Below are 115,343 nucleotides of genomic sequence, written 5' to 3' on the forward strand. Positions count from 1 at the left end.
AGATAGAATTGTGAAACATATTAACTAAATTGCAGTTACACAGAATCTGTTACACCCTCTTAAAAAAGGCAGAATATCGATTCTGCCTTTTTTGTTTAAACGGTATTCATCTTGGATTGACCTAGGGTGATCAGTGCTTAGGCTTAACCCCATTCTTAACCATATCTTGACCCGTTTCAAAAATTTCAGGTGTCACCCAGCGACCAAGTAAAAGCTTATGGTTATCACCAAATACCGCAACAAAATGACGACCATCAGCATTACTGGTTGCCATGCCCACGCCAGCAACACCTTCTAAACCTAAACCGCCCTTTTCAACTAACACTAAAAAGCGTTCTAAATCGGCTAAATTATCAATCACATCATTTTCAATATTCATATACTTCCTAACCACTTTATATCAGAACTTGGGCGCTACTTTAGCGCATTAAACCACAATAATCTTCTCTTTATCCGTGGCAGTTTCACCCTTAACGTCACTTTCTCTTTCATGAATTTCTAAGTTAAAAGTGTAACGTGAGATCAATTAACTGTGCATCATCATCGTATGAATCAAAATTAATCGACAACATTACCCCCCCTTCAGTCAGCATAATGTTATCAAAATTATCTTCTGCGATAGGGTATCGCGCTAACAATTCAGACTTAATTGCAGGCAAGTTGTAACGGGCAAGCACTGCTTTAAATTCACTCATCGTTTGCGCGCCAAACATCGACTCAGTAATGTTGATCGAATTAACCACGCCTTGGCGATCAAACCCTAATAACACATTACTATTGACCAACACTTTTGCACCACTTTCAGTTAATTGAATTTGGTTACTGAGCTGTTGTGGTTGCAAGGTATAAGCTTGTGGTGATGTTAATGTCAGTAGTGTTGCGATATCAATATTATCAAAATTGCCAAAGTTAACCTGATGCTCATCGATTGTTGTTAACGGTAAAATAGCAAAGCTGTTTAGCCGAGAAACCGCCTCTTGAGACATGCTTTCATTGTAGTCTTCAAAAGTTAATAACAAGCGGCTATTTTTACCTGCAACACTGTAAACATCACCTTGCTTTTTAAGCGCTAAATGCGCCTTAACACTATTGAGTTCATCACCTTGATGCACCTTGTTTGCAATCACCCAATTATCGCTGTCATAGTTTTCACTTAAAGGGATTTGATTTTGACCATGACCATTTAATAGCCCTAAATCTTGAGTAATCATTGCGACACGACTGTCTTTAATCACAAACCATAAACTGCGCCCATAACCATAAACGGTGGCACCATTGTCGAGTTGCAATTGAATACTATGAGGGCCTAATGCAGGTAATAAATCATCAACTGAGTCACCAATGTGTATGCCATAGGCACTGTCGGTAGTAATAAGCGCATCAGGTGCTTGGTGTTTTTGCGCTTGTTTTAACAAATTGCCTTCATTTGGCATCGTCAACTTAACGGTGGTTTGGGTATACGAAACAGCTTTACCCTTACTGTTATAAGGTGTGGGGTCGCTGCTAAGCTGTGTATCGTCACACAAGTTAACGTATTGCACTGTGGTAATAACATGGATTTGTTGGGTGCTCGACTGAGCTCGGTTACTGCCATCTTGCAGATCAATACTTCGATCAATTCCGCCTACCGTTAACCTATCAACAATCACCGCATCCGCGCCAGCAGCTGAGGCTTTGCGTTGTATTTCCACCAAGGCTTGCTGCACATACGCATCACGATGTGACAATACGTCACCATTAGAGGATTTCAGTAAGTCAGGGTCAATATCGTAAACCATTTTATCATTGGCGGTATTGATAGTTTGCGGGCTACAAAGGGGATAAAAATCTAAAATAGGCGGTAATTCATTGGCAAATGTGGCAGGACTAAAAGCCGCTAAGCAAACAATGTAATGTGAAAATTTCATGAATCTTCCTTGAGTTAAATCCGTGTTTTTATATTGTGATAACACTTATAAGTGACTCTACCCTAATGTGAAATACGATGACAGTAAACTCATCGGCGTTATTGGTGCCTAGGAAGATAATGTAAAAATGAATAAATAAGACACCTACTACTATTTCATCATTTCTATCAACTTGCCCTATATATCCTTTTTCTCTGCACAATTTTTACACCTTTGAGCAGTAACATCTTATTAACGATTTTATTTCAGTGAATCAACCGAAACCTCACTACGTAAAAGATAAGACTTAGGAGAATTTGATGCTTACTATCAATAAATTAAATAACAACAATCGACGATTAAATCAGCCGATGATGTTATTGCTAATCATCATGCTGGCTAGCATGTTAGTGCTTACCGGTTGCGACAGTGGCGCAAGCGATAGCACCACAGACACGAGTGAAGTCGCAAGCATAACAGACACCGATACCAGCATGGATACAGACACAGATACTGATACTGAAGTCACTGATGCTGACTTTGAAGCCACTGATTGGACAGATGAAACCCACAGCAAAGATGCCGAGCCTAATTTTGATGAAGTGTTTAGCGACACCGAAGTTAAACGCTTTGACATTGTCGTCACCGAAGCGCGCTGGCAAAGTATGTTAGATGACATGGCTGAGCTCTATGGCGAGTTTGGTAGAAACTCATCAAATAGCTTAAGCGATACCGATGAAGACCCTATTTTTGTGCCCGCTGAAGTGTTTTATAACGGCACCCAATGGTATCGCGTTGGGATCCGCTTTAAAGGTAACTCATCACTGCAAACCAGTTGGCAGCAAGGTATTTTAAAGCTTGCCTTTAAACTCGACTTTGACGAATATGAAGATGATTACCCACAAATTAAAAACCAACGTTTTTATGGGTTTAAAAAGTTTAGTTTAAAAAATAACTATAACGACGAATCAATGCTTCGCGACAAAGTCGCCGCCGACGTATTTAAAGACGCAGGATTAGCTGTATCACACACCGGTTTTTATACCTTATACGTCGACCATGGCGACGGCCCAGAATACTTTGGTTTATACACCCTAGTAGAAGAAGTCGATGACACCGTAATCGACACGCAATTTTCAAGCGACGATGGCAATTTATACAAGCCCGAAGATGATGGCGCCATGTTTGTTGAAGGGTCGTTTAACCAAGACGATTTTGAGAAAAAAACTAACGAAGATGATGAAGACTGGTCTGATATTGAAGCCCTATTTAGTGCATTACATGACGACACTTATACTAGCGATCGTGCAACCTGGCGCACCAATCTTGAAGCGGTATTTGATGTTGATGTATTTTTAAAATACTTAGCGGTCAATGGCATTATTCAAAATTGGGATACTTATGGTCTTATGCCACACAACTATTACTTGTATAACAACCCTGACACCTCAAAGTTAACCTGGATCCCATGGGACAACAACGAAGCGTTACAAGACGGTAATATGGGTGGTGCATTGGCGTTAGATTTCTCAGACTTGAATTCAAGCAGCTGGCCGCTCATCGCAAAACTGTACGCAGATGATGTCTATCGTGAGCAATATAACGAATATATACTTGAGGTGATTAGCGATGCATTTGAAACCAATAAGATGCAAGCCAACTATAACGCTTCTTCAGCACTGGTTGCACCTTATGCCACAACAGAAATATCTGGCTACACCTTCTTAGAAAGTACCAACGACTTTTATAATGCCGTCGATAAGTTGTTAGAACACGCAGAAGATAGAGCAACTGCAGTAGATAAATACTTAGATACCCAGTAATGACAATATTTATCAATTAAAAAAGCGAACCAAGCAGAGCTATTTCTGCTTGGTTCGCTTTGTCATTTTAGTCTGAAAATATAAGGCTTTGGCTTAAGATTCAGCGGGAGCGTTATATTCATGTACCTTTCGGTATAGTGTGGCGATGCCTATTTGGAGGGCTTCAGCAGCTTTATGTTTATCGTTATCACACAACTCAATCGCCGACAAAATATAGTCGCGCTCGACATCTTTCATCGGCTGAATTTGATCTTTAAACTTAACCGCCACCGAGGCGGTCGAAACTTCGTAAGGCAAATCAATCGGTTCAATCCATTCCCCCTGACAAAGTGCCACTGCCCGCTCCATGGCATTTTGTAATTCACGCACATTTCCAGGCCAAGCATAATTCATTAGCTTTTGTACTGTTGCTCGCGATAAGCCGGTAATGGTGCGATCCATTTGTTCGCAAAATTTATACAAAAACTTATTCGCTAACGGCAATATATCTTCGCCACGATGAGACAAAGACGGAATATCAAGCTCAATCACCTTAATGCGGTACAGCAAATCAAGCCTAAAATGCCCTACTTCCACTTCTTGCTCTAAATTGCGGTTGGTTGCGGCAATGATCCGAACATCAAATGGCCGAGAGAGGTTTTCTCCTACACGCTTTACTTCTCGCTCTTGGATTGCTCGAAGCAGCTTAACTTGCATATTTAAACTGGTTTCACCAATTTCATCTAAAAATAATGTGCCACCTTCAGCTTCTTCAAATAACCCCGCACGGGCACGGTCTGCGCCAGTAAATGCTCCTTTAACATGGCCGAATAACTCAGACTCAAGTAAGGTTTCACTTAATGCGCCACAATTAACCGTAATAAAGGGTTTGTGTTTTCGCTTAGAGCATAGATGAACATATCGGCTCACATACTCTTTACCGACACCACTGTCACCTGTAACTAAAATAGACGAGTCCACTTTAGCGACTCGCCGTGCCATATCCATCAGTTTTAGCATTGATGAGCTGCGTACCACAAAACCCGGCGTAGGCTCAATATCGCCATTAATAAAGGCTAATTGCTGCTTTTTACGGGCAAATTTCTCTTCTAGCTTTTGAAAATCTTCAGTCAATTTAACCAATATCTGATTACTGTCCGCGATTTCAAAGTAAGGTAAATGAGGGGTTAGTTTTTCGTCCCAATTCTCTTTAAAACGACCAACAACATGACAAGTCTTTGAGCCGCTAGCACAACAACTGTCTTCGATAAAATACACCTCACGGCCAGTACGATAACTCTCATAACCACTGGCAAATCCAACAAGTGTCCAACAGACTCCAGTTTCGGACTCACCAATGAGGTCTAGGTGCTGTTCAGCCTCATAAGAGTTAACGATAGTGGATTCAATGATGGGTAAATCACCTTCACCATCACTAATCTTGATGTCGATGGTATTCACTAAACCAAACAACCGATGTAAGTGTTCACCGCCAAAACCCTCGGCTACGATCTCCGGAAACTCCTTATGCAGCATTTCAGCTGTGCGCCATCCATGAGCATAACCAAAGCGCGTTAAAATCTTTCTTGCGCCATGTTGACCTAGGGTTTCAATAATTTCTTTTCTTAATAAACCTAATGCTAAAGCATCAAAAATCAATACCCTACGTTGCATAAAACGAACAAGTGAGTCCGTTGGCGAAATCGTCAGTAACTCTTTTAACGCTAATTCCTTTGCTTTCATCAAGCAGCACCAAATCCATTATCAATTTGATAACACTACTACCAAAGTGATAATTACAGCTTCATAAAATTGTCTTATTTGAGACGGGGTTCAAAAATAATCGCCACTTTTTTTTGGCACGCTCTTTGCGATATAGGGTTAAGGCCACTTCACTCGGCCGCCAACAAAAATGGAGAATGTTGCAATGAAATTTGAAGACAAAACTGAACTGACCAATGAATCTCGTCGTGGTTTCTTAAAAGGCACTGCAGTAGCGAGTGCTGTAGCCGTTGTCGGCACCACAGTGCCAGGCGCAGCAATGGCAAGTAGCATGTCAATTGGGAAAAATGTTAAGGATGAGCATAAATGGAGCTGGGAAGAACCAGCAGAACCCATTGCTAAGCGTCATATCAAAAATGTTGTTGATACAGATATCGTGGTTATTGGTGCTGGTCTTTCAGGTCTTTCTGCTGCCCTTTCTGCCGCTCAATTAGGTGCGAAAGTAGAAATCATTGAAAAAAACAAAGTGCCAGCTTTCCGCGGTGGTCATATCACAGCCGTAAACAGTAAAATTCAACAAGCCATGGGGATCAATAATGATGCTCGTCAAATCCTCCGTGAAATTGTTGCATGGAACCTTGGTCGTGTTGATGAGACATTAATTAAAGAATTTTTCAGTCGTAGTGGTTCAGCAATGGATTGGGCGACAGACATTGGCAGAAAGCATGGTTTAGAAGTCACTATGTGGGAAGGATATTATAAAGGTCCTGATTATACAGAATACCCAGTAACTCATTTCTTCCACGAAAAAGATGCCGATTTATCTTATGTTTACGGCCAATCAAACGGTATTGGTAACGCAACAATTGTACCTGTTTTAGAAAAAGAAGCGGTTGCGAACGGTGTTAATATTAATTACAAAACACCGTCTGTTCAAATTCTTCGTGATGCTGAAGGCAATGCGATGGGAGTCATTGCTGGTAAACGAGGTAATTACACCCAGTTTAACGCCAAAAATGTCATTATAGCGACAGGCGATTACGCTTCAAACACTGAAATGTTACAGCGTTACTCTCCATTTTCTTTAAAAGCTGATGCACAAATCTATTTCCCTAATAAGTGTAATACTGGCGAAGGCATCACCCAAGCGTTACAAGCTGGCGCAGTGATGCAGCAACATGAACCACATGGCGCTGTTATCCATCTTGAAGCCGGGGCGGCGAGTTATGGTTTCTTACACGTTAACACTAACGGTAAGCGTTTCAAGAACGAAGATGTAAATACTCAATCTAAAAGCTGCACTAAAGAACTACAGCCTGATGGCGTTGCTTGGACTGTTTATGACAAAGACTGGGCTGATCAAGTCAAAGCTCAAGTTGATGGCGATCTAGCGGGTGGTTTGTTCTATGGTCAAATGTGGCAACCATGGGGCAAAGGCTGGAACAAAGAAATTGAACAAATGACTCAAGAAGCACACATCAAAGATGGCAAGGTTGTGGTTGCTAACTCTGTTGCAGAACTAGCTCAAAAAATGGAAGTTCCCGTCGCAGACCTTGAGAAAACGATTGCCCGTTACAACGAACTTTATCAGCAACAAAATGACACTGATTTTGGCAAGCGTAAAGAATTGCTCACCCCAATTCTTAAAGCGCCATTCTATGCCGGTAAACTTTACAGCACACTACTGACTGTGTGTGGTGGTTTAGGCACCGACTCTAGCCTGCTCGTTAAAGACAAAAACAACAACTCGATTCCTGGTCTGTATGTAGTTGGTGCTGCTCAAGGTGATTTCTTCTCTAATGACTATCCAACTCTGTGTCCTGGCATTGGCCATGGCCGCTGTCTTACCTACGGTCGCATGGCGGGTATTTTAGCCGCTGGCGGTGACGTAGATAAACTTTTACCTGCTATCGAAATCTAAGTTTAACTCATCTATACGTTACTCAGCAGCCCAACAGTGCTGGGTAACGTATTGAGTTTAAGGTTGTATTTGTGAAAAAACTAACTCTGCTCGGCAAAGTGTTACTGCCTATTTGGCTGCTACTGTCTATGTCTGCACATGCCGATGACTCCTGTGCACAAGGGTGCCACATTATCAAGCCTTACGAGGACGGGATAAGCAACGCTAACTTACTTTCATCAAAACATATCGCCAATGGCATTACTTGTATTGATTGTCATGAACAAGATGATGAAACGCGCAAGATGGAAGCTGAAGCTTACGCAAACGGTGAATATGATGACCCAATGTATACCAGAGAATTTGAAAATGATTTCTGCTTACGTTGCCACGAAGATTATGAAGTGCTTGCTGAAAAAACTAAACATCTAGAAGAGGAATGGGGAATAAATCCTCATGAATCTCATCTAGATCCTGAATGTTATCAATGCCATAAATCCCATCAATCTTCTACTGTTGTTTGTGCCGAATGTCATATGGGCGAATGGGACAAACGAATGCCTGAAGGATGGGAGCTCAAATAATATCCCATAAAAAATATAACAACTTAATCATAAAAAATGAGTTGGTATTAACGACTCTTTATCGCGTAGTAATCACTTAAGCGGTGCCTACTATGTAGGAGAACAACATCATGGACACTAAATTAACTCAAACAGTTTCAACAATAGCTCTAGCTTGCGCATTAACATTCAGCGCTAATGCACTAGCTGCAACTTCTGGATCTCATTATTCTATCGGTACAGAGGGGGTTGAAGCGGGATCTCCGCCACCACCGGGTATGCACTATCGTGTGTATAACAGCTATTATGACACGGATAAATTAACGGATAATGATGGTAACGCCGTTCCGGTAGACTTTGACCTTAGTGTCGTTGCACAAGCCCACAGGTTTGTAAACGTCACCGATGCGAAGCTATTGGGAGCCAACGTTTCTTACAACATAATTGTTCCATTAGTCAAAAAAGACATCTCTATTAGTGGTGCTTTCGACCGTTCTTCAGATTTTGAAGTCAGTGATATTATTCTCGAACCATTAGGGTTATTTTGGTACAACAAACAATTTGACGGCATATTAGCTATCGCAGCGGTTGCGCCAACAGGTGATTACTCTTCCGATAAGCCGGAGTCTGTCGGCCTAGGGTATTGGTCAGGCTTGATAACCGCTGGGGGAACATACTATTTTGATGAAGACCGCAGCTGGAGCTTTAGCGCGTTAACCCGTACCTTATGGCACGGCCATCAAGATGACACAGGGATACGCCCTGGTTCAGAGTTTATGGTTGAAGGCGGTATTGGCAAAAACATGATGTTCGACGGACAGTGGATCGTGCGTCCTGGTATCAACTATGCTGCGTCCTGGCAAATCAGTGACGATAGTAAAGACGGTGAAGGCACCTTAGCCAGCGAACGTAAGCAAGTTTATGGTATTGGTGCTGAAATCAACATGATGTACTTGCCTTGGTTATTGCAAGCAGATTTACGCTACTTAACGGAATTTGATGCTGAAAATACCTCAGAAGGCGACAGTATCACATTGACCATCACCAAATCGTTTTAACTGATTCGGTAAGATCAAAATCGAAAAGCCCATTAACATCATGATGGGCTTTATATTCACCCACTACGTTAAAACTGCTTACCAGCCAGCCTTAATGTTACGCGCTTTATACTGGTTTTAATCAGGCTATAAAAACTCTCCCTGCCACTAAGCTATTAATAGCTAAGCAACATTTATCTAAGCCAGTTTACAGGTATCGCCTCTCCCTCAATCCTTTTTAGTTCGGGTTTAAACCCTTTTAAATTCTCGCGGAGAGATCACTTACTAACGCGCAATGGTATAACATCAATAAAACACATAAATGCTGCAGGTTAAAAAACAACCAGCTATACTCATCTGTTATATCGATATCCAATCAACAGTAAAAAGGAATTTACTAAGCTTCCATGATGATCTTAAATGATAAAAAATTAGTTAACCTCATAAAATATACCCCAAGTATTATCGTTGGTTTTTTCGCTATCACGGTCAATGTAATTATCATTAAAGACAATCAAGATAAAGCCAATGCAAGTATCGAATCCCTTCGTGAAGACATCCTCGAAAATAATAAAAGCGCCATCAAACTATCAACCGACAAAGCGGCTAATTACATTCTGTATAAGAAAAAAAGAGTCATCGATGAACTTAAAACGCTGTCTCAACAACGCGTAAATGAAGCATACGCAATAGCCATGAGCGTCTATCACAACAACCAAAACAAACCCAAAACCACAGTCAGTAAGTTAATCACTGATGCATTGCGCCCAATCAGATTTTACCAAGGCAGAGGTTACTTTTTTATCTTTCAAATGGATGGCATTAACATCTTGCATGGGCTTAAACCTTATCTTGAAGGTGTGTCAGCCTGGGATGCTCAAGACCTTCGCGGAGCATATATCCTCAGAGAGCATATCAATTTAATAAAACAACAAGATGGCGAGGCTTTCTATCATTGGTGGTACCAAAAACCAGGGGAGCCTTTACAAAAAGAATATCAAAAAATTGGATTTGGAAAATATTTCGCCCCCTATGACTGGTTTATCGGTACGGGAGAATATATTGCCGATATTGAAAACGATCTAAAAGAATCATTGCTAAAATCAGTTATTGGCTTTGAACACACTGAAAATCAAAGCTTATTTATCATCGACAATCAAGGCAACATACTGGCGAATGAAGCCAAAGAAAGTGATCTCGCATTGTTAACCCACTCCAACGCAACACTCACCAAAAAAATTGCCTCTGAAGCGCACACAGCAGGCAGCTTTATGACTTTAGATAAACTGGATGCTAACAAAACCAATAAAAACAAAACAGAAATAGGCTACCTCAAAAAAATTGAAGGTTGGGATTGGGTCATTGGATCATATTTCAACTCAAGTAATGTCAATAAATACATCGCAATCAAGCAACAAGAAGCACAGGTTCTAAACCAAAAAAAATTATTTAACATCATAATATTAAGTGTATTTTCTACACTATTTATGGTGGGGGCCTCACTCATCGTCAGCAACTTAATTACCCGACGCTTTAATCGCTTTCAGCAACGTATTGAACAAAATATTAATGCCTTAGAAACCTCAAAGAAAAAACTGCACTTCATCGCTTTGCATGATGCATTAACGGGTTTAGCAAACCGCATGTTACTGATGGATAAAATTAATGAAGCAATTGAATCTGCAAAAAAACACCATCAACTCGTTGCCGTAGTATTTATCGATCTTGATGACTTTAAAAAAGTGAACGACTGTAATGGACATACCGCGGGTGACGAGTTATTAAAATCCATTGGGCAAAGGTTTAAGCATGCATTCGAGGCAAAAGACACCGTCTCACGCTTTGGTGGCGATGAATTTGTATTTTGTTTCCCACAACTCAATACGATTAATGAAGCCTATTTAAAAATAGAGAAAATACAGCAGTTATTTGAAGATAAATTTATTGTCCATGGACACGAAATAAAAGCCCAATGCAGTATTGGCGCCAGCATGTACCCATCTGATGACCATCAAGCCGAAGGGCTTATCCGCAAAGCTGATATCGTACTCTATAAATCTAAAACGGAACTTAAAGGCAGTGCCACCTTTTATCATCATCGCTTGAATGAAGAACTGCAATACAAATATTTACTCGAAAACGAGCTAAGGGGAGCACTTAGCAATAATGAAATTTTTGTGCTTTATCAGCCACAAATCGACACTAAAACGGAACAGATAGTCGCAGTCGAAACCCTCGCAAGATGGGAACATCCAAAACTTGGCACCATTTCACCTAATGAGTTTATCGCTATCGCTGAAGAAATAGGACTGATTAAACAAATTGGTTTATTTGTATTTAGTCAGGCCTGCAAAGACATATTAAGTGTTTCTCCTAACGGCAAAAATGCGCTTAAAGTTTCAATTAATATTTCGCCAAACCAGCTAATGTCACCCGACTTTATTGAATCAATGACTCAAATCGCTGATGAAATAGGCCTTAAACGAAGCAGGATAACCTTAGAAATAACCGAAAATGTCATGCTTAATGAACTAGGAAAAACTTATAACATTTTAACCGAATTGAAAAAGCGCGACTTTTGTATTTCACTCGATGACTTTGGTACTGGGTTTTCATCACTCAGTTACTTAAATATGCTGCCATTTGATGAAATCAAAATAGACAGCTGTTTTGTTAATAACATTACCGTAAATGAGCAAAGTAAAGCGCTGATCAAATCCATTCTAGCCATAAGCGATGCATACGGAATGATAACGGTAGCAGAGGGTGTAGAAAGAAAAGAGCAACTCACTGTACTACGAACGCTTGGCTGTCATTTAATTCAAGGCTTCTACTTTGACAAACCGTTAACCTTAGCCACATTGCAAAAAAACTGCCTAAAGCGGTAACAATTCAACCTTTATGATGTTTAAAGCTAAGATTAATAGTTAATGCCTTAAACAAGTTAATACTTAATGCCTTAAACAAGTTAAAACTTAATGAGCCCAAACACAGCAAGAAAGCGGTAATCCACATGACATGTAAACAGGAGTTGATAACAACGGATTGGAACCGAGCAAATACAGCGAATATAGCCCTCGCTTAAAACGAAAAAGCCCGTCAATATCTAGACGGGCTCTTGATTCAAATAAACGTTAGCCTAACCTGAACTCAAGATATTAGATAAAAATAAACATTTAATATCAGCGCATTAGGACTTGTTCAGAACTTTACAAACCCGCTTTAATTTTGCGAGCCTGGTGCAGTTTTTTGTAGCTTTCAATTAAACGTAAATGAGGCTCAATACCTTCAAGTTTAATGCTGGTTTTCGTTAGGCCATAAAAACGTACTGTGCCATTGACCGAGCCCACCACATTGTCTATTACTTCCTGACCAAACATGCGGGTAAAGTTACCGATAAAGTGCTCAAGCTCTAAGTCTTCATCTAGGGTCACTTCAAGCACGGCGTTGACTGCTTGATAAAACAAACGACGCTGTACTGTGTTGTCGTTAAACTGTAAAAACTCTTCTACAAGTTCTAACGCATCTTCATGCTCACCGAGCGCAAGATAAATCAAAATCTTTAATTCGATAATGGTTAACTGGCCCCAAACGGTGTTTTCATCAAACACGATGCCAATCAAAGTTGGGATATCGGTTTGATTATCTAATTGGCTTTCTTCTAAACGATTAACAAGCTTAGACAAGGCTTTAGTGCTTAACGAATGCAGATTTAAAATGTCTTCGCGGTAGTTAAGTGATTTGTTGGTGTTATCCCAAATCAAATCATCAACCGGATACACTTCAGAGTAGTCAGGCACTAAAATACGGCACGCCGATGCACCTAAATCAGTAAACTCTGCAATGTACACTTCACGGCCCATGTCTTCTAAAATGCCAAACAGTGCGTTAGCTTCTTGCTCGTTAGTGCCGCTAAAGTCCCATTCACAAAATTCATAATCAAATTTGTTGCTAAAGAAACGCCAAGAGATAACCCCAGTAGAATCAATAAAGTGCTCAACAAAGTTTTCAGGTTCGGTCACGGCCATACTATTAAAGGTCGGCTTTGGCACATCATTTAAGCCTTCAAAACTGCGACCTTGTAATAACTCAGTTAAGCTACGCTCTAATGCAACTTCAAAGCTTGGGTGAGCACCAAATGACGCAAATACACCGCCCGTACGAGGGTTCATTAAGGTGACGCACATTACCGGGAACTGCCCGCCTAATGACGCGTCTTTCACCACAACAGGGAAGCCCTGCTCTTCTAAGCCTTTAATACCCGCTAAAATACTTGGGTATTTTTCTAACACCGCCATTGGCACGTCTGGCAGCACAATTTCTTGCTCAATAATTTGACGTTTTACTGCACGCTCAAAAATTTCAGACAAACACTGAACATGGGCTTCTTGCAGGTTATTACCCGCACTCATGCCATTGCTTAAGAACAAGTTTTCAATCAAGTTAGACGGGAAGTACACAGTTTCACCGTCAGATTGACGCGTGTACGGAATAGCACAAATACCGCGAGCTTTATTGCCCGAGTTAGTATCAATTAAGTGCGAGCCGCATAGCTCTTCATCAGGGTTATAAATGTCTAGGCAATATTCATCAAGTAAGCCTGTAGGAAGCGCGTCATCGTCTTCAAGCGCAAACCATTTTTCGTTCGGGTAATGGACAAATTCGCTATTGGCAATCTCGTCACCAAAGAATTGATCATTATAGAAAAAGTTATTGTTTAAACGCTCAATAAACTCACCTAAAGCCGAGCATAATGCGCTTTCTTTGGTCGCACCTTTACCGTTGGTAAAACACATAGGCGATGCGGCATCTCGAATGTGCAAAGACCATACGTTAGGCACAATATTGCGCCATGATGAAATCTCAATCTTCATCCCAAGATCAGCCAATAAACCCGTCATGTTTTGAATGGTTTGTTCCAGCGGTAAGTCTTTACCTAAAATAAAGGTATTGCTGTCACCATCAGGTTGACCCATCAACATCGCATTGGCGTCAGAATCTAGGTTTTCAACGGTTTCGATTTTAAATTCAGGGCCAGTTTGCACCACTTTTTTAACGGTACAACGGTCAATAGAGCGTAAAATACCTTCACGGTCTTTAGCCGAAATATCATCTGGTAGCTCAACCTGAATTTGGAAAATTTGGTTATAGCGATCTTCAGGGTCAACAATGTTGTTTTGCGACAGTCTGATGTGCTCAGTAGAAATATCACGAGCCTTACAGTACACCTTGATAAAGTAAGCCGCACACAATGCAGACGATGCTAAAAAATAATCAAAAGGACTTGGGGCTGAGCCATCACCTTTGTAGCGAATAGGTTGGTCGGCCGTAACGGTAAAGTCGTCAAATTTGGCTTCGAGTCTCAAATTGTCGAGAAAATTTACTTTGATTTCCATTGAATATTTCCACAGTCGTGCACAGCCAAACGGCCAGCTTGTCTAAATTAGGGGGAATTATCGGTGTTTTTGCCGCAATAGTCTTGGGTTAATTGCCTAAAAGTGCGCAATTAGCCTATTGGTTACTAGCAAAATTGAGGCTAAGTTAGCCTAAGTACCAGAAGATAGGGAATAATTAGGGGCATGCCTGCCCCCTAGATAAATAAGCTCAATAGGCGCAAGCAAGCGCCTAAAAACCAACGAACTTAGCGAATAGTAATATTTCTGCCGAAGTATTCTTCAGCCTCATATTTTTCAATCACTTTTTCTAGCGTATCGCTGTTATTATCCATCACCAATTTATGCGAAATCGCACTCAAGGCAATCAAGATATCCTTACACTCGATCCGCGCTTTCATTACCGAACCAGACGCTGTTCTAAGTACTTGAGAAAGCAATTCATGGTTTTTACCAATCAAGGCTAAGATAAAGTGAATCATCACTTCTGAGCATAAATCTTTATCTTCAATTTTACTCGGTCTAACGACTTTTTCTAAGTAGTCTTCTTCTCTGCCAGCAGGAACAAAACGTTGCACCCAATAAAAATAATCTTCGTCATAAATGATTGACTGAATCGGTTTCATGAACTTTTCGTCACTCGAGATCTTCTGAAACAGCGCTTTCTTATCGTCATCAGAGATATCTATTAGCTCATCACCAAATTCATTGTTAAGTAAGGTGACAACCGCTTGTAACTCTTTAAGCAGTGACACATTACCCGATGTCATTTGATTGTATGCATCACCCACTTCATCGATGTTACGTTGGAACACACCAATGTATTTATCGCCTTCTTCAATCGCATCAAGCAACGGTATTAAGCTATAACGTCTCACCTGGATGAGCTCATAAAATTGACCTAGCTCTAAACGAATGGCTTGTAGGCGGTCGATGGCTTTAACTAAAAAGTTCTCGTCTCGTTTAAGTGCCGCATTTAAACGAGTAAAGTCTAATTGGTCATTAACTTTACGCACTCGGTTATCAATCATGTTTTCATATGCTTGAGTTTCATTAATCAACACTGAAAACTTATCTTCCATCTCAAACAGTACATCTTGCACTTTTTTCAGACTGGTCGAACGTACTTGTTGGTTAATACCACGTGCTTTTTCTGCTTCTGCTTGCTTCTTTTCACGTATCACCCAAGTAATTGCTGCGCCAACAATCGTAAGACTTGTCGCCATATCAAAACCAAGCTGAACATTAGTAAACCATGGACTCATGTTTTTCCCTTAAATGTCATTTGTTTATAAGTGCAAAAATAGTAATAACGGATCCAAAATGGAATGTCACTCACAAATCGACCAAAACAATGTAAAAATCACATAAAAACATCAATAACAGCCCATTAAGATTGATTGATAGTTTTATTTAATGAACATTTAACAAGATAAGAATCAACAATATAAGTCATCATGCTAAATAATATCCTTGTTGCATCAGTAAAATTGAGAACATTGGCATTTTTTATTCAGCATTCTGCACTGCTCAAACAGACGCCGCTACCAAGCAATTGCAATACAAAGCTTTAATACAGGACAATAGAAAAACCTAGAAATTAGGCCATATATAACAGGGAGTTAAGCTAAATAAAAAGCTAAATAAAAAGCTAAATAAAAAGAGGATAAAGCAGCGAAAAAGATAAGTGAGTCAATGAGGGAATGAATAAGCAGAAAGCCAAAACGGCTAGGGTCAACGCAGTAAATAATCAGTAAACTAGAGGCATCTAATAGGCAAAAAAAAGCGCAAACAGTCGCGAGACTATTTGCGCTATCTTACAAAGTAAGAGTTACTCAGCTACTACGTTAGCAGCTTGAGGGCCTTTTTGGCCTTGCTCAACTTCGAAAGATACTTTTTGGCCTTCAGCTAAAGTTTTGAAACCTTCTGAAGTGATTGAACGGAAGTGAACGAACACGTCAGCGCCGCCGTTATCAGGAGTGATAAAACCAAAACCTTTATCTTCGTTGAACCATTTTACTAAACCAGTAGTTTTAGACATGTTATGTCCCTTATATAGTTAAATTAATCAATCTGTCGCGAAAATGCGATGCGCTCAAGCTTGAATTATTGAATGGCACGATGAAGCTAAGGGAAACACAGAGGATAACAACGATAACGAAGATTCTAAGGCTTTTCTTTTACTTGATGTTCATTAATAACTCTGAATGTCAGAGCGAGGCTGATATTACATTAGTTTTGAATATTGTAAAGGATTTCTTTTAGGGCAAAGCAGTAGATTACATTGTTATAAGCTTACACCAGAGATAAAGGCCGCAACAGATTAACAACAACACCTTATAAATCAGCATTAAAGCGTGCCAACCGAGCATCAACAAGCGAGCATTGGGTTAACTGCATTAATTCAGCTAATGTCACTCCAGGGTTTTGTATAATTAATCGATTTAGCTTAGCGTCTAACGGTTCTAACTTATCGGCATGCTCTAGTAATGCTGTGGAGACTTTACTCACCAGATAACGTAATCCTTCATCGCCTTGGGCTTGCATGCCCGCCACAAAGTCTTGAACACGTAACGCATTCCCTACAAGCGCCCAATGTCGAGAGCGACGCACACGCTTAAGCTCACAGTCATATTGCACCGCAATTGCTTTAGCTTGTTTGGCTTTATCACTGCCGATACGGTGGATAAGCGACGGCAAGCGCACAGTGATAGGTTCATTCATATCGAGTCAGTATCTCTAAATAATGTAATCGACAGCAAGCTTGGACACACAAAACATCATCTATTTAACCTTAAGTCGAGACAAAGGGTGAACTGATACTATTTGAAATCAGCATGTTAACCCACCTCACTTTCAAGCTTATCATTTGTGTTTCTAACAAGGCGAATTGACACGTCGATTCAGCACAGCTAGCAAGACAGAAGATTGTTTGAAAGGCGTTTAATATCTCAACTTGAGGTTATTGAATCCCGTTTTGAGTTATAATACCGCTCGAATAATGATAACCCGGTAAAGAATCAGTCAAGCGTTAGCACGATTATACGTAAGTGTAATCAATAACCTTGCATAAAACTAAGTAGAATTGCCCCATGAGCCCAGAACGTTTTGCCCGCATAAACCAAATGCTTGATAACCGCCAAGTCGATCTCACAGTATGTCTTGATAAAGTGCATATGACCAACAACATCGCCGCGGTGATTCGTTCGGCTGATTGTGTGGGCATTCATCAAATTCATGCCGTATGGCCCGACATTGAAATGCGCGTATCGGGTAATACCGCCTCTGGCAGCCAACAATGGGTTAGCACAGTAAAACACTATAATTTTGCAGAGGCGCATCAAGCTTTTAAAGCGCAAAACATGCAAATACTCACGACCACCTTTTCAGACACCGCGGTTGATTTTCGCGACATTGATTACACTCGCCCCACCGTAATTGTGATGGGTAATGAGCGTGATGGCGTGAGTGATGAAGCCATTGCAGCAGCAGATCAACACATTATTATCCCGATGCGCGGTATGGTGCAATCGCTCAATGTGTCTGTGGCTTCGGCCTTAGTGATGTATGAAGCCCAGCGCCAGCGCGAACAAGCTAATATGTACGGTACCCGCAAACTAGACTACGCCTACTGCCAAAAAATGCTGTTTGAACAAGGCCATCCAGTTTATGCCAAAGCCTGTCGTCGCAAACAAATCCCCTACCCAGCCATTGATGAGCAAGGCCAAATTGTTGCCGACAAAGACTGGTGGGACAGAATGCGCGCCCCAGACCCACAAGCTCTCACAGAACAAATAACTTAAATCGCTTATCCACAATACCTCCAGTCTGGCATTGCTCTACAAACCCTCAAGCAATGCCAGCATCAAGCACATTGACAAAATATGCAGTGCTAGTTACTTTATTTTTTACCAAACCCCTTCGCCATAAAGCGTGCACTGCTTTTAACCACCAATTGGCCAGCAACATATAACTCACCCTCCACTTTATAAAGTGGGTAACGAGAAGAGATAATCTTACCTTTAATTAGAATATCACTATTTACCGGCACTTCATGTAAGTAGCGGATACTCATATCGGCAGTGACCGCTTCTATGTTTTGCTGAAACAACGCCTGACACATACCGCTATCGAGTAACGCCGATAAAAAACCGCCGTGTAAAATCCCCTGATAACCCTGTTGATGAATCGACCCTTTAGCGCGCGCCCATACTTGTTGGTCTGCCGTACTAAAAAAATGCAAATGAAGCCCTAATAAATTCTGCGTACCGCACAACATACAATATTGATGACTCGATGGCTTAACGACTGCGCATAAATCATCTGCTGATGTTTCAGGAGAAACCAGGCTTAAGCTTTCAATTAATAACGTTTTTTCAGATTGATGCTGCTGACTCATAAAACCTCACAAAATAAAAAATACAAAACCATTATTGGCATATGCTATTAATTATTTTAGAATACCACATCAATATCAATTTGAGTAACTTGATCCGTGCTAAAACGTGATGTTTAAGCCAATCATTACAACAAAGGAAATCGGCATGCAATTTATAATAACTTTTACGGTGTTTTTAGTGTTTTTTGCAGTGATGGCTTTAGGTGTTTTTTTAGGACGAAAACCCATTCAAGGCAGCTGTGCAGGGCTTGCGAATGTAGGAATAGAAAAGAGCTGTGATTGTGAAGTCACCTGCGAAGAACATAAACCCCTATACCAAATACAAGAGCCCACTCAAAAATAATCATTAGGGCCTGCTGTGCATTGATTACGCCTTAATTTAGGCGACCGTTTACAGCAGCCTAAAATTATACCTTTGATTGTGACTGAGCAATAATGGTCTAGCATTCAACTAAGCGATACAGAACAGACCATTAAAGCAGCACGACGACAATGATTGAATATTGCCATTAAACTCATTAGGATCAGCCCATCGATCGCCAATAAGAATCAACACCATGACCACTGAGCTATATTTTATCTATGACTCGCACTGCCCCTGGAGCTATGCCACCACTCCGTTAGTGAATGCACTACAACAAGCTTATCCAGACATGACAATACATCTGCTACACAGTGCACATTACATCGGTACAGACAGCGCAGGCGAAGAACAAATGCAAGCAGCAGCTAAAGCCAGTGGCGTTAAATTTGGTCGTGAACATATTCGTTATGTTAATAGTCCAAAAAACTCTATAAAAACAGCAAACTTTATGGCCTGGATGCAAGACAAGCAAGCCAACAAACAATTGTCACTGCTCAATGCGTTGCAAACGGCTCACTTTGTTGAAGGTAATCCACTCAACACTAAACATGACTTTACTGCCATCGTTGAAAAGTTAAAGCTGTCGCCAAGCAATAAAGTGTTTAAAGATGAGCTGAGTGTCGATGCAGAAAACATTTTAGAAGCCATTGCCGAAATACAACAAATGCTTGGCACAACAAGTTTTCCGGTATTAGTGATGACAGTGAACGACAACGCGATCTTTATTGATCACTCTCAATACCTTATGTTGTAGCCGCAGTAGAGCAAGAGATAGTCGCAATACAGCAACCTAAAACGCATTAAGCTTAAAACAAAAAAACCACGGTAATTAGCCGTGGTTTTTATGTTTTGCTCAACTCAACATTTAACTTTGCACTTGCGAGGCCAATATCCAAATCGCTAAGGCAAAAAACACTAATCCCATAAATTTGTTTTGATAAGCACGAAATTTTTCATTGTTTAATAATGGTTTACCTAAACTACCAACCAAGGCCACCAGCAATAAGTTAAATGCTAACCCCATCACATTGAGTAATAAGCCTAACGCTAACATTTGCTCGCCAGAGCTGGCACTGAGTTGAGTCGACACAAATTGCGGTAAAAATAACACAAAGAAAATCAGTGCTTTCGGATTCAGTAAATTACTCATCACCGCACGGCGATACAACAGTTTTGCCAGGTTATGTTGCGCTGCAATTTCAGGCGCATCAACCGAATCACTGCGGATACAATCCCACGCCATTTTAAGTAAGTAAGCGCCACCTAAAACTCGCAATAATTCTAATGCCATTGGGTTCATGGCCACCAGTGCCGACACGCCCATCGCTGCAAGCAAGGTTAAAATAAGCCCAGATGTGGCATTACCAAAACTGGCATACACGCCCACTTTGCGGCCATAGCTCAAGCTAGAACTCGCAATCAATAACATGTCAGGGCCAGGAATTAACAGTAACGCCACTACTGTCGTTAAATAAACAGGCAGTAATGCCAAATCAATCATCATAAATACACAAATCTAAGAATGGTAAAACACGGCGCGGATTCTACAGCGATTGAACATGAATGAAAGTCATGATGGCAGCTATTAGGCTTTTAACGGTGAATAGCACTGGCAGAGATTGTTTACGAATATAACGTTATTGAACAAACATCAAGCAACCCCTAATTATTTTAAATAAATCAAACAATAAAAAAGGCTAACCTCATTGGTTAGCCTTTGATTTTATACGTCGGTCTGCTGAAGTGTATTACTTATAAAATGCTTCAACTTTACCTTTAACTGTCATCGTTAGCGGTTGTCCGCGACGATCTAATGCTTTATGCGACGCAACTTTTACCCAGCCTTCACTGATGCAGTATTCTTCAACATCATTACGCTCTTTGCCGTTAAACATAATGCCAATTTCGTGTTCAAAAATGGCTTCCACAAAATGCGGGCTACGTGGATTAACGCTAAGACGATCGGGTAAAGCGGGTTTAGCTGTAGTGTCGTTCATGGTCATATTCTGTAATTAATAAAACGTGCGTCATTGTAGGCAATAGCTGCAAGATGCTCAATAGCGACAATCATAAATGTGAGCGGTTTAAATATGTCATCGATACCGCAGCAAAGATATACGCGTTAACTGTTTGATTTATAGCCACGATAGCTTTAGGTTAGTGTAAAGCAATTTGGAGGAATTCATGTCGACGTTGTCAAAGTACATTAAAGGGACAGTTTTAGCGCTTGTCACCATTGCCGTCATTGTTGTGGCGCTCAATTGGCAAAGCGCTAACCGCTTATACAGCGTCATTAGCCTGTTTGATAAAGCACTCATCGTGAACAATTTTTCTCATATGAAAGATGTGTTTTTTAACAAAAAAATCGTTGCAAAAGGCAAGCCATATACCTTCACAGAGTCGCCTAAACCATTACCTGCATCATTTACCTACCGAGACCAAGTCACCAATAGCGAGGCGTTTTTAGCACGCCGAGCCACCACGGCATTATTGGTTATCAAAGACGATCAAATAACCTTTGAGCAATACTATTTAGGCACCCAAAGTGACGACAAACGGATTTCGTGGTCGATGGCCAAATCGTTTGTGTCTATCTTGTTTGGTATGCAAGTCGATGCCGGCAATATTGATATCAACAAAACCGTTGGCTTTTATCTGCCTGAACTTGCTAGCTCTGGGTATGGCAACGTTAAAGTTGAACACGTACTGCAAATGTCGTCTGGGGTTAAGTGGAACGAAGACTATCTAGATTTTAATTCTGACATTAACAAAATGGGCCGAGTGCTGGCCATTGGTGGCTCGTTAGACGACATGACCAGTGAACTGGTGAATGAATCTGAGCCAGGTAAAGCTTTCCACTATGTCAGCATGGACACCCACGTAATTAGCATGATTCTCAGGCGAGTGAGCGGAAAATCGTTAGTTGAACTGATCCAACAAAACCTGTGGAATACCATCGGCATGGAAAGCGATGCGTTTTGGCTAACCGACTCTCAAGGGGCTGAATTTGCATTAGGCGGCCTAAATGTCACCACCCGCGACTACGCCCGCTTTGGCCGTTTATTACTTAATAATGGCGAGTTTAACGGCAAGCAAATTGTCTCGGCAGAGTGGATAAAAGCCGCCACTACACCGCAAGCCGACTACCTTAAACCGCAAACAGACAAGCTCGGCTACGGCTACCAAATTTGGTTACCGCCACAAGCACAGCAAGGTGAGTTTTTTTGCGTGGGCGTATATGGACAATATATCTATGTGAATCAACAACACAATGTGGTTATTGTAAAAAACAGCGCCGATTTAGGCTTTCAAGACGAGTTAATATCAAAGCATGAAACCATCGCGTTTTTCCGCGAAATCGTCGCGTCATTACAATAAAGAGCATTGACTACACCGCAACACCCACACGTTAACAAGCTAACTTGCTAGCTCGTTAATGTGTGAGGCAATAAGGCCGCTCAGCAACACCCAACTCAATTGAATGTCGCTGCGATTGACTTACCTTTTGTTAAGTAAACACCTTAGCCTTGGTGTTCGGCGCAATCTAAAGCAGGTGCCTTTTTGCCTTTTGGCAGCAAAATATTGGCCGCGATAACTAACATCACCATCACCAAAACCACAGGCCATAAAGTGCCGTTATAGATTTGGGTCGTCAGCCCTCCCATTAATGCGCCGCCAGTAAACTGTCCCGCCCCCAATAATGCCGATGCAGCGCCAGTATTCTCTTTAAACAGGCTCATGTATAACGCACTGGCATTTGGCATAATAGCACCAAGCATACCCACCGTTCCCATAATACCAAACACAAACCAATACAATGAGGCATCAAACGCAGCAAAACAGATCAACAGCAACACAAAAAAAGCCTGAAACAGAATAGCTACTCGCAACAATTTATGTGCAGGCTTACGGTTAAGTAATGTTGAATTACTTCGATTCACTAAAATGTTCATTACCGTATTAGCCGCAAACACCAATCCGAATATTTGTTCGCTCAAGCCAAACTGAACCTGATAAATAAATGAGGCATTAGTGATAAACACCATCATGACACTGTAACCGCATGCCTGTACCAGCAAGTAGCGCATGGCAGTGGTGTTTTTCATCACCAACATATAACGCCGATAGGCAGAGACTTTCGCCTGTTCAGTTTTAGCAGGGCATCTAGGTAAAGACTTAGCCACTAATATTGCGACAAACAATGCATATCCCGCGGTAAAATAGAAAATATTCTGCCATTGGCCCGTTAATAGAATTAGCGCACCAATACTCGGGGCAATGGCAGGAGCAAGCACCATAATAAGAGCAATTAAACCAAACAGTTTTGCAGCGGCATTTCCGCTCTCTCTCATCCTAACTAACGGCGCAACACAAACACCTGCAAATCCCCCACCTATCGCTTGAAATATCCGCGAAATTTGAATCACATTAAGATCACTTGCAGAGGCAATAACCACCGAGCTCAAGGCATACAACAATAATCCACTCATAATGATGGTACGTTTTTCAAAGCGATCAGCAAGCGGGCCACCAATGAGCTGCCCCAGCGCCATGCCAACAAAATAAAAACTGACCGTCGTGGCGACAGAATCAATACCCACGCCCAAATACTCAGCCATGGAGGGAATACCCGGCAAATAAGCATCAACCGCAAATGGGCCAGCCGCCATAATTAAAGCCATTAAAAAAACAAAATGCCCTTTGGACATAACACCTCACCAACATCACCCATTATCTTCCCAGGAAGATATATTAGTTTGAAATTACCTTTCTGGCAAGATACAATTGCTATTCAATCGTATACTGAATGAAGCGACAGCGATGATAGAGAAGTTTGAAACCTTCCTTTCTTTAATGAAAGAAAACTGGCCAGAAGCCTATGAGAGCATGATGCCCTCAATGCCATTAATTGATAAAATTCAATCTATTAATGAAGCAAAACGCAGCAAGATAATGGCTGAGTATGGTTTGCAGACCTCTGATTTTGGGCTGCTCACAGCATTAAGAAGAACCCCCGCTCCGCACCTACTGATGCCCACACAGATTATGGACTACATGTTGATTAGTTCCGGTGGTTTAACCAAAGCGCTATACCGACTTGAACAAAAAGCCCTAATATCCAGAAGCCCCTCTTCAGAAGACGGCCGAGTAAAGCGTGTACAGTTAACCGCAAAAGGTAAACAGGTGATCGAAGAGATTGCTGTTAAAGCACAAGAAAGTCACAGGTTAATGAACGCAAGCTTTTCTGAACAAGAAAAAACTCAACTTGATATGCTATTGAAAAAGCTACTCAATACAATGGAAACACATAACAACGAAACAATGTAATCAGTAGTGGCTTAATCTGGTATTACACTCAATACCTATAATAATTATCACCAAATCAAAGCTAACTGACGTTTATGGTTGTAGCAGTAAACGCTGCCACAGTTTGACAAAATCAGACGAGGTGACAATCCCTAATACCTGGTCTTACTCATCGACCACAGGCAAACAACCTAGGGCATGTTTATTGTCGATAAATTATTGCACCACAATGGTTAACGGTTCATCTAAACCAAGCTTTTTCACCTGAGTGTCCATCACCTCAGCAATTGTGGTGTAACGCTCTTTTCTATCAAGCGCTCCTTGGCCAGATTTATTGAGCATGGTAATACAGTGGCAATCATCTTTTTATGTGTCAACATGCCTATAAGCTCACCAGTAGATTCACTGATAAAATGACCACAAAAAAAGCCCTAATCTTTGCAAGAACAGGGCTTATTAATTGTGTGACTACATAGACTTAAAGCCAATATTACCGATAAAGATTAACCTGCTTTAGCTTTTGCTTTTGCTTGAATTCGATAAGCATGTAGCAACGGCTCTGTGTAACCAGAAGGCTGAGATTTACCTTTAAAAATCAAATCGCATGCCGCTTTAAAGGCGATGCCGTCAAAGTGAGGTGCCATATTCGTGTACAGCGGATCACCGGCATTTTGAGTATCGACCACAGCGGCCATTTTTTTCAACGCCGCCATCACTTGCGCTTCACTGCATAGGTCATGTTCAAGCCAATTAGCTAAATATTGCGATGAAATTCGTAAGGTTGCTCTGTCTTCCATCAAGCCGACATTATTAATATCAGGCACTTTTGAACAACCCACACCTTGATCAATCCAGCGCACAACATACCCTAAAATACCCTGGGCATTATTTTCTAGTTCAAAAGTAATTTGTTCATTGGTGAGTGTTACCCCTTCAGCAAGTAGAGGAATGGTCAACAAACTGTCAATGCTAGCACGTGGGCGTTGCTTAATTTGTTGCTGAACATCTGCCACATTAATTTGATGATAATGAATAGAATGCAGCACGGCACCATTTGGCGACGGCACCCACGCAGTGTTTGCACCCGCTTTAGGATGAGCCGATTTTTGCTCAAGCATCGCTGCCATTTCATCTGGCATTGGCCACATGCCTTTACCGATTTGAGCACGACCTTGTAAGCCACATTCAAGCCCAATATCAACATTCCAATCTTCGTAAGCACTAATCCATTTTTGCTGTTTCATCACCGATTTAGGCACAAACGGGCCTGCTAACATTGAGGTATGCAGCTCATCACCCGTACGGTCAAGAAAGCCAGTATTAATAAACACCACGCGCTCTTTCGCAGCCCTAATGCACTCTTTTAAATTCAGTGTCGTTCTGCGCTCTTCATCCATAATGCCTACTTTAATAGTATTACGCGGAAGCTTGAGCGCATCTTCTATCTTAGTAAACAGGTCACAGGTAAATTGCACTTCTTCAGGGCCATGCATTTTAGGTTTTACAATATTCACCGAACCTTTGCGACTATTACTACGACCATTATTGTTACCTTTAAGGTCGTGCATTGCTGCAAGCACAGTGAGCATGCCATCAAGTATTCCTTCAGGTATTTCGTTGCCATTTTTATCCAGCACAGCATCAATGGTCATCAAGTGACCCACATTACGCACAAATAACAAACTTCTGCCGGGTAACGTAACGGTTTTGGCACTCTGGGCATTAGCAGCGGTATATACGCGATCGTCGTTAAGTTCTCTCACGATCTCTTTACCATTTTTAGTCAACGAGGCAGATAAGTTACCTTGCATCAAACCTAACCAATTGCGATAAACTTCAACCTTATCTTCTGCATCTACTGCTGCGACAGAGTCCTCACAGTCCATAATAGTGGTAACAGCGGCTTCAACCAGTAAGTCTTTAACACCAGCGCGATCACTGCCGCCAATAACACTGTTTGGGTCTATTTGAATTTCGATATGCAGACCATTATTCACTAACAAAATAGCACTGGGTGCATCGGCACTACCCTGGTAACCCACACACTTATCGGTTTGGGCTAAAGTGGTAGTCGAGCCGTCAGTTAATAGCATCCGCAACACACCCGCGTCGATGTAATAACGGGTCACATCGGCGTGGCTGCCTTGTGCTAAAGGCGCAGCGGTATCTAAGTGTTGTTTGGCAAAAGCGATAACTTTATTGCCGCGTACTGGGTTGTACTGTTTAGTGATTTCCGCGCCATCTTCTTCAGATATCGCGTCAGTGCCATATAGCGCATCATACAGGCTGCCCCAGCGCGCATTGGCAGCGTTAAGCGCAAAGCGTGCATTTTTAACTGGCACTACAAGTTGTGGTCCCGCTTGTGCGGCAATTTCATGGTCAACGTTTTCAGTGCTAATTTGAAAAGCCTCACCCTCAGGCACCAGGTAACCTATTTCAAATAGAAAAGCTTTATATTTTGCAGGGTCAAAATCTTTGGTGGGATTGTCAATATGCCATTGATCTATTTGCTGTTGTAGTTGTTGTCTTTTTTCTAACAGCTTCACATTAACCGGAGAAAATTCATTAATAATCTCCTCAAATTTTGCCCAAAAGGTTGCTGAATCAATACCAGTACCTGGGCAAATGTCACTGTCGACCAATTGCCACAATGCTTGCGCTATTTGTAATCCACCTTCTTGAATACGTGCTGTCATGTTTAATCCCTACCTTAATTTCTGTGCGTTGACCGTAAACCAGTCCTAAATCATATGCCTTCAATCATTAGCCATAAGTCATTAGCCCCAAATCACTAGCGCAAACTCATTCCACTGTTAACAGCATACTGTTCATACGCAGTAATTCTTTACTCTATATCAAAGTTATCTTATTTATCCAATTTATACCTGTTATCACCACTATTCACCAAAGATATGACAAAATGGCGTTTTTTGGTTAATTTGCAACATATATGTAACTAAAGTTCACAATAACAGTAAGATTACACATCACCTCTGTTTATCTCTTCTGCGGTTTTAGTGATAAGTTGACGCATCCATTGATGCGCGGGATTGTGCTGAAGTAAAGGGCTCCAGGCCATAGTTAAGGCAATGGGTTGGATAATAAAAGGCGGCGGAATAATGCTCACCCGTTCATTATTGATATGATGACGTGCCATCTTACTTGGTATGGTTGCGATCAAATCTTGTTGCTCAGCCAACAAACAGGCGGCTTGATAATGGCGAGTAAAAACGGTGATCTGGCGTTTTACACCCATTCGCGTTAATGCTTCATCTACCCAGCCCAAACGCTGAACATCATCGGGGTTCATCCCTACCCCAACGCCCATACCGGTTTTACTCACCCACACATGCTTAGCTTTTAAATAACTGTCTAAAGAAAACTTCTTTAAAACCGGATTACCCTTACTAATCAAGCAGCTAAAATCATCGCTCCACAATACTTTTTGATGAAATGATTGTGGAATACTGTCGAAACGGTTGATCACCATATCGACTCTTCCTTGTTCTACATCAGGGAAACTGACATCACTTGGGGTCATGATATCTAAAATAATGTTGGGTGCTTGAGTACGAAGCTTGGCAATAAGCGGTGGAATTAACGTCGCCTCAGCATAATCACTTGCCATAACACGAAAGACTTTATCGCTTTCGAGTGGATCAAAATGGGCACGCGGTTGCATGGCTTTTTCCAGCCCAATAATCAACTCACTAATAATGGGTTGTAATTCATTTGCGCGTTCGGTCGGCGTCATCCCCTGACTCGTGCGAATAAGTAAAGGATCATCAAACAAGTTTCGTAAGCGTTTTAGGCCGTTACTCATTGCAGGTTGGCTGATCCCAAGCTGGTCTGCCGCTTTAGTAACATTTCTTTCACGCAGTAAAACATCTAAATAAACAAGGAGGTTCAAGTCGATACGAGATACATTCATATGGTGAATACCGAAGATAGTAAGCATAAATTAGGTTTATTTAACCAAATCTAGCTATTATTTTCAACGTAATCAATTGCCGCTAATCTATTTGTTAAGGAATAAACACATGACTCACTACAAAAATATTATCGATGAAGCTGCCACCTTGATTAATTCGGAAGGTAGTGCATGGAATGCCATTAACCCAGAGTCAGTCGCTCGTATGCGTCTACAAAATCGCTTTAAAACTGGGTTAGACATTGCAAAATACACTGCCAAGATCATGCGTGAAGACATGGACAACTACGACAAGGACTCATCGCAGTACACTCAATCTTTAGGTTGCTGGCATGGTTTTATCGGCCAACAAAAATTGATCGCGATTAAAAAACACCTTTTAACGACCAAGCGTCGTTACTTATATCTTTCAGGTTGGATGGTAGCCGCACTGCGTAGTGAGTTTGGTCCATTACCTGACCAATCTATGCATGAAAAAACCTCTGTTGCTGCGTTGATTAAAGAGCTTTACACCTTCTTACGTCAAGCTGATGCTCGTGAACTAGATGGGCTTTTCCGCCAATTAGATAATGCTAAAGAATCAGATAAAGCCGCGATTCAACAAAAAATTGAAAACTTCGAAACCCATGTTGTGCCTATTATTGCCGACATTGATGCTGGTTTTGGTAACGAAGAAGCCACTTACTTAATGGCAAAACAAATGATTGAAGCTGGTGCTTGTTGTATTCAATTAGAAAACCAAGTGTCAGACGTAAAACAGTGTGGCCACCAGGACGGTAAAGTCACCGTGCCACATGTTGAATTTTTAGCAAAAATTAATGCGGTTCGTTATGCATTTTTAGAGCTAGGTATCGATGACGGTGTCATTGTTGCGCGTACCGATTCATTAGGTGCAGGCTTAACGCAAAAAATTGCTGTCACTAAAGAAGAAGGCGATCTAGGCGATTTATACAATAGCTTCCTTGAAGTTGAAGCCGTTGATGCAGCAAAACTTGAAAACGGTGATGTGGTATTCAAGCAAGGTGGGCAATTAGTCAAACCAGCTCGTCTACCAAATGGCTTATTTAAGTTCCGTTCTGGTACCGGTGAAGAGCGTTGTGTACTTGACTGTATTACCTCATTGCAAAATGGCGCTGATTTATTGTGGATTGAAACTGAAAAGCCTCATGTATCTCAAATCGGTGGCATGGTTAACGAAATCCGTAAAGTTGTTCCTAATGCCAAGCTTGTGTATAACAACTCACCATCGTTTAACTGGACGCTTAACTTCCGTCAGCAAGTATATGATGCGATGCAAGAAGCAGGACAAGACGTATCAGCTTACGACCGTGCGCAATTAATGAATGTTGACTACGATGGCACTGAGCTTGCTATCCAAGCTGATGAAAAGATTCGTACCTTCCAAGCTGACTCGTCACGTGAAGCAGGTATTTTCCATCACCTTATTACACTACCGACTTACCATACTGCAGCATTATCTACCGATAACTTGGCTAAAGAGTACTTCGGTGACCAAGGTATGTTGGGTTATGTTGCCAATGTTCAACGTAAGGAAATCCGTGAAGGTATCGCCTGTGTTAAACATCAAAACATGGCAGGTTCTGATATGGGTGATGCACATAAAGAGTACTTCTCTGGTGACCAAGCGCTTAAAGCGTCTGGTAAAGACAACACAATGAACCAGTTCTAAGACAGCTTTTATTGTCTGAACTTATAAACTGCTTGTGTAGAAAGTGACTTACCCAAATAGTGATTAGCTTAAGCGATGTTTTTGAAGTGAACATAACTAACAGCGAAAACTAAACCCAAAAGGCCTGCTTAAAATAAGCAGGCCTTTTTATGTGTCACAATAGGGTAAATGTCAGGGTAAATGGTAGCTGTGACGATAACGTTAGCCCTTATCGCATAAGTGGCATAAGTGGGGTCATAAGTGGGGTCAGAGTAAACTTAAATTTCTTAGCTATACTCTCTAGTTCAAGTCACTTTGAACAGGGAAGTTGTACATGCCAAGATCCCCAAGAATTTGCCCTATCGGTATTCCTCAACACGTAATTCAACGAGGGAATAATCGCCACGTTTGCTTCACGTCTGAACAAGACTTTAAAACCTATGCTGGATGGCTAAAAGAGTATTCACGTAAATTTCATGTTGAAATTCACGCATGGGTATTGATGACAAATCATGTTCATTTGCTTTGTACTCCTCAAAAAGCCAATGCTGTTAGCCTTATGATGCAATCACTTGGTAGACAATATGTTAGATATTTTAATTACACATACAAACGCACCGGAACACTTTGGGAAGGTCGTTTCAAATCTTGTTTAGTGCAAACCGAAGAATACTTAATCCAACTATATCGTTATATTGAACTCAACCCTGTAAGAGCTAATATGGTTAATGACCCTGCCGAATATGTCTGGTCGAGCTATCAAATCAACGCCCTAGGTAAAGCCTCTCAGCTTTGTACTCCACATCAGGTTTACCTTTCAATAAGCAACGACCCTCAAGCAAGGCAATCATCTTATCGAGCCCTATTTCAACATCAATTAGATGCAAAAATGATTAACGATATTCGTCAAGCAACCAACAAAGGCATGGTAATCGGCAGCGACAAATTTAAAGACCAAATAGAAAAACTAACAGGTAACAGTATGCATCCAAAGAAAATGGGACGCCCTTTTAAGGTAAAGGTAAAAGAATAAAGTTTACTCTGACCCCACTTATCCCAAGATGAGGAAATTAGTAAACTAGTTCCACCGATAATGATTGAAGCAATGAAAGGCCCTATAATTTAATAAGTGGGGTCAGAGTCTGACGAATCCCCCCCACTTATCCAAAAGCCCAAGAGATACTGGCTCTCTTGGCTGCCTTGTGCATAGATGCACCCGCGATGTTAAGTGCGAACGGTTTTATTTACTACTTACTACTTACCACCGGGCTCTGCAAAACGAGTCATCCAATCTTTCACTTGGCCGTACCAATAAATCGAGTTATTTGGCTTCAGCACCCAGTGATTCTCATCAGGGAAGTAAATCATCCGCGACTCGACACCTTTGGTTTGCAATGTGCGGAATAACTCAAATCCTTGTCCTACGGGCACTCGTTGGTCTAACTGACCGTGAATAACCAAGGTTGGCGTATCAAAATTGGCTGCGCCATAGTGAGGTGATATAGATTTATAAATTTCAGGGTTTTCCCAAAAACTACCAAAACGTGTACTGTGTACCGCGAAATCCGCCGCCATTTGGGAGTACATGTTATACACCGCAGCATGGATAAACAGTGCATTGAACGGGTTATCTTTTTGCCCCAAAATAATTGAGCTTAAGTAACCACCATAACTGCCACCACCAGCGACTAAACGTTCGCTATCAATCCAATCTTTGCTCTTAAACCAATCCGTTGCTTTGTAGATATCCTCGAGCGACTTGTTCTTCCAATCAGGGTTAATACTGTCAGTAAATTTCTGGCCAAAACTGCCTGATCCGTGGAAATTGGGCCAAGCGGTCACGTACCCCCAAGAAGCGAACGTTTGCGCATTCCAACGGTAATGGAAGCTGTTTGAAATCGCACCGTGAGGACCACCGTGGATCAACATCATCAGTGGGTATTTTTTGGTTTTATCAAATCCCGGTGGGTAGTGCACCCACATCTGGATATCATCACCGTTATAACCTTTATAAGTCACCGACTCATAAGTACCCATATCCACATTGGCCAATACATCATCGTTAAAGCTATCTAAACGCGTTATTTTTCCATTGCGAGAGTTAATCTTCACCACGCGTGCGGGATGTAAAAAACTTTGATTGGCAGCAACCAAAGTACCGTCTTTGGCGATAGAGGGTTTGCCAAAATCGGTATTGTTGGTAACTTGTCTCACTTGGCCATTTTTAGCATTGATGTAGTAAATGCGGTTTGTGGCTGCATCGGCTATTGATGCATAAAATCCCTTACTATCTGGCGTCCAGAGATATTTAGAAACAGATCGGTCCCAATCTTTGGTCACTACACGTTCGCTACGTTTGTCCATATCGAACAACACCAAGTGTGAAGTGTCACCGTAGAAGCCATGAATTAATTGGCGGGTGAAGGCAAGTGTTTTACCATCTGGACTAAATTTAGGTCCACTATCAGGTGCTTGATTGTTCGGAGTTAAATTTTCATATTTTCCGCTACCGATTTTAGCAAGAAATACATCAATTTTAGGGTCAACTTGGTTAGCGGAGCCGTTCGAGTTAAAAGCAATCCAACGTTCGCTTGGGTCGATATCGTAGCTGCCAGCGTTTTGTGTAGAACGTGGCAATTGCTTTTTCAGTGGTTGGGTGATGGCTTCAACGTCTCCACCTTTGGCTGAAATACGAAAAACATGTGCTTCTCTTTCTTCATCTATCCAATGGTCAAAATGTGAATAAGGCAGTGCGTTCCACTGGTGGGCAGAGACCTTATCGTCTTTATCAGCTTTGAGCTGCTCGGTCATTTGTTCCCAGTCTTTGCCTGGGAAAATACGGCTAATGAAGTAAATGTTCTCACCAACCCACTTAATACCATGCACGCCACCGGGAACCTCAGTTAAGCGTTGCGCTTCGCCCGGTCCATTCATTGGTAATAAGTAGATTTGCCCTGCTTCATCTTTGTCGCGTTTACTGACAAAAGCTAAGGTTTTTCCGTCTGGAGAAAACACAGGTTCACTCGCGCGTAGACCTTTTGCAGTAAGTGCATACTGACCTGAGCCATCTTTTGCAAACGACCATAGTTGAGTCGTGCCTTTATCTTCTGGTATGTCGTACTCAGTGACGGCAGCAATAATATGATCACCTTGGGGTGAAACAATCGGACTACCGATACGCTTGAGTTGCCAAAGCACCTCTGCCGATAATGTTTTGGTTTGCTCTGCAAAAGCTGATGCCATTGGCATCAACAAACACAGTATTAAAATCCCTACTTTTTTCACGAGAGCCTCTCCTTCATTCAGAATGAGTTCGTATTCATTTTATGAGTTGATGTGTAACAGCCTTTGGCTGGGGGACAACCGTTTGTTCCCATTCAAAAACCAGCACATACTGACACCCCAGTATAGCGAGCAAAGCCCGTTAAAAGATACGAATAACAACGGACTGTAGCAGCTGTTTACAAATTAATTGTTTTGAATAATAAAACCGGCAATAAAGGCGCGAATAAGTCATAAATGGGGCTAATAAGTGGGAGACAGAGCGTGAGGGATCCCAAACATGCAAACTGTATTTTATCGGCATGACCTTCCGCAATACGCCATAAGACAATCGAATGGTTTGATGCATGAGATCAGAATGATTTCGGTAAGATTGCGACACTACTCACTTTACCCAAAAGGGTTAATTAAGCAGTACAAAATTAATACTAATCGGTGATAACTCTATTCAATATTTTTAGGCTAACTTTTAATCATAAGGTTTTTCTAAACAACACACCAACAACCTCCGCACATTTAATATAAGGATATAGTTATGCGTAAGATACTGTTTATAATATTGATAACGTTAATACAAGGATGCGGTTCACTCGCAAATACTTATCTCCCAGATGCTGTGATGGCGGATAACGATGAGGATATTCCCTATTTTAATGATAATAGCGAAATAATCTTAAGCGTTAACGACATAGCGACTCTCAATAGTAATAGTACTAAACGTAAAGCATTTATAGCTCAAGCAATATTAAGTTCAGACAAAAAGTGTACTCAACATCAGGCAAACATTATCAGCAATGCCAACTCTTGGAATGTAGGTATGGGGAGTTTATCTATGCTATTAACAGGCACTGCTGCCGTTATTAGCCATGCCCAAACTGCAGCAGAGTTAGCCGCGGCAGCTACCGCTGTTACCGGTATTCAATCAATGGCAAATGAAGAAATTTATGCCAATGCAATGGGAACCGCCATCATCAGAGCGATGGATGTAAGCAGAGCTAAATCATTAGCGATTATTGACCAGAAAATATTAACTGAAACCACAGACAGTGCAAAAATTTATACGACTGAAAATGCTTTAGTCGATATTCAAAGATATCATTCGCAATGCTCATTGATGGCCGGGTTAGTTGAAATAACTAAGGCTTTGGAACAACGAAAATTGTCGACTCAAGAGGTTTTACTCAAGAAAAAACAACTTGAAGCAAACATAGGTGCATATACGGCTCAATTAGTTGCTCAAAATAACGCTTTCGCCCCGACGCAAGCAGAGACTGACAAACAGAAGCAAGATCTTTCTGAAATGAATGAACGATTAAAAGCCCTTATGCTTCAGAGTGTTGAGTCACCTGATTAATACTGACTGTAGTGACCAGGTAAAATTGGCCACGCTTTTAGTGCCACAAGCCATAGGCCATAGGTGCAAAAAAGCATAAGCAAACGCCTGGATTCCGGCTAAAAACCATTGCCGGAAAGACGTAAATATAAACATTTCTGATATCTCGAACACAAAAAAGTGACCTTGCGGTCGCTTTTAAATACTACAACTTCAATTGAAGCCCACTACCACAATAATGGCGTCGCTGGTGAAGCCGCTCTTTACAAATACAGCTCTGCGGCAGGCGAACCGAAGGTTCACTTTTTAATGAGCTTACTCAGTATGTTGGACGAAACCTACTTATTAGAAAGCATAAGCAAACACCTGGATTCCGGCTAAAAAGCATTGCCGGAAAGACGTAAATATAAACATTACTGGACTGACGTAAATATAAGCATTACCGGACTGACGTAAATATAAGCATTGCCGAAATAACGTTTGTTCGGGATTGACCAGAATGACAGGCACCAAAAAGCGACCTTGCGGTCGCTTTAAATACTAAAACTTCAAATAAAGTCTACTACCACGATAATGGCGTTACTGCCGATGAGAAGACAAGGAAGCCGATGCTTTTCTCCTCGGAGTTGACTGGTGTCAATGAGAAGAGAAAAGTGTCGGCTGACGCCGTATTATCGAGGCCAAGTAGTCATTATCATTTATTCGTAGTCACTGAGTGGTACGCAAGAACACATAAGGTTGCGATCGCCATAAACATCATCAATACGATTAACCGTTGGCCAAAACTTATTCGCCTTAACCGCTGCGGTTGGGAACACGGCTACTTCGCGGCTGTACGGACGTGAGTCAAACTCGGTGTCCATAATGTCTGCTAGTGTATGCGGTGCATTGTGCAGTGGGTTGTTGTCTACTGGCCACTCGCCAGCTTCTACTTTGGCGATTTCGCCGCGAATAGAAATCATGGCTTCAACGAAACGATCTAACTCAACTTTAGACTCTGATTCCGTAGGCTCAATCATTAAGGTACCCGCTACTGGGAAACTCATGGTTGGAGAATGGAATCCGTAATCGTTAAGACGCTTAGCGATGTCCATTTCGGTCACGCCTGAGGTTTCTTTTAATGGACGTAAATCGATAATACATTCATGCGCTACGCGGTCATTACGGCCGGTGAACAACACAGGGTAATGTGTTGATAGCTTTTTCATGATGTAGTTAGCGTTTAACAATGCCGTTTGGGTTGATTGCTTAATGCCTTTAGTGCCTAACAGCTTGATGTACATCCAGCTGATTGGCAGGATGCTGGCGCTGCCATATGGTGCGGCAGATACTGCGCCGTTATGGTCGCTTTCGCGGCCTGGCTTAACCACAACATGGCCGGCAACAAATGGCGCAAGGTGCTTTTTAATGCCGATTGGGCCCATACCAGGACCACCGCCGCCATGCGGGATAGCAAAGGTCTTGTGCAAGTTTAAGTGCGATACGTCTGCGCCGATAAAGCCAGGTGATGTTACGCCAACTTGTGCGTTCATGTTGGCACCGTCTAAGTAAACTTGACCGCCATATTGATGAACGATTTCGCATATTTCACGAATTGATTCTTCGTATACACCGTGAGTAGACGGGTACGTAACCATGATGCACGATAAGCTGTCGGCTAACTCAGATGCTTTTGCACGTAAGTCTTCTAAATCAACGTTACCTTGCTTGTCACAGGCGGTGACAACCACTTTCATACCGGCAAGTTGCGCCGATGCTGGGTTGGTACCGTGCGCTGATTGCGGAATTAAGCAAATGTCACGGTGCGCGTCGCCGCGAGACTCATGGTACTTCTTAATGGCTAACAAGCCTGCGTATTCGCCTTGTGCGCCTGAGTTTGGTTGAATACACACGGCATCGTAACCGGTGATTTTAACTAAAAACTCAGACAGCTCATCGATTAACTGCGTGTAACCTTGGGCCTGATCTAGCGGGCAGAATGGGTGCATGTTGGCAAATTCTGGCCAGCTGACCGGCAGCATTTCTACGGCGGCGTTAAGCTTCATGGTGCACGAACCTAACGAAATCATAGAGTGGTTTAAGGCTAAATCTTTGTTCTCGAGACGCTTGATGTAACGCATCATCTCGGTTTCGCTTTGGTAGCGGTTAAACGTTGGGTGAGTTAACACCGCATCTTGACGCACAAGTGCTTCAGGAATTGACTGGCTACCATTGGCTACGATGTCGCTATCGAGTGCGGCAACATCTAGGCCGTGGTCTGCGCCTAAAATCACCTCAAACAATACTGCGATGTCTTTACGGATAGTGGTTTCATCTAGACTGATGCCCACAATGCCATCGGCATCGATACGTAAGTTAACTTGTGCGGCAATAGCGCGCGCATTAATAGCTGCAACATCAACATCTTTAAGGCTGATGGTGTCAAACCAGGTGTTGTTAACCAGGTTAACGCCTTTAGCTTGTAAGCCTGCAGCTAAAATGTCGGTTAAGCGGTTAATGCGTGATGCTATGGTTTTTAAACCATGTGGGCCATGGAACACGGCATAAAACGAGGCCATGTTGGCAAGTAAAATTTGCGCGGTACAAATATTTGAGTTGGCTTTTTCGCGGCGAATATGTTGCTCGCGCGTTTGCATGGCCATACGTAATGCGCTGTTGCCACGGGTGTCTTTTGACACACCAATAATACGCCCAGGCATTGAACGTTTGTGCTCGTCACGGGCAACAAAGAAGGCTGCATGTGGTCCGCCGTATCCCATTGGTACGCCAAAACGTTGCGCGCTACCAAATACCACGTCTGCGCCCATGGCGCCTGGTGATTTAAGTAGCATTAACGACATGATGTCGGCTGCTACGGTCACAACGACCTTTTTGTCACGTAACTGTGTAAATAACTCAGTGTAGTCAGTAATTTGGCCGTGGCGGTTAGTGTATTGGAACAAGGCACCAAACAGTTCGTAATTTGCAGCATCCTTTGCGGGGCCGACGATCACTTCAAAACCAAAACATTCTGCGCGCGTTTTGATAACGTCTAACGTTTGCGGGAACACATCGTCAGCCACAAAGAAGATGTTAGCTTTTTTAGCTTTAGACACACGCTTAGCTAGCGCCATGGCTTCTGCTGCAGCGGTGGCTTCGTCGAGTAATGATGCAGAAGCAAGGTCAAGACCGGTAAGATCCATTGATACTTGTTGGAAGTTTAAAATCGCTTCAAGACGGCCTTGAGCGATTTCAGGCTGGTATGGCGTGTACGCTGTGTACCAACCTGGGTTTTCAAACACGTTACGCAAAATGACATTTGGCACTTGTACGCCGTAGTAACCCATACCGATATAGCTTTTAAACACAGTGTTTTTGTCTGCTATGTCGCGGATATAAGCGATACCTTCGGCTTCGCCACATGAATCACCAATGGTGAGATCTTGTGGTAGGCGAATTTTACCCGGAACCGTTTGTGCGGTTAAATCGTCTAATGATTCTGCGCCAATGAAGTTCAACATGTCTTGTTGTTGTTCTGCATTTGGGCCGATATGACGAGTGAGGAAAAGTTCGTGCTGTTCTAATTGTGTCAGGGTTTGCTTGGTCATGATAAACCTTGTTCCAAATCGACCAGTTAAGGCGGTAGGGCACAGAACTGGAAAAGGGTGAAAACGTGTAATACGTGTCTAACCCGTTAAGGGTTTATATGCAGCGCATTTGCCCTTGGCTTATCGCTGCCAAAGGTGCAATTACGCTGCAGCTGCTTATCTCTTTAGCTAAGCGCAGAAGTGATATAGCAAAGAAGCTCCCTAGGGAGCTTCCTGTGGTTGGCGATTATTCTTCGTCAATCACTTCTTGATAACCGTCTGCATCAAGTAATGCATCAACGTCTGACTCATCAGATGGCATTACGCGGAAGAACCAACCGTCGCCGTAAGCGTCGCTGTTCACTAACTCTGGCGAGTCTTCTAATGCTTCGTTAACGGCAATCACGTCACCAGAAATTGGCGCGTAAATGTCTGACGCAGCTTTAACTGACTCAGCTACTGCGCAGTCTTCACCAGCAGTTACTGTGTCGCCTACTTCTGGTAATTCTACGAATACCATGTCGCCTAGAAGCTCTTGAGCATGCTCAGTGATACCTACGGTGTAGCTACCGTCTGCTTCTTTACGGATCCATTCGTGTGAAGATGCATATTTCAAGTCTGCTGGAATAGTGCTCATTGTTGTTGTTCCTTTATCTGATGTTCTAATTCTTAATCAATTAATTTGTTGGGGTAAACCACGACCCGACTTGAGTGAATGCCATGTTGTTGCTGATGCCCAATACACCCTAACATCCTAGCGCAGCTGTGGTTTACTCACACTTAAAAGGCTTGTTTACCGTTGCGCACAAAGCTGGGTGCAATCACGTTGACCGTGACGCGCTTTTTACGCATTTCAACTTCAGCGGTAGCGCCAATACCATTAGGCACGCGGGCCATAGCAATAGAGTAACCTAACGTTGGCGAAAACGAACCGCTGGTGATCACACCTTGATGTTCTACACCGTCTGCGTCGGTAAAGAACACAGCCATATCATGGCGTAAAACGCCCTTTTCTTCCATGACTAAACCGACTAATTTTTCAGTGCCTGCAGCTTTAATGGCAGTCAGTGCGTCGCGGCCAATAAAGTCTCGATCGCTTGGCTCCCACGCGACTGTCCAGCCCATGTTGGCGGCTAATGGGTTAATTGACTCGTCCATGTCTTGACCGTATAGGTTCATGCCCGCTTCTAAACGTAGGGTGTCGCGCGCACCTAGGCCACACGGCTTAACGCCTGTGTCTAATAATGCTTGCCATAAGGCTTCTGCTTCGGTTTCTGGAACAATGATTTCGTAGCCAGCTTCGCCGGTGTAACCGGTTGTGGCAATAAATAGGTTGCCTGATTGCACACCAAAAAATGGCTTCATGCCGTCTACGGCTGCGTTTTGATCGGCATTGAACACCTGCGCAGCTTTGGCTTTAGCGTTAGGACCTTGTACAGCAATCATCGCTAGCTCTGGACGCTCGGTAACCACAACATCAAACGCGGCGGCTTGCTTGTTGATCCACGCTAAGTCTTTGTCGCGGGTAGCTGAGTTAACCACCACACGGTAATGGGTGTCGGTAAGGTAATAGGTAATAAGGTCGTCGATAATGCCAGCAGTTTCGTCTAGCATGCCGCCATATAGGGCTTTGCCTGGTACGGTGAGTTTGGCAACATCGTTAGCAAGTAACTTACGTAAAAAGGCACAAGCTTCACTACCGGTTACGTCAACGACTGTCATGTGCGATACGTCGAACATGCCCGCATCTTGACGCACTGCATGGTGTTCTTCGATTTGAGAGCCGTAATTAATCGGCATTTCCCAACCATGAAAATCAACCATTTTGGCTTTCGATTCTAAATGCTTGTTAAAAAGTACAGTTTTGCTAGCCATTATTATCCCTTTTTTTGAGGCCTTTCTTATGTAGGTCTTTGATAAAATGCGCTGAAAATTATACTCCGCAGACTTGTTTTGTATACAAAAAAATTTTCTAATCCGAGGTTTATCGCATTAGTTTAGCTAATCCATTGCTGTGATTTTTTTTACATAACTTTTTACAATAAAATGACTGATTTGGCTGTATTGCCTGATATTAAACAACTTTCTACATTAGCTAAGATGAAATTGGTTCGCGACAAAGTTTAGGTAATGTCATTTTGTTGCCCATAGCCTGTCTGATGAACACTGTTTTCAGCCCAGCGACATTATCGACCAGGGTTAGACCGATATCACGAATGGCTTTTTTAAGGGGATTACTGCCGGCAAACAGTCTTTTAAAACCTTCCATGGTGGCAATCATTTCCATAGCATCGGCTTTACGCCAGCGTTCTAGAGCACGTAAATGGCTATATTCGCCTAAGTCTTTGCCTTGCTGGTGCAGGTCGGTAAAGGTGTCGACAATGCTGGCGGCGTCTAAAAACCCAAGGTTTACGCCCTGACCTGCTAGCGGATGAATAGTATGGGCTGCGTCACCTGCTAGCACCAAACGATGGCGAGCAAAATGACGCGCATAACGCATACGCAGTGGGAATGATTGCCGCTCGCTTTCAACGCTACACACTCCTAATCGGCCATCTAAGGCAGCGGTTAACGCTTTTCCAAATTCAATATCATCTAAGGCTTGTAGGTGTTCGGCTTGCTCGGGCGATACCGACCACACGATGGAGCATAAGTTATCTTCGTACAGTGGCAACATGGCTAATGGACCGCCGGGTAAAAAGGCTTGTCTGGCGGTTGCATCATGAGCGAGTTCGGTGCGCACGGTTGCCACTATGGCGTGGTGGCCGTAGTCCCAAAAAGTTAATGGAATACTGCACTGCTGACGCACCCACGAGTTGGCACCGTCTGCAGCAACCACAACCGCAGCGCTGACGTTGTCGCCATTAGCGAGCGTAAGCCAGGCCTCGCGCTCACCAAAGGCTACACGCTCAAGGCGCTGTTCTTCTATGTGGGTAAGGTTAGTGATTTCGTTGGCACGTTTGGCAAGGGCATGACTAATAGCATCGTTTTCAATTATCGAGCCTAGGTAGGTTTCGCTAATGCTGTGGGCATCAAATTCAATTTTGCCTAGGCCGTCTTTGTCCCACACTGACATTTTTTGATATGGAGTAATGCGGCTGTCGTCGAGATATTGCCATGCACCAAGATTTTCAAGCAGTTGCTGACTGGCTTTGTTAATGGCGCTAACGCGTAATTTAGGTTCGCCACTGACGGCCTGAGTTGTACCTGCATCTATTACCACGACATTCAGATCGGCATTGGCTAAACCGATAGCCGTTGCGAGCCCGACCATACCACCGCCGACGATGGCTACATCATATGTTTTGGTTGAAAACATGGTCAATCCTTACCTTAAAATGAGTTAACGCCAGCCCATGGCAGTTTGTGCTACAGGGCGTTTTAACGGCGGTAGCCAAGACAATAAACGCAGGCCAATATTACGCCCAGCCACTAATGGCCAATATTGATTGGAAAAGCCACGGACTAAAAATTCGATGTTACGTAAAGTGTTGTCGCGGTCTTGTTGGCGTGCGGCCAAATATTGATGCACGATGTTGCTGCTGCCAAGATCGACTTCACCATGAGTTTGAGCAATAGCCTGTTCTATGACATCTAACAAGCCCACCACATCGCGCAGGCCAAGGTTAAAGCCTTGCCCTGCTATGGGGTGTAAGGTTTGCGCGGCATTACCAACAAACACACAGCGGTGATATATCGGCCTTGGCATGTATGACAAGGTAAGCGGATAGCTGACACGCTGACCAACGTCGACAAACTGGCCGACACGGTTACCAAAGGCATGTTGTAATGCGGCTAAAAATTCGCTTTTATCGGCATTTTTTAAGTCATCAGCTTGCGTTGGCGGCAATGCCCACACTAACGAATAGCGCGATTGTCCTTTGGCAATTAATTGCGCTGAGGACTGTTTTAATTGGGTTGAGGACTCTTTTAATTGCGCTGAAAAAGCGGTCATGTTTTGCATAGGCAATAAGGCAAGCGGGCCGGTTTGGGTAAAGCGCTCATAAGCCCAATGTTGATGCGGTTGATTGGTGGTGACATTGGCAACGATGGCCGTTTGCTGAAAATCAACTTGTTCAGTTGTTTGGCCTAAATACTGGCGCACCACTGAGTGCGCACCGTCTGCGGCCACCAGCAATTGGCAATGCAGCTGACTGCCGTCATCTAACGACAACACATGGCCATCCTGCTGGGCCTGTAAAGCGGTGACTTTAGCGGGGCAATATACCTGTACAGACGACTTAGTCAGTTCATCAAACAGTATGCTACCGACTTTAGTCAGCTCAACCACCTGCCCTAGCGCATCTAAGCCTAGCGGTTTAGCGTTAAGCTCAGTCATGCCAAAGTGGCCGCGATCAGACACATGGATGTTTTCAATCGGTGTGCCTAAATGCTTGAGTTTTGGCCAAATGCCTAGACGGGTCAGTTCAAAAATAGAACCATGAGCAATGGCAATGGAGCGAGCATCGAATCCTGGGTGTTTATTGTCAGCCACGTGGGCTTCAATTAGGGCGATACGCAGCGGACGCGTAAGTGATGCAGATAACCTGGCTAACCCTAAGGCTAATGTTGCCCCAGCCATCGCGCCACCTACAATGGCAATGTCGACAGCTTGAGGTGAAGTTGAATGATGTACTGTGGTCATACGTTGCGCCGCTGCTGATACTGTTAAAGATTAATGGATAGTCGATGACTTATCGGTGTCATTTAACGGCATGTCTAGGCCAAACTCTGAGTAACATAAAATGGCCGACATTCTGACAAATTCTTGTAATTCAACGTAGGCGGTTTCTGATTCATCATCATCACCGACATCAAATTCAACCTGGGCGATTTCAGCTAAGTCTTTAATCACTTCACGCACGTCCGGTGATGCTTTAGCCAATTCAGGCTGAATAATCGCAATGCCAGTTAAAAAGCTTTGAGTCCACAGTGCTAACGCTTCAACGCGTTGGCTAAGCGAGACTTCTTCTTCTGGCAGTAATAAAGTAAAGCCAAATTCAAAATCAGCCAAACGGGCTACGGTGTCTTGATAAAGCTCAGTAATTAAATGCTGTAAATTATGCTCTAAGGCTTGGCCGTCGTTCATTAGCTCAACCAATGGTTTTAGCCACGCCATATGGTCTTGTTTTACGCCACCACAAATTAGCCCAACAAGTGCGCCGTGCACTTCTACTGGGTGCTGGCCAATTTCGGCCGCATCTAAGGCTTGTTTAAGTTTTTCGATACATAACGAAGGTGGGGTTGCCATGGTTTTTTCCTAATAGCGCGATATCAGTCTCAATGCTAGCAGAGTTACTATGATGCTCCAAATACTAGCGCGAGTTGTGCTCAAATTTGTGAATAGTAATACAATGATTGCAGGCGATTTGTTCACTCAAACAGCAATTAGTTAAAAACCGTTGCTGTTGCCTTGCTCTTTTAAATTCAGCCCTATATAGTTCGCGAACTGACTAAGGGATCTGAGGCGACATTATGAGTAACAGTGCTGTTGAAATTACCCTTTTGGGACGCACCTACTCTATCGCATGTCCAAAAGGACGAGAAGATGCCCTACGGACTGTGGCCAGAGAAGTTGAAAGTCAACTGACCACCTTAAAGTCGCGTACGAACAATTTAAGCCGTGAAGAATTAGCCATTATGGCTGCACTGAACATTGGCAATGAATTGTTTGAAGAAAAACAAAAAAATAAACAATATATGGCGCAAATGGATGAGCGTATTTCGTTATTACAAGCAACATTAGAAACATCGTTGGTTGAACGAAGCCGCAAGGATGACTAAACTAAGAATTCAGAGTTAAGTTAAACATGATTTAATTCTACCCTGTTTTGCTCCCTGGGATATGCGCGAGTTGGCTATGTCCCTGTGCCGATACTTACAAACCCAGGGTGAATGCTTTTGTTGACATTGTGCATGCTCGGCTCGTACCGAGAAGCCTTAGGAAATGAACATTTACCCGCCTTGAACCTACGGTTCAAGGGCTACGCCGGCAGCGGTATTTTGGGGAGCATCCTAATTTTTTGTACCACTCTTTTGCGCTGATTAAGCAACACCTCCTGACGCTAATCACTCTGTAACCCGTTAATGAATGGGCCACTAATAATGGTTGTCGTTAGCTTCATTTCAAAATAAGCAAAACAGATTACCTTCACACTTTAACGTGTAAGACTAATTACTTAGCCTTACACGGTTGTTTTAACGCAGTTGTTAATGTATAAAACATTAAATATTAATAACTTGTAAACATGCTTTATGATAAGTCGTGGCGTTATCATTAAGGTTTACTGCACCATTATTGTTGTTCTACTGTTCACTTTAACCGGTTGTAAATCCACTCCTACTCCAGCTAAACCCATTAATACTACGCCTGCTGAGCTATCCCATTTCCCTACGGATGCACTCACTCAGGGCGCAAATATTATTGATACTCAATTGAGTTTAGCTGACCGAAATTTATATCTGGCTAACAGCGGCAATATTAAAATGTTGTCTACGGATCAATGTCAGTTAGAAATATCAGCCCACCGCGGCGATTTTCGCCAACCTGAGAGCAGCGCCAATGCCATCGCGTCTGCATTAAACGACAACTTTAACAGTGTTGAAATTGACGTGATGTTGTTAAAAGACGGCACCTGGGTTAATCATCACGATAGCCAAACAGGCCGTGCAACCGTGTATTACACCGGCGAACGGTTCAAGCTAAACCGCATGAGCTTTAAAGAGTTCTCTAACCTTAAGCTGCGAGACAAGCACAGTAACAATTTACTCAATCAACGCCCTATTGCCGCTGTTGAAGCCTTTAAAACCTTTGCCGCATATCGCCATAACAATCAACAACTCAATGTAGAGATTAAATCCGACACCAACGGTCAAAAGTTAGTTGAGCTTGATAATATGTTGCGAAGATACATTGGCTTAGGTGGGTTTTATTATTCTTCAACCAATCAAGAGGTACTCTATAAACTACGAGGCATTAATCCGTCAGTCTATTTAGGGTTTATTCAAGGTGGTCACCCTACCAGTGTTGAAAAATTAGCGGCCGATTTGCGTAAAGGCGTCAAAAACGATGCTTACTATTTAGACAATCAAAATAACCTCGAGCTAGCCGGTCGCTATGGCACTAAACGTTATCGCTCTCGTTATAAAGACTACACCTCAAAATCATCACTGTCGGCATTGCACAGAAAGCTCGGAAATAATTCAGGGATCCACTTGGATATACGCAGTTTTATGCAGCATTCAAACGTTAAACATGACGCTCATCAACTGGGAATGAAGGTTTATACCTACTCCCTAAATGGCAGCGAATATCATCAATCTCAGTTAGTTAAATTATCCCCATCAACGTTGCCAGATGGGGCGATTGTCGATGCAACGCCTTACAACATTTGCCAACGATTATTTAATGCCGCAATACCGGCTAAGCAATACCAGGCAATAAGCCCTGTGGGTCGTTACATTACGTCTTTACCCCAAGATGCCGACTTTGACCGTTTTAACGAAATGCGCGGCTATCAACACGAAGGTTACTACTTGTCGCTAAACGCAGGCCTTAAGGCCATCAATAGCGCGCCAGTTGCCCCTGTGGCTAACAATATACCGACGCCATTGTTAGAACATGGATTTCCGACGATTACCGATGAAAAGATTGATAACGACACCGGCGAAACAATTATTTTGAGATTGCCGACACGTTCGCAGTAATACATAACCTGAGTTCAGGTTACATAAAAATTAAAAATAATGGCTGATAAATACGACTATGACTGAGCATAACAAAAGTCCATTTGCAACAAACCTGCTTAACAGCGCCCCTACACAGCAAAAAATGGAATCTGCGGCAAAAGAGCTAAAGAAAGTTCAAAAACATCAACAATCAAGTGCAGCAAAAGCCGCCAAAAAACAAACGGTAGAGCTCCAAATATCCCAGACAGGTAAACCCTTTTGGTGGATGTTGTTAATGTTTATCTGCTCGCTAGTGTATTTGTTTCCTGAGGCGGTGTTTAATGCAGCGTTAACCGACGTTGCGGGTGGACGTAATGCCACCTTTGAAGACCTACGTGTGGTGGAATTATTTGGCCGAACCATCAGCGGTATTGGGGTAACCTTACTGCTGGCAGATTTATTATTAAAAGGTAAAAAGCTGGCTAATGTCACCCGCGCGTTAGGGTATTTTGCGTTGATTGCGGTGATGGTATGGCCAACGGTATTTTTTGGCCAAAAGTGGTTAGTGGATCATTTTATTATTGATGCATCTACTCCTGAAGAGCGCCAACAAGCGTACTTGTCTCAAATACTGCGCAGTGCATTGATTGAAAACTCAATTAAGTTTGAAGGCATAGAATACGACCCCAATAAAACTCACAACGCGACTGAGAAAACCTTTTTATCGGTTTTTGGTGGTTTAGTTTACGCTGACGACCAATTGGTAGCAGACTTAAAACAAAAGAAACGCTTGATCATGGAGAAGCTTGTTCGCGATCGCGCGATGTCTCGCTTTGATGAGCATTATGGTCAATACGATAATTTTCGCCAAACTCTGCGTGATAAATACACTGAGTACGCCTCAGGTTCTAATCAATACAACCAAGCGCTTGCCAGTGTACAAACTCGCTCTGATGAGTACTGGCTTGATACGCAAAACCAAGTTAAACAAGGCTGGGAGAAATACCAGCAAGGGACCAAGGCTTATGAAGCTCGGGTAGAGTCTCGAGCACAAAAAATTGCGCCAAAACTGTATGACTATTTTGAACGCCGTAATAAATGTGCCGAAAAGAAGAGTGGCAGTAGTAAAGACCGCTGCTTTGAGCGACTCCAACAAGGTTACGACAAAGAAATCGCCAAATACAGTATCCCTTATATACCGCCTGACGATTGGCTTATTCGCGAGGAGATTTCAACCTCTGAAAACGTCGGCAACTCTATTCTCTCAGGGATTATGACCCTAGGCCTATATACAGCAATGCAGGCGGCCGATGCGATTACCGGTGGCGATGCTGGCTTTAAAGATCATCGTATGGTGTATACCAACGACGTTAACCATTATAAAAAGGTATTGATGGTAAAAATGGCGCCAGACTTTATAAAAGAGTCTGGCGGTTACCCATTAGGAATTAACTCCATCCATGACTTTAGAGTCCATGAACTCACCAGCGTAAAAGTGAATAAACAACTAAAGCAAAAAGGCTTAACTTTATCGCCATCTTGGTCAATCACCGACCGCAACAGCTTTGATATTGCCGTCGCCAAAAAAGTCCGCCAGCAAGCCGATGCAAAGTGGCGTTCAAGCATGAAAGCCAAAGGCAGCGATATGCCACCAAATTTGAGCTGGCAAGCCTTTCAAAAGCAGAGCGATATTCAACAACGTATTGAAACTGAAATGAAAGAGCTTTATGTAAACCCAACACTGGCCGACTGGAACAATCGCGAATTTAAACAACATATTATTGAACCAAACATTAAACGTAAAACCCTTGAATACCTTAATGTACTTGAGGCTCAACAAGTTGAATTTGCCGATGGCGGAGTATTTGAATCAACGGGTAAATCGGCATTAAGGTCAACGATTATCCCACCGATATCGATGTCGATTAGCTTAGCGCTCGTACTGCTAACGGTATTGAAATTACCGATGAAAGCTGTAGAGCTTGTGCAAGCAAAAAGGTCGTCGACAACACCAATCGCTAAACCGAATCGCTTAATCAAACCAGCAATATCGACCCTTTTACTGGCATCAATTTTTGTGGTGCCTTTATCCATGGGCGGCAACCAATACACTATGCCGGGCTCGTCATTGCATTACTTTTTTGATCAAATGGAAAAGAATGACTCTGCGACGATTTCATACACCCTTAAATGGCTATTAGTGACTCTACCTATGGTGCAACCCGTTGGCTCATCGATTGATCAACACTTATTGATTACCAATGGGTTTGATGCCATTAGCGAGCCAATTAACCGTTTTGATTTAGCGGTAATGCCAGCACATGACGTGAGTAAACCACGCAAATCATCAGCTAAAAGCTCGGCATTACTGCCGCTGACCATTAAGACCAATATTGCTAATGCCAGCATTTCAGTGATGAGCATCAAACCCAAATACCAACCCGGCATGATGCTACCCGCGGGCAGTTATGACATTAAAGTTTCAGCACCAGGACAAACGACCATTAGAAAGTGGGTTTACCTCAAGGCTGATGAGACTGAGTTTGAATTCAATTTTTAAGTCGCGGTGTTGTAAATAAAAGCACAAAGCAGCAAGCATTCACGCAAAGATTATAGGATGTATTACGTGAGTAAATTAGAACAATTTCAGAGTTTTATTCGTAGCAACGGTAAAGTACTCACTGGTGTCGATGTGCCAGTAAAATTAAGTCATGAACAAGTCAAACTGCCGCAACTTAAGTTTACTTTTGGCTGGACGATTGAAGTCGGAGTGAGTGAACATCAACATGGTGGTCATTGTCCTTCAGGGATTAAATCTGGCAGTGCAGCAAATGCACGAGACTATGCTCATGACAAAGCCAAAGAATACGCTAGCGGACAAAATGCGCTGTTTAATGAACGGTTTTTAAACATTTTAGGCCCAGATATTACCAGCAATTTTTTAATCCGCAACAGAGGGCTTAAATCTGCGCCAGAGACCTATGTAGGCAGTAAGATTTGCTACAACTGTAGCGGCTCAGGCAGTCAAAGCTGTTCCGGCTGTTATGGTTCTGGCAAAAACAGCTGCCATGGTTGTAGTGGTACAGGGCGCGTCAGTACATCGCGTTACGATAGTCACAATAATCGTACTGTTTATACAACAGAGTCATGCACATCTTGTTGGGGCAGCGGTAAAAAAACCTGCAATAGCTGTGGTGGTTCTGGTTCTGTAACGTGTAGCACTTGTAGCGGTGGCGGTTACCTTTATTACAGTTACACCATTGATGGTGATGCCAAGCGCAGTACGAAGTGGGCTTATAACAGCAATGATTACCACGAATGGACCTCTGAGTTTGTTAAAAATAACGGCTTAAACTTGGTTTACCATTTAACCGATATTACTGAGGTCGATGTTGACGGCGCTTTAGATGGTTGTACGTTTATCTATGCTTTTACCGCTAAACTGCCAACCTTACAATTTACCGCGACCATTGATAACACCGACACAAAAATGTGTTTTGCCGGCAAAAAAGACACCACCCATAATGCAGGTGGTGTTTATGATCCTGCGGTATGGCGTGTGGCGCAAAAAATGACAGGCAAAAGCCAGGCAGATGACAAAGCCGTGTTAGCAACGCCTGCAATAAAAGACATTATCGAAGCCGATGCCACCAACACCCAAATTGCCTTATTAACCGAAAATTGGGTATCAACAGACATTAAAGATGCGGTTATATCGAATTACCAAAACTTGGTCAGCACATTAAAAAAACAAAGTGTTAAGGGTATTGCACCCAACATGTTGTTAAGTTTGATTAAATACACTTATCTGTTCTTTGTTTTGGGCATGTTAATCGCGTTGTTATTCCCCTCTTTTGCAGCCGAATCTGGCTACCGTATGAGCGTTACACAAGTGCCAGAATGGATGCTTGCCCTATTAACAATGAAATTTGGATTATTTGGACTGCCCGCCTTGGCTAACTATGCTTTTGTATTCGGTTTGCTGTGGTTAAGCTACCAAGGCGTTAAAAAGTGGTATTGGAAAAACATCAGTAACACCAAGATTTGGCTATTAGCTATCACTATTACCTTATTGTTCCCCCACATTGCATTGTCAATTTATTACAATACGTTAGCACTGCTTAATGACTCCCCTGCCATTGCCAGCACTCTTGTCTGCGGTTCACTATTAGTGGGTATCTACTTGATGGTCATTGGGGTTAAGTGGCCACAAAAGTGGTATAGCAAATTGCTGGGATTAGTGGCCGCTGTAGGTATTTATTGCGCTATTCAATATGGGTTTTATGCAATCAACCCAACTTATGCGTTTATTGCCGATCATGCCCATTACAACCGAGAAGTGAACAAGTTATTGACCTCTGGCGTACATTTTATGCAGATAAATATTGTTGAGTGGAGCTTATTATCCATTAGCTTTACATACTTTTTAACTCGAAGACGCTTTTGGTTAAAAGCCAAAACCATGGTGGCTGATTACGATAGCCCAGTATTGTTAAAATCAATGAATATGGATAAATAAACTAATGCGTTTTGAATGGATATGAAGCATACATTAGCACTAAGTAAACCTATGCTTTCATATCTATTCAGAACGCGATAGTCTAGCCAGAATATTTTGTTATTAATTGCATTTGTAAGTGATGGAGTGCTCCCTACCTATGAGTATCATGCGTTTTATGACGAACACCGACAATCGCCCTGTTACGTCAACCTCTTCTGCACGCATTAGTTATTTTGCCACCCCTACTGAATTACAAGAGCCTTTGTTTGATAGCTCAGGCATGAGCCGTGATAATATTCGTCGTCACGTTAGGCAAGAGCGCAACAGCTTATCAACAGAAGAGCAAAGCCAATTGGCATTAATAGCCAGCAGACATATGCTTGCAGAAATTCAGGCGCAATCAGCACAACATGTGGCCGTGTATTTAACCCATGACGGCGAGTTAGCGACACAAAAATTGATTGATGCGCTATGGGAGTTAAACATTAATGTTTACTTGCCGCTTATCCATCCATTTTGCAAAGGTCACTTGTTATTTGTACGTTACGATCGTGACTCGGTGATGGTTAAAAACCAATACGGTATTAGCGAACCTAAACTCAATGTGCAGCATGTCATCACCGTTGAGCAACTCGATATGATTATCACTCCTATGGTGGCATTTGATGAACACGGTAATCGAATGGGCATGGGTGGCGGTTACTACGATCGCACCTTAGCCCAAGTCGTTAATAACAAACCTTTGGCCGTTGGTTTTGCTCACGACTGTCAGGAAGTGAGCCAGGTACCAACCGACTTTTGGGATGTGCCGTTGCCAGTGATAATTACCCCAACGAGAAGATTAGCTATTTAAAATCGTTTCTTAATAAAAAGCCCCATCAATACACGTTATTGATGGGGCTTTTTAGTTAAATGATTAGACTAAAAGTGAGCTTATACAATCGCCTTATCTAATGCCTGGCTTACATCAGCAATAATATCGTCGATATGCTCAATACCTACTGAAATACGCACTAAGTCTTCTGATACACCGGCCTTGGCAAGCTCTGCACCGCTGAGTTGGCGGTGAGTGGTACTAGCAGGGTGACAAGCTAGCGATTTAGCATCGCCGATGTTGACTAAACGCAGCACCATTTGCAGCGCATCAATAAACTTACCACCAGCAATTTTACCTGCTTCTGCATCAGCAGATTTAATCCCAAAACTAATAATACCTGAAGCTTTACCGCCAGTGATTTTTTGACAAGTTGCATGATGCGGGCTGTCTGGCAGCGCTGCGTAATTGACCCAGCTAACACTTGGGTGTTTTTGTAAAAACTCAGCCAGCGCAAGGGCATTACTGCAATGGCGCTCCATACGTAGGCTAAGGGTTTCGAGCCCTTGTAGTAGCAAAAATGCACTTTGTGGCGACAAGGCTGCACCAGTATTACGCAGTGGTACTACACGGCAACGGCCAATATAGGCTGCTGGGCCAAAGGCATCGGTGTATACCACGCCGTGATAAGACGGATCGGGCTCATTGAGAATTGCAAAACGTTCTTTATTAGCAACCCAATCAAACTTACCTGAGTCAATAATCACCCCACCAATAGTGGTGCCGTGACCGCCAATGTATTTGGTCAATGAATGGATAACAATGTCGGCGCCGTGATCAAACGCGCGGCACAATACCGGTGTCGCCACGGTATTATCAACAATTAGTGGCACCCCATGTTTATGGGCAATATCGGCCAAACGCTGTAAATCGACGATGTTACCAGCTGGGTTACCAATCGATTCGCAGAATAGTGCTTTGGTTTTATCGTCAATTAATGCATCTAAACCGTCAAAGTCATCAAACGCGGCCATGCGCACTTCAACGCCCTGGCGCGGCAGAGTATGAGCAAATAAGTTATAGGTGCCGCCATACAGTTGGCTAGTGCTAACAATGTTATCGCCGACTTGAGTGAGTGCTTGAATCGCATAGGTGATCGCCGCCATACCCGATGCAACAGCAAGTGCACCAATACCGCCTTCGATAGCGGCTAAGCGTTGCTCTAATACACTGGTGGTTGGGTTCATGATACGGGTATAAATATTACCTGCGACTTTGAGGTCGAATAGGTCTGCGCCATGCTGGGTATCGTCAAAGGTGTAAGAGGTGGTTTGGTAAATCGGCACTGCCGCAGCTTTAGTCGTAGCTTCAGACTCGTAGCCATAATGTAATGCCAGTGATTCCAGCTTCATGTTTTCTGCAGACATAGTGACTTCCTTTCGATAATTGCTAGTGTAAATGTTGATTAATATCTACACTAGCAATTAGCCATCTAGAAGTCTATAGTAAGTTACAGCGAAATGTTGATTTGCATATCGCGGCAACATTGTCACTTAAGTTTCTGGGGATTGTTGAAGCCTATTTTAACTGCCTGCCACCATCTACAGCATAACTGCGGCCAGTGACGTAATGGCTGCTTTGTAGATAATCGATAAGGTTAATAATTTCATTATTGCCGGCCTCTTTAGGCAAAATCGCTTTCGCTAATGCTTTGACTTTATAAGCATCATCGTCATCTTGGTTAAATAAAATCATCGCGGGGGCAATCGAGTTCACTTTAACGTGTGGCGCAAATAAGCTGGCAAATGACAAGGTCATATTATGCAATGCCGCTTTACTGGCCGCGTAAGCAATGTGTTTTTTACTGCCCTTTTCGGCGACATAATCTGTGATATGAATAATGTTGCTGGCACCTATGCTGTCGTCATTGATTTTAGCGGCAGCAACCAACAATGGCGCTAATGCAAAGTTGATTTGATAAGGCGCAGACACATGAATTTTCAACATTCTGGCCATAGTGTCACTTGGGCTTAAACCATTATTGTCTGGCAGCCAGTCTGAGGCGTTATGGATAATAGTGTCGAGGCGATCATGATGTTCATTGATGTGAGCAATAAGCTCATCAATTGCCGCGGGGTCGGTTAAGTCGCACGAATGTAAACTGGCTCCAAGCTTGCCTAACTGCTCAATACTGTCGTAATGAGTACGATAAGTGCCAATAACATGATGACCCTGGGCCAAATAATACTTAGCTAGTGCATAACCAATGCGCTTACCTACGCCGGTGATCAGTATTGTGCGTTCCATAGTGCTCTCTTTATGTTTGGTTAATGACTTACCCTAAACTTATCATAAGCAAATTAGGTGCTTATGATAAGCATTTATAATAAACGTTAAGGATTAAACTTTTAATACAAGGTTTGCAGCCTAAAAAAATGGCCTCAACTCGGGGAAGGTTGAAGCCATTAAATAAATGGAAGTAAACCGTATAACGTTACGCTAAAAATTCAGCACGACTGGCTGGATTTGCTTTAAAGCAACCGCCAAGCGCCGTGGTTTGGGTGCTTGATGAGGTGTCCATAATGCCGCGAGATTTAACACAGTAATGAGTCGCGTTTATGCTAACTGCAACATCGTCGGTTTCGAGCAAGGTTTGCAGCGCCACTAAAATTTGTTGTGTGAGACGCTCTTGCACCTGTGGACGTTGAGCAAAAAAGCGCACAATACGGTTAATTTTAGATAAGCCAATAATGTTGCCTTTAGGAATGTAAGCCACTTTGGCCAAACCATCGATGGTAATAAAATGATGCTCGCAGGTACTCACGACACTGATGTTGCTAATTTTCACCATCTCTTCAACACCCATTTTATTGTCAATTTGAGTAATTTTAGGGAAGTTAGCGTAATCAAGGCCTGAGAAAATCTCGTTAACGTACATTTTAGCAATACGATGCGGGGTTTCAGCTAAGCTGTCGTCGGTTAAATCTAAGCCAAGTGTCGACACAACTTCAGTCATTAAGCCTTTAATACGCTGATACTTTTGCTCGCTGGTCATGTCACTTGGAATTAATGGCGTTTCAAGGCCATGGTCAACTAACGCCTGTTGAACTTTTAATGCTTCGGCTGACAACTCAGCGCGAGTTATGTCATTAATGGTGGTCATAATAACATCCTTAATAATAGGTTAGGCTTGATACTCTAAAGACAAAGAAACAGAGTCGGCAAAACGCAGTGCATGGGGTTTATCAATAGTCACTCGAGCTAGGGTTACGCTTGGATGCTCACGACAAATGTCGAGCACGTCGGCCACCAGTTTTTCGAGTAATAAGAACCGTCCTTCTTCTACATGCTGAATCACTTTTTTAGTGATTATCTTGTAGTTTAGTGCATCGGCAACATCATCGGTTTGGAACGATCGATCCGCTGGATAATGGATCTCAATGTTGATCACCACATCTTGCTGTTTTTCGCGTTCGTCTTGATTAAACCCAATAAAGGTGCGTAAACGTAAATTGGTGACGTTAATAATAGCTTGGCTTAATGGCATTATTTAGCCCTAGTGGATTGTTTTTAATCTATACGCCAGGCTGAAATAAAAAGATCATAAATCTAAAACGATCATGCGGATCGTTAAATGATCAATGCTAATCACAATAAAGGTAAACTAGCTTGGGAGCTGGTGCGTACAATCTCAATACAAGCGATACGAGGTGAATAATGGAACTGACAATATTTTACGATGGCACTTGCCCGCTGTGCCTCAATGAAATGCAGCAATTAAAACGCTACGACAGCTTAAACCGCATCGGGCTTGAAGACATTAACGCTGCAGATATTAATCAGCGATTCCCTGATTTAGATGTCGTGCAAGCCAATACCATATTGCATGGCCTGCAAGCCGATGGCACCTGGCTTTATGGTTTAGACGTGACAGCTAAGGCATGGGGATTAACAGGTAAACACGGTTGGATAAAAATGCTGCGCCTGCCCGTGATTAAACCTGTGGCAGACCTCGCGTATTTGGCATTTGCGCGAAATCGCTACCGGATATCGTATTTACTGACCGGCAAAAAACGGTGCGACACAGGCAGTTGTAACATTAAATAAAGGCAAAGCGCATGAGCGATCCAACGACTACTGAAACCATTATTGTAATTGGGGCGTCATCTTTTATTGCCCAAGGCTTTATCGAGCAAGCTTGTCATCAACACGCAAAGCAACTGCAGCCAAACTCACCTGTCGCAGAGCCGTTACAAATCATCACGGTTAGCCGTCAGGCCAGCATTAAGTTGCCTGTATTAATGGGCCGCGAATTAACGGACAGTGAACTAGCGGGACGTATTAACCACCAGCACTTTAGCTGTGATTATCAACAAGCCTCAATAGAACAATGTGTTAGCGATATTGCGAAGATTGCAGGCACAGTGACTCGCATAGTGATGTGTAATGGCATTTTGCACAGTAAAAACCAGCACATCAGCACAAACGAACCAGGCTTAATGCCCGAGAAACGCATTGAAGATATTGATGCACATTCGTTAGAACAGCTGTTTTATGCCAACAGTATTGTACCCATGTTATGGCTAAGCGCTCTCACCCCATTGTTGTCGCAACCTCGTCATAAAGTCAGCGCTGAGCAAAAATGTGTTATCAGTATATTAAGTGCCAGAGTCGGAAGTATTTCAGATAATCGCCTCGGCGGTTGGTATGGTTATCGCGCCTCAAAAGCGGCATTAAACATGCTCATTAAAACCACGGCAGTGGAATATGCCAGACGCCTTAAACGCGTGAAGCTGATTGCGTTTCACCCCGGCACCACCGACACGCCATTATCAAAACCCTTTCAAGCCAATGTGACTCAAGGCAAACTCTTTACCCCTGCCTTTGTCGCCAGCCAGTTACAGCAAATTATGGATAACAGTGAGCCCAACGGCGAAGCCAGCTACCTCGACTGGCAAGGCGAGCCGATTAACTGGTAATTTTGGTTAACGAGATATGTAAAAAACCAAAAAAAACGCGAAGCCATTAGCTTCGCGTTTTAGTGCTTCGATTTGTTAATTACTTAACAAATTCAACGCCTAATTTAATGTCACCTTTAAGAGTGTCTAGCATTGCATCGCGAGCGTTAGCTTCAAATGCGCTGATGTCACCGTAAGGTAATACTTTTTCTACGCCGTTTTTGCCAAGTACTACTGGCTGTGCGAAGAATTCAGCGTGCTCACTGCCGCCGTCAACATAGGCACATTCAACCACATTGGCTTCGCCTTGTAGACCACGTACCAATGATAAACCGAAGCGACATGCTGCTTGGCCCATTGATAATGTTGCGCTACCGCCACCGGCTTTAGCTTCAACAACTTCAGTACCTGCGTTTTGAATGCGAGTTGTCATTGCGGCAACTTCTTCATCAGTGAAAGTTACACCCTCAACCTGAGAAAGTAGTGGCAGAATAGTCACGCCGCTGTGACCGCCGATAACGTTAACTTTAACGTCAGCAACGTTTAAGCCTTTAAGCTCAGCGATAAAGGTTTCGCTGCGGATAACGTCAAGCGTAGTGATACCGAATAAACGGTTTTTGTCATACACACCAGCATTTTTCAATACTTCAGCAGCAATCGCTACCGTGGTGTTAACTGGGTTAGTAATAATACCCACTAATGCTTTAGGGCAAGTTACAGCCACTTTTTCCATTAGGTTACGTACGATGCCAGCGTTGATGTTGAATAGATCTGAACGATCCATACCAGGCTTACGCGCGACACCAGCAGACATTAATACGACGTCAGCATCAACTAATGCTGCCGTTGGATCTTCACCAGCAAAACCTTTTACTTCTACGTCTGTTGGGATGTGACTTAAGTCAACCGCAACACCAGGAGTAACAGGAGCGATGTCATATAGAGACAACTTTGAGCCCGCAGGCAGTTGAGTTTTTAACAGTAAAGCTAGCGCCTGGCCGATACCACCAGCAGCACCTAATACAGCAACTTTCATAATTATCTCCATCAATTTATGCAGTTTGTGACATTGATCTAAATTGTCGTGGCGTCACATTACTGCATCGTCACAATAATTTCAATTATACGTTAGTGGACAGTGGTAAATAAGTGAGCGCTAATAAGGTTTAAGCTGAAGTTTGTGCATGAATTATGCTCAACGTTATCCTCATTATGGAGCGAAATCCCTTATCAATATCACTACTTTTGTTGGCAACTGTCAGTCATTTTATATGTATAAATATGCACCAGCTGTTCGATTTAAGCTTAAAACAAAGGCGCGGTAAGCCATTATTGCCAGCGCCATGTTTACTTACTGACGCAATCCCCCCGTTAACGCGCATGTTATACCGCGTGTTTGGCCATACCCTCTTACTAAACAATGTCATTTTGGCGTACACTAAAGCTGCCGGGGGCGAATAAATAAAAAATTCAATAGCCACTGCTGCATTCCTCAATATCCAATTACTTACGAGAATTTCATGATAATAAGAGCTGGCCAACACGCCGATTTACACGCCTTAGTTAATTTTAATCAAGCCATGGCAATGGAAACCGAAAACCTTACCCTAGATGCAGACAAACTCACTCAAGGGGTTGAAGGGTTGTTAACTCATCCTGAGCGCGGTGTTTATTTAGTTGCAGAAGTAGATGGCGAAATTGTCGGGTCGCTGATGGTGACTTACGAGTGGAGCGATTGGCGCGCCAGTAATTATTACTGGATCCAAAGTGTCTATGTTCGCCCACAAAATCGTCGCCAGGGTATTTATGGCAAGCTCTACCAGGCGGTTAAAGACTTTGCCGCCGCCAATGGTGGTACAGCTAGCTTCAGATTATATGTAGAACATGACAACGCCGTTGCTCAAAAAACCTATGAGTCTTTGGGCATGCAGCAAAGCCATTATTTGATGTATGAAGAAAATACCAAGTAAAACGGTTGAAATCCCTATCTAACCACCTGCAAAGTCAGCACTTAACCGGCGGTTATGTTGTCTACCTAACCCGCTCTCAGGTTACCTAGATTGAATTTAAGTTCTGACGCTAAAGCGCATCATCACTGGTGCGTGGTCGGTACTGTCACTGTCGCGCTCATAATCTGGGCGAACAAGATGTCTGTCGAAGGTTTGATAATCAATAATATGGGCTAAATTTTGCTGTTGAGTCGGGTTAAACTCGCTTGAGACTAAAATGTAATCAAGCACCGATCCTGTGTTGCCATAATAATGCGTAGCTTGTCTTACAGCATGTGGTTCGTCATCAAGCAATGAAGCGGATTCAAACTCATCTTGCGCCAAAGTGGCATTGCATTTAGTTGCCGCAATAAACAACTCATAACTGTCGTACAAACTGCTTTGATGTAATTCTGCCATTAATGAGGTTTCGCCAAGCTTGGCTAATTGCGGGTCTTCAATGTCACTGCGAAACACCCGCAGTTGATTATTAAAGGCCGCTAACAGCTCGCTGCCTAAGGTGTCATTAAAGTCGCCCATTAACATAAAAGGTTGCTGGGCTTGTTGGCGCCTCATGAGCATTTGATGGCATAACAATGCTGACTCACTGCCGCGTTGTAAACTTGAGGCCCAACGCCCAAGCACCTGGCGTGCAACAAAGTCCGGTCCGCCTTGTAAACCGCTCTCGCTAATATCATCACGGCTTACACCACTGCGTTTTGATTTAAGGTGAATAACGTAACAATCGCACGGCCCAAATACCGGTAATTGAATGGTGGCACGAAGCGGTTTGCGGCTAAAAGCAAAGGTATCGGCTAAACCTAATTGAGTAATCCATTGCGGATCAGGGCTGACATTAACTGAATCCACAATCGGATATTTAGAAGCAATGGCCACCACAGGACTGCGATAAACATAATCGCTGATCACTTCAGGCTCATCTAAGGCCACAAAGTACTCATAACCCAATGATTGGGTCAATTTGGCCAAGGCATCTGGGCTAAATACTTCTTGAAAACCGATAATATCTGGCTGGCTTTGATTAATAAAATCACTTAACCAGGCACACTTTTTTTGCCATTGCTTGTCGCTGTAAATATTTTCAAAATCATAAAACGCATATGGCGGTTCAATAAAGTTAAATAAGTTAATACTCACCACATTAAAGCTAAGCTCAGATGCAGTAGGCGATGATGCGTCGTTTACGTTTAACATATGTTAATCCTAATAAAACTTATTACTAGGATACTGATTTGCGAGTGAGAACACCATGAGTAACAAAACTCGATTTAGCTTATTAAGCCCTTATCGCGAGCCTTGTAGATTTTAATCTACAATAAATTGAACCGAATCCAAATCGCCCACGTAAAACTTACCAATGAATGAATTAAGCGTTCTTAATTAACCAACAGTGATTAGCCCCAGTGATTAATCACCAAGACATTCGTTGCCATTAAATCTGACCCGATTTAACTCTATGTATGAAAGAGCCAACAACCTCCGTAAGACCCTTTGGCTTATCCCTCACCCTGATAAGCCATTTTTTTTACGGCGAAATTTGCCCAACCAAAACCAAGCAATACTGATAGGAGATCAATGATGTTAGCCTTTAACACTGATAAACTACTTAAGTTCGGCTTGATTAACGGCGTGATTGTCGCTGCATTATTAATCAACCCAGCTTACAGTGCGAGTGAGGACAATATGTTATTTCGTTTTGCAAATGAGGATCATTTTGAAGGTTGGCAGATCAATAATGACACCGTGATGGGCGGCGTATCACAAAGCCAGATTAAACAGAATAAACAGCAAGACCTGCTGTTTACCGGCAATGTATCGTTAGACAATAACGGTGGATTTGCATCGACAGAGTCGCGTTTTACCCATCAAATATCTGCCGCATCATCACTCACCATTGCGGTTAAAGGTGACGGTAAGGTTTATCAGCTGCGTTTAAAAACACCTCAACTGTCTTATGGTGAAGCGTACGTGGCTAACTTTACCACTCAAGCAGATACATTAACTGAGCACACTTTTACTGCCGCAGATTTTACTGTCAGTTTTAGAGGACGGGTTGTAAGCAACGCGCCAGAATTAAACTTGCTAGACATCGAGCGGGTTGGGTTTCTTGTGGCACAAAAACAGCAAGGACCATTTGCAATTGAGTTACATTCTATTGAGTTTGAAAATAAAAAATAATCACCCACGTATCGCTGAATTTAAAGGCTAAACATTGAAATTACCTGTGCAAATTAAAGGCATTATTTTCGACTTAGACGGTACTCTTGTTGAGTCGAGTTTAGACTTTGAGTTAATTCGCCAACAAATCGGCTGCCCAGAGGATATCGACCTGCTCAAGTATGTCGACGACCTAAGCTGTCAAAACAGTCAGGCTCATGCCAATGACATTATTATTGAGCATGAATACCAAGATGCAATAACCGCAAGGCCCATCAAAGGTATGGCCGAATTAATTAGTGCCATTGAAGCTGCAAAAATGCCTACGGCGATTGTCACCCGCAACAGTCTGGCTGCCAGCACAATGAAAGTGAAGCAAAATGCCATCGCGATTGATCATGTGATAACCCGTGAAGACTACCCCGCAAAACCGGCTCCAGATGCACTATTAGCAATTGCAAACCAATGGCAAATAGCCCCTGAACACATTATGTATGTTGGTGATTATTTATATGACATTCAAGCCGCCAATAATGCTGGGATGGTCGCCTGTTTAATTACTCACGGGGTTGAAAAGCGCTATCAAGACCTTGCCGATGTCGTCATTGATGAGCTCAACCAATTACTGCCATTTATCCAGTAACCTGGCGCTAACGGCCTAGTCATTAACAAGTCAATGTGAGAATCCTATGAATCGAATTCACCCTAAAAAATTACTTCACAGCAAGTGGACCAAAGTTGAAGTGGTTAATAAACTCAAACATTTTAGCGTTATTAAAGTGGAATATGATGAGCAACAAAATGTCATTGAATGCATTATTCGCGCAGAGATGAATGCCGCTGAATTTGCTATAGAATGGCGCGATTTAAAAGACCCGCTGCAGTGGAAAATAGGCTGGCAATAAAAAAGTGACTCGCCATGAGTCACTTTTTTAAACACAAAAGCCTACTTAGTGATATTTGACTCTAGATTATCTAATATTGAATACCGAACCTTCAATCCTGAAAGGAATAGTCTCTAAGCCCCAGTCAGATAGCATAACATCACCTATGCGCAAGCTATCGCCTTCACTGCTACAGCCCCACATTTTAGCGCAAGTTTGCCCAGGAATATTTGAGCCCGTGCCTTTTGAAGTATCTGGGATCATGTGATTCAATTGGGCTATATGAGAGCCAAACATGCCCTCAAAGGTATCCATTGTAACATCTAGGGTTTCCATCTCACCTTCAGGAAAAGTAACTGCGGCGGTTTGTTCTCCTGAAACGTTTTGTTCTTGCTTCAAGGTCACAACATCTTTAGAAACTAGCCCATATAGTGCATTCAAGGGCAAATCTTTAGTGGTCTCATGTAAATAGAGTGTCTGACCATAATGTCTTGCGGCATAATTATTTTGCTCGTAGGCAAGAGTCAGGTATTTGTCAGCTTTTGCCATGTCTTCATCTACCATACCGCCACCTAAATACAACTTACCAAGTAGGTATGATGATTGGGAGTGACCCATTCTTGACGCGTACCCCAAATAGTCAAGGCCTTCTTCAACATCTTTTAAGTGAGTATCTTGTAAATACAATACCCCTGCTTTGTATTTAGCATCTAACACGTATTTACCTGCACGGCGATACCACTTTAACGCCTTGTCTAAGTTTTTATCCGTGCCATAACCGGCATAATAAAACTCACCTAACATTGCCATTGCAGATGAGTGACCTCGTTTAGTTAAAATACGATAAGCTTTAAAGTATTCAACACATTCTGATGTTTGACACTCTGGCAGCTGACTTGCTTCACTTTTTGTTGGAGCAAAAATCAGAAAGCTGGCCAAGAGGCTAAAAATAATTATTTTATGTTGCATCATGCTAATTCCATTTAATGAATGTTTTTATACTATTAGCGCTGAAGCTTAACTTGTCTATAGTAAGAATGGATTAAAAAATAAACAGAACAAACGACTGTTTAACATAATACTAGTGTCACTAGGGCCTTCAGATAATTAAGCGATAGTAATTATTTTCAATCACACGCCAAATCGTGTTGCTTCAAAACGATTTAATAGCCGATGCACGAGATAACACAGTAATAAAGTGGCGACGATGGCGACTAAAATGCTGCTTATACGGTATAAGGCACTAAAAACGAGATCATTATTTGGCGTAAGATACTGGCCAAATAATATTCCTAAGGTGGTCATGGCGCCAAAGCCGACTCCTGAGCCGCTGGCCTCTTTAACGTGCACCTGGCTAAATAACATCAAGCCTATCCACAAAAGTGGCACGACAAAAAGTAGCATGCCAGACCAATCATAAAGCACTGCCTGGCCGACTAAGCCAAAAATTACGCCAAATAAGGTCCCTATTGCACGCTTTCTGGCATAGCCCAGTGCCCCATTCCAATGCATGGGAAATAACAGTAATAACGTGGTGGCTTGGGCTGACATTGAATCTTTTAAATTAAACATCTGAAACACAATAAATGACGCGGTAGCGATAGAGGCACCCAATAATGTTTCGTGGCGCATACGATTAGGCGCTTTTACCACACCGGCCATTGGCGGCCTTGGGGCAACGTCTGGCCATAATGCTGTCATCGCATAGGCGATAATCACCGAGGCGAGTGTCGCCCAAAAGTTGCTGAAAATGAGGTTGTTGATGTCCATGCCCGGATAACTGGCAAAATGCAGCATAATGCTTAAGCTAATCACGCCATTGGCACCGAACAAAAATAAACTGCCACGTGACATGGCGGCAAAACGATACAAAAACAATAAAAAAACGATGGGTAACATAACCCCAGGATGACCGCCAAATAAGCCACCGAGAATACCGACTTCAAGCCCAGCCATAACCGACGAAGCCAGCAGTTGTCGCATGGCATGAGCGTTCATCACCGGAACTAATCCAAGTAATAACATCGGCGTGACGGTAAAAAACACCCCATAATTTAGGTCGAATAATTTACAAATCGCAAACCCCAGTGTGGCACCAGTAGCAATGCGCAAACATTGGTGTAAATCATTGGTAGTTAACGGACTATGACGTAATAACATCGGCATACCTTCAGGATATGTCACGGCAGGCCCTAGGGCCTTTAGTGGCGCAATAAGGCGAGTAACAACATCGATATTTTGATCGGGATTAATATATATAGTGCAGCACGCTAATCAGCTTAATCTGTACTTTGGCTAAAAAACCTAGCACCGCATTATTAGGGACTAATTGCACAGTAGCGCGCGCACCGGCGGGTAAGGTATTAACCACTTGATGATCCAGAGCCAAATGCAAACGTAACCGCTGAGCATCACGCACCCAGCGCGCCGACGCCTCTGGCGTGGCTAAACGCCCATTCGCATCAAACTGCCCTGCACTCACACCAGCATCGACATTGCTGACTTTAGCTTGATATAAACGCCCTGGTTGACCGTCAAAAGTAATATAAGCGGTAGATTGTGACTCTATTCCTCTTAAACTTTTTTCTCTAAAGTCGGCAATAATATCCACTTTTTCAGATACCACAGCGAGCAATGGCTGACCAACAGTGGCAAAACTGCCGACTTCTAGTTGTAGATTAGTCACAACCCCATTTTGCTCGGCGCGCACCTGGGTGTATGACAGATTTAACTCGGCCTGAGCGAGGCGATTTCGAGCTTGGCGCATTTTTAGATTCTCTGCACCATCACGCCCACGACTCACCACCAATTGACTTAGACGCGCATTGGCTGCCATTAAGTTAGCTTCTGCTGTTGAGGCGTCACTTTGTGCTTGATCGGCTAATTGCTGCGATACACCACGGCTTGCATAAAGTGCATCAAGCCGTTTTGCCTCACTGCGTTTTTGCTGTGCGCTACTTTGCTTAGCGTTAACATCGGCTTGAGCGGCTAATATCTCAGCATCAAGCTCTGCATTGTCTTGTTTGGCTTGCTCTAAGGCTAAATTGGCTTGCTCAACAGCCAGTTCAAATGGCGCGGAGTCGATACTAAATAACACATCACCTTTAGCGACCACTTGATTGTTTGCCACGGCTATCGAGGCAATTTTACCGCTGACTTGCGGGGTGACTTTGGTCACCATACGTGTGGCCATTGCCTGTGGGGTCATTGGCATCATGGCGTCGGCAAACATAAAATAGCCAAACACTGATATAAACAGAAATATGGATATTTTAACGAGTCGTGCAAATTGTTGATCTGGGGTCATATACCTTCTCATTACTCACTTTTGACTATGCCATTACGCAGAGCTTTTATCTAATGTGGCCAGTGCGTTCTCGCTGATTTTACTCATAATATTTTCAAAGTCATTGAGTTGTTGCTGGCTAATGCCTGCTAATAAATTACGTCGCACTAACATGATTTTACTTTCCATCTGTTTAAGCATCTCAATCCCATCTGGGGTTAAGCTAACAATGCGTGCCCGTTTATCTTTTTCGCAACAACGGCGCTGCACATAGCCCTGATCTTCTAATTGATTAAGGGTGCGCATTAATGATGGCAATTCAATTTCCAACGCATCTGCAAGCACCTTTTGACTAACGTTGTCGCCTAAGCGCAATAGCTTCCATAATGCGGTCCAGCGCGGATGAGTTAGGCCTAACGGGATTAATTCAGCATCCGCAGCCGTTCGCCATAAACGGTGCAATCGACCTAAATTTTCAGCAAGAGACAGTTCTTTTAATCTTTCTAATTCTGGAGACATGAGTAACACCCACTTAGTTAGCGTGCTAAGCATTATAACTAGTTAGCATGCTAAGTAAATAACGTTTTGAAATAAGTTACATCATCACAAACTAAGTCATTAACACATAAATTAGATGTCAATTTGACACCTAGAAGTCTATATGACACTCATCAGAACTGTCTTTTAGACAATTGCAACATCAATGATTAAATTAAAAATCTCATAAATTCAATGCTTTGAATTAAATTAAAAAGTTGGCACGTCTTGTGTAATGTCAGGTCATCTGTATAAAAATGACTTTGCGCTAAGAGGACTTATGAGCAAAAACAAACTCACCGGCATTGCACTATTAATCGTGCTTGTGGCTTCTTTCACTGTATTACTTAGTTTAGGCAGCGGTATATACCGAGAAAAACCGCCGATCCCAACGGCGTTTACCGACACCAGTGGTCAGCCTGTATTTACCCAAAATGATATTGAACAAGGTCAACTCGTTTGGCGTTCAATGGGCGGGCATCAGTTAGGATCGATATGGGGTCATGGCTCATACGTGGCACCTGACTGGACTGCAGACTGGCTACACCGTGAAGCACAAGCTTGGTTATCAATAACCGCAAAGCAGCGTTTTAACCGCGATTTTGCCGAACTTGATACTGAGCAACAAGCAGGGTTAGAAAAAGCCCTTAGAAATGACATTCGTCATAACACGGTAATTGAAGGAGCAGAAGACAAGACCTATGTTGCGCTTTCAACGACCCGTATCGCGGCGATAAACGAAGTCACTCAACATTATCTATCATTATTTGGTGACGACCCTGAGTTAAGATCACTACGTGAACAATACGCCATGAAAGAAGGCACGATTACCGATGTCGGGCATCGTGAATTATTAAATGCTTTCCTCTTTTGGGGCGCATGGGCCGCGGTAACTGAGCGCCCTGGTTATGATTACACCTACACCAACAACTGGCCGTATGATCCGCAGATAGGCAATTTACCAACGTCAGACAATATTGTTTGGTCAGTGTTAAGTGTAGTGACATTGATTCTTGGTATTGCCATGTTGATTTGGCATCACGCCTGTTGCAAAGAAGAAGCATTGCCAGAACCCGCCAAAGAAGATCCGCTATTTCACACTAAACCAACGGCATCGCAAAAGGCAGTAGGCAAATACTTCATTACCGCTATTGGTCTGTTTTTGCTGCAAATATTACTGGGCGGCGTGACCGCGCATTACGCAGTAGAAGGCCAAGAGTTTTACGGTATCGCCATCTCAGAAATCTTACCTTATTCGGTTACGCGTACCTGGCACACTCAACTGGCCGTATTTTGGATTGCCACGGCATGGTTAGGCACTGGCCTTTACATTGCGCCAGCACTATCTGGCTATGAGCCTAAATATCAGCGCCTTGGCGTTAACGTATTGTGGGTGGCTCTAGTCGTTGTCGTGCTGGGTTCTATGGCAGGTGAATGGTTAGGCGTACAACAATATTTTGATCTCGACATGAACTTTTTATTTGGTCACCAGGGCTATGAATACATTGATTTAGGCCGGGTGTGGCAAATCCTATTACTGGGTGGTTTATTGATTTGGTTAGCATTAGTGACCGCATCAATGCGCCCAGCGTTAAAAGTCAGTAGCGACATGCAACCGGTTATTTGGGTGCTGTATGCTTCGTGTGTTGCCATTGGGTTGTTTTATGGTGCCGGCCTATTTATGGGCAAACACTCAAACCTTGCGATTGCTGAGTACTGGCGCTGGTGGGTAGTACATTTATGGGTAGAAGGCTTCTTTGAAACCTTTGCCACTTCAGTTATTGCCTTGATGTTAGTCCGCTTAGGCTTAATCCGTGCTCGCAGTGCCAACGGTGCGGTATTGTTCTCTACGGTTATCTTTTTAACCGGTGGTTTAATCGGTACCCTACACCACTTGTATTTTACTGGCACTCAAACCTCAGTCATTGCATGGGGCGCAATATTCTCAGCACTTGAAGTTGTCCCATTAGCACTTATTGGTTTTGAAGCCATGGAGACCTATCGCTTACGTAAAGCCAGTCCCTGGATGGAGCGTTATCACTGGGCAATTATGTTCTTTGTCGCCACCTCATTTTGGAATTTAGTGGGCGCAGGGGTATTAGGATTCTTAATCAACCCACCGATTTCACTTTACTTTATCCAAGGATTAAACACGACGGCAACTCATGCTCACGCAGCATTCATGGGTGTATACGGAATGTTAGGTATGGGGCTGATGCTGTTCTGTTTACGTGGCTTAACCGGCAATATGAAGTGGAACGAAAAATACCTTAAAGGGGCCTTTTGGACCTTAAATATCGGTTTAGCGGGTATGGTATTTATGTCGCTATTGCCTGTGGGTATTGTGCAGTTCTTTGCCGCTATCGATCACGGTTACTGGTATGCTCGCTCACCTGCGGTGATCCACAGCGAGTTGGTTGAAAATCTAGTGTGGATGAGAATGTTCGGCGACATTATCTTTAGTGTAGGCGGATTATTGATGGCAGCGTTCTTATTTGACCTGATCAAAAAAGCCATTAGCAGCAAGAGCGCTAAAGCGAAGCAAACCGTCGCATTGGCATAACACTAGGTTTGAGCAACATAAGATAACTCAACTCACAAAGGGGCCGCTATGATCATAGTGGCCCTTTTGTGATCATAATGGCACCTTTAACACTTGTTGTTATATTTACACTTGTCATAATGACAGCACCGCAACATCATTGGAGTTTACCATGGCATTAAGTCAAACCGACTTAACCCGTATTGCGCTTGATATCACCGCAAATTTATCAACTCGCGATCGCTTTTCACGTTTACTCACCACGCTCAGAGACACCCTAGACTGTGATGCCGCGGCGCTATTGTCGTTTCAAGGTCATCAATTTACCCCACTCGCAATTGATGGTCTTAGTGCTGATGTATTGGGCAGGCGTTTTATTGTTAATGAGCACCCAAGGCTTGAGGCCATAGCGCGAGCCGGTGATGTGGTGCGCTTTCCTGCCGACAGTCAATTGCCCGACCCTTATGACGGCTTAATTCCTAATGTGGATGGCGATTTAAAAGTGCATGCCTGTGTGGGATTACCCTTGTTTGCCAACGAGCAGCTGATTGGGGCATTAACCATCGATGCACTCGACCCCAATAAGTTTGACCAGTTCACCAATAATGAATTACGCAGCATTAGCGCCATTACTGCCGCTTCACTCAATAATGCCTTGCTGATTGATAAACTCGAAAAACAAGCGAGTAACTTTACCATTAGCAGCAGTAAACCCACTGGGCAGCTCGATACTGCAACAGAGATCATTGGCCAAGATGACAGCTTTATGGCCTTGCTCAATGAAGTGAATGTGGTCGCTGCCACAGAATTAAATGTGCTGATTTTAGGTGAAACAGGTACAGGTAAAGAACTCATAGCAAAAGCGGTACATCAGCATTCTCCTCGTGCCGATAAACCGCTAGTGTATTTAAACTGCGCCGCCTTGGCTGAGTCGGTTGCTGAAAGTGAACTATTTGGCCATGTAAAAGGGGCCTTTACCGGCGCCATTAGCCACCGCAGCGGTAAATTTGAAGTGGCTGACAAAGGCACGTTATTTTTAGATGAAATTGGTGAGTTGCCACTTAATTTACAAGCTAAATTACTGCGGGTATTGCAGTATGGTGATTTGCAAAAAGTGGGCGATGACCGCAGTTTAAAAGTGGATGTGCGGATTATAGCGGCCACCAATAAAGACTTAAAAAGTGAAGTACTGGCGGGGCGTTTTAGGGCCGATTTATATCATCGTTTAAGTGTGTTCCCCATTGTGGTGCCGGCGCTACGAGAGCGACCTAGAGACATTCATTTATTGGCTGGTTTTTTTATTGAACGCTATCGCCAGCAATTGCTGTTGGCTCATTTAGGATTAAGTCACGATGCCCTAGCGTTACTCAACCATTACGATTGGCCCGGTAACATTCGTGAACTTGAACATGCCATTCATCGCGCGGCAGTATTGGCGAAATCGGCTGGGGTTCACGATGGCATGTGCACCATACAACCGCATCATTTTGAGTTTGCGACATCTACAGAACATGTCGCAACAGCCCCAAAAAAGGTAGCCGTTAAACAATCAGTAACATCTTTTGCGCAAATGAGCTTACGTGATGCAACCGACCAGTTCCAAGGTCAGTTTATTCAACAAGTGCTGGGGCAACACGAAGGAAACTGGGCCGCCACAGCACGTAGTTTACAGCTTGATTCTGGCAACTTACACCGCCTAGCAAAACGCTTAAAATTAAAATGAGTCAACAGCAAAAAAATCAGTTGAATTATTAGACGTAATAAGTGAGGATGCGCGCTATTCAATGGTCAAGCTTTGAAAGATATTGTAGTCTGACTTTTATAACGTCTATTTTTAGGAATGATATAACCCTTATGATGAATTCGTTACGCACCGCATTCGTTGCCGCGTCTACCATAATGTTAAGTTTTTCAAGTGCTGCTGTTGAATACCGTTTACCCACAAACGGCAGCAAATTGGTCGGTCAAAACCAATATTATGTGGTACCTGAAGAAGGTAAATTAACACTAGAGCAAATTGCGGCAGAATTTCAACTAGGGCTAACGAACCTTATTGAAGCAAACCCTGGTGTTGACCCATTCTTACCTAAGCCTGGTAGCACCTTAATCATTCCGCACCAGTTAATTCTGCCAGACACTAAGCAAGAAGGCATTGTGATTAACTCTGCTGAAATGCGCCTATATTATTATCCAAAGGGTAAAAATATCGTTGAAGTGTTACCGATTGGTATTGGCCAAATAGGCCGTGATACCCCAGAAAACTGGGTGACTAAAGTACATCGCAAACGTGAGAGACCAACCTGGACACCTACAGCCAATATCCGCCGTATTTATGCAGCCAATGGCATTACGTTACCCGCAGTATGGCCAGCAGGCCCAGATAACCCAATGGGGTTATATGCGCTGTATGTTGGTAACTTGTTTGCAGTTCATGGCACTAACGCCACATTTGGTATAGGTTTACGTGTTAGCTCTGGTTGTATCCGTTTACGCGACGAAGACATTAAACACTTATTTGAAACTGTGCCAGTTGGTACTCGTGTTGAGTTTATAAATAAACCGATTAAAGCCACAGCAGAGCCTGATGGTAGCCGTTATATTGAAGTGCACGAGCCTTTATCGAAAACTCAAGAAGAGTTTGACTCTAAAGAGCCTGTGTCATTAACCTTGGACAAAGAGTTAACCCGTTTTCTGGCTCATCCAGAAACCGACTCAACTGTGTTAAAACGATTATTAGAAAATCGTAGCGGTATGCCTACTCGTATTAACCCGTAAGCACATCGAAGACGAAAAAATGGCCTGGTTAACTGAGTTGACCAGGCCATTTTTTATCAAGGTTTATTGGATGTTGTCGGCAGTGATAACTCGGCCTCACTGTCTTCAAATTGTTGCTCATCATCGTGTAAGGTGTCGCCGAGCTCTTGACTGGTTTGCTCTAATGCATGCAAGTCTTCCATTGCGGTGTTGATATCAGATTGGCCTGCGCCGATTAACTCTTCTTGTTGTTCTATAAACGCATTTTGCTGCTCAACGTCTTGCAATAGTAATGCAGCATTTTGCGCAATGTCGCTCTCTGATGCATCAGTATTCACACTCGCTTGTAACGGCAGTTCTTGATCATTATTTAATACTGAACTAATAGTAGGCTGCAGTAACACGCCGCCAATAATCACCGCCGCAGCAACGGCGGCATAAGCCAACTTACCAGAAGATGTTTTGCTGTGGCTGTCCTGCATTGTTGGCATTTTTATTGTTGATGATGTGGCAGGTGGCAAAACTGATTCGTCAGGGCCTTTACTCCGCATACCTACAAATTGGCCACCGTCGTATATTTCCATTTGGTGGCTAGATACTTCACCGTCGACCACACCCGAACTGACAATGATCAGTTTGTTGCAATGCAACTTACCTTTAAAGACGCCCGATACACGCATCTCCTGGCAATAGACCTCACCTTCAACCTCACCACCGACTGCGATATTGATTTGACTGCTTGAACGAATCGTGCCCATTGTCTTACCAGCAATCATCGCTGGACCTTGAATGGTCATGTCACCTTCGAGTGACATGTCAGCGCCAATGTAGGTTATCCCCTTATTGTTATTATTCACTTGCTGTCCTTATTAGGGTTTAATACCTATCACATTAATTATCTAACCTGCTCAGATAGTTAATATAATTTGTATAAATTGTTACAGGTAGTGACAAATCTTAAAGTAAATGGGCTACACAATAAAGCTTACTATTCATGCTATAGTACCTAGATCAATAAATAGCCCGAACTGTTATGCCAACGACTGATCCCAAGCATAAGCCTACATACGCAGCAAAAGACCCCCTTAATAAAGGGGCTAATCATTCACAAAAACCATCAATCAAACAAAGTTTAGCCATGTATTCATCGGTAGATGCTCTTGCGCCATTTGCAAGCCCTAACTCCCCTACCGTTCAGGCAATGTCGCCATTACAGGCTTACCAACGAGCAATAAGTACTAGCTCACAACGCATTGAAAAAACAGTAATAACAACCGACCCTGCCCAGCAAGAGGCCTTGTTAGCATTAGATGCGCTATACCAACAATTTATTCATTCATCCTCCATCAATAAAGGCTTATATATGTGGGGAGATGTTGGGAGAGGTAAAACATTTTTAATGGATTTATTTTGTCAGTGCCTAAGCCAACATCCTAAACAAGCACAAAACACCGTATTGCGGCTGCATTTTCATCGTTTTATGGCCATGCTCCACCAGCAGCTTAACCAAACCTCAGGGATCCGTGACCCACTCACCCATATTGCTAAACAAATAGCGGCGCAGTATCAAATAATCTGTTTTGATGAGTTTTTTGTGTCAGACATTGGTGATGCCATTTTGCTGGCGAGATTATTTGAAACCTTGTTCCAATCAGGAGTCACCTTAGTCGCCACCTCTAATATTCCGGTTGTCGACTTATATAAAAACGGTTTACAGAGAGACAGGTTTTTACCTACTATTGACCTATTACATCAATACACTCATGAGATCCATCTAAGTGGAGATAAAGATCATCGGCTCAATCATCAGGCTAGGCCGCAAAGCAGCTCTAAGCCGGAATGGTTGGAGCTACCATCAGCCCTGACTCCCGAAAACATGTTTGCTCAATTATGCAATCAAGGAGTTGATGAAAACAGCCCAATTGAACAACATCATCTTGCACCAAAAGCCAAACATACATTGCGCATTTGTCAACGTGACATTGCCATACAAGCTCAGCACGGAGACTATGCTTGGTTTGAGTTTTCCGCATTGTGCCAAGGGCCAAGATCGACATTAGATTACATTGAGATTGCCGGCCAGTTTAGCCATATTTTACTCAGTGATGTGCCGCTGCTGGGTGGACAAGTACGCAGCTGGATTAGGGCAAGAGGTACAGAAGATGGTGCACAAGCGACGGCGACTGGAGAGCGACAATTGGCGTATGCCAGCGAAGACGACCCCGCTCGACGTTTTATTAGTTTGGTGGACGAAATGTATGATCAAAAAGTCATTTTGATCATACACAGTCAATGGGCATTAGAAGACCTTTACCCCACTGGTGCACTGACATTTGAATTTAGGCGTACTTATAGCCGCCTAATAGAAATGCAACAATGGGCATTAAGCGCAGCAATCAAATAGCCTTGGCAACCTGGTAACTTTCAACGTCGGTAAAACGACGTAAAAAATTGTCTAATGCATCGAGTGTTGGGTATTCGAATTGGTATTTATTGTGAAAAAACACCGTTAAACTCACTTGAACGTCAGATAAGACAATGGTGTAGCCATCGTGATCGGTTTGGGCGTTGATGCCACACAAATGGTAACCATCACCATAAATACTGTTACTGCCTTCCTCGTGGCTCGTTACGCGTTTTTCACCGTATTGGGTGACTTTATTAAACACCTTGAGCGCACGTTGAATATCAATTTCATTTTTCATAATAATCATCCTATGGACAACACACTCTCTACAATACGCCTGCAATATTAATACTGTCCAATATTGTTATAAATAAAGTTAAATCATTTCCCTTTCGCCAAACAACAAGGCAAAATCGCCCTACTCTATAACCTGCAGAATAACAGACAGAAGCCAAGACGATGCCTGATATTGTGATAGCTTTTTTTGCCCTTGGCTTGATTGCTGGGCTGATAAAGTCAGATTTAAAAGTTCCCAAAGCCACCTACGAAACCTTGTCTATTTTACTGATGCTAACCCTTGGCCTTAAAGGCGGTATGGCATTACACGGTGAAACAGCCAATCTAGCAATATCAGAATTACTAGCGGTCATTGCTTTAGGTTTTATCACCCCACTGAGTTTGTACCCGCTTTTACGAAAACTCATTAAATTACCGCAAAAAGAAGCCATTAGCATTGCCGCTCATTATGGTTCTGTGAGTGCGGGTACCTTTGCTGTCGTGATGGCGATGGTTGATAAGTCACAATGGCCTTTACGCCCTGAAACCACGTTATATTTAGTGCTGCTTGAGCTGCCCGCCATTATTATCATGTTGTGGTTACACCGTTACCTGCAAGCTAAAACGGCTGGTAATGAAGTGCATTCCTCTGCGGTTAGTATTTTGCATGAAGCACTAACAAGCCGCGGCGTAGTATTACTGTGCGGTGGCGTGGCTATCGGTTGGATGTACGGCACTACGGGTATGGCGCCATTAACACCGATGCTGCTTGCCGGGTTTAAAACCTTATTAGCGTTATTTTTATTAGAAATGGGCATTAGCACAGCTAAAGTGTGCTTTCCCATTCCATACAAACAATGGCGATTATTAATTTTTGCTGCTGTAATACCGTTTGTGTTGGCGTGGGCGGGGATTGGCTTAGGTATGGCTCTGGATTTACCCTCTGGCAGTATTTTAGTATTAGCAGCCCTCAGTGCCAGTGCATCATACATTGCAGCACCTGCGGCGATTAAAGCCGCGATTCCAGATGCCAATATTGGTCTGGCTATGTTGGCGTCATTAGGAATAACCTTCCCCGTAAACGTACTAATCGGTTTACCGATTTACCAGTTGTGGATTGAGCAATTGATGATGTAATACCAATCTACATTGAACAAAAGCCAACGCGATAGTGACGTTGGCTTTTTGTTATCTTAGCCTAGCAATTAGTCACGCTTATGGTGTTTTGCTTTATCAACAAACATTGCTTTGTCGGCCAAGGTTAAATACTCACAAAGATCTAAATCTTGTTTTGCACTTCGGCTCACAATACCCTGACTGTAAGCCAGTCGATACGGTTTGTTTGATTGTTGATTATGTTGGACAATTAATTCGCTAAACCGTTTGAGCACTACATCGACACTGGTTTGTTCTCTTTGGCTTAGCAACACCACAAATTCGTCACCGCCAAAGCGAGCGATAACGTCTGATTCCCTAAAACATTCAATTAATAATTTTGCAAATGTGGTGAGTGCAACATCACCTTCTTCATGACCATAATCATCATTAATGGCTTTAAAATAATCTAAATCAAAAAAAACCAAGCTCGTACTGAGTGATAACCTATCGCTATTGGCAATGGTTTTTGCTGCCAGTAATTCAAAGCCACGGCGATTAGTGATGCCAGTTAACGGGTCGAGGGTGTTTTGTTGAATCGATATCAACTCAGCTTCAACAAGCTTACCTAGGTCTTCTAAGGCTTGGATATCTTGTTTATCAAAGGTTCTGGGATTATTGTCAATAATGCATAAGGTGCCGACTCGCATACCATTAGGCATGGTCAACGGAAACCCAGCATAAAAACGAATATTGGGCGTGGCGAGCACTAATGGATTGTCGAAAAAGCGCGAGTCTTGCAGCGCATCGGGCACCACCATAACATCAGACTGATTAATCGCATGGGCGCAAAATGAAATATCGCGGCTGGTTTCACATACATCGAGGCCTTGCACTGATTTAAACCATTGTCGGTCACTGTCAATTAAACTCACCACGCTGATCGATACTGAAAACAAGCGTCTGGCTAAGCGAGTAATACGATCAAAGCGCTCTTCTGTTTCAGTATCTAACACGTTCAAGCCTCGAAGTGTTTCGAGGCGTGTGTGCTCATTTTCGGGTATCGGAGCAAGCAGCATTAACGCAACCTTTTAGTTGATTTACCTGATATAAATAAAGCAGTAAAGTGTTGCTATTTCAAATTTAAAATAGATTAAGGCTGTAAAATTTCATTATAAATTTCAATCACGGCATCTGTTTTTTGCTCGACTGTATGGTGAGGCAACTTACCGGGCAATTGTTGCAATGTTAGTTCATGGTTTTCATCGCGTAGCCAACAATACGTTTGCGTTAGGTGCTGTGCATGCATCACGGGCAGCAACTCTAGGTCAGCAAGTACTTCAAAAATCCGCACATTGTCAGACCAAATGGTCAACTCTTGATGTTGATGCGCATAAGCAAGCACTAAGTATTGGGCAATAAACTCAATGTCGGCGATGCCGCCGGCACTTTGTTTAAGATCAAACTGTCCAGGTTCAACGTGCAACAAATGATCGCGCATTTTTATCCGCATATCGCGCACCGCTTTGGCAAGGTCGGTTTGATTGCGCGCTTGTTGCAATATTTGCCCACGTAAGTCACTAAAGCGCCCTGCCAGGGTGTAATCACCAAAAACAAATCGCGCTCTAACCAATGCTTGATGCTCCCAGGTCCAGGCTTCAGTTAACTGATATTGGCCAAACTGTTCAATTTCGCTGACCAACAAACCCGATGCACCCGATGGACGCAAACGCATATCAACTTCGTATAGCTCACCAGAGGTAGTGCGAGTTGCAAATAAATGCACAATCCGCTGAGCCAGTTTTAAATAAAAGTGGCTGTTATCAATTGAGCGAGGCCCATTAGTGCTGCCTGCGCCACTATGGCCATGTAAAAAGACTAAATCTAAATCGGAACCATAACCCAGTTCTAGACCGCCTAATTTGCCATAACCAATGACCGCAAAGCCCATATTGCTTGGGCTAGTTCCTTCAGGAACGCCATGGCGTTCAGACACTTGATGCCAGGCTTGCAACACCACTTGCTCAATAATCGCTTCAGCTAAAAAAGTTAAATGATCGCTTACTTGCATAACCGGCAATACCCCGGTGACATCAGCAGCAGCAATTTTTAACTGCTGCGACAACTTAAATTGTCGCAGCGCTTCCATTTGCTGCTCCATGTCATCTTCTGGCACGCGCAGTAAATATTGGCGTAACTCACTTGGATAATCATCAATGGAGGTAATATCGTATAACTGCGATGGGTCAATGAGCTCATCAAGCAGCATGGGAAAGTTAGCCAGTTCTCGTGCAATCCAAGGACTGGCACAACATAAGCTCACTAATTGCTGCCTTGCTCCTGGGTTTTCACATAACAACTCAAGGTAAGTGGTACGAGTTAAGATTTTGTCCAACACGTTAGACACCGGCTTAAATGCCAAGCTGGGAGTCGATTGATTAAATAACTCTTCAAGCAGTTTTGGCATCAGTTTGTCTAACGTTTCACGACCACGAGGACCAATAGAGCGTTTAGACACCGTTTGACGCCAATCACTTAACATCGGCCACAGTGCTTCGTCTTCAATCTGCTGCTCTTGCAGTAGAGCTAACGCATCTTCATCTTGCTGAATATTCCAGACTAGCGATGACCAATGATCGTTATATTCATGGTTATCACTACCACCCACAGTGGCATTAAAGTGGCCATGAATGGTAGCCATTGCATGATGAATTTGTTCGCGCAACTGTGTTTCGTCATTAAGCTCTAGCGGTACACACAATCGTTGCCAATCAAGATCGTTATTGGGCAAGGTTTGCGTTTGCTTGTCATCAATGGCTTGAAGTAGATTCTCCACTCGGCGCAGTAAAATGTAACTGTGTTTAAGCTCATCAACGGCTAAATATTCTAACTGTCCCAAACTGTATAACGTATCTATGGCACCAAATAAGCTTTGTTGGCGCAACGCAGGCTCGCGTCCTCCGCGAATTAACTGAAAGCTTTGCACCACGAATTCCACTTCACGGATCCCGCCTGCACCCAATTTAATATTGTCGGTTAATTGCCTGCGTCTGACTTCTTGGGCAATTAATTGCTTCATTTTACGTAATGACTCAATTGCCGAGAAGTCGATATACCGGCGATACACAAATGGGCGTAATAAGTCGTGCAGTTCATCGCAATAGCCGCTCCACGGGCCCAATACGCGGGCTTTCACCATGGCATAACGCTCCCAATCACGGCCTTGCTCTTGGTAATAATCTTCTAATCCGCTAAAGCTAACTACTAACGGGCCACTTTCACCATATGGACGCAGGCGCATGTCGACACGAAATACAAAACCATCAACCGTCACTTGATCAAGAATATTGACTAGGCGCTGACCCATTTTGATAAAAAATTGTTGATTAGCTTGTGCGCGGCGACCGCCAACCGTTTCACCATGCTCAGGAAAGGTAAAAATTAAATCGATGTCAGATGAAAAATTGAGCTCACGGCCACCCAACTTGCCCATGCCTAAAATTAATAATGGTTGCGGTTTACCTTCGGCGCTCGTTGGCGTACCAAATTGCTTGCACATGTCTTGATAAACCCAATCGCGACCTGCAATAACAAGGGCTTCTGCAAGCGATGACAAGTCAAGAAGTGACTCTTCTACTGGGGTGTAATTTAAAAAGTCGCGCCATGCTAAGCGCACCATTTGTAAGTTTCGATAACGACGTAACACTGATTTAGCCTGTTCTTCTTGAGTTACATCTGCTAATTGAACATGTAACTCGCTGTCAAATTGGCTTCGGTCAATGTCATCTAATAGGCCATCAAACAGTTGCACTATCCATTCAGGACGGCGACATAATTGCTCAGCGATATAGTCACTTAAAGCAAACACCGACATTAACTCTTGTTGTTGAACTTTGGACAACTCGGTTGTCGCTTCAGGCCAAACTTCACAGAGTCTTAACCAGTAACGATCTGCTGTTTCGACTAGCGCCGCAGATAACACCTTGTTACTTTGGTTTTGCATGGCAATTAATATCCCTAAAGAAAATGAATGTTGGACATATTATGTCGTGAATGCTATATCTAATGATCTGTCTATTGATGCAGATTAATATCATTGACATCAAGATTACTATAACCTGTGTCATATTGAATTAGCACATGAAAAATCTACATTTTGGAGAAAACATGGTAGGTCACCTCCCCCGTGTACTCACATTGATAACCGTGATGATTGTCGCGCTAACGCTCAGTGCTTGTGGCGATGAAAGGCCTGAGCAAATTGCCAAGTACCAGCAATTAACGCAACAGCGTCTGAAATTATTATCAACATCGCTCGATGGCGATCAATTGCGCAATGCCAATTTATTGAAGCAATACACCAGTATTTTAGCTAAGCGTCAGCCTGATTTAGCCCCTTTGTTAAATGAATTAGCCAAAGATGCGGGCACCGACGGGCCTATGTTTCAGTCGCTAACTCGCAGATATAAGGATTTGAGCAACAGCGCAAATTTTGTTGATTTAGACCAACAACTCGCTGAAGCTCAAAACGTATATCAAGCTGCAGACACCAGCTTATACAACGATATGTTATCGGATCCAGTAAACGTGGTCGCCGACATGTCTCAAGGTCAATTGGCCCGAGTCAATGCCATTAGCCGTGAAGCAGAAGCCTTAGCAAACGGCACTGATGGCACTGAACCTGGCAGCCAATTAGTAGGTAACCCGGCTTATGGTAGCTGGCAAACTGGCTCAAATGGCACGTCTTTTTGGGCTTGGTATGGCATGTACGCGATGTTTTCTAACTTTACCCGCCCCATTTATTACGACAATTGGTCGAGCCGTCGTGGTTATAGCTACTACAACGATGTCGGCCGTTATCGCTACACATCGCCAAAACAGGCCACCTCTCAAGCCAAAACATTTGAACAAACCAAAAAACGTTTTGACAGCCAGGGTAAACGATTTGATAGCCCATATGCTAAAACTCGCACAGGCTCAACAACCTTGTCACGCCAAAGCACCAGTGCACCAAAACCCAGCAGCACGACTCGCACGGCAAGCTCTAGCAGCAAGTTTCGTTCGAATTACTCTAAAGACAGCAGTTTCCGCAACTCAAGCAGCCGCACTAGTCGCGGTGTTAGCCGTGGTAAATAGGTAAGGACTCCCCATGACATTTTTTCAAGAATATGGCTTAACTCAACCTCTGGCGATCATCTTAGCAATCGACTTAAGTATCGCGATTGTGTTGCTGGCATTGATGCGTTACTTACAAGGCTGGAGCATTAAAGTTAACAGCAGTGCCGAACTGGCTGAACGTGATAATTTTGCCTTTGGTATTAGTACCGCGGGGGCGATAGCCGCATTAGGTATTGTGCTAACGGGTGCGATTACCGGCGAAGCTGCTCCATCGTATTTAACCGAAGCCATTGGCATGTCAGCTTATGGTTTATTTGGTTTAGTGCTGATTAAACTTGGCCGCTTTTTACATGACAAAATCGCTTTAAACGAATTTGCTAAAAATGCCGAAATTTTGAAAGGCAATGTATCCGTTGCCGTGGTTGATGCTTCTGCAGCCATTGCCACCGCCATTATCATTCGTGCTGTGTTGATGTGGGCAGAAGATATTACCGTAAACACCTTTATCGCTATTTTTAGCGCATTTTTAATCTCACAATTAATGTTGGTATTATTAACGCGTTTACGTGAACGTCGTTACGCAAAACGCAATCAAAACGCCTCCATGCAACACGCATTAGTACAAGGCCAAACCGCTTTAGCACTGCGTCACAGCGGTTACATGATAGCCATGGCATTAAGCTTTAATGCAGCCAGTCACTTTATTATTTATCAGCCAACAGCTTACGTAACCAATATTATCGGTTGGTTTGTGTTCTCGTTAATTATGTTAGTGGCCTTGTCATTGCTAATTGCACTTGTGAAAAAGCTGGTTTTAGCGGGCATCAACCTGGCAGAAGAAGTTGAAAAGCAACACAACATCGGTATTGCCGCAGTAGAAATGGCAATCAGTATTGCAGTTGCGCTTATTTTAACGGCGTTGATGGCGTAATTTATGACAACCCCTTTGCTTAACCCTAGTCCCGAAGCATTACCACAAGGGGGCAAAGAGCAAAGCCCTCCAGTCTCTCGCAATGTGTCGTGGTTCGATGATGCCCTATTACTGGGCATCATGGCTGCGCTAGCGGGATGCGGCCTGATTTACGAATACCTATTGTCACACTATGCCGGGCGCATTTTAGGTGCGTTAGAAGCGGCCATTTACACCATGATTGGCTTAATGATTGTGTCGATGGGTGTTGGTGCATTTGCTGCCCGTAAAATCAAATGCGCTTTTACCGGTTTTGCTATGCTCGAACTCACCGTGGCATTGTGTGGCTCATTTGCCATTATCATTACCGCAGCGGTAATTGGCTTTGGTCAGCAATTACCCCTCACCATTGCCAATACCCTTGGCTTACCACCCGACCATTTACCTAACGGCGGTTTTATTGCCAGCTTGCAAACCTTAAGCGAATACTTACCTTACGTTTGGGGCGTATTGCTGGGGTTAATGATTGGTATGGAAATCCCATTAATTGCCCGAGTACGGCAATCATTATCTGAAGCACACTTACTGCATAACGCCGGCACCATATATGGTGCCGATTACATTGGTGCGGGTATTGGTGCTGCTATTTGGGTTGGCTTTATGCTTGCCATCGATATTCAACTTGCTGCGGCATTAACGGCCAGTGTGAACTTACTGGCGGGTCTTGCGTTTATATGGCGTTTTTGGGCACAAATTCGTCATGCAAAATGGCTGCTCATTGGCCATATTATTGCCAGTGTGGTGATAGGTTTATTAGCCATTAAAGGTCCAGCATGGGAACAGCACTTTAATAATTTGTTGTACAAAGATAAAGTGGTTTATGCCAAGGCCACTCGTTTTCAGCAACTTAACTTTACAGAGCGGCTTCGCGGTGGTGGCCTTGCGCCCGTGTACAATTTGTACATCAATGGCCGTTTACAGTTTTCCAGCAGCGATGAACACATCTACCATAGCTTTTTAGTGCACCCAACCTTGGCCGCAAGTGCCCGTCATGACAATGTATTAATTATTGGTGGGGGCGACGGTCTTGGGCTTAAGCAAGTACTAAAATGGCAACCCAAGGCTGTTACTCTGATGGATTTAGACCAAGACTTATTAGCGATATTTAAAAATCCACCAGCTGACATGCCGACGGATCTCAGCAATGCATTATTAGCGCTTAATGGTGATGCGCTCAACGATCCTCGTTTAACCTTAATGGTTGACGATGCCTTTAATGGCGTTGATAAATTGCTGAAAAACGGCCAACTCTTTGATGCGATTATTGTTGACTTGCCCGATCCAAGTCACCCTGACTTAAATAAACTTTACTCTGATTTATTTTACCGCAAACTCAACGAGTTACTTAGTGCAGATGGCGTGATCACGGTGCAATCAACCTCACCTTATCATGCGCCCAACGCCTTTATCTCTGTGGGTAAAACCCTCAGTGCAGCGGGCTTTAACGTCAAACAATATCATCATAATGTGCCAAGTTTTGGTGAATGGGGCTGGAGTATTGGCAGTAAGATGGGCAAAAATCCACAACAAAGATTAGCCGCCATTGATGAAATCCCGGTGCCAGAGGACTGGCTAACGCCAGGCCTTATCCATGCATCATTTGAATTTCCAAAACATTTTTACGACGATATAGATAAGATCAAGATAAACGATATTGGTTCTTTACAGTTGTATCATTACCACTTAGCAGCTTGGTCAGAGAACGAAGTAATTAATCTTTTTTAATTGGACTAGATAGCACTTGACATATTATGTCTGAGTGTTATCTTTACTTACAGACATAATATGTCAATTAAGGACGAATATGAACATCCATACTATTGCGAGTCACCTAAACGGACTATGCGACCAAAGCCAAACCGGCTTTCAGTTTGACTGCTATCCCATTGATGGTGATGTTGAAGTGTTACAAGTTAATGTTGTAGGCCGTGAAGAAATTCCGGTGTTTGTATCAGTAACTGACAACCAAATATTGTGTATCAGTTATCTGTGGGGCGAAAACGAAGTTAACCAAGCCCGCCGCGCTGAAATGTTTGAGACCATGTTAGAGCTCAACATTCCAATGCCATTATCTTCATTTGCCAAAATTGATGATAAGTACGTTGTGTATGGTGCGTTATCTGTGCAATCAAGCATGGAAGAAATTGAACAAGAATTAGCAGTACTGTCAGACAACTGTCTGGAAGTCATCGACGAACTCGTCGAATTTTTAAACTAAGGAGCCAACTATGGGCATTCTAAACAAGATTCTTACAGCGTTTCGTGGTGGTGCAACTGAAGTTGGCCAGACTATCGTTGACGCTAACTCAACCCGTATTTTTGAACAAGAAATCCGTGATGCAGAAAAGCATTTAACTAAAGCTAAACGTGAGCTAACTGACGTGATGGCCAAAGAAATGCAAGCTAGCCGCGAAATTGATCGTCTAAAGCGCAGTGTTGCTGAACACGAAGGTTATGTTACCCAGGCGCTAGACAAAGGCAATGAAGCATTAGCCATTGAAGTTGCAGAAAAAATTGCTCAGCTAGACCAAGAGCTTGCAGAGCAACAAACGGCCAACGACAGCTTTAGTGCTCACGCGGTACGTTTAAAAGATTTAGTGAAAAAGACCGAGCGTCAATTGTCTGATTATCAACGTCAATTAACCATGGTTAAAACCACTGAAAGCGTACAAAAAGCCACCGCAACCATTACCGACTCATTTGCGTCTAGCAACTCAAAACTGCTTAATGCTAAAGATTCTTTAGAGCGCATCAAGGCGCGTCAGCAACAGTTTGATGACCGCTTAAAAGCATCTGAAACCTTAGCAGACGAAAACAGCGACAAGTCTTTACACGCTAAATTGGCTGAAGCCGGTATTGGTGAGCAAAAGTCGAACGCCAATGCAGTTTTAGACCGCATTAAAGCACGTAAAGGTTAAGGGTTATGGGATTTCTTAGCGGCCTTTTTGGCAAAAAAGAAGCCCCGAAGCGTCAGCTTGACCCCCCAAATAAACTGCTCAAGGGTGATATGTTAACCCTTGATGACAGTTTTGCTTTGCCCGCGCAACTGCGCGGGCAACAGCTAAAGGTTGAAGCCATTCATACCTATGAATACCAGCGCTCGCAGGTTTGTGAATTCTTATTACGTGGCCATAGCGGCACCGCAATCTTTCTGTCTTACATTCAAGAAGACGAGTCTTACCTCAGTATTTCAATCAAAATCAACCGCGCAGATGTAGAGCAGATATTTGACCTTGATGCCTTTGCTGAAATCTTTGAAGAACCCGGTAAAGCCACTTTGGTGACAAACACCTTATCTGCAGAGCTTGACGCTGAGTTTGGCCAATGGTTAAGTGATGAATACCATCAAGTTGAATTTGCAGGATTTGGTTATTTCCATCGCCAGGATTATCGTGGTTTAACCCCTCCACAAGACGACAATGGCAACCGAGGTGAAGGTTTTGAAGGCTATAGTCTAGTCAATAATCAAGACACTCATGCTGTTGATATTGAAGTATACGAAGGCGGCGACACCGAAGTTATGTTGACCTTATATCGCCCACTATCCGATATTAGAGACTACTGGCCGGCAAGCTGATACAAGTAGGAGATAACCTTGTTATGAGTTCAGGTAAACCGTTACCGGATAAATGGCTTAAAAACCAACAAGCCGCAAAAGCCACGCAAGTGGCTTTTGATCTAGATGAAAAGTTTCAATACTCCATCCGTAAAGCCGCTTTAGATAAAGGCGTAAGTCCGTCTGATCAAATACGCACCATCCTCGGATTATCGGTCTCTAAACGACCTAAACGCCCTAGACTAACCGTATCGTTAAGTGGTGAAGACTACGTGCTATTGGCACAAAAATATGGCTTAGATAGTGATGCTCAGTTAGAGATCAAAAAACGCGTACTTGATGATCTAGTTCACTTTGTTGATAAAACCTCGTCGACTTAACTCTACTTAAAGCTGATTTAAACAACGCACTAGGCTCGCGCCTTGTGCGTTTTTTGTTATGATAACCACTCATGCTTAACAATTAATTAAACAGGCTTAATTCATGTTTGAATCTAAACGCTGGACACTTAAAAATATAGATGGTCCCAGTCCATTTGAGTTAGCCATGATGGTGTTGTCATTGGTGTCGGTAGTCATCGTACTGACCATTACTTTTGGCCGTTTAGATACCGAAACCAATAAAGTGCTGCTGTATATCGACAGCAGCATTTGTGTGATTTTTTTGAGTAAGTTTTTTTATGGTTTATTCAAAGCCCGCAATAAAACCTACTACCTGCGCCACCACTGGATAGATTTTGTTGCCAGTATTCCTGCCATTGAAGCGCTACGGTTTGCACGTATATTTCAAATTTTACGGGTAATCCGTTTAATCCGCATGAGCCGTTCACTGCTTATTCCGTTACTGCGCCAACGCAAACAAACCACATTAGCCAGCTTATTAGTGGCCATGGTGTTAATTTTAGCCACGGCTTCTGTACTCATTTTACTGGTGGAAAGCGCCGAACCTAATGCCAATATTCAAACTGCAGAACAAGCCATTTGGTGGGCATTAGTGACGATTTCGACTGTGGGTTATGGCGACTTTTATCCGGTGAGTACCATAGGTCATGTGATTGGTGGGTTAGTGATAATCAGTGGCGTGAGCTTTTTCGGGGTCATCTCAGGTTATATGGCATCGGTATTTGTCGCCCCGGATGAAACCGAGCGTCAAGAAGAGCAAGATGCAAAAGAAGCCCACAAAGAACAAATCAATAGCAAACTTGAAGCGGCGCTTGAACAAATGCAGCAGAATCAATTACAGATGGAACAAAATCAGCAAGAGATGCTTACTGAAATTACCAAGCTAAGGCAACAACTCGATAAGCCCTAGCAACACCCTTACCACGCAGCAAATATATAAAAAAAGCCCAACGTCAACAAGACCTTGGGCTTTTAATGGCATAGCCGTTTGCTAGCCACCCACCAGCTTTTGCCACCAGGATAATGGCTCACCGCAATTCTCTGCAGGGCGATAGCTGGCTTCTAATGCTGGTAAACCCACAATATTGTCGCAATTACCTTGTTTAGCCATGCCGGTGGTACGATCAAAATAGCCATTAATCACCCCATTGACAGGGATCATTCGCAAACTCATCGGTGGACGTTGTTGTAAGAATGCCTGATAGACCGCCATTGCGCCGCTACTGCCATATAAGCCTGTTTTGCTGTTGTCGTCTTGACCAACCCAAATAGCCGCTACATTTCGCTCGTCAAAGCCTGCAAACCAAGAATCACGACTGTCATTACTGGTACCGGTTTTACCCGCTAAACGCACACCCGGGAAGGCCGCGCCTAATCGTTTAGCCGTACCAGAGCGCACCACATGATTCATTGCATATTGCACTAAATAATCGGTAGCTGGCGCGATTGCTTGCGAACTTGGCGCCCGGCTAACATCTAATGCCTGGTTTTGACTGTCTAACACTGCGGTAATCGACGTCAACTTACGATAACGCCCCTCATCTGCCAAGGTTTGATAAACCTGTGCCACCATTAAGGGTGAGCCATTGACAGCGCCTAATAACATTGATGGGTAAGGCGATACTGACTCACTCCACCCAGCCTTTTGTAAGGTGTTAACCACACTATCAACGCCAACGGCCAAGCCGACATTCACTGTGGGCACGTTCATTGAGTCTTTAATCGCTGTGAGTAATGGCACTTGCCCACTGAACTTTTTACCAAAGTTTTTAGGCGACCAGGTGTTACCTTGCTCGTTTTTCAAGGTAATCGGTTTATCGTCAATCGGTGTAGCCAAAGAAAACTTATTGCTTTGATTTAATGCAGTGGCATACACAAAAGGTTTAATGAGTGAGCCAATAGGGCGTCGAATTTCAACGGCGCGGTTAAAACCCTGATAACCCGGTACCTTATCGCCAACCATTGCCGCAATACCGCCACTGTATTTGTCGGTAACCACCATGCCCACTTGGATATTTTTAGCACGCTTATTCAATGACGCCATAGTCGACGACACTGCCTTTTCAGCCGCCTCTTGGGCCATAGGGTCAAGGGTGGTATACACTTTTACCCCTGATTGTTGCAGCAATGAATCACCATAACGGTCACGTAGCTCTTGTTTTACCACAGCAAAAAATGCCGGTAATTTTTGATGCACTGACTTTTTAGCACTGCGTAAACCCAGTGGCGACTCTGCAGCAGCTTTGTATTGGGCGACGGTCAGTTTGTCGTTTTCCATCAATAAGCGCAATACTAAGTCGCGACGATCCTGAGCCCGCTCAGGGTAACGCCAAGGGTTGTAGTATGACGGCCCTTTAATGACCGCAACTAAAAAGGCTTGTTGCGACAATGTCAGCTCACCGACAGGACGCCCAAAATAAAACTGCGAGGCTAACCCCATACCGTGAACACCACGCGCCTTGTCTTGCCCCATGTACACTTCGTTGAGATATGCTTCTAAAATTTCATCTTTGCTGTAGCGAAAATCAATAATCAGCGCCATTAGGGCTTCACGCACTTTACGCACAATAGAGCGCTCGCTGCTTAAAAAGAAGTTTTTAGCTAACTGTTGGGTTAACGTCGAGCCTCCTTGTACGGTACGACCTGCTGATATATTTACCAGCGCTGCACGGGCAATAGCCAACGGGTTTACACCGTAGTGATCATAAAAACTGCGGTCTTCAACCAAAATAAGGGCATCAACAATACTCGAAGGCATTTCGGCTGTTGGCACAAATAATCTGTCTTCGCCATCGCCAGCAATAATCCGGTCAAGCAATACCGGCTCTAAATGAAACACGGCCAATTCGCGTTTGTCAGACATTCGCTTTACCGAGCTCACACCGTTTGAATCAAAGCTTATCATCACCCGTTGTTCAGCTTGATTACCCTCAGGGTGCAAAAATGGGCGACGCCATAATTCAATCTTGGTACTTGAGGCAGAAAACTCACCCACTTGGCGCGGATTAGCCACTTTGCGATAGCCTAATAATTTGAGTTCGGCCATTAATTGAGGGTGGTTAACCGCAGCACCAGGATATAACGCCATTGGGCGGCTAAAGACTTGCGCAGGCAAATGCCATTTTTGCCCCTCAAATTTTTGGGCAATAATTTGGTCTAAATAGATCGCATAAAAAGTGACGACAGCAAGGCCAACAAGCAACAGTTTCCACGTAAATGACCACAGTGGACGCCACCATGATGTGGTCGACTGTTTAGCTTTTGACTTTTTAGTGTTAGTTTTTTTAGGCGTTTTTTTTGTCATAAATCTTCATTCGTTTAATGTTGCACAGTAATCGATTCGCCTTAACTCACATGCGGTTTGCTTATAAACCGGGCGTTTTCTTTTTAGTAAATTTAGTGGCGACGGTATTCACTGGGTCATCGGGCCATAAATGGCGAGGATAACGACCACGCATTTCTTTTTTAACCTCTACATACGGCCCTTGCCAAAAACTGGCTAAATCAGCAGTCACCGCAAGCGGGCGTTGCGCCGGAGACAATAACTCCATCGTCACAATCATTTTGCCATGCAATATACTCGGGCTTTGCGCTAAACCTAACGCTTCTTGTAAACGCACGCTTAAGACCGCTCGGCCTTGATCTACCTCACTGTGGTAAAAATCGCCATTGGCGTCTAGTGGCATTTGGTATCTTATTGGCGCTCTGGTACCTGTTGCCATAGGCCAATGTGTTGGTACTAATTGATCAAGTAACGTTTGTTGCTGCCAGCTTAAGCGGTTTTTCACTAACCCATACGCATCGACTTTAGCTAATGCGGCCAGCGAGTTAACCTGTTCAATATATGGCCCTAACCAATCAGTCAAGGTGGCCATTAAATGGGTGTCAGTCAAGCACGGCCAATCATGTTCTGAAGCATAAAATCGCGCTAACTCGACTCGGTATTGTAACTGGATTAATGCCGCGTCACGATTAAGGATTGTTAACCCTTTTAAACGAACTTGTGCTAATAATGCAGCGGTAATGTCAGCACGCTGCGGAGCAATACCAGTATCGACTTTAATAATAATCTGGCCGATTTTAGTGTGTTTTTCGGCAAAAAATCGCCCTTTCGCTTCATCCCAGCCACCTTGCACTTCGCGGGTGACTAGATCGCTCAGCTCATGGTCAAATAAACGCTCGTCAAGTCGGGCGGCTAAATACACTTGCCCAGCATTACGGCCTTGAGTTTCTTGAAAATCAGCAACCACTAACCAAGGCTCGTGTGCCAGGCTGTCATCAGCGGCAATCACCACGCCGGTACCGTTACTGAGTAAAAAACCATCTTGTCCTCGTGCTTTGCCAATACGGTCGGGGTAAGCGAGTGCTAACAAATAACTGATGTCTCGAGTTGATGCTTGGCTTATGGCATCTTGTAACTGGCCTGATATGGCTAACGATTGCTGCCATTGACGCACTTGCTGTTTAATTTGCCCGTGCAAAGCTTCGGTTAAGTAATGATGAATGTCGGCGCCTTTTTTAGGTAAACCGCGCGCTTCAATAATACCCGCCAATATACAGGCTAAGACGCACAATTGCGGCAAAGATTGTTCACTAGCAACCTGTTTAGCCTTGAGCAGCATATGCGCCAAACGCGGATGACACCCTAAGGCATAAGCCTGGCGCCCGAGTGCGGTTAACTTTCGCTGTGGGTCAGTTAACGCTAACTGCTGCAATAACTGCCATGCAACTTGTTCATGAATGGCTGGCGGTGCTGTCAGTAATGACAACTCGGAGAATGTTTTTGCGCCCCAGCTGGCACAATCTAATGCCATTGATGTGAGCTCGCTGAGGCTAATTTCTGGCTCATCAACTTTGCGTAAACGCCCATGCTCTTCCTGGCTCCATAAACGCACGCAATAACCCGGCGCTAAACGCCCTGCCCGGCCACTTCGCTGCACAGCAGATGCTTGACTAATACGCTTAAGCCCTAAACGCGTCACGCCGGTTTTAGGATTAAAGCTGGCTTCACGCCGATAACCACTGTCGATAACAATTGTTATCCCTTCAATAGTGAGACTGGACTCAGCCACGTTGGTCGCAAGTACAATTTTACGCTTACCAGGTTCGGTTAACCCAATAGCCCGATCTTGCTCTGCTGGGCTTAAATCACCATACAAAGGGCAAATAAGCCATGTTGGCTCTAAACGTTCACGAAGCAAGCGGGCCAACTTATTAATTTCACCTTTACCGGGTAAAAACGCTAATACGCTGCCGAGTTGATATTCACTTAAACTGGCATCATTAACGGTGTCGTTAATCACCTTTGCCATATGCATTAACCAGGGTTGCTGGGCAGGGCAAGGTTGATAGTGATGCTGCACATCAAAGCTACGCCCTTGACTGCTAATTTGCCGTGCCTCGGGCATTAAGTTGCTCAGTGGTAAGCCCGATAACGTGGCCGACATGGCAATTATCGTTAAGTCATCACGTAATGATTGTTGTACCTCAAGCGCGAGCGCAAAGCCGAGATCGGTAGGTAAATGGCGCTCGTGGATTTCATCAAAAATGATGACAGCTACTCCAGCAAGCTCAGGGTCATGCTGGATCATCCGGGTTAAAATACCTTCGGTGACGATTTCGAGCCGGGTATTTTTGCTCACTTTCGTGTCGCCCCTAACCCGATAACCCACATCCTGTCCGACAGCTTGTCCTAATTGTTTTGCAATAAATTGCGCCACATTACGCGCGGCAACTCGCCGTGGTTCAAGCATGATGATTTTGCCGTTAATTTCTGGCCAGGCTAACATGGCTAACGGCAAGGCTGTCGATTTGCCCGCACCTGTTGGCGCTTCAAGAATGAGCTGTGATTGCTCATTAAATGCTGTGCGCATGTCGGCTAACACGGCATGGATTGGCAATGTGGCAGATGAAGGGTGTGATGAGGTCAACGGCATTTACTTTTTTATCGCTATTTACGACGTATTTTATACTAATACGTCGCAAGGATACATGCACTAATCGGCAACGCTTAGTCCTAATGCTTGTCTTTCTTCTGTGGTGACAATGCTGATCGAGTCGGTTAACCATGGTGTTCGGATACCATTGGTTAATTCGGCTAGTCGGGTTGGTTTATTAATGGCGTAGCCCTGGGCGTAATCTACGCCGATATTTCTTAAATACTCGCCAATATCGGTATTTTCAACAAATTCGGCAATCACTTCAAAGTTCATGTCTTTGCCTAATTGGCAAATGGCCGCCACAATGGCTTTGTCGCTGCGATTACTGCATAAGTTCACCACAAATTGTCCGTCAATTTTAACGTAATCGACATTGAGACATTTTAAATAAGCAAAACTTGAAAAGCCTGAGCCAAAATCATCCAGAGCCAATTTACAACCAAAAGGTTTAAGCAAATCAATTAAGCCTGTGGCTTGATCTAACTGACTTACCGCTGCGGTTTCAGTAATTTCAAAACACAGTTTATCGACTAACTCTGGCTCAACCATCAAACGCATTTCGAGCCAACTCATGAATTTTTGGTCGGCTAATGACATTGCTGATAAGTTAACGGACACCATAGATAATTCTCGCCAAGTGTCGAGATTGTCACTGCCCCATTTGAGTAAATTATCGATAACCCAGCTATCAACTCGCGAGGCTAAGTTATAACGCTCTGCGGCGGGTAAAAATATCCCAGGAGACACATAGGTGCCGTCGCTTTGCACCATACGCAGCAGGATTTCCATGTGAATACCGCTTTCTTTTTTATCAAGCGGTTCAATTAATTGATAAAACAATTCAAATTGATTTAAGGCTAGCGCACCAGTAATGTCTACCGAGGCCAACATTTGGTTATACATAGTGTGCATTTGTGGGTCGTCTGGATTATAAAAATGCCAACGGTTTCGACCTTCCTCTTTTGCTAAGCGGCAGGCTGCATCCGCTTTACTCATTACGCCATAAATATCTGGATCGTCATAATCTACCTGAGCAAGACCAATACTGGCACTGACATTATGCTTAATGCCTTTCCAAGTAAACTCATGACCAAACAGCTGCTGGCAAATACGTTTTGCCACCAATTGCGCCGAGGTCGCATCTGAATAATGCATTAACAAACCAAACTCATCGCCGCCTAAACGCGCAACGACATCACCTTTACGTAGTAATTGTTTGAGTCGAGTAGCCACTTGCTGCAATAACAGATCGCCAGCCTGATGGCCGCTAAGATCGTTAACCACTTGAAATTGATCAAGGTCGAGAAACGCAATACAAGCAGGCGCATGGTCATCTTCTTTTTGCAGTTCATCAAGCATGTTTTCAAACTGCAATCGGTTAGGTAATCCGGTTAACACATCATGATTAGAATGAAACGACAGTTCATCAGCTAATCGGTACCGTTCACTCACATCTTCAACAATTAACAGTAATTGTTGCTGGCGATTTAATGCATGACAAAAACTGAATTTGTACCAATGATTTTTAATGCCATTTTTAAGCGGAATTTCACACCAGGCCTGACGCAAAATACCTTCCCTAACGATATGCAGTGTATCGTTAAGTAACGGATGGTCCTCTGGGCGTAAAAGGTCAAATAAATTATCATTAACCTTAATTGATAGTGTGCTCTGCCACACATCATTTAGCAGCACGACATTGTTATGTAAATCAACTAACGAAGATGCCATCGGCAATAATTGAAATAACTCTTGGTATTGCTTATCTTTGCTATCAAGCACCACCGCTAAACGGCGTAACTCCAGCGATGACGCTAACTGATAAGCTGTGTCATCAAGGAGCTTATTGATAAACGCGGCGGGGTCAGGTTGTTGCTCTGCAATCGTTGTTTGATCTGCTACACATAAGGTGGCTAATACAACCTTAACATTACCTACACTGATCACAGGGCTTATCGCAAGCTGCTGACAATCAATTTTCAGTGACGAAAACGTTTGCAGCAAATGCTCAAGAATTATTGGCTCTGTGGTAGCGGCGGGCTTATTATCGACTGCGGAATAAATGATGGGATGTACATGAGTAAACAAGGCTTCACACAAGCGAAGATTGTTATTGACGCTTTGATTAAATAATACCTGCACATCTGGCGACTGACCAAAATAGCTTACACATTGCTGTTCTGTCGTATCAATAATATCACTGTCTACGGCAAATACTTTATCAAACTGGCTTGTGATGATAAAGGCAGCACTACAATCTAGTCGACTACAGACGAGTTTTAGTGCCCGATTGAGCAGTTCTAATACAGAGGTATTATTCCCTTCAATAGGTCCATTTGTGAACACACTTTTCAATAGTTGCTGGGTGCTATCTGCCATTCATCAACTCAGTCAAGGTTTGCAATTCAATTTGCTCAGGGATAAAAACGTGCGCTATTTTATCGTGACGTTTCAACTAAGTGTAGTTTAGACATTCAACAATAACGACATTAGTTTTGTATCATACTGTATTAATAATCTATTCGTGTTTGGGTTTCAACTCATTACTAATAAAGGCAACGCTTATGCATATTACTTTACCGCAACGATTATTTGTCGGTTTTAGTTTAGCGAAACCGCAAATAAAACAAATATCCATGATACAGCTTGAGCTTGCGCCATTTTTAAATACTACTGCTAGGCCGGTTAACCTACACAATTTACACATGACTCTCGGCTTTTTGGGTCAAGTAGATCCGACCAGTTACCTCCAATTACTCAATGAAATTGAAGCCATGCCTAAAATCCAGTTTAGCCAAAATTTAACCTGCCACACATTTTGGCCACAGGCTAAGTTAGTTTGCTTAGCAGGCCAAGCAACAGAACCCTTAACGACAATGGCACGCACAATAATTGAAATAGCCGAACGCAACAACTTTTATATTAGCCAAAAAAAATATACACCCCATGTGAGTGTATTTCGTCATGTTAACATGCCGCCATTAGCCAAATTGCGATGCACAACAAAATTACAGCTCGAACCAACACATTTACATTTGTATCAATCGAGCAACCATTCGCACCAAGTTAATTATTCAATTTTAGCCTCTTGGCCTTTAACGCAATAAAAAACCACTGATAATAGAGGTTCATTATCAGTGGTCATCTTTAACAGCACGATTTTAGCTGTCTTTTGTTAAAAGGCTTGTGTTGCTAATCTTTTAATAGCTCAGCAATGGTCAATACGCCGTGAGTGGTTGCACCCGCGGCCCACAATGCCGAAGCTGAAGACTCAAATGCGCCAGCTAAGTCAACGTGTAACCAGTTTGCCTCTGGTGACACAAAACGCCATAAGAAACCTGCGGCATTTGATGCTCCGCCAGCGCCGCCCCCTTTTGCAGGACGGCTGTTTGCCGTGTCAGCATAAGCCGATGGGCACATATCTTTGTGCCAAGGGTCTAACGGTAAAGGCCATACGTTTTCAGACACAGCAGCAGCACGCTTTTGTGCAAGTTGTAACGTGGCTGTTTGCGGCGAGAAAATCGCATTGTAGTTAGAACCCACAGCCATAACTGCGGCGCCAGTCAGAGTGGCGGCATCAATAATTAATGGTGCGCCAGTATCTGATGCGGCTTGTAGTCCATCGGCTAACACTAAACGACCTTCGGCGTCAGTATTAACGATTTCAACTGTAGTGCCATTTTTATAGGTCAAGACATCACCTAACTTAAATGCACGGCCACTGACTAAGTTTTCTGCGCAACATAAAAACAGTTTGACTCGTTTATTTAATCCAGCTTTCATCGCCAAGCCTAATGCTGCAGTGACAGTTGCAGCGCCGCCCATATCGCACTTCATGGCGAGCATACCTTCAGATGATTTTAAGCTATAACCACCTGAGTCAAAGGTAATCCCTTTACCGACCAATGCTACTGAAACAGGTGCATCTGCAGCTAGTGGGTTGAAATCAAGCTCAAGTAAAGCAGGTGGACGTTCACTGCCACGGCCAACAGCATGAATGCCGACCCATTTTTTTTCTAATAATTCCTGGCCTTCAACAATGTTAAAGCTGACTTTGTCGCCACCAATGTCTTTAAGCCATGCTGCAGCCTGTGTTGCCAAGCTTACAGGTGATAAATCTTCTGGGGTGTCGTTAATTAATTTACGAGCAAATTGTGCTGCTTCAGCGCGCTGAGTTAAGGTCGCTTGATCAGCATCACTGCCACACCACAGCACTTGATAACCCGCTTTTGCAGTGGCAAAACCTTGTGCAAATGCCCATTGAGTGTGAACACTCCACAAATCACCGGCTAATTGCACAACATTGACGCCTTGATTGCGTATTTTTCTTGCTGCCATCTGAACCTGGCGCAATTCTTCCGAGCCAGATAAATGAATCAAAGCTTGAGCACCTTGATACGTCACATCAGCCTTGCCCCAATGGGCAGCAGGAGCTTCAATGGTGAGCGTTACTGTCATAATATCCATAATGATTCCTTGTTGTGCGCCAAACGGCGCAAATATCTTAGTCTACCGAGCAAACGTTTATACGAGCTAATGGCAGTAGTGTAGACAAAACATAATCGATAAACCAAGCTAAAATTTGTTAGTATTGTTGTAAATGAACCTATGGCATATTGATACGCATGCAATTTGAACCCAAATTAGAAACGGGTGTTTTACTCAAACGTTATAAACGCTTTTTGGCCGACGTAGCCTTACCCGATGGGCAAGTCATCACGATTCATTGTCCTAACACGGGTTCGATGAAAAACTGCCTATTTCCTGGTGAACCGGTTTGGTTTTCAACCTCAGATAACCCCAAGCGTAAATACCCTCATACATGGGAGCTAATGCAGACGGATCAACAGCATTTAATCGGTATTAATACCGGACGCGCAAACGCCCTCGCAGAAGAAGCCATCAATCAACATGTTATTACTGAACTTCTCGGCTATGACACGTTAAAGCGCGAAGTAAAATATGGCAGTGAAAATAGCAGAATCGATATCTTGCTCACTAGCCAAACCCTACCAGAGTGCTATATTGAAGTGAAAAGTTGTACTTTGCTAGAAGACCAAGTGGGATATTTTCCTGATGCCGTCACTACGCGGGGACAAAAGCATCTACGCGAACTTATTCATATGGTCACAATGGGCCACCGAGCAGTATTATTGTTTGTGGTACAGCACAGTGGCATATCGACCGTAAAACCCGCGCGACATATAGACCCACAATACGCAGACTTACTTGAACAAGCCGTTGCTAAGGGTGTTGAAGTGTTAGCTTATAAAACAGAACTGTCACCACAAGGAAGCCAAATAATTGGACCTTGTAATGTGATGCTGTGATCAAAAAACACTGAAATACTGAGTAAAAAATTTGCCTAGCTATAGAGTTTCTGCTATAGATAGCGGCCGTAAAAATAAGACATAGCGGCCGATAAGTTAAGACGCCCTTAAAACGCAAATGATTACAGGAGATGCGTTATGCCTGAAGGCACTAAAACACTTGGCGTACTCGCTATTGCTGGTGTAGCTCCTTACCAGGAGTCAGCTGGTGAAGAGTATATGAATACCAAGCAACGTGGTCACTTTAAACTGATCCTCGAAGCATGGCGTAACCAATTGCGTGAAGAAGTCGACCGTACGTTAACTCACATGCAAGATGAAGCAGCAAACTTTCCTGATCCTGTTGACCGTGCAGCACAAGAAGAAGAATTCAGCTTAGAACTCCGTGCTCGTGACAGAGAACGTAAGCTGATCAAGAAGATTGAAAAGACATTACAGAAAATCGAAGAAGACGATTTCGGTTTCTGTGATTCTTGTGGTATCGAAATTGGTATCCGTCGTCTTGAAGCACGCCCTACTGCCGATCAGTGTATCGATTGTAAGACGCTCGCTGAGATTAAAGAAAAACAAATGGCGGGTTAGTCTGTTATTTATTAGGGCGAGATTATCTCGCCCTTTTGATTGCTTTAATCTAAAAATAAACCGCGTAGTAGCGTAACCACACAATGGATTACGCCTATGCGAATTTATCGACCAAAAAATTCATCCTCATGAGCACACCTCACTACATTGGACGTTTTGCGCCATCTCCCTCTGGGCCGTTACACTTTGGCTCGCTAATTGCTGCTTTAGGCAGTTACCTTCGTGCACACAGTCAACAAGGCCAATGGCTTGTTCGAATTGAAGATATCGATCCCCCTCGTGAAATAATAGGTGCCAGTGACGACATTTTGCGTACGCTCGACGCCTACGGATTACATTGGCATGGCTCAGTGTTGTACCAACAACAACGTTATGATGCTTATCAACAGCAAATTGATGAGTTAATTCGTCATGATCAAGCCTACTTTTGTCAATGTACTCGTAAAATCATTCAAGCACATGGTGGCATATATGATGGTCGCTGCGGTTTACGTCAGCCACGCTTAACTCAAGGGGCTATTCGCATACGCAATCAGGCTAACGCTGATAATTTCAACGACTTAGTTCAAGGTGAAGTGACGGTAGATAAGCGCTTTGCAGCAGAAGACTTTATCATTAAACGCAGTGATGGTTTATATGCCTACCAATTAGCCGTAGTGCTAGATGATGCTTACCAAGGTATTACTGAGGTCGTTAGGGGTTGTGATTTACTCGAAGCCAGCTGCCGGCAAATTAGTTTATTTTCATTATTAGGCTTAGATGCCCCACAATGGTTACATTTACCATTAGCATGCGCCCAAAAAGGCTTTAAATTATCGAAACAAAACCACGCCCCTGCAATAGACACCAAGCAACCACAAGCCAGTATCAATGCTGCGTTGAGCTTTTTAGGCCAGCCAGAGGTCGATGTAGATGCGGTCGAGGTGATGCTACAACAAGCGGTGGCACAATTTAGCCTAGATCGGATCCCAAAACACAAAGAAATCGTATTAGCAGCAACAAACCTGGCAACATAGTGAATAAATGCAGTCGTGGTTGTGCATTAAGCGGTTTTAGCCCCTTTGCACATATACTCATTGCATCACATTTAATGTATTATACCCGCCAGATTTTTAATCAATTTATTCGAGTATCACGAGGTGTATTATTTTTCGCCGTATTAGCCAATTCTGTAAACAGCTATTTGAAGACAACAAAGTAGCTCCAGCACTTGAAGAGCCCGTTCAAGAAGATGGCTTACGTCTGGATATTATCTCCAGAGATGGTCACTCTATTTCACGTCGCCAAATTAGTGAAAACGCGCTAAAAGTGCTTTATCGCCTGAATAAATCTGGCTACAAAGCCTATTTGGTCGGTGGCGGTGTGCGCGATATTCTACTCGGTCTGCAACCAAAAGACTTTGACGTAGTGACCAACGCCACCCCAGAAGACATTAAAAAGTTATTCCGCAATTGTCGTCTAGTAGGACGTAGATTCAGGCTGGCTCACATTGTATTCGGTCGCGATGTTATCGAAGTGGCAACGTTTCGCGGTCACCATGGTGAAACTGACGACAAAATATCTAAGTCAAACGCTGAAGGTCGCTTATTACGCGACAATGTTTACGGCGAAATTGACGAAGATGCAGAACGTCGTGACTTTACCATCAACGCACTTTATTACGATATCAGTGACTATTCTATTCGCAGTTACGGCGGTGGTATTAGCGATCTTAACTCGCGTACTATCAAACTGATTGGCGATCCTGAAACACGTTATCGTGAAGACCCAGTGCGTATGTTACGTGCCGTTCGCTTTGCTACTAAACTGGATATGCAGATCGACGCCACCACGGCTGAGCCAATCAATGCATTAGCGCCATTATTAAGTGACATACCTGCTGCGCGAATGTACGAAGAAGTGCTAAAACTTTTCTTTGCCGGTAAAGCACAAGCCAACTATCAAATGATGCAAGATTTTGGATTATTTGCACCGTTGTTTCCGCAAGTGAGCGCATTAATTAGCGAATCGCCAAAAGGCCATACCGCCAAAATGCTTGACGCCGTGATGCGTAATACTGATTTACGCGTAAGCCAAGAAAAGCCTGTCACACCGGCATTCTTTTATGCGGCTATTTTATGGTACCCATTGAAACAGCGTGCCGATGATATCGCCATTGAAAGTGGCTTAACCCATTACGATGCACACGTAGCCGCTATGGGTGATGTCATGGAGCAACAATGTCGCACCATTAGCATTCCGCGCCGCTTTAGTACACCAGCCAAAGATATTTGGCAGTTGCAGTTACGCTTAGAACGCAGCCAAGGCTCTCGCGCTTTTAAACTACTAGAAAACCCCAAGTTTAGAGCCGCTTACGATCTACTGCTATTGAGAGGTGAAGCTGAAGCAGGCAACACAGCTAAAATTGCAGCCTGGTGGCAATCCTTTGTCGAAGCTGATGAAGCTGAACGTGGTGATATTGCCAAAAGTGTCAATAAAAGCAGTAACAGCCGCAACCGTAATGCGCCGCAACGCAAACGCCGTCGTAAACCTGCGGCCAAACCTAAGCCAACAGCTGAGTAGCCATGGCTGTACAAGTTTATGTCGCGTTGGGGGCAAATTTAGCCAAGCCAACACAACAATTAGATGATGCCGTGGAAGCGCTAAAAGCATTAGCAGAAAACGGCTCATTGCTTGTGTCGAGTTATTATGGCTCAGCGCCAATGGGAGATGTTGTACAACCTGACTACGTTAATGCAGTCGCAGGTTTTATGACATCATTACCGCCCATCGACTTACTCGACGCATTACAACACATAGAACAACAACAAGGGCGTGTAAGACTGCAACATTGGGGGCCACGCACTCTCGATTTAGACTTACTCCTTTACGGCCAACAGCAAATATCATTGCCACGACTCACAGTGCCACATTACGGCATGAAACAACGTAGCTTTGTATTAATACCCTTAGCAGACATTGCGCCAACCCTCACACTACCCTGCAATACCAGCCTTGAAAGCCTGATTAGTGTGACAATGCGCGATGAACTGCAAAAGCTTATCGAGTAGAGTTGATCTTAACCGGCTGCACATTAAGCTCAGCTTTTTAGTATTTCAATTTTTAAGAGTCTACTATGTCAAAAGTCACCAGTTCGACCCTAATCAAGTTCAAAAAAGAAGGCAAAAAGTTCACCGCATTAACAGCTTATGACGCTAGCTTTGCCGGCGCATTTGACAGCGAAGGTGTTGATGTATTGCTCGTGGGCGACTCACTGGGCATGGTGCTGCAAGGGCATGACGACACTTTACCGGTCACCATTGCAGATATCGCTTATCATACCGCTTGTGTTAAGCGCGGTATTTCTCGTGCGTTATTAATCGCCGACATGCCATTTATGAGCTACAGCACACCAGAACAAACCATGGAAAATGCCGCAATACTCATGCAAGCGGGTGCTAGCATGGTTAAAGTAGAAGGTGGACATTGGTTACTTGAAAGCGTAAAAATGCTAACAGAACGCGGTATTCCAGTATGTGCTCACTTAGGCTTAACGCCGCAGTCAGTCAATGTATTTGGTGGTTTTAAAGTCCAAGGTCGCGATGCAGAAAATGCCCAACGAATTCTTGACGAAGCCAAAGCACTGCAAGCCGCGGGAGCACAATTGCTCGTGCTTGAATGTATCCCACCACAATTAGCTAAAGCCATTACTGAAGCCCTGACCATTCCAGTAATTGGCATTGGCGCAGGCGCAGATACCGACGGACAAATCCTTGTGATGCACGATGTACTAGGTATTTCCAGCGGTTATATTCCACGTTTTTCTAAAAACTATCTCAAGCAAACTGGCGAGATCCGTTCAGCCATTCGAGCCTACATCGACGAAGTAGCTAATGGCACTTTCCCTGCTGAAGAACACACATTTAACTAGCCACAAACTCACCTGCTTGTGCTGCCATAATAATGCCGCGCAAGCGCGTTTATTTTAGTAAGGTTCGACAATAATATGATTACCACCGCTGCCATTTCAACCATTCGCGAACATGTCAAAGCCTGGCGCATCAGAGGCGAAACCGTGGCTTTTGTGCCTACCATGGGTAACTTACATCAAGGTCATATCACCCTTGTTAAGGAAGCCAAAACCCGTGCAGATCATGTGGTGGTGTCTATTTTTGTCAATCCAATGCAATTTGGCCCTAAAGAAGATTTAGACGGTTATCCTCGCACGCTAGAACAAGACAGCGAAAAACTGGTTGCCGCCGGTGCTGAGCTATTATTTACTCCCACACCCGAGCTTATTTACCCTAAAGGCTTAGCGCAGCAAACCTTTATTGAAGTACCCCATATTGGCGATGAACTATGCGGTGCAAGTCGCCCTGGGCATTTTCGTGGAGTCGCAACCATTGTGGCTAAACTGTTTAATATTGTGCAGCCCGATATGGCGTTGTTTGGACGTAAAGATTTTCAGCAATTAATGATTATCAAAACCATGGTTGAAGACTTATCTATGCCAATCGAAGTGATTGGTGTTGATACCATTCGCGAAGCATCTGGACTAGCAATGAGCTCTCGCAACGGCTATCTCACTGCCGATGAAAAACACCGTGCTGCAAGCTTAAAGCGCGCTATCGATAGCGTTATAACAGCAGTACAACACGGCCAAGATCACCACCAAGCTATCGCCCAAGCAGAGCAACAACTTAAAGCTGCCGGTTTTACGCCTGATTACTTTGAACTCAGAAGCGCAGACTCCCTCCGACAAGCCAGTGAAAATGACAACCATCTTGTGGTCATTGCTGCCGCATACTTAGGTAAAGCGCGTTTGATTGATAATGTGTCATTTTCTCGTCACCCTAAATAATAATCATTGTTAAATAGACGACCCTTTTCGCTAAGTTAATAAAATAAAAACAAAGATTATTCATTTTTATAAAAAATCCATTGTCAAAAAACTGGTTTTATCGATAAAATTGAGCCATATTTAATCAATCCAACGGCATAGAAAAACCATTGTCGTTGGGTAATTACGTGAATACGATTGATATGTAGTCAATATCCGGTAGCGCGAATGGCGAATGTCTTACTTTAGTAAAGTAAAACTATGTTAACCTGCTCAATTATTAAGTTGATTAACATTGCTCCCGCAGACAGTCAAAGTATAAAACGATACCGGCATGAGTAAACACGGTTACAGGGTATGTGAGTCGACACGGTAGTCAGCTAACTAAGCCTATGATGGTGGTATCAATATCGTAAGCACCAAACTCAGGTATTAAGTCAAAAGTACAGCAAAAGGATGTGTGGCCGCATGGCGAAAAGACTGTTATTCATTTTGTTGGCTTTGAGTGCATTTAGCGCTCAAGCTAATACTATTTACAAATGCATGAAAGACGACAAAGTCGTTTTCAGTCAAACTGTATGCCCGCAAGAATTCCGCCAGCACAAAATTGAATACCAATTAGGTATTACTACCGAAATTGACTCTGACAAACGTGAAATTAAAGAAGATCCGCTTAAAGCCCTACTTAATAAGCAAACCATTTCTAAAGAAAAGCTTTTGCAACTACTTGACGGTGAGATTTATCGCTTAAAGCAAGAAAACAGCTATTTTGAAATTTTACGCGCCAGCGAGATTCAAAAACTAGACCGTAAACGTTATTGGCAAACTAAGCCAAAAGAAGACCCAAGTTACGGTTTAGAGCTGCAAGAAATTACCGATCGCTTTAATGATTTAACCAAAAATAATATCAATGTCATCAGGGTATTGAATCAGCATAAAATGAAAATATCTGCTGAAACGCCCCCTGACGAATATATGAGCAATTAAGCTTAACGCCTAACGGCTCCATTAATCGGGTTTAAATACTCCAATCATACTGCCGCTGGCTTTTTTCGGCACTTCAATATCGGTTTGTAAGGCACGGTAATCACAATCTGTGCATTCTACCGTTTCGATACCATTTTCTTTAAACAACAAAATACTGTCTTGTGCGCCACATTTAGGGCATTTAGCGCCGGCAACAAAGCGTTTTTTGATTTTGGTCATAATTTTTACTCTTAATGATACCTTCTAATTTATACGCCTATTTTGCCTTATTCATCCACATGAGTCCCGCGATTGTGGGAAATAAATTGCAGATGCGATATCATCTACGCCATTATTCTATTGTTAAATATTCAAGTTGTAATTAATGATCAACATTAGCCAAGCTCAATTAGTTCGCGGCAGCAAAACCCTTCTCGATGAAACCTCACTGACTATCTACCCTGGACACAAAGTGGGCTTGGTCGGTGCCAACGGTACCGGTAAATCATCATTGCTTGCACTAATATTGGGTCATTTACACCTTGATAAAGGCGACTTTAGCTTGCCTGCAGGTTGGCAAATTGCCACCGTAGCCCAGGAAACTCCAGCACTTGACGTATCAGCTCTTGAATACGTGCTTGATGGTGATGTTGAGTATCGGCAACTCGAAGCCCAACTTAACCAAGCTCAGGATGACAATGACGGTAATGCTATAGCCCTGATCCACGGTAAAATTGATGCCATTGGTGGTTATGCTATTCGCGCACGCGCTGGAGCATTGCTTGCAGGTTTAGGCTTTAGTGAAGCAGAGCAAAGTAACCCAGTTAAAAGTTTCTCGGGTGGCTGGCGTATGCGCCTTAACTTAGCCCAGGCGCTATTGTGTCGTTCCGATTTATTACTCCTCGATGAGCCAACCAACCACTTAGATTTAGACACCATGTACTGGCTAGAAGGTTGGATTAAATCTTACCAAGGCACGTTAATTTTGATCAGTCATGATCGCGACTTTATTGATGGCATTGTTGATGAAATTGTTCATGTTGAAAACCATAAATTAAACTTCTACAAAGGTAATTACAGCGCCTTTGAACGCGTGCGTGCTGAACGTATGGCGCAACAACAGGTTGCCTTTGAACGCCAACAAAAAGAACGATCGCACATGCAATCGTTTGTTGACCGTTTCCGTTACAAAGCCAGTAAAGCAAAACAAGCACAAAGCCGTTTAAAAGCGCTTGAGCGTATGGCAGAGTTATTACCATCACAGGTTGATAACCCTTTTCAAATGGCATTTAGAGAGCCAGAAGCCCTGCCTAATCCACTTGTTGCAATGGAAGATGTGTCGATTGGTTATGGCGACAAAACTATCCTTAAAAAAGTACAGCTTAATCTGGTGCCTGGTGCTCGTATCGGTTTATTAGGCCGTAATGGCGCGGGTAAATCGACCTTAATTAAGTTGTTATCAGGGCAACTCCACGCTAAAACCGGCAAGTACGAGCCTAACCCTGGGCTCAATATTGGTTACTTTGCCCAGCACCAAATCGAGTTTTTAAGCCTAGACGACTCACCGCTACAGCATTTAGTGCGCTTAGCTCCGGCCAGTACGCGCGAGCAAGAATTACGTAATTTTTTAGGGGGGTTTGGCTTTAATGGCGATATGGCATTAGCCCCAGTAAGACCCTTTTCTGGTGGTGAGAAAGCACGTCTAGTATTGGCATTATTGGTGTGGCAACGTCCTAACCTGCTGTTACTCGATGAACCGACCAACCACTTAGACTTAGAAATGCGTCATGCATTAACCATGGCATTACAAAACTTTGAGGGCGCAATGGTCATTGTATCGCATGACCGTCACCTGCTTCGTCTAAGTTGCAGTGATTACTACCTGGTTGACCAAGGTGTAGTGAAGTCATTTGAGGGTGATTTAGACGATTACCATCAATGGTTACTCGATGCAGCCAAAGCCGCTCAAACCAATAATAAGAACGAGGCCCAAGCTGCGGGTGGCGATCAAATTGATAAAAAGCAACAAAAGCGCATTGAAGCAGAGCTAAGGCAAAAAACCTCACCGCTTAAAAAACAACAAGCCAAATTAGAAACTCAACAACAAAAGATTTCACAACGATTGGCTGAATTAGAGACAGAACTGGCAGATGGCAGCTTATACGAAGCCGAGAACAAAGCCAAAATGACTCAAGTGCTTAACGAGCGCACCAGCCTAACCCAGGAAATGGACGAAAGTGAAATGAACTGGTTAGAGCTACAAGAACAAATTGAAGCAATAGAACAAACGATCCAACAATAAAATGTTGACTGTGGCGTTTATTCGTAAACGCCTTAGGAAAAACCAATGCCAACACCAATAAATCGTCCTACTTTTACGCCCAACTTATGGCGCGAGTGCGAACAAGCTTATGCTCAAAATCCTCGCGCTTATATCCTATTACAAGACAGTCACAAGATAAATGTTAACTTATTATTGTTAGCCCAATATCTTGATGACAAAGCGTATTTATTAACTCAATCGCAATGGGAAATACTCATCAGCACCACCGCGCAGTGGGAAGAAAGCGTATTGCAGCCATACCGAAAGTTACGTCGTATTGCCAAACAACACTTAGCAGAAGATGAATATCAAAAAATGCTCGATGTTGAATTAATCATGGAGCGCAAGTCGCAACATTTGTTATTACAACGGCTCAATAGCTTGGTTGGTGAGACATTCAATTTAAAACATACTAATAACTCAAATACACAACATTATTTAAGTTTATTGGGTTTAGACCAAAGTGTCATGGCAACGGTAAACTAAACGCTATACACAGTTTATTACAAGCTAAAACAGCACCCACCCACTACATTGTTTCAAATGAGTGCAGTTTTTAACCTTATTGAGTACTTAAAATTGATAGTTAAACTCTATTCGGTGATCACCACTTTTAAAGCTATCGTGTTCAGTCCAATTCGCGTAATAACGAATATTTGATCTTGGTGCCAACTGGTAAGACACAATAAACTCATGAGCAAAGGCAGAAGACTCCCCAGAAACCCCCTGTTCTTTATAGGTATCTGACCCAGACAAGCTCGACATCCACATTGGATTGTAGTTTAACCAAACGTTATCTGTAATATCGAGTTTACTGTAAAGACCCACCATACCGAATGTGCCAGGGACCGAATAACCACTGGTCATTTGATCGTCATCTCCAACAACATTATTCCCAAAAGCGGCTCCCACACCAACAAGCGGGTACAACTGCAAAGGACCATATGCAGGAAGCGCTTGGATCAAGCTATATGAAATGGCCCCACTCTCATTGTTAAAGTCATAATTAACATCGAGTTGCGAGCCTCTTCCGTTAGTTAAATCAACGCCAAAATTACGAAAGCGCATACTATCAACACTATTGTTAGCCTCATCTCGCCAACCGAAAGTCTCTCCCATTAAGCCTTTAAACTCGAAAACATTCATGCCCATAGTGGTGTCACTTCCAGTATCAAAAGACTGACCCAATTTAATATTGACGCCTTTATCGGTTGTCCCGACACCCATTTGTGTATAAACCGCCAAAGGATCTGACATATCTTGGATTTCGCTGTTTTCATCAGCCACAACCTGACTCGAAAAAAGCACTGCGATTGCTAAGTAAATATTTTTTTGCATGACTTAATCTCCAACACTAACTGAATAAGAGCACCCACTCCAAACAAGCTGGGTGCTACCTCAAATGACATAAATTACCTTGTGACTATCGGTACTTGCTTGCCATACGGCGATTCGATGTGCTCGATAAGTACCTTAAGAACAGGCTCTTCTGTTGTTAGTGTGTTAAAGAAAAATAAGTCGTAGAACGCTTTACGGGATATGACCTTCGGCAAATTACCCGCGCTATGACCAAGCTCATGCACCATTACCCCAGAGCGAATGCCAAACGTATAATCAACACCATCGAGAATTACGTTAGTCAACAGGGTATCTTCTGGCGTACTACTGAGTTTTTCAGAGTTAAGCCTAGTGCGAAGAATTTTAAATAAGTCGTCCATTTCCATCTCGTCCATGGTGTTTTCGGACAGGTTTATCATCATATCTGACATCACAAATGCACCATTTTCCAGCTCCATTGCACCAGTGAGTGCCCAGTTTCTCCAGCCAGGGGTTGACTGCGAATAGCCCCACTGTTTCATTGCATCTGCTTTAAGCTGTTTCATTTGTTGATCTTCAGGGTTAGCCCGCACAGCCCAGGTCGTAATATCCATCGTCCAGCCGTAATTACCGGCTTTAAATGCTTTTTCAGCAGTCTCATAGATATTGTCTCGCCCGCCTAACGCCTCAACATACAGCTCTGCTCGGTCTTCAAAATTAGGTTTTGCAAACTCCGTTGGGTCGCCCTGATACCAGCCCATATAACCGTTGTAAATATTGCGAACATTTTGCTCTACAGAGCCCCGTAATGGTCGGTGATATTCATGATCGTTGATGTGTTCAGGTAATGTGATATGCAGTTCTATCTCATCACGAGTCATGCCTTTGTTCATCAAACGGATCGTTTCATCATATTGATACTGTAAAGAGTCACGCCATACACTGAACACAGATTCAACATAGTCTTCACCGGTTACAGGGCGTCCATGATGATTGGTGAAGCTTTTCGCATGATATGAGCGCATGCGATCGACACTGTCTTTCCATTCTTCCATATCACGGTATTGTGCTCCTCGAATGGTGTAAACATTAGGGATAGTCTCTCCCTGAATAGAATCCCCTAATAACATTTCGCCGTTTTCAGGCATGTAAATTGCGATATGATCGCTAGACTCACCCGGCACATGGAAAAGTTCCATTTCAACCCCATCGATGACCATGATTTGCTGATCATCAATTGTGATATTAGGCTTTGCCGTAAACGTGGTTCTTGGGTCATAAACTTCTTTTGGCACATAACCAATGCCTTGACCGACATAACCTTCAGCTCCCACTTCTAATGGGGCACCAAAAGCATACATACCGCGATGAGACATCAATGGCGATAAGAAGCCAGATTCTAAGGCAAACATCTCGAACAGCTTTTCATGTGCAATCACATTGATTTCACCAGCAGTAACTTGCTCTGGCGTGACATAAGCGCCGGTACCAGACAATTGATCAGGGTGGTGATGAGAGTAAATAATGGTATGGAACGGTAGATCTATCCCCGTTGCTTCACGAAATTTCTCTATGGCCACTTCTGCAATTTCGTTAGAGTAATGAGTGTCAAATGCGATTAAGCCTGTGTCACCCACAACAATGGTTGAGTTGGTCATTTCAAACCCGTATATCTGATATACCCGATCAGAGAGTTTATAAATGGTGGGCTTCATGATGCCATGCATGCGTTTTAGTTCAGGATGTACTGAATCACTCGCTTGGATATTGCTATTGCGCAGCTTTGCTTCATCTTCTGATTCAAATATGTTGTAGTCAGCACTCCATATCACTTCAGGAAGATTAACGGTGCTTTTTAAATCTTTCAGCACCTTGTAGTTATCTTTAGCATGCGTGCCAGATTTAAAATCAACTTTAACTAAGGCGTTTTCTGGTGAGCCAGCAATAAAGACGTCGAGATCTTTTGGGTAGCCTCGAGTGTCATGATTATGCACTTGAGTTGCCGCAATATAACCGGCAATAGAATCATCGTCATGTTTAACTTCTACATGGGAATGACCATTAACCTGGAGTGTTTCACCTAATGTAAAATGATTATGCTGCTGCGCGTTGGCGGTTAAGCTAACAAGACCTATTGCTACGGCTAGTAAATTCTTTTTCATGTTGTTACCTCTACAATTTAATAAACGACTATTCGTTTATTTGTTGAGGCAATAATAAGAATTAGAGGTGATTAAATATATTAATGATAACTAATGTCGATCATTCAATTTTATTATCACGCTAAGGTGAAGTGAGCACTTCTTTAAATAGGCTAATAAGCCACATTGTGAGGGGATCTTTATCATTTTTATAATGATAATAACTACATATATTAGGTGTTAAGGTGGGTATTTTCTCTTCAAGCGTGAAGGATCGATATACATCGGGGTCCATAAATCGATAGAGCATCGAGCAAGGAAAAATCATATCGGTATTTTGTACCACATCCAAAATGCCTTCCGGTAATTCTGAACGATAACGTACATCAACTTCCAAACCTAAAGCATCAAACGCTTGTTCTGCATACGATATTTTCGAGTTCCAATCACTCGAAATAATCGTAGTAAAAGGGTATTTTGCCGCTTCAGCCATACTCACTACATTGGCTTTTATGGGGTGATCTTTTCTGATTAAACAACGAAAACTGTCTTTTGCAATACTCACTTCTCTTATCTGTTTGTCCTGACTGGTTATTTGATAATGAACACCTATTTGGATTTGATCTGACCTAATCAGTTCTAAGGTATGTTGAGACCATTGGTGAATATGTATTGTTAAGTTTGGTGCTTCCTCTTTGATTTTTTTTAAAAAGCGATGCCCTAATAATGGTGCAAGTAAAGGCGATACTGCTAATGAAATGGTTTGATTAATATGTTGAGGATTAAAGTCGCTTGTCTGGGTGACAGACTGCTCAAGATGATGAAAGGTTTCATATGAATTTTGATACAGTTTATCGGCAAACGACGTTGGCTCAAGCCCCTGCGGTACTTTGACAAACAGTTCATCATTAAACTGATGCCTTAACTTTGATAACTGCTGACTTAAAGAAGGTTGTGAGCTGTGTAATCGCTCTGCAGCACGGCGCATGTTCTTTTCTTGGTATAAAACGAAGAATATTTTTAGTCTATTTAAATCCATGTAGACCTCAGCACTCGTGTTGTAAACAGATAACGAGCCATAACATAATGGACCATGATGAAAGGCACGCTTTATTCTATACCGTTAACCGCACTATAGAGACATAAAATGGCACTCATTCATCATATAAGCCTAATTATTTCGCTGTCAGCTTTTGCGCTAATACTGTCGCATTACGGGCCACAATGCCATAAATAGTCAATTGTGGGTTAGCGCCTAGGCTGGTTGGAAATACTGATCCATCCATCACTGATAAGTTTTCAAAATAGTGTGAATTACCATAACTGTCGACCATCGCCTGGGTTTTGTCTTCACCCATGGCACAGCCACCCATCACATGCGCCGAGGCGACAATGGTTTTGATTAACCCTAAATCAACTTGATTAATACTTTGTTTAGCATCATTCCAAGAGTCAAAGAAATTCAATCCATCATGCATTGGCAGCACTTTTTTGGCACCAGCTGCAAATTGTAATTCTGCCATCGATAAAAAGGCGCGCTTTGCCCCACGCCAAAAACCTTCTGTTAACGGGTAATCAAGCGCAAAACTGTCATCGGTTAACCTGACTTGTCCACCCGGACTTTGCTCATTAAAGCCGTCACGAATAAGCGCTATGGTCACCTGCATTTGATTAAAGTTTGCCATTAATTGGGCATGGCTTACCCCATACCCAATCGTTTTAGAGGCAATCAATACCGGATGCACCGGCGCGACTTCTAACTTGTAACCTAATTCACCTGCTGCACCGTCTTGCCAGACAAACTCATCGGAATAAATCGATTGTGGCGCACCACTATGGCCATTAATTTGCTCAGAAAACATCGCGCCAGATAGTAATGAAGGGTGCAAAAAGGTTTTGCCTAATTGCTTGTGAGGATCGGGCGTATTTGAACGCATTAAAATGGTTGGCGTGTGAATGGCACCAGCACTCAAAATATAGTGTTTGGCACTGAAAGTAATGGTTAATGCTGTGGGTTTAAATCCTTCTGTCATCGCTTGAGCAGTAAGCCCAACAACCTTGTCCCCTTTATGTTCAAGCTTGACGACTTTGGCCCGTGAGATTAATGTCGCACCATGCTCAAGCGCACTGGGTATAGTGGTTACCAGCATCGATTGCTTAGCATTAACTGGGCAACCCATTCCGCAATAACCAGTGTTCCAACAGCCTTTAACATTGCGTTTTATGACAGTGTATTCCCACCCCAATTTTTCACAACCATCACGTAATGCACCGTTGTTACGGTTTGCCTCGTATTGCCATTGCTCGATATTGAGACGCTGCTCCATTTTTTCAAACCAGGGCTGTAGCTCAGTCGCCGACAACCCTTTAACCGATTTAGCTTGTTGCCAAAAATCTAATGTTGGCTCCGGTGTGCGTATCGAGGTAGTCCAGTTAACCGTTGTTGAGCCGCCAACGGTACGGCCTTGAAAAATACCAATGCCTTTATCTGCGGTTTTTAATGCCGCGGCTTGTTGGTATAAATTAGGATAAGCATGGCGCTCTTCCATATCAAAATGCGTTGACGACTTTAACGCGCCGCCTTCAATCATAATGACTTTAAGCCCAGCTTGAGACAATATTTCAGCCGCTGTTCCGCCACCAGCACCCGTGCCGACAATAACGACATCCGCCTCAAAATGACGGTCTTTCTCTAATGTGCTGGCATCAATATGGTGCCAACCCGCATTCAGTCCTGTGATAATAGGATCAATAATAGCCACGAGAATACTCCTTTACACCTGAGGGATTAGTTTGCATTACTCACCAAGAAAGTGGGTTTGGCATAACGCAAGTTACCCCAATGTTCAGGACATGCATAATAACTGGCCATAATAAGCTCACGCAGTCCTGAATAGGCTGTTTTTAACATATCGAGAAAGTTGTAACGCCAAGACTCTAGCATATCGATCAATTGTTGCGGATCACGCCCCAATAGCGGCGTCATACTGCCACTGAGCAACAACAAGCCAAAACGGCCTTCAAGTAAGTCTAATAGCTCCATCAATTCATCTTGCTTGGCTTGAGGTAAATGGTCGATAGACAGCACTATGGCATCTAAAGTGCGATTAATGGCCATTTCTCGGTGGTTGGCTACTTCAGGTAAGCTGCCATCGAGAAAAATAGGAATAAATACACTAAAAAGCACACGGTGATGAATATCATCGGAAGCGGTGGTTAATGTAGGCGAATACAGATTTACGCCTAATGCCAGTGCAGCGGTTCCTGCAAAAGCACCGGTAATAAAGGTACGTCGCTTCATTTACTTCCCCTTTGAGTTATTGTTGCCGGTAATTTTTATATGTTAAAGTGGCACTAGTAACATTTAAACACACGTTTAAATATTCACAAACTATTGTAGAAAAAATCCCTTTATGAAAACGTTATTCTCTCCGCCATGGTGGGCTGCAAGCCCGCACGTACAAACGATTTTACCGTTTATTTTCAAAGTAGCCAAACCAGCAACGTTTAGGCAAAGACAAGAGTTGCCTGATGGTGATTTCATCGATTTAGATTGGTTAGGACAAGCTCAAAACGGTGAACCGATTCTAATCATTATTCATGGTCTTGAAGGTAACACAGAATCACATTACGCACGCAGAATGCTTATCGAAGCGAAAAAAGCCAAAATCGCAGCGGTAGTACATCATCACCGTGGATGTTCAGGTGAGCCTAATCGTCTAGCCCGTAGTTATCATAGTGGCGATGTTGAAGACTTAGCATATACGTTATCACAGTTAAAACAGTACTATCCTGATTCGCCACTTTATGCCGTAGGTTACAGCTTAGGTGGTAACGTACTGGCTAAATACCAAGGTAGCCGGCAACAACATAGTTTACTTGACCGTGCGGTGGTTGTGTCTGCACCGCTGACATTAGGCGCCTGCGCCAAACGCTTAGAAAGTGGGTTTTCGACGATTTACCAGCGCTTTTTAATTAAGCGTTTACAGCGCAAAATGCTCGATAAAATCAACACAACGGATCTCACAGAGCAAATGCCCATCACCAAAAAACAACTTAACATGCTCAATACCTTTTACCTGTTTGATGACAAAGTGACAGCGCCTTTACACGGCTTTGCTGGTGCCGATGATTATTATCAAAAATCGAGTGGGATTAGCTATTTACAACATATCACCAAACCGACGTTAATCATTCATGCTCAAGATGATCCTTTTATGACTGACGATGTGATCCCTAGCAAAGATCAGTTATCGCCAATGGTAGAATATGAGTTACATCGATTTGGTGGACATGTGGGTTTTGTAGAAGGGGGCTGGCCTTGGAAACCGAAATTCTATTTAGAAAATAGGATAATCAACTTCTTATTAGCCAGTAACGACAATCTATTAGCTCAACACATTACCGAAGAAGCACACAAGGAATAACCATGCTGGTGCCATACGACGCGTTATTGTCATTACCCCAGGAAACACTGCAAGCAATAATAAAAGAATATTTACTGTCGCAACTTGAAGATGGCAGCTTTAGTGACGTGGATGAGCAACAACTGGTTAATGCGACTGAACGCTGCAAGCTCGCATTAAAAAAAGGCGAGTTAGTGGTAGAATATAGCGAGGACGATGAATCGATTGCGATCCGTCAACGAGAGCACATTTCAGCGAGAGTGAATGATTAAAGTGCATGGTTAAGCATTCTTTTTATATAAATATGAATATTACGCGTATTATCAGCTGTGAAGAATTGACCCACAGGTGATGATTACCGTATAACTAGTGACTCGATTTTCTTGGTGAATCACAAACGTAGGCAAACAATATGTCAGCAAAACACCCTATTATTGCTGTAACCGGTTCATCTGGTGCTGGCACAACAACCACAACAACTGCTTTTACTCACATATTCAGGCAATTGGGTATTAACGCAGCATTTGTGGAAGGCGACAGCTTTCATCATTTCACCCGCGCAGAAATGGAAGTATTAATCCGTAAGTCGCAGGCAGAAAATCGTAATATCAGTTATTTTGGCCCTGAAGCCAACAATTTCAAAAAACTCGAAGAATGTTTTATTAGTTACGGCGAAACCGGCAATGGTCAAACCCGCAGTTATTTACATACCTTTGATGAAGCAGTACCTTTTAACCAAATGCCAGGCACCTTCACTCAATGGCGTGATCTTCCTGAAAACACCGATATGCTTTATTACGAAGGGTTACATGGTGGAGTGGTTACCGATGATGCCGACGTTGCAAAACACGTCGACTTATTGATTGGCATGGTGCCGATTGTTAACTTGGAATGGATTCAAAAGATCATTAGAGACACCACTGAGCGTGGTCACAGCCGTGAAAAAGTCATGGGCTCGATTGTGCGCAGTATGGATGATTACATTAATCATATGACGCCACAGTTTTCACGCACTCACATCAATTTCCAACGAGTACCAACAGTTGATACCTCTAATCCATTTAGCGCTAAAGATATTCCAAGCTTAGATGAAAGCTTTGTGGTGATTCGTTTTCGTGGCATTAACAACGTCGACTTCCCTTATTATCTTAATATGATCCAAGGCTCGTTTATGTCGCGAGTCAACACATTAGTCGTGCCAGGTGGCAAAATGTCACTGGCAATGGAATTGATCCTCACGCCACTAATTAAAGACTTACTAGAGAAACGGATAGAATTGCAAAACATCAATGATATCAAGCCCGATTAAGCTTGATTTAAGTCAGTAGCACTAAAATTGTTTTATCGTGATTTCAAGCGAAATAACGGCAGTTGATGTGCTTAGGCGCTAATTCCCCCTTTTTCTGTTAGCGTGTTAAGCACATCAGCGAATTGACATTCCCCCGCGTTATACTCTTCTGCAGTGCGTTAATGCACTGCCATCAATCACTACATCAACGGAATAATTTCTCGATAAGCTTGATTATTTTGATATTGTTTTAAGCGTAAAATAAATTCATCACTACGGGCAATTTCAGGGTTATTTTTAAGCGCATCAATGGCTTTTTTCTGAGTGTCTATGGCGGCATTAAAGTCGCCTATTTCAGCATACCCTGCCGCTAAATTATCCAATACCGTTGGGTCATTTTGATTTTTTTCTAGCAGTTTTAGCGACATCAATATCGCACGCGAACCGTCACGGTACTCAGCTTCAGGACAGGTTGCCAAAATCCACGCCACATTCCCTAGCGATATCGCATCACCGGCGGCATTAAATTGTCCCATCGCCTTACCACAATTGCGTATCACACCATCACCGCCGGCCGAATAAATAAACCCTAGGCGAAAATGCGCCCATTTATCACCTTGTTCAGCCATCGATAAATACCACTTCTCGGCTAATGCTAAGTCACGCGGAAATAATTTACCTTCAAACGCTAGATCGGCCACCGTTTGCTGAGCTTTGACATGATTTTGTCCTGCTGCTTGGATAACCCAAGATAATCCAGCCTCGCCATCCTGGCTCACAAACCGGCCAGAAAAATACATTAATCCCAATAAAAATTGCGCATCAGCATCACCCTGCTTAGCTTTAATTTGAATATGCACCAGTTTACTGGCAGCCAGAGACTCCGCCGTAGGCGGAACATAAAATGCTTGAGTCGGTAAACTCAATGCGCTAAACGCCAGTAGACATGCAGCAGTCCCTATTCGGCTCAGTTTTTTCACGCACACCTCTACAACAATGGGTAATATTAATAACAGTATCTAACTCGCCTAATCAATTCAATAGACTATGCTTGAAGCAAATAATTCAATAGACTTGAACAATCAGCCAAATAGAATAAGATAAGGCAAATAAAATAAAAAGCTGACTTTGATCACAAACAAAAGAAATTTAATCAATTATTTAACAAGTTAATATACACTACTGACATTTCTAAATACGATCTCTATCAAGGTTTTTACGACACGAATAGCGTAAAATGCTTAATTAGATATTACTTACTTTCATTTTTAATCAATCGAGGAACATCGTATGGCTCTGATTGGTAAGCCAAAACCTGACCCAACATTAGAATGGTTTCTTTCACATTGTCACATTCATAAGTACCCAGCAAAGAGCACATTGATCCATGCTGGTGAAGACTCTGACACTTTATATTACATCGTAAAAGGTTCTGTTGCTGTATTGATCAAAGATGAAGAAGGTAAAGAAATGATCCTTTCGTATCTTAACCAAGGTGACTTCATCGGCGAACTTGGCCTATTTGAAGAACAAGCAGAACGTACTGCTTGGGTTCGCGCTAAACAAGCGTGTGAAATTGCCGAGATTTCGTATAAGAAATTTAAGCAATTGATTCAAGTTAACCCAGAAATCTTAATGAAGCTTTCTGCGCAAATGGCGTACCGCTTACAAAGCACAAGTCAAAAAGTGGGTGATTTAGCCTTCTTAGACGTTGCTGGTCGCATTGCACAAACATTATTGCATCTAGCAAAACAGCCTGATGCAATGACTCACCCAGACGGCATGCAGATTAAGATCACTCGTCAAGAAATCGGTCAAATCGTGGGTTGCTCACGTGAAACTGTTGGCCGTATTTTAAAAATGCTTGAAGAGCAAAACTTAATCCAAGCACACGGTAAAACCATCGTGGTTTACGGTACTCGCTAAACATGAGTTAAGTTTTAATCATATCTGCTTCAGCTTGATTTAAGCCAAGATATTTAAAGTGGTGTTCATACTCTGAACGCCACTTTTTTATTTGGGAGCGAACATGAATATCTTGTTCATCGCCACTATCAACAGCTTAATGGCCATTACCGCTAATCAACAACATATTCCTGTTAACGAATTTCCTCTCGATCACGATAAAGTCCAAAAGTTAGTGAC

General features: G+C 43.1%; 98 protein-coding genes, 1 other RNA gene and 1 pseudogene (1 of these 100 running past the window's edge). 54 read left to right on the top strand and 46 right to left on the bottom strand.

Annotated features, from left to right (window positions below; all coding sequences use genetic code 11):
• Positions 1–130 precede the first annotated feature (130 nt).
• Together IEY42_RS00005 and IEY42_RS00010 are read right to left on the bottom strand one after the other, a co-directional pair.
• Entirely contained in the window at positions 131–379 is a 249-nt protein-coding gene (locus IEY42_RS00005; RefSeq protein WP_188923355.1) for a hypothetical protein, read from the bottom strand.
• A 124-nt stretch (positions 380–503) separates the two neighbouring features.
• Positions 504–1,907, bottom strand: a complete 1,404-nt coding sequence (locus IEY42_RS00010; RefSeq protein ID WP_188923356.1) for a hypothetical protein — start codon at positions 1,905–1,907, stop codon at positions 504–506.
• Between the two features lie 299 nt (positions 1,908–2,206).
• On the opposite strand from IEY42_RS00010, the gene IEY42_RS00015 reads away from it, so the two are divergent.
• Positions 2,207–3,709 carry a CotH kinase family protein gene (locus IEY42_RS00015; RefSeq protein WP_229779828.1) on the top strand — a complete coding sequence of 501 codons (1,503 nt, stop codon included), beginning with the start codon at positions 2,207–2,209 and terminating at the stop codon, positions 3,707–3,709.
• 93 nt (positions 3,710–3,802) lie between these two features.
• Here IEY42_RS00015 and IEY42_RS00020 read toward each other — a convergent pair whose 3' ends face one another.
• Positions 3,803–5,431: a sigma-54-dependent Fis family transcriptional regulator gene (locus IEY42_RS00020; RefSeq protein ID WP_188923357.1), complete on the bottom strand. Its 1,629-nt coding sequence runs from the start codon at positions 5,429–5,431 to the stop codon at positions 3,803–3,805.
• A gap of 184 nt (positions 5,432–5,615) precedes the next feature.
• Between IEY42_RS00020 and IEY42_RS00025 the strand changes: the two genes are divergently transcribed.
• From IEY42_RS00025 to IEY42_RS00040, 4 genes are all read left to right on the top strand, one after another.
• Positions 5,616–7,331 (top strand): FAD-dependent oxidoreductase, encoded by a 1,716-nt coding sequence (locus IEY42_RS00025; RefSeq protein ID WP_188923358.1) that lies wholly within the window; start codon positions 5,616–5,618, stop codon positions 7,329–7,331.
• Between the two features lie 71 nt (positions 7,332–7,402).
• On the top strand, positions 7,403–7,894 hold the full coding sequence (locus tag IEY42_RS00030) for a cytochrome c3 family protein (RefSeq protein ID WP_188923359.1): 492 nt from the start codon (positions 7,403–7,405) through the stop codon (positions 7,892–7,894).
• A gap of 110 nt (positions 7,895–8,004) precedes the next feature.
• On the top strand, positions 8,005–8,931 hold the full coding sequence (locus tag IEY42_RS00035; RefSeq protein WP_188923360.1) for a SphA family protein: 927 nt from the start codon (positions 8,005–8,007) through the stop codon (positions 8,929–8,931).
• Positions 8,932–9,317: 386 nt separating this feature from the next.
• Positions 9,318–11,798, top strand: coding sequence for a bifunctional diguanylate cyclase/phosphodiesterase (locus IEY42_RS00040; protein ID WP_188923361.1), 2,481 nt, complete (start codon positions 9,318–9,320; stop codon positions 11,796–11,798).
• Between the two features lie 321 nt (positions 11,799–12,119).
• Here IEY42_RS00040 and IEY42_RS00045 read toward each other — a convergent pair whose 3' ends face one another.
• The 4 genes from IEY42_RS00045 to IEY42_RS00060 form a co-directional block, all read right to left on the bottom strand.
• Positions 12,120–14,306 carry an OsmC domain/YcaO domain-containing protein gene (locus IEY42_RS00045; protein WP_188923362.1) on the bottom strand — a complete coding sequence of 729 codons (2,187 nt, stop codon included), beginning with the start codon at positions 14,304–14,306 and terminating at the stop codon, positions 12,120–12,122.
• Between the two features lie 245 nt (positions 14,307–14,551).
• Positions 14,552–15,568 carry a hypothetical protein gene (locus tag IEY42_RS00050; RefSeq protein WP_188923363.1) on the bottom strand — a complete coding sequence of 339 codons (1,017 nt, stop codon included), beginning with the start codon at positions 15,566–15,568 and terminating at the stop codon, positions 14,552–14,554.
• 566 nt (positions 15,569–16,134) lie between these two features.
• A complete protein-coding gene (cspE, locus tag IEY42_RS00055; RefSeq protein ID WP_160055822.1) occupies positions 16,135–16,344 on the bottom strand; it encodes a transcription antiterminator/RNA stability regulator CspE in 210 nt (69 codons plus the stop codon).
• Between the two features lie 296 nt (positions 16,345–16,640).
• Positions 16,641–17,027, bottom strand: a complete 387-nt coding sequence (locus IEY42_RS00060; RefSeq protein WP_188923364.1) for a ribosome recycling factor family protein — start codon at positions 17,025–17,027, stop codon at positions 16,641–16,643.
• A 368-nt stretch (positions 17,028–17,395) separates the two neighbouring features.
• Here IEY42_RS00060 and trmH point away from each other — a divergent pair, with 368 nt between their 5' ends.
• Positions 17,396–18,106: a tRNA (guanosine(18)-2'-O)-methyltransferase TrmH gene (gene trmH, locus IEY42_RS00065; protein ID WP_188923365.1), complete on the top strand. Its 711-nt coding sequence runs from the start codon at positions 17,396–17,398 to the stop codon at positions 18,104–18,106.
• A gap of 98 nt (positions 18,107–18,204) precedes the next feature.
• Here the strand turns inward: trmH and IEY42_RS00070 are convergent, their stop codons facing one another.
• The gene (locus IEY42_RS00070; protein WP_188923366.1) at positions 18,205–18,702 is read right to left on the bottom strand and encodes a PaaI family thioesterase; all 498 of its coding nucleotides are present in this window, start codon (positions 18,700–18,702) and stop codon (positions 18,205–18,207) included.
• A 145-nt stretch (positions 18,703–18,847) separates the two neighbouring features.
• Between IEY42_RS00070 and nqrM the strand changes: the two genes are divergently transcribed.
• The gene (gene nqrM / locus IEY42_RS00075) at positions 18,848–19,045 is read left to right on the top strand and encodes a (Na+)-NQR maturation NqrM (RefSeq protein WP_188923367.1); all 198 of its coding nucleotides are present in this window, start codon (positions 18,848–18,850) and stop codon (positions 19,043–19,045) included.
• A gap of 214 nt (positions 19,046–19,259) precedes the next feature.
• On the top strand, positions 19,260–19,820 hold the full coding sequence (locus IEY42_RS00080; RefSeq protein WP_373292758.1) for a thioredoxin domain-containing protein: 561 nt from the start codon (positions 19,260–19,262) through the stop codon (positions 19,818–19,820).
• A gap of 111 nt (positions 19,821–19,931) precedes the next feature.
• Here IEY42_RS00080 and IEY42_RS00085 read toward each other — a convergent pair whose 3' ends face one another.
• Both IEY42_RS00085 and IEY42_RS00090 read right to left on the bottom strand, forming a co-directional pair.
• Positions 19,932–20,570 (bottom strand): LysE family translocator, encoded by a 639-nt coding sequence (locus IEY42_RS00085; RefSeq protein WP_188922044.1) that lies wholly within the window; start codon positions 20,568–20,570, stop codon positions 19,932–19,934.
• A gap of 244 nt (positions 20,571–20,814) precedes the next feature.
• On the bottom strand, positions 20,815–21,063 hold the full coding sequence (locus IEY42_RS00090) for a DUF3297 family protein (RefSeq protein WP_160055808.1): 249 nt from the start codon (positions 21,061–21,063) through the stop codon (positions 20,815–20,817).
• A gap of 187 nt (positions 21,064–21,250) precedes the next feature.
• Between IEY42_RS00090 and IEY42_RS00095 the strand changes: the two genes are divergently transcribed.
• Entirely contained in the window at positions 21,251–22,444 is a 1,194-nt protein-coding gene (locus IEY42_RS00095; protein WP_188923368.1) for a serine hydrolase domain-containing protein, read from the top strand.
• Positions 22,445–22,587: 143 nt separating this feature from the next.
• Here IEY42_RS00095 and IEY42_RS00100 read toward each other — a convergent pair whose 3' ends face one another.
• Positions 22,588–23,775 (bottom strand): multidrug effflux MFS transporter, encoded by a 1,188-nt coding sequence (locus IEY42_RS00100; RefSeq protein WP_268244256.1) that lies wholly within the window; start codon positions 23,773–23,775, stop codon positions 22,588–22,590.
• Between the two features lie 112 nt (positions 23,776–23,887).
• On the opposite strand from IEY42_RS00100, the gene IEY42_RS00105 reads away from it, so the two are divergent.
• Complete coding sequence (locus IEY42_RS00105; protein WP_188923370.1) at positions 23,888–24,394, top strand: MarR family winged helix-turn-helix transcriptional regulator; 507 nt, start codon at positions 23,888–23,890, stop codon at positions 24,392–24,394.
• A gap of 72 nt (positions 24,395–24,466) precedes the next feature.
• On the opposite strand, the pseudogene IEY42_RS00110 reads toward IEY42_RS00105, so the two are convergent.
• The 3 genes and pseudogenes from IEY42_RS00110 to IEY42_RS00120 form a co-directional block, all read right to left on the bottom strand.
• Positions 24,467–24,783: pseudogene (locus IEY42_RS00110) on the bottom strand (CBS domain-containing protein); the annotation flags it as partial.
• A 93-nt stretch (positions 24,784–24,876) separates the two neighbouring features.
• Positions 24,877–27,069, bottom strand: coding sequence for a malate synthase G (locus IEY42_RS00115; protein ID WP_188923371.1), 2,193 nt, complete (start codon positions 27,067–27,069; stop codon positions 24,877–24,879).
• Between the two features lie 284 nt (positions 27,070–27,353).
• Positions 27,354–28,304: a LysR family transcriptional regulator gene (locus tag IEY42_RS00120; protein WP_188923372.1), complete on the bottom strand. Its 951-nt coding sequence runs from the start codon at positions 28,302–28,304 to the stop codon at positions 27,354–27,356.
• Between the two features lie 109 nt (positions 28,305–28,413).
• Between IEY42_RS00120 and IEY42_RS00125 the strand changes: the two genes are divergently transcribed.
• Together IEY42_RS00125 and IEY42_RS00130 are read left to right on the top strand one after the other, a co-directional pair.
• Complete coding sequence (locus IEY42_RS00125; protein ID WP_188923373.1) at positions 28,414–29,994, top strand: isocitrate lyase; 1,581 nt, start codon at positions 28,414–28,416, stop codon at positions 29,992–29,994.
• 313 nt (positions 29,995–30,307) lie between these two features.
• Positions 30,308–31,006: a transposase gene (locus IEY42_RS00130; protein WP_188923374.1), complete on the top strand. Its 699-nt coding sequence runs from the start codon at positions 30,308–30,310 to the stop codon at positions 31,004–31,006.
• Between the two features lie 221 nt (positions 31,007–31,227).
• Here IEY42_RS00130 and IEY42_RS00135 read toward each other — a convergent pair whose 3' ends face one another.
• A complete protein-coding gene (locus IEY42_RS00135; protein ID WP_188923375.1) occupies positions 31,228–33,258 on the bottom strand; it encodes a S9 family peptidase in 2,031 nt (676 codons plus the stop codon).
• A gap of 532 nt (positions 33,259–33,790) precedes the next feature.
• On the opposite strand from IEY42_RS00135, the gene IEY42_RS00140 reads away from it, so the two are divergent.
• The gene (locus IEY42_RS00140; RefSeq protein ID WP_188923376.1) at positions 33,791–34,609 is read left to right on the top strand and encodes a hypothetical protein; all 819 of its coding nucleotides are present in this window, start codon (positions 33,791–33,793) and stop codon (positions 34,607–34,609) included.
• 677 nt (positions 34,610–35,286) lie between these two features.
• Here the strand turns inward: IEY42_RS00140 and gcvP are convergent.
• The 6 genes from gcvP to IEY42_RS00170 all read right to left on the bottom strand — a co-directional run bounded on the left by gcvP (position 35,287) and on the right by IEY42_RS00170 (position 43,405).
• Positions 35,287–38,175, bottom strand: coding sequence for an aminomethyl-transferring glycine dehydrogenase (gene gcvP / locus IEY42_RS00145; protein ID WP_188923377.1), 2,889 nt, complete (start codon positions 38,173–38,175; stop codon positions 35,287–35,289).
• A 226-nt stretch (positions 38,176–38,401) separates the two neighbouring features.
• Positions 38,402–38,791, bottom strand: coding sequence for a glycine cleavage system protein GcvH (gene gcvH, locus IEY42_RS00150; protein WP_188922482.1), 390 nt, complete (start codon positions 38,789–38,791; stop codon positions 38,402–38,404).
• 143 nt (positions 38,792–38,934) lie between these two features.
• On the bottom strand, positions 38,935–40,029 hold the full coding sequence (gene gcvT / locus IEY42_RS00155; RefSeq protein ID WP_188923378.1) for a glycine cleavage system aminomethyltransferase GcvT: 1,095 nt from the start codon (positions 40,027–40,029) through the stop codon (positions 38,935–38,937).
• Positions 40,030–40,249: 220 nt separating this feature from the next.
• Entirely contained in the window at positions 40,250–41,473 is a 1,224-nt protein-coding gene (locus IEY42_RS00160) for an FAD-dependent oxidoreductase (protein WP_188923379.1), read from the bottom strand.
• Between the two features lie 24 nt (positions 41,474–41,497).
• Positions 41,498–42,799 carry a UbiH/UbiF/VisC/COQ6 family ubiquinone biosynthesis hydroxylase gene (locus tag IEY42_RS00165; RefSeq protein ID WP_188923380.1) on the bottom strand — a complete coding sequence of 434 codons (1,302 nt, stop codon included), beginning with the start codon at positions 42,797–42,799 and terminating at the stop codon, positions 41,498–41,500.
• A 30-nt stretch (positions 42,800–42,829) separates the two neighbouring features.
• Positions 42,830–43,405, bottom strand: coding sequence for a UPF0149 family protein (locus tag IEY42_RS00170; protein ID WP_188923381.1), 576 nt, complete (start codon positions 43,403–43,405; stop codon positions 42,830–42,832).
• 224 nt (positions 43,406–43,629) lie between these two features.
• Between IEY42_RS00170 and IEY42_RS00175 the strand changes: the two genes are divergently transcribed.
• The 6 genes from IEY42_RS00175 to IEY42_RS00200 all read left to right on the top strand — a co-directional run bounded on the left by IEY42_RS00175 (position 43,630) and on the right by IEY42_RS00200 (position 51,176).
• Entirely contained in the window at positions 43,630–43,938 is a 309-nt protein-coding gene (locus IEY42_RS00175) for a cell division protein ZapA (RefSeq protein ID WP_188922472.1), read from the top strand.
• A 48-nt stretch (positions 43,939–43,986) separates the two neighbouring features.
• Positions 43,987–44,168: non-coding RNA, 6S RNA (gene ssrS, locus IEY42_RS00180), on the top strand.
• A 241-nt stretch (positions 44,169–44,409) separates the two neighbouring features.
• Positions 44,410–45,861 (top strand): glycerophosphodiester phosphodiesterase, encoded by a 1,452-nt coding sequence (locus IEY42_RS00185; protein WP_188923382.1) that lies wholly within the window; start codon positions 44,410–44,412, stop codon positions 45,859–45,861.
• A gap of 58 nt (positions 45,862–45,919) precedes the next feature.
• Complete coding sequence (locus tag IEY42_RS00190; protein ID WP_188923383.1) at positions 45,920–48,382, top strand: peptidase associated/transthyretin-like domain-containing protein; 2,463 nt, start codon at positions 45,920–45,922, stop codon at positions 48,380–48,382.
• A 57-nt stretch (positions 48,383–48,439) separates the two neighbouring features.
• The gene (locus tag IEY42_RS00195) at positions 48,440–50,341 is read left to right on the top strand and encodes a hypothetical protein (RefSeq protein WP_229779829.1); all 1,902 of its coding nucleotides are present in this window, start codon (positions 48,440–48,442) and stop codon (positions 50,339–50,341) included.
• Positions 50,342–50,480: 139 nt separating this feature from the next.
• Positions 50,481–51,176, top strand: a complete 696-nt coding sequence (locus tag IEY42_RS00200) for a 5-formyltetrahydrofolate cyclo-ligase (RefSeq protein ID WP_188923385.1) — start codon at positions 50,481–50,483, stop codon at positions 51,174–51,176.
• An 80-nt stretch (positions 51,177–51,256) separates the two neighbouring features.
• On the opposite strand, the gene IEY42_RS00205 is transcribed toward IEY42_RS00200, so the two are convergent.
• The 4 genes from IEY42_RS00205 to folX form a co-directional block, all read right to left on the bottom strand.
• Positions 51,257–52,549 carry an O-acetylhomoserine aminocarboxypropyltransferase/cysteine synthase family protein gene (locus tag IEY42_RS00205; RefSeq protein WP_188923562.1) on the bottom strand — a complete coding sequence of 431 codons (1,293 nt, stop codon included), beginning with the start codon at positions 52,547–52,549 and terminating at the stop codon, positions 51,257–51,259.
• 166 nt (positions 52,550–52,715) lie between these two features.
• On the bottom strand, positions 52,716–53,444 hold the full coding sequence (folM, locus tag IEY42_RS00210; protein WP_188923386.1) for a dihydromonapterin reductase: 729 nt from the start codon (positions 53,442–53,444) through the stop codon (positions 52,716–52,718).
• Between the two features lie 187 nt (positions 53,445–53,631).
• Positions 53,632–54,300, bottom strand: a complete 669-nt coding sequence (folE, locus tag IEY42_RS00215) for a GTP cyclohydrolase I FolE (RefSeq protein ID WP_188923387.1) — start codon at positions 54,298–54,300, stop codon at positions 53,632–53,634.
• A gap of 21 nt (positions 54,301–54,321) precedes the next feature.
• Positions 54,322–54,684, bottom strand: a complete 363-nt coding sequence (gene folX / locus IEY42_RS00220) for a dihydroneopterin triphosphate 2'-epimerase (protein ID WP_160052566.1) — start codon at positions 54,682–54,684, stop codon at positions 54,322–54,324.
• 170 nt (positions 54,685–54,854) lie between these two features.
• On the opposite strand from folX, the gene IEY42_RS00225 reads away from it, so the two are divergent.
• Positions 54,855–55,244, top strand: coding sequence for a thiol-disulfide oxidoreductase DCC family protein (locus tag IEY42_RS00225; protein ID WP_188923388.1), 390 nt, complete (start codon positions 54,855–54,857; stop codon positions 55,242–55,244).
• Positions 55,245–55,255: 11 nt separating this feature from the next.
• Positions 55,256–56,116, top strand: a complete 861-nt coding sequence (locus tag IEY42_RS00230; RefSeq protein ID WP_188923389.1) for an SDR family NAD(P)-dependent oxidoreductase — start codon at positions 55,256–55,258, stop codon at positions 56,114–56,116.
• Positions 56,117–56,195: 79 nt separating this feature from the next.
• Here IEY42_RS00230 and mdh read toward each other — a convergent pair whose 3' ends face one another.
• Complete coding sequence (mdh, locus tag IEY42_RS00235; RefSeq protein WP_188923390.1) at positions 56,196–57,131, bottom strand: malate dehydrogenase; 936 nt, start codon at positions 57,129–57,131, stop codon at positions 56,196–56,198.
• 484 nt (positions 57,132–57,615) lie between these two features.
• Here mdh and IEY42_RS00240 point away from each other — a divergent pair, with 484 nt between their 5' ends.
• Entirely contained in the window at positions 57,616–58,065 is a 450-nt protein-coding gene (locus IEY42_RS00240; protein WP_188923391.1) for a GNAT family N-acetyltransferase, read from the top strand.
• A gap of 96 nt (positions 58,066–58,161) precedes the next feature.
• On the opposite strand, the gene IEY42_RS00245 is transcribed toward IEY42_RS00240, so the two are convergent.
• Positions 58,162–59,298 (bottom strand): endonuclease/exonuclease/phosphatase family protein, encoded by a 1,137-nt coding sequence (locus IEY42_RS00245; protein ID WP_188923392.1) that lies wholly within the window; start codon positions 59,296–59,298, stop codon positions 58,162–58,164.
• 381 nt (positions 59,299–59,679) lie between these two features.
• Here IEY42_RS00245 and IEY42_RS00250 point away from each other — a divergent pair, with 381 nt between their 5' ends.
• Genes IEY42_RS00250 through IEY42_RS00260 form a run of 3 tightly spaced genes read left to right on the top strand, consistent with a single transcriptional unit; the run spans position 59,680 to position 61,166 of the window.
• Positions 59,680–60,282 carry a CIA30 family protein gene (locus IEY42_RS00250; RefSeq protein ID WP_188923393.1) on the top strand — a complete coding sequence of 201 codons (603 nt, stop codon included), beginning with the start codon at positions 59,680–59,682 and terminating at the stop codon, positions 60,280–60,282.
• A gap of 34 nt (positions 60,283–60,316) precedes the next feature.
• Positions 60,317–60,904, top strand: a complete 588-nt coding sequence (locus IEY42_RS00255; RefSeq protein ID WP_188923394.1) for an HAD family hydrolase — start codon at positions 60,317–60,319, stop codon at positions 60,902–60,904.
• 46 nt (positions 60,905–60,950) lie between these two features.
• Positions 60,951–61,166, top strand: coding sequence for a TIGR02450 family Trp-rich protein (locus IEY42_RS00260; protein ID WP_188923395.1), 216 nt, complete (start codon positions 60,951–60,953; stop codon positions 61,164–61,166).
• A gap of 66 nt (positions 61,167–61,232) precedes the next feature.
• Here IEY42_RS00260 and IEY42_RS00265 read toward each other — a convergent pair whose 3' ends face one another.
• From IEY42_RS00265 to slyA, 4 genes are all read right to left on the bottom strand, one after another.
• A complete protein-coding gene (locus IEY42_RS00265; protein ID WP_188923396.1) occupies positions 61,233–62,117 on the bottom strand; it encodes a tetratricopeptide repeat protein in 885 nt (294 codons plus the stop codon).
• Positions 62,118–62,276: 159 nt separating this feature from the next.
• Positions 62,277–63,305 carry a DUF2955 domain-containing protein gene (locus IEY42_RS00270; RefSeq protein WP_188923563.1) on the bottom strand — a complete coding sequence of 343 codons (1,029 nt, stop codon included), beginning with the start codon at positions 63,303–63,305 and terminating at the stop codon, positions 62,277–62,279.
• A gap of 88 nt (positions 63,306–63,393) precedes the next feature.
• Entirely contained in the window at positions 63,394–64,452 is a 1,059-nt protein-coding gene (locus IEY42_RS00275) for an HlyD family secretion protein (protein WP_188923397.1), read from the bottom strand.
• 33 nt (positions 64,453–64,485) lie between these two features.
• The gene (gene slyA / locus IEY42_RS00280; RefSeq protein ID WP_188923398.1) at positions 64,486–64,950 is read right to left on the bottom strand and encodes a transcriptional regulator SlyA; all 465 of its coding nucleotides are present in this window, start codon (positions 64,948–64,950) and stop codon (positions 64,486–64,488) included.
• 298 nt (positions 64,951–65,248) lie between these two features.
• Here slyA and IEY42_RS00285 point away from each other — a divergent pair, with 298 nt between their 5' ends.
• From IEY42_RS00285 to IEY42_RS00295, 3 genes are all read left to right on the top strand, one after another.
• On the top strand, positions 65,249–67,531 hold the full coding sequence (locus IEY42_RS00285; protein WP_188923399.1) for a nitric-oxide reductase large subunit: 2,283 nt from the start codon (positions 65,249–65,251) through the stop codon (positions 67,529–67,531).
• Positions 67,532–67,682: 151 nt separating this feature from the next.
• Entirely contained in the window at positions 67,683–69,233 is a 1,551-nt protein-coding gene (gene norR / locus IEY42_RS00290) for a nitric oxide reductase transcriptional regulator NorR (RefSeq protein WP_188923400.1), read from the top strand.
• A 134-nt stretch (positions 69,234–69,367) separates the two neighbouring features.
• A complete protein-coding gene (locus tag IEY42_RS00295; protein ID WP_188923564.1) occupies positions 69,368–70,285 on the top strand; it encodes a L,D-transpeptidase family protein in 918 nt (305 codons plus the stop codon).
• Positions 70,286–70,341: 56 nt separating this feature from the next.
• Here the strand turns inward: IEY42_RS00295 and IEY42_RS00300 are convergent, their stop codons facing one another.
• Positions 70,342–71,121 carry a bactofilin family protein gene (locus IEY42_RS00300; protein ID WP_229779830.1) on the bottom strand — a complete coding sequence of 260 codons (780 nt, stop codon included), beginning with the start codon at positions 71,119–71,121 and terminating at the stop codon, positions 70,342–70,344.
• Positions 71,122–71,465: 344 nt separating this feature from the next.
• On the opposite strand from IEY42_RS00300, the gene zapE reads away from it, so the two are divergent.
• Complete coding sequence (gene zapE, locus IEY42_RS00305; protein ID WP_188923566.1) at positions 71,466–72,668, top strand: cell division protein ZapE; 1,203 nt, start codon at positions 71,466–71,468, stop codon at positions 72,666–72,668.
• Here the strand turns inward: zapE and IEY42_RS00310 are convergent.
• Complete coding sequence (locus IEY42_RS00310; RefSeq protein WP_188923401.1) at positions 72,661–72,969, bottom strand: DUF3081 domain-containing protein; 309 nt, start codon at positions 72,967–72,969, stop codon at positions 72,661–72,663. The genes zapE and IEY42_RS00310 overlap by 8 nt on opposite strands.
• A gap of 161 nt (positions 72,970–73,130) precedes the next feature.
• On the opposite strand from IEY42_RS00310, the gene IEY42_RS00315 reads away from it, so the two are divergent.
• Positions 73,131–74,084, top strand: coding sequence for a sodium-dependent bicarbonate transport family permease (locus IEY42_RS00315; protein ID WP_188923402.1), 954 nt, complete (start codon positions 73,131–73,133; stop codon positions 74,082–74,084).
• Positions 74,085–74,152: 68 nt separating this feature from the next.
• On the opposite strand, the gene IEY42_RS00320 is transcribed toward IEY42_RS00315, so the two are convergent.
• The gene (locus IEY42_RS00320; protein WP_188923403.1) at positions 74,153–75,121 is read right to left on the bottom strand and encodes a GGDEF domain-containing protein; all 969 of its coding nucleotides are present in this window, start codon (positions 75,119–75,121) and stop codon (positions 74,153–74,155) included.
• Between the two features lie 74 nt (positions 75,122–75,195).
• The gene (glnE, locus tag IEY42_RS00325) at positions 75,196–78,051 is read right to left on the bottom strand and encodes a bifunctional [glutamate--ammonia ligase]-adenylyl-L-tyrosine phosphorylase/[glutamate--ammonia-ligase] adenylyltransferase (protein WP_188923567.1); all 2,856 of its coding nucleotides are present in this window, start codon (positions 78,049–78,051) and stop codon (positions 75,196–75,198) included.
• A gap of 158 nt (positions 78,052–78,209) precedes the next feature.
• On the opposite strand from glnE, the gene IEY42_RS00330 reads away from it, so the two are divergent.
• The 8 genes from IEY42_RS00330 (at position 78,210) to IEY42_RS00365 (ending at position 84,997) form a co-directional block, all read left to right on the top strand.
• A complete protein-coding gene (locus IEY42_RS00330) occupies positions 78,210–79,178 on the top strand; it encodes a hypothetical protein (RefSeq protein ID WP_188923568.1) in 969 nt (322 codons plus the stop codon).
• Between the two features lie 13 nt (positions 79,179–79,191).
• Complete coding sequence (locus IEY42_RS00335; RefSeq protein WP_188923404.1) at positions 79,192–80,091, top strand: DUF350 domain-containing protein; 900 nt, start codon at positions 79,192–79,194, stop codon at positions 80,089–80,091.
• A 3-nt stretch (positions 80,092–80,094) separates the two neighbouring features.
• Positions 80,095–81,855: a polyamine aminopropyltransferase gene (locus tag IEY42_RS00340; protein WP_188923405.1), complete on the top strand. Its 1,761-nt coding sequence runs from the start codon at positions 80,095–80,097 to the stop codon at positions 81,853–81,855.
• 79 nt (positions 81,856–81,934) lie between these two features.
• Entirely contained in the window at positions 81,935–82,348 is a 414-nt protein-coding gene (locus tag IEY42_RS00345) for a YjfI family protein (RefSeq protein WP_188920223.1), read from the top strand.
• Positions 82,349–82,358: 10 nt separating this feature from the next.
• Complete coding sequence (locus tag IEY42_RS00350; protein WP_188923406.1) at positions 82,359–83,048, top strand: PspA/IM30 family protein; 690 nt, start codon at positions 82,359–82,361, stop codon at positions 83,046–83,048.
• A 5-nt stretch (positions 83,049–83,053) separates the two neighbouring features.
• Positions 83,054–83,707: a hypothetical protein gene (locus IEY42_RS00355; RefSeq protein ID WP_188923407.1), complete on the top strand. Its 654-nt coding sequence runs from the start codon at positions 83,054–83,056 to the stop codon at positions 83,705–83,707.
• Between the two features lie 23 nt (positions 83,708–83,730).
• Complete coding sequence (locus IEY42_RS00360) at positions 83,731–84,066, top strand: hypothetical protein (RefSeq protein WP_188920229.1); 336 nt, start codon at positions 83,731–83,733, stop codon at positions 84,064–84,066.
• A 103-nt stretch (positions 84,067–84,169) separates the two neighbouring features.
• On the top strand, positions 84,170–84,997 hold the full coding sequence (locus IEY42_RS00365) for a potassium channel family protein (RefSeq protein WP_188923408.1): 828 nt from the start codon (positions 84,170–84,172) through the stop codon (positions 84,995–84,997).
• Positions 84,998–85,078: 81 nt separating this feature from the next.
• Here IEY42_RS00365 and mrcB read toward each other — a convergent pair whose 3' ends face one another.
• From mrcB to IEY42_RS00380, 3 genes are all read right to left on the bottom strand, one after another.
• Entirely contained in the window at positions 85,079–87,391 is a 2,313-nt protein-coding gene (gene mrcB / locus IEY42_RS00370; protein WP_188923409.1) for a penicillin-binding protein 1B, read from the bottom strand.
• A 61-nt stretch (positions 87,392–87,452) separates the two neighbouring features.
• The gene (gene hrpB / locus IEY42_RS00375; protein WP_268244257.1) at positions 87,453–90,017 is read right to left on the bottom strand and encodes an ATP-dependent helicase HrpB; all 2,565 of its coding nucleotides are present in this window, start codon (positions 90,015–90,017) and stop codon (positions 87,453–87,455) included.
• Between the two features lie 66 nt (positions 90,018–90,083).
• On the bottom strand, positions 90,084–92,405 hold the full coding sequence (locus tag IEY42_RS00380) for a putative bifunctional diguanylate cyclase/phosphodiesterase (protein WP_188923411.1): 2,322 nt from the start codon (positions 92,403–92,405) through the stop codon (positions 90,084–90,086).
• 185 nt (positions 92,406–92,590) lie between these two features.
• Here IEY42_RS00380 and thpR point away from each other — a divergent pair, with 185 nt between their 5' ends.
• Complete coding sequence (thpR, locus tag IEY42_RS00385; protein ID WP_188923412.1) at positions 92,591–93,133, top strand: RNA 2',3'-cyclic phosphodiesterase; 543 nt, start codon at positions 92,591–92,593, stop codon at positions 93,131–93,133.
• An 85-nt stretch (positions 93,134–93,218) separates the two neighbouring features.
• Here the strand turns inward: thpR and pepB are convergent, their stop codons facing one another.
• Positions 93,219–94,493, bottom strand: coding sequence for an aminopeptidase PepB (gene pepB / locus IEY42_RS00390; protein ID WP_188923413.1), 1,275 nt, complete (start codon positions 94,491–94,493; stop codon positions 93,219–93,221).
• Positions 94,494–94,651: 158 nt separating this feature from the next.
• Here pepB and sfsA point away from each other — a divergent pair, with 158 nt between their 5' ends.
• The 8 genes from sfsA to IEY42_RS00430 all read left to right on the top strand — a co-directional run bounded on the left by sfsA (position 94,652) and on the right by IEY42_RS00430 (position 101,744).
• Complete coding sequence (gene sfsA / locus IEY42_RS00395) at positions 94,652–95,356, top strand: DNA/RNA nuclease SfsA (protein ID WP_188923414.1); 705 nt, start codon at positions 94,652–94,654, stop codon at positions 95,354–95,356.
• A 138-nt stretch (positions 95,357–95,494) separates the two neighbouring features.
• Positions 95,495–95,938, top strand: a complete 444-nt coding sequence (gene dksA / locus IEY42_RS00400) for an RNA polymerase-binding protein DksA (protein WP_188920244.1) — start codon at positions 95,495–95,497, stop codon at positions 95,936–95,938.
• A 128-nt stretch (positions 95,939–96,066) separates the two neighbouring features.
• The gene (gene gluQRS / locus IEY42_RS00405; protein ID WP_188923415.1) at positions 96,067–96,954 is read left to right on the top strand and encodes a tRNA glutamyl-Q(34) synthetase GluQRS; all 888 of its coding nucleotides are present in this window, start codon (positions 96,067–96,069) and stop codon (positions 96,952–96,954) included.
• Between the two features lie 235 nt (positions 96,955–97,189).
• A complete protein-coding gene (gene pcnB / locus IEY42_RS00410; protein WP_229779839.1) occupies positions 97,190–98,500 on the top strand; it encodes a polynucleotide adenylyltransferase PcnB in 1,311 nt (436 codons plus the stop codon).
• Positions 98,501–98,502: 2 nt separating this feature from the next.
• Positions 98,503–98,988, top strand: a complete 486-nt coding sequence (gene folK / locus IEY42_RS00415) for a 2-amino-4-hydroxy-6-hydroxymethyldihydropteridine diphosphokinase (protein WP_188923416.1) — start codon at positions 98,503–98,505, stop codon at positions 98,986–98,988.
• A 65-nt stretch (positions 98,989–99,053) separates the two neighbouring features.
• Positions 99,054–99,848 (top strand): 3-methyl-2-oxobutanoate hydroxymethyltransferase, encoded by a 795-nt coding sequence (gene panB / locus IEY42_RS00420; protein ID WP_188923417.1) that lies wholly within the window; start codon positions 99,054–99,056, stop codon positions 99,846–99,848.
• Positions 99,849–99,923: 75 nt separating this feature from the next.
• Positions 99,924–100,778 (top strand): pantoate--beta-alanine ligase, encoded by an 855-nt coding sequence (panC, locus tag IEY42_RS00425; protein WP_188923418.1) that lies wholly within the window; start codon positions 99,924–99,926, stop codon positions 100,776–100,778.
• A gap of 447 nt (positions 100,779–101,225) precedes the next feature.
• Positions 101,226–101,744, top strand: coding sequence for a DUF4124 domain-containing protein (locus tag IEY42_RS00430; protein WP_188923419.1), 519 nt, complete (start codon positions 101,226–101,228; stop codon positions 101,742–101,744).
• A gap of 21 nt (positions 101,745–101,765) precedes the next feature.
• Here the strand turns inward: IEY42_RS00430 and IEY42_RS00435 are convergent, their stop codons facing one another.
• The gene (locus IEY42_RS00435; RefSeq protein ID WP_188920256.1) at positions 101,766–101,963 is read right to left on the bottom strand and encodes a YheV family putative zinc ribbon protein; all 198 of its coding nucleotides are present in this window, start codon (positions 101,961–101,963) and stop codon (positions 101,766–101,768) included.
• A 145-nt stretch (positions 101,964–102,108) separates the two neighbouring features.
• Here IEY42_RS00435 and IEY42_RS00440 point away from each other — a divergent pair, with 145 nt between their 5' ends.
• Together IEY42_RS00440 and IEY42_RS00445 are read left to right on the top strand one after the other, a co-directional pair.
• Positions 102,109–104,025: an ABC transporter ATP-binding protein gene (locus IEY42_RS00440; RefSeq protein WP_188923420.1), complete on the top strand. Its 1,917-nt coding sequence runs from the start codon at positions 102,109–102,111 to the stop codon at positions 104,023–104,025.
• A 45-nt stretch (positions 104,026–104,070) separates the two neighbouring features.
• Complete coding sequence (locus IEY42_RS00445) at positions 104,071–104,532, top strand: TIGR02444 family protein (RefSeq protein ID WP_188923421.1); 462 nt, start codon at positions 104,071–104,073, stop codon at positions 104,530–104,532.
• An 87-nt stretch (positions 104,533–104,619) separates the two neighbouring features.
• On the opposite strand, the gene IEY42_RS00450 is transcribed toward IEY42_RS00445, so the two are convergent.
• The 5 genes from IEY42_RS00450 to IEY42_RS00470 form a co-directional block, all read right to left on the bottom strand.
• Entirely contained in the window at positions 104,620–105,384 is a 765-nt protein-coding gene (locus tag IEY42_RS00450) for a hypothetical protein (RefSeq protein WP_188923422.1), read from the bottom strand.
• Between the two features lie 74 nt (positions 105,385–105,458).
• Positions 105,459–107,525, bottom strand: coding sequence for an alkyl sulfatase dimerization domain-containing protein (locus IEY42_RS00455; RefSeq protein WP_188923423.1), 2,067 nt, complete (start codon positions 107,523–107,525; stop codon positions 105,459–105,461).
• Positions 107,526–107,646: 121 nt separating this feature from the next.
• Positions 107,647–108,543, bottom strand: coding sequence for a LysR family transcriptional regulator (locus tag IEY42_RS00460; protein WP_188923424.1), 897 nt, complete (start codon positions 108,541–108,543; stop codon positions 107,647–107,649).
• Between the two features lie 136 nt (positions 108,544–108,679).
• Positions 108,680–110,266, bottom strand: coding sequence for a GMC family oxidoreductase (locus IEY42_RS00465; RefSeq protein ID WP_188923425.1), 1,587 nt, complete (start codon positions 110,264–110,266; stop codon positions 108,680–108,682).
• 26 nt (positions 110,267–110,292) lie between these two features.
• Entirely contained in the window at positions 110,293–110,805 is a 513-nt protein-coding gene (locus tag IEY42_RS00470; protein ID WP_188923426.1) for a TAT leader-containing periplasmic protein, read from the bottom strand.
• 112 nt (positions 110,806–110,917) lie between these two features.
• Between IEY42_RS00470 and IEY42_RS00475 the strand changes: the two genes are divergently transcribed.
• The 3 genes from IEY42_RS00475 (at position 110,918) to IEY42_RS00485 (ending at position 113,219) form a co-directional block, all read left to right on the top strand.
• Positions 110,918–111,931 carry a hydrolase gene (locus IEY42_RS00475; RefSeq protein ID WP_188923427.1) on the top strand — a complete coding sequence of 338 codons (1,014 nt, stop codon included), beginning with the start codon at positions 110,918–110,920 and terminating at the stop codon, positions 111,929–111,931.
• 2 nt (positions 111,932–111,933) lie between these two features.
• Entirely contained in the window at positions 111,934–112,182 is a 249-nt protein-coding gene (locus tag IEY42_RS00480; protein ID WP_188923428.1) for a YheU family protein, read from the top strand.
• A gap of 140 nt (positions 112,183–112,322) precedes the next feature.
• Positions 112,323–113,219: a phosphoribulokinase gene (locus IEY42_RS00485; RefSeq protein WP_188923429.1), complete on the top strand. Its 897-nt coding sequence runs from the start codon at positions 112,323–112,325 to the stop codon at positions 113,217–113,219.
• A gap of 179 nt (positions 113,220–113,398) precedes the next feature.
• Here IEY42_RS00485 and IEY42_RS00490 read toward each other — a convergent pair whose 3' ends face one another.
• The gene (locus IEY42_RS00490; RefSeq protein WP_188923430.1) at positions 113,399–114,178 is read right to left on the bottom strand and encodes a tetratricopeptide repeat protein; all 780 of its coding nucleotides are present in this window, start codon (positions 114,176–114,178) and stop codon (positions 113,399–113,401) included.
• Positions 114,179–114,488: 310 nt separating this feature from the next.
• Between IEY42_RS00490 and crp the strand changes: the two genes are divergently transcribed.
• Complete coding sequence (gene crp / locus IEY42_RS00495; RefSeq protein WP_130598440.1) at positions 114,489–115,124, top strand: cAMP-activated global transcriptional regulator CRP; 636 nt, start codon at positions 114,489–114,491, stop codon at positions 115,122–115,124.
• A gap of 103 nt (positions 115,125–115,227) precedes the next feature.
• Positions 115,228–115,343, top strand: partial view of a PepSY domain-containing protein gene (locus IEY42_RS00500; RefSeq protein ID WP_188923431.1) — the beginning only. 235 nt of this gene lie beyond the right edge of the window; 116 of the gene's 351 nt are visible here — the first part of the coding sequence; the start codon lies at positions 115,228–115,230; its stop codon lies off the right edge, out of view.

Source organism: Shewanella algicola, assembly GCF_014648035.1.
Classification (GTDB): domain Bacteria; phylum Pseudomonadota; class Gammaproteobacteria; order Enterobacterales; family Shewanellaceae; genus Shewanella; species Shewanella algicola.

Coding starts and splice junctions, on each gene's coding strand:
- IEY42_RS00005 (WP_188923355.1), bottom strand. CDS start 379: ATGAATATTGAAAATGATGTGATTGATAATTTAGCCGATTTAGAACGC.
- IEY42_RS00010 (WP_188923356.1), bottom strand. CDS start 1,907: ATGAAATTTTCACATTACATTGTTTGCTTAGCGGCTTTTAGTCCTGCC.
- IEY42_RS00015 (WP_229779828.1), top strand. CDS start 2,207: ATGCTTACTATCAATAAATTAAATAACAACAATCGACGATTAAATCAG.
- IEY42_RS00020 (WP_188923357.1), bottom strand. CDS start 5,431: ATGAAAGCAAAGGAATTAGCGTTAAAAGAGTTACTGACGATTTCGCCA.
- IEY42_RS00025 (WP_188923358.1), top strand. CDS start 5,616: ATGAAATTTGAAGACAAAACTGAACTGACCAATGAATCTCGTCGTGGT.
- IEY42_RS00035 (WP_188923360.1), top strand. CDS start 8,005: ATGGACACTAAATTAACTCAAACAGTTTCAACAATAGCTCTAGCTTGC.
- IEY42_RS00040 (WP_188923361.1), top strand. CDS start 9,318: ATGATGATCTTAAATGATAAAAAATTAGTTAACCTCATAAAATATACC.
- IEY42_RS00045 (WP_188923362.1), bottom strand. CDS start 14,306: ATGGAAATCAAAGTAAATTTTCTCGACAATTTGAGACTCGAAGCCAAA.
- IEY42_RS00050 (WP_188923363.1), bottom strand. CDS start 15,568: ATGAGTCCATGGTTTACTAATGTTCAGCTTGGTTTTGATATGGCGACA.
- cspE (WP_160055822.1), bottom strand. CDS start 16,344: ATGTCTAAAACTACTGGTTTAGTAAAATGGTTCAACGAAGATAAAGGT.
- IEY42_RS00060 (WP_188923364.1), bottom strand. CDS start 17,027: ATGAATGAACCTATCACTGTGCGCTTGCCGTCGCTTATCCACCGTATC.
- trmH (WP_188923365.1), top strand. CDS start 17,396: ATGAGCCCAGAACGTTTTGCCCGCATAAACCAAATGCTTGATAACCGC.
- IEY42_RS00070 (WP_188923366.1), bottom strand. CDS start 18,702: ATGAGTCAGCAGCATCAATCTGAAAAAACGTTATTAATTGAAAGCTTA.
- nqrM (WP_188923367.1), top strand. CDS start 18,848: ATGCAATTTATAATAACTTTTACGGTGTTTTTAGTGTTTTTTGCAGTG.
- IEY42_RS00080 (WP_373292758.1), top strand. CDS start 19,260: ATGACCACTGAGCTATATTTTATCTATGACTCGCACTGCCCCTGGAGC.
- IEY42_RS00085 (WP_188922044.1), bottom strand. CDS start 20,570: ATGATGATTGATTTGGCATTACTGCCTGTTTATTTAACGACAGTAGTG.
- IEY42_RS00090 (WP_160055808.1), bottom strand. CDS start 21,063: ATGAACGACACTACAGCTAAACCCGCTTTACCCGATCGTCTTAGCGTT.
- IEY42_RS00095 (WP_188923368.1), top strand. CDS start 21,251: ATGTCGACGTTGTCAAAGTACATTAAAGGGACAGTTTTAGCGCTTGTC.
- IEY42_RS00100 (WP_268244256.1), bottom strand. CDS start 23,775: ATGTCCAAAGGGCATTTTGTTTTTTTAATGGCTTTAATTATGGCGGCT.
- IEY42_RS00105 (WP_188923370.1), top strand. CDS start 23,888: ATGATAGAGAAGTTTGAAACCTTCCTTTCTTTAATGAAAGAAAACTGG.
- IEY42_RS00115 (WP_188923371.1), bottom strand. CDS start 27,069: ATGACAGCACGTATTCAAGAAGGTGGATTACAAATAGCGCAAGCATTG.
- IEY42_RS00120 (WP_188923372.1), bottom strand. CDS start 28,304: ATGAATGTATCTCGTATCGACTTGAACCTCCTTGTTTATTTAGATGTT.
- IEY42_RS00125 (WP_188923373.1), top strand. CDS start 28,414: ATGACTCACTACAAAAATATTATCGATGAAGCTGCCACCTTGATTAAT.
- IEY42_RS00130 (WP_188923374.1), top strand. CDS start 30,308: ATGCCAAGATCCCCAAGAATTTGCCCTATCGGTATTCCTCAACACGTA.
- IEY42_RS00140 (WP_188923376.1), top strand. CDS start 33,791: ATGCGTAAGATACTGTTTATAATATTGATAACGTTAATACAAGGATGC.
- gcvP (WP_188923377.1), bottom strand. CDS start 38,175: ATGACCAAGCAAACCCTGACACAATTAGAACAGCACGAACTTTTCCTC.
- gcvH (WP_188922482.1), bottom strand. CDS start 38,791: ATGAGCACTATTCCAGCAGACTTGAAATATGCATCTTCACACGAATGG.
- gcvT (WP_188923378.1), bottom strand. CDS start 40,029: ATGGCTAGCAAAACTGTACTTTTTAACAAGCATTTAGAATCGAAAGCC.
- IEY42_RS00160 (WP_188923379.1), bottom strand. CDS start 41,473: ATGTTTTCAACCAAAACATATGATGTAGCCATCGTCGGCGGTGGTATG.
- IEY42_RS00165 (WP_188923380.1), bottom strand. CDS start 42,799: ATGACCACAGTACATCATTCAACTTCACCTCAAGCTGTCGACATTGCC.
- IEY42_RS00170 (WP_188923381.1), bottom strand. CDS start 43,405: ATGGCAACCCCACCTTCGTTATGTATCGAAAAACTTAAACAAGCCTTA.
- IEY42_RS00175 (WP_188922472.1), top strand. CDS start 43,630: ATGAGTAACAGTGCTGTTGAAATTACCCTTTTGGGACGCACCTACTCT.
- IEY42_RS00185 (WP_188923382.1), top strand. CDS start 44,410: ATGATAAGTCGTGGCGTTATCATTAAGGTTTACTGCACCATTATTGTT.
- IEY42_RS00190 (WP_188923383.1), top strand. CDS start 45,920: ATGACTGAGCATAACAAAAGTCCATTTGCAACAAACCTGCTTAACAGC.
- IEY42_RS00195 (WP_229779829.1), top strand. CDS start 48,440: ATGTATTACGTGAGTAAATTAGAACAATTTCAGAGTTTTATTCGTAGC.
- IEY42_RS00200 (WP_188923385.1), top strand. CDS start 50,481: ATGAGTATCATGCGTTTTATGACGAACACCGACAATCGCCCTGTTACG.
- IEY42_RS00205 (WP_188923562.1), bottom strand. CDS start 52,549: ATGAAGCTGGAATCACTGGCATTACATTATGGCTACGAGTCTGAAGCT.
- folM (WP_188923386.1), bottom strand. CDS start 53,444: ATGGAACGCACAATACTGATCACCGGCGTAGGTAAGCGCATTGGTTAT.
- folE (WP_188923387.1), bottom strand. CDS start 54,300: ATGACCACCATTAATGACATAACTCGCGCTGAGTTGTCAGCCGAAGCA.
- folX (WP_160052566.1), bottom strand. CDS start 54,684: ATGCCATTAAGCCAAGCTATTATTAACGTCACCAATTTACGTTTACGC.
- IEY42_RS00225 (WP_188923388.1), top strand. CDS start 54,855: ATGGAACTGACAATATTTTACGATGGCACTTGCCCGCTGTGCCTCAAT.
- IEY42_RS00230 (WP_188923389.1), top strand. CDS start 55,256: ATGAGCGATCCAACGACTACTGAAACCATTATTGTAATTGGGGCGTCA.
- mdh (WP_188923390.1), bottom strand. CDS start 57,131: ATGAAAGTTGCTGTATTAGGTGCTGCTGGTGGTATCGGCCAGGCGCTA.
- IEY42_RS00240 (WP_188923391.1), top strand. CDS start 57,616: ATGATAATAAGAGCTGGCCAACACGCCGATTTACACGCCTTAGTTAAT.
- IEY42_RS00245 (WP_188923392.1), bottom strand. CDS start 59,298: ATGTTAAACGTAAACGACGCATCATCGCCTACTGCATCTGAGCTTAGC.
- IEY42_RS00250 (WP_188923393.1), top strand. CDS start 59,680: ATGATGTTAGCCTTTAACACTGATAAACTACTTAAGTTCGGCTTGATT.
- IEY42_RS00260 (WP_188923395.1), top strand. CDS start 60,951: ATGAATCGAATTCACCCTAAAAAATTACTTCACAGCAAGTGGACCAAA.
- IEY42_RS00265 (WP_188923396.1), bottom strand. CDS start 62,117: ATGATGCAACATAAAATAATTATTTTTAGCCTCTTGGCCAGCTTTCTG.
- IEY42_RS00270 (WP_188923563.1), bottom strand. CDS start 63,305: ATGTTATTACGTCATAGTCCGTTAACTACCAATGATTTACACCAATGT.
- IEY42_RS00275 (WP_188923397.1), bottom strand. CDS start 64,452: ATGACCCCAGATCAACAATTTGCACGACTCGTTAAAATATCCATATTT.
- slyA (WP_188923398.1), bottom strand. CDS start 64,950: ATGTCTCCAGAATTAGAAAGATTAAAAGAACTGTCTCTTGCTGAAAAT.
- IEY42_RS00285 (WP_188923399.1), top strand. CDS start 65,249: ATGAGCAAAAACAAACTCACCGGCATTGCACTATTAATCGTGCTTGTG.
- norR (WP_188923400.1), top strand. CDS start 67,683: ATGGCATTAAGTCAAACCGACTTAACCCGTATTGCGCTTGATATCACC.
- IEY42_RS00295 (WP_188923564.1), top strand. CDS start 69,368: ATGAATTCGTTACGCACCGCATTCGTTGCCGCGTCTACCATAATGTTA.
- zapE (WP_188923566.1), top strand. CDS start 71,466: ATGTCGCCATTACAGGCTTACCAACGAGCAATAAGTACTAGCTCACAA.
- IEY42_RS00310 (WP_188923401.1), bottom strand. CDS start 72,969: ATGAAAAATGAAATTGATATTCAACGTGCGCTCAAGGTGTTTAATAAA.
- IEY42_RS00315 (WP_188923402.1), top strand. CDS start 73,131: ATGCCTGATATTGTGATAGCTTTTTTTGCCCTTGGCTTGATTGCTGGG.
- IEY42_RS00320 (WP_188923403.1), bottom strand. CDS start 75,121: ATGCTGCTTGCTCCGATACCCGAAAATGAGCACACACGCCTCGAAACA.
- IEY42_RS00330 (WP_188923568.1), top strand. CDS start 78,210: ATGGTAGGTCACCTCCCCCGTGTACTCACATTGATAACCGTGATGATT.
- IEY42_RS00335 (WP_188923404.1), top strand. CDS start 79,192: ATGACATTTTTTCAAGAATATGGCTTAACTCAACCTCTGGCGATCATC.
- IEY42_RS00340 (WP_188923405.1), top strand. CDS start 80,095: ATGACAACCCCTTTGCTTAACCCTAGTCCCGAAGCATTACCACAAGGG.
- IEY42_RS00345 (WP_188920223.1), top strand. CDS start 81,935: ATGAACATCCATACTATTGCGAGTCACCTAAACGGACTATGCGACCAA.
- IEY42_RS00350 (WP_188923406.1), top strand. CDS start 82,359: ATGGGCATTCTAAACAAGATTCTTACAGCGTTTCGTGGTGGTGCAACT.
- IEY42_RS00355 (WP_188923407.1), top strand. CDS start 83,054: ATGGGATTTCTTAGCGGCCTTTTTGGCAAAAAAGAAGCCCCGAAGCGT.
- IEY42_RS00360 (WP_188920229.1), top strand. CDS start 83,731: ATGAGTTCAGGTAAACCGTTACCGGATAAATGGCTTAAAAACCAACAA.
- IEY42_RS00365 (WP_188923408.1), top strand. CDS start 84,170: ATGTTTGAATCTAAACGCTGGACACTTAAAAATATAGATGGTCCCAGT.
- mrcB (WP_188923409.1), bottom strand. CDS start 87,391: ATGACAAAAAAAACGCCTAAAAAAACTAACACTAAAAAGTCAAAAGCT.
- IEY42_RS00380 (WP_188923411.1), bottom strand. CDS start 92,405: ATGGCAGATAGCACCCAGCAACTATTGAAAAGTGTGTTCACAAATGGA.
- thpR (WP_188923412.1), top strand. CDS start 92,591: ATGCATATTACTTTACCGCAACGATTATTTGTCGGTTTTAGTTTAGCG.
- pepB (WP_188923413.1), bottom strand. CDS start 94,493: ATGGATATTATGACAGTAACGCTCACCATTGAAGCTCCTGCTGCCCAT.
- sfsA (WP_188923414.1), top strand. CDS start 94,652: ATGCAATTTGAACCCAAATTAGAAACGGGTGTTTTACTCAAACGTTAT.
- dksA (WP_188920244.1), top strand. CDS start 95,495: ATGCCTGAAGGCACTAAAACACTTGGCGTACTCGCTATTGCTGGTGTA.
- gluQRS (WP_188923415.1), top strand. CDS start 96,067: ATGAGCACACCTCACTACATTGGACGTTTTGCGCCATCTCCCTCTGGG.
- folK (WP_188923416.1), top strand. CDS start 98,503: ATGGCTGTACAAGTTTATGTCGCGTTGGGGGCAAATTTAGCCAAGCCA.
- panB (WP_188923417.1), top strand. CDS start 99,054: ATGTCAAAAGTCACCAGTTCGACCCTAATCAAGTTCAAAAAAGAAGGC.
- panC (WP_188923418.1), top strand. CDS start 99,924: ATGATTACCACCGCTGCCATTTCAACCATTCGCGAACATGTCAAAGCC.
- IEY42_RS00430 (WP_188923419.1), top strand. CDS start 101,226: ATGGCGAAAAGACTGTTATTCATTTTGTTGGCTTTGAGTGCATTTAGC.
- IEY42_RS00435 (WP_188920256.1), bottom strand. CDS start 101,963: ATGACCAAAATCAAAAAACGCTTTGTTGCCGGCGCTAAATGCCCTAAA.
- IEY42_RS00440 (WP_188923420.1), top strand. CDS start 102,109: ATGATCAACATTAGCCAAGCTCAATTAGTTCGCGGCAGCAAAACCCTT.
- IEY42_RS00445 (WP_188923421.1), top strand. CDS start 104,071: ATGCCAACACCAATAAATCGTCCTACTTTTACGCCCAACTTATGGCGC.
- IEY42_RS00450 (WP_188923422.1), bottom strand. CDS start 105,384: ATGCAAAAAAATATTTACTTAGCAATCGCAGTGCTTTTTTCGAGTCAG.
- IEY42_RS00455 (WP_188923423.1), bottom strand. CDS start 107,525: ATGAAAAAGAATTTACTAGCCGTAGCAATAGGTCTTGTTAGCTTAACC.
- IEY42_RS00460 (WP_188923424.1), bottom strand. CDS start 108,543: ATGGATTTAAATAGACTAAAAATATTCTTCGTTTTATACCAAGAAAAG.
- IEY42_RS00470 (WP_188923426.1), bottom strand. CDS start 110,805: ATGAAGCGACGTACCTTTATTACCGGTGCTTTTGCAGGAACCGCTGCA.
- IEY42_RS00475 (WP_188923427.1), top strand. CDS start 110,918: ATGAAAACGTTATTCTCTCCGCCATGGTGGGCTGCAAGCCCGCACGTA.
- IEY42_RS00480 (WP_188923428.1), top strand. CDS start 111,934: ATGCTGGTGCCATACGACGCGTTATTGTCATTACCCCAGGAAACACTG.
- IEY42_RS00485 (WP_188923429.1), top strand. CDS start 112,323: ATGTCAGCAAAACACCCTATTATTGCTGTAACCGGTTCATCTGGTGCT.
- crp (WP_130598440.1), top strand. CDS start 114,489: ATGGCTCTGATTGGTAAGCCAAAACCTGACCCAACATTAGAATGGTTT.